Annotated in this window: 105 protein-coding genes (2 of these 105 cut by a window edge); 59 read left to right on the forward strand and 46 right to left on the reverse strand. The window is 72.0% G+C overall.

What is annotated here, in order from left to right; genetic code table 11:
- Nucleotides 1-1,102 carry the 5' portion of an ABC transporter ATP-binding protein gene (locus ACFY0U_RS31570; RefSeq protein ID WP_388641619.1) on the reverse strand. The gene continues 701 nt to the left of window position 1, outside the view, so only the first 1,102 of its 1,803 coding nucleotides appear in the window; it begins with the start codon at nt 1,100-1,102; the stop codon falls past the left edge of the window.
- 94 nt (nt 1,103-1,196) lie between these two features.
- Here ACFY0U_RS31570 and ACFY0U_RS31575 point away from each other — a divergent pair, with 94 nt between their 5' ends.
- Entirely contained in the window at nt 1,197-1,655 is a 459-nt protein-coding gene (locus ACFY0U_RS31575; RefSeq protein ID WP_388641621.1) for a MarR family winged helix-turn-helix transcriptional regulator, read from the forward strand.
- Nucleotides 1,656-1,713: 58 nt separating this feature from the next.
- On the opposite strand, the gene ACFY0U_RS31580 is transcribed toward ACFY0U_RS31575, so the two are convergent.
- The 3 genes from ACFY0U_RS31580 to ACFY0U_RS31590 all read right to left on the reverse strand — a co-directional run bounded on the left by ACFY0U_RS31580 (nt 1,714) and on the right by ACFY0U_RS31590 (nt 5,668).
- A complete protein-coding gene (locus ACFY0U_RS31580) occupies nt 1,714-3,090 on the reverse strand; it encodes a cation:dicarboxylate symporter family transporter (protein WP_388641623.1) in 1,377 nt (458 codons plus the stop codon).
- Nucleotides 3,091-3,268: 178 nt separating this feature from the next.
- Nucleotides 3,269-4,900, reverse strand: a complete 1,632-nt coding sequence (locus tag ACFY0U_RS31585; RefSeq protein ID WP_388641624.1) for a peptide-N4-asparagine amidase — start codon at nt 4,898-4,900, stop codon at nt 3,269-3,271.
- A gap of 57 nt (nt 4,901-4,957) precedes the next feature.
- A complete protein-coding gene (locus ACFY0U_RS31590; protein WP_388641626.1) occupies nt 4,958-5,668 on the reverse strand; it encodes a hypothetical protein in 711 nt (236 codons plus the stop codon).
- 136 nt (nt 5,669-5,804) lie between these two features.
- Between ACFY0U_RS31590 and ACFY0U_RS31595 the strand changes: the two genes are divergently transcribed.
- From ACFY0U_RS31595 to ACFY0U_RS31610, 4 genes are all read left to right on the forward strand, one after another.
- Entirely contained in the window at nt 5,805-7,610 is a 1,806-nt protein-coding gene (locus ACFY0U_RS31595; RefSeq protein ID WP_388641628.1) for an ABC transporter ATP-binding protein, read from the forward strand.
- Nucleotides 7,607-9,388 carry an ABC transporter ATP-binding protein gene (locus ACFY0U_RS31600; protein WP_388641630.1) on the forward strand — a complete coding sequence of 594 codons (1,782 nt, stop codon included), beginning with the start codon at nt 7,607-7,609 and terminating at the stop codon, nt 9,386-9,388. Before ACFY0U_RS31595 ends, ACFY0U_RS31600 begins: the two co-directional genes overlap by 4 nt.
- Before the next feature lie 648 nt (nt 9,389-10,036).
- Nucleotides 10,037-10,498, forward strand: coding sequence for a DUF5709 domain-containing protein (locus tag ACFY0U_RS31605; RefSeq protein WP_388641632.1), 462 nt, complete (start codon nt 10,037-10,039; stop codon nt 10,496-10,498).
- 15 nt (nt 10,499-10,513) lie between these two features.
- Nucleotides 10,514-10,780, forward strand: coding sequence for a type B 50S ribosomal protein L31 (locus tag ACFY0U_RS31610; protein ID WP_388641634.1), 267 nt, complete (start codon nt 10,514-10,516; stop codon nt 10,778-10,780).
- An 80-nt stretch (nt 10,781-10,860) separates the two neighbouring features.
- Here ACFY0U_RS31610 and ACFY0U_RS31615 read toward each other — a convergent pair whose 3' ends face one another.
- Nucleotides 10,861-11,655 (reverse strand): metal-dependent hydrolase, encoded by a 795-nt coding sequence (locus tag ACFY0U_RS31615; RefSeq protein ID WP_388641636.1) that lies wholly within the window; start codon nt 11,653-11,655, stop codon nt 10,861-10,863.
- A 145-nt stretch (nt 11,656-11,800) separates the two neighbouring features.
- Between ACFY0U_RS31615 and ACFY0U_RS31620 the strand changes: the two genes are divergently transcribed.
- Nucleotides 11,801-14,314 (forward strand): DEAD/DEAH box helicase, encoded by a 2,514-nt coding sequence (locus ACFY0U_RS31620; RefSeq protein WP_388641638.1) that lies wholly within the window; start codon nt 11,801-11,803, stop codon nt 14,312-14,314.
- A 19-nt stretch (nt 14,315-14,333) separates the two neighbouring features.
- Nucleotides 14,334-15,200 (forward strand): acyl-CoA thioesterase, encoded by an 867-nt coding sequence (locus tag ACFY0U_RS31625; protein WP_388641640.1) that lies wholly within the window; start codon nt 14,334-14,336, stop codon nt 15,198-15,200.
- 22 nt (nt 15,201-15,222) lie between these two features.
- On the opposite strand, the gene ACFY0U_RS31630 is transcribed toward ACFY0U_RS31625, so the two are convergent.
- The 7 genes from ACFY0U_RS31630 to ACFY0U_RS31660 form a co-directional block, all read right to left on the reverse strand.
- Nucleotides 15,223-16,122, reverse strand: coding sequence for a DUF6397 family protein (locus ACFY0U_RS31630; RefSeq protein ID WP_388641641.1), 900 nt, complete (start codon nt 16,120-16,122; stop codon nt 15,223-15,225).
- A gap of 126 nt (nt 16,123-16,248) precedes the next feature.
- Nucleotides 16,249-16,662, reverse strand: a complete 414-nt coding sequence (locus ACFY0U_RS31635; protein WP_388641642.1) for a roadblock/LC7 domain-containing protein — start codon at nt 16,660-16,662, stop codon at nt 16,249-16,251.
- A 132-nt stretch (nt 16,663-16,794) separates the two neighbouring features.
- On the reverse strand, nt 16,795-17,400 hold the full coding sequence (locus tag ACFY0U_RS31640) for an ATP/GTP-binding protein (protein WP_388641643.1): 606 nt from the start codon (nt 17,398-17,400) through the stop codon (nt 16,795-16,797).
- A 147-nt stretch (nt 17,401-17,547) separates the two neighbouring features.
- On the reverse strand, nt 17,548-17,961 hold the full coding sequence (locus ACFY0U_RS31645) for a DUF742 domain-containing protein (RefSeq protein ID WP_388641645.1): 414 nt from the start codon (nt 17,959-17,961) through the stop codon (nt 17,548-17,550).
- Nucleotides 17,962-17,984: 23 nt separating this feature from the next.
- Nucleotides 17,985-18,419 (reverse strand): roadblock/LC7 domain-containing protein, encoded by a 435-nt coding sequence (locus tag ACFY0U_RS31650; RefSeq protein WP_194077926.1) that lies wholly within the window; start codon nt 18,417-18,419, stop codon nt 17,985-17,987.
- Nucleotides 18,416-20,950: a nitrate- and nitrite sensing domain-containing protein gene (locus tag ACFY0U_RS31655; protein WP_388641646.1), complete on the reverse strand. Its 2,535-nt coding sequence runs from the start codon at nt 20,948-20,950 to the stop codon at nt 18,416-18,418. Before ACFY0U_RS31655 ends, ACFY0U_RS31650 begins: the two co-directional genes overlap by 4 nt.
- Nucleotides 20,951-20,995: 45 nt before the next feature.
- Nucleotides 20,996-21,769, reverse strand: a complete 774-nt coding sequence (locus tag ACFY0U_RS31660; protein WP_388641648.1) for an MHYT domain-containing protein — start codon at nt 21,767-21,769, stop codon at nt 20,996-20,998.
- Nucleotides 21,770-21,921: 152 nt separating this feature from the next.
- Here ACFY0U_RS31660 and ACFY0U_RS31665 point away from each other — a divergent pair, with 152 nt between their 5' ends.
- A complete protein-coding gene (locus ACFY0U_RS31665; protein WP_388641650.1) occupies nt 21,922-22,521 on the forward strand; it encodes a class I SAM-dependent methyltransferase in 600 nt (199 codons plus the stop codon).
- Nucleotides 22,522-22,539: 18 nt separating this feature from the next.
- On the opposite strand, the gene ACFY0U_RS31670 is transcribed toward ACFY0U_RS31665, so the two are convergent.
- Entirely contained in the window at nt 22,540-23,295 is a 756-nt protein-coding gene (locus tag ACFY0U_RS31670; RefSeq protein ID WP_388641651.1) for an alpha/beta fold hydrolase, read from the reverse strand.
- Between the two features lie 92 nt (nt 23,296-23,387).
- Here ACFY0U_RS31670 and ACFY0U_RS31675 point away from each other — a divergent pair, with 92 nt between their 5' ends.
- Nucleotides 23,388-23,912 (forward strand): PadR family transcriptional regulator, encoded by a 525-nt coding sequence (locus ACFY0U_RS31675; RefSeq protein ID WP_388641653.1) that lies wholly within the window; start codon nt 23,388-23,390, stop codon nt 23,910-23,912.
- 14 nt (nt 23,913-23,926) lie between these two features.
- Here the strand turns inward: ACFY0U_RS31675 and pgm are convergent, their stop codons facing one another.
- Nucleotides 23,927-25,567, reverse strand: coding sequence for a phosphoglucomutase (alpha-D-glucose-1,6-bisphosphate-dependent) (pgm, locus tag ACFY0U_RS31680; protein ID WP_388641654.1), 1,641 nt, complete (start codon nt 25,565-25,567; stop codon nt 23,927-23,929).
- A 144-nt stretch (nt 25,568-25,711) separates the two neighbouring features.
- On the opposite strand from pgm, the gene ACFY0U_RS31685 reads away from it, so the two are divergent.
- A complete protein-coding gene (locus ACFY0U_RS31685) occupies nt 25,712-26,359 on the forward strand; it encodes a class I SAM-dependent methyltransferase (RefSeq protein WP_388641655.1) in 648 nt (215 codons plus the stop codon).
- A 39-nt stretch (nt 26,360-26,398) separates the two neighbouring features.
- On the opposite strand, the gene ACFY0U_RS31690 is transcribed toward ACFY0U_RS31685, so the two are convergent.
- Entirely contained in the window at nt 26,399-27,754 is a 1,356-nt protein-coding gene (locus ACFY0U_RS31690; RefSeq protein WP_388641905.1) for an NAD(P)/FAD-dependent oxidoreductase, read from the reverse strand.
- 320 nt (nt 27,755-28,074) lie between these two features.
- Here ACFY0U_RS31690 and ACFY0U_RS31695 point away from each other — a divergent pair, with 320 nt between their 5' ends.
- On the forward strand, nt 28,075-28,371 hold the full coding sequence (locus tag ACFY0U_RS31695) for a hypothetical protein (protein WP_388641657.1): 297 nt from the start codon (nt 28,075-28,077) through the stop codon (nt 28,369-28,371).
- A 134-nt stretch (nt 28,372-28,505) separates the two neighbouring features.
- Nucleotides 28,506-29,333, forward strand: coding sequence for a hypothetical protein (locus ACFY0U_RS31700; protein WP_388641658.1), 828 nt, complete (start codon nt 28,506-28,508; stop codon nt 29,331-29,333).
- Between the two features lie 6 nt (nt 29,334-29,339).
- Here ACFY0U_RS31700 and ACFY0U_RS31705 read toward each other — a convergent pair whose 3' ends face one another.
- Nucleotides 29,340-32,708: a hypothetical protein gene (locus ACFY0U_RS31705; RefSeq protein WP_388641660.1), complete on the reverse strand. Its 3,369-nt coding sequence runs from the start codon at nt 32,706-32,708 to the stop codon at nt 29,340-29,342.
- A gap of 266 nt (nt 32,709-32,974) precedes the next feature.
- Between ACFY0U_RS31705 and ACFY0U_RS31710 the strand changes: the two genes are divergently transcribed.
- Nucleotides 32,975-34,360 (forward strand): tannase/feruloyl esterase family alpha/beta hydrolase, encoded by a 1,386-nt coding sequence (locus ACFY0U_RS31710; protein ID WP_388641907.1) that lies wholly within the window; start codon nt 32,975-32,977, stop codon nt 34,358-34,360.
- Nucleotides 34,361-34,370: 10 nt separating this feature from the next.
- Here ACFY0U_RS31710 and ACFY0U_RS31715 read toward each other — a convergent pair whose 3' ends face one another.
- Complete coding sequence (locus ACFY0U_RS31715; RefSeq protein ID WP_365396404.1) at nt 34,371-34,553, reverse strand: hypothetical protein; 183 nt, start codon at nt 34,551-34,553, stop codon at nt 34,371-34,373.
- Nucleotides 34,554-34,799: 246 nt separating this feature from the next.
- On the opposite strand from ACFY0U_RS31715, the gene ACFY0U_RS31720 reads away from it, so the two are divergent.
- The 3 genes from ACFY0U_RS31720 to ACFY0U_RS31730 are packed head-to-tail and all read left to right on the forward strand — an operon-like array spanning nt 34,800 to nt 39,442.
- Nucleotides 34,800-37,655, forward strand: coding sequence for a DEAD/DEAH box helicase (locus tag ACFY0U_RS31720; protein WP_388641661.1), 2,856 nt, complete (start codon nt 34,800-34,802; stop codon nt 37,653-37,655).
- A complete protein-coding gene (locus ACFY0U_RS31725; protein WP_388641663.1) occupies nt 37,652-38,884 on the forward strand; it encodes an SWF or SNF family helicase in 1,233 nt (410 codons plus the stop codon). Before ACFY0U_RS31720 ends, ACFY0U_RS31725 begins: the two co-directional genes overlap by 4 nt.
- A 6-nt stretch (nt 38,885-38,890) precedes the next feature.
- Nucleotides 38,891-39,442, forward strand: coding sequence for a GNAT family N-acetyltransferase (locus tag ACFY0U_RS31730; RefSeq protein WP_388641664.1), 552 nt, complete (start codon nt 38,891-38,893; stop codon nt 39,440-39,442).
- On the opposite strand, the gene ACFY0U_RS31735 is transcribed toward ACFY0U_RS31730, so the two are convergent.
- Nucleotides 39,429-39,833, reverse strand: a complete 405-nt coding sequence (locus ACFY0U_RS31735; RefSeq protein WP_388641665.1) for an NUDIX domain-containing protein — start codon at nt 39,831-39,833, stop codon at nt 39,429-39,431. The two genes, ACFY0U_RS31730 and ACFY0U_RS31735, sit on opposite strands and share 14 nt — an antisense overlap.
- A 125-nt stretch (nt 39,834-39,958) precedes the next feature.
- On the opposite strand from ACFY0U_RS31735, the gene ACFY0U_RS31740 reads away from it, so the two are divergent.
- Complete coding sequence (locus ACFY0U_RS31740; protein ID WP_388641667.1) at nt 39,959-41,299, forward strand: esterase-like activity of phytase family protein; 1,341 nt, start codon at nt 39,959-39,961, stop codon at nt 41,297-41,299.
- Here ACFY0U_RS31740 and ACFY0U_RS31745 read toward each other — a convergent pair whose 3' ends face one another.
- A complete protein-coding gene (locus ACFY0U_RS31745; protein WP_388641668.1) occupies nt 41,300-41,896 on the reverse strand; it encodes a hypothetical protein in 597 nt (198 codons plus the stop codon).
- Between the two features lie 422 nt (nt 41,897-42,318).
- Nucleotides 42,319-43,485, reverse strand: coding sequence for a xylose isomerase (gene xylA, locus ACFY0U_RS31750; protein WP_388641670.1), 1,167 nt, complete (start codon nt 43,483-43,485; stop codon nt 42,319-42,321).
- Nucleotides 43,486-43,631: 146 nt separating this feature from the next.
- On the opposite strand from xylA, the gene xylB reads away from it, so the two are divergent.
- The 6 genes from xylB (at nt 43,632) to ACFY0U_RS31780 (ending at nt 51,379) form a co-directional block, all read left to right on the forward strand.
- A complete protein-coding gene (gene xylB / locus ACFY0U_RS31755; protein ID WP_388641671.1) occupies nt 43,632-45,077 on the forward strand; it encodes a xylulokinase in 1,446 nt (481 codons plus the stop codon).
- 114 nt (nt 45,078-45,191) lie between these two features.
- Entirely contained in the window at nt 45,192-46,400 is a 1,209-nt protein-coding gene (locus tag ACFY0U_RS31760; RefSeq protein ID WP_388641673.1) for an ROK family protein, read from the forward strand.
- A gap of 297 nt (nt 46,401-46,697) precedes the next feature.
- Nucleotides 46,698-47,711: an acetamidase/formamidase family protein gene (locus tag ACFY0U_RS31765; protein ID WP_388641674.1), complete on the forward strand. Its 1,014-nt coding sequence runs from the start codon at nt 46,698-46,700 to the stop codon at nt 47,709-47,711.
- Nucleotides 47,712-47,754: 43 nt separating this feature from the next.
- Nucleotides 47,755-48,360, forward strand: coding sequence for an N-acetylmuramoyl-L-alanine amidase (locus ACFY0U_RS31770; RefSeq protein WP_388641676.1), 606 nt, complete (start codon nt 47,755-47,757; stop codon nt 48,358-48,360).
- A 56-nt stretch (nt 48,361-48,416) separates the two neighbouring features.
- Nucleotides 48,417-49,733, forward strand: a complete 1,317-nt coding sequence (locus tag ACFY0U_RS31775) for a GAF domain-containing protein (protein WP_388641678.1) — start codon at nt 48,417-48,419, stop codon at nt 49,731-49,733.
- Between the two features lie 122 nt (nt 49,734-49,855).
- Nucleotides 49,856-51,379 carry an aldehyde dehydrogenase family protein gene (locus ACFY0U_RS31780; RefSeq protein WP_388641680.1) on the forward strand — a complete coding sequence of 508 codons (1,524 nt, stop codon included), beginning with the start codon at nt 49,856-49,858 and terminating at the stop codon, nt 51,377-51,379.
- Nucleotides 51,380-51,407: 28 nt separating this feature from the next.
- On the opposite strand, the gene ACFY0U_RS31785 is transcribed toward ACFY0U_RS31780, so the two are convergent.
- Entirely contained in the window at nt 51,408-51,818 is a 411-nt protein-coding gene (locus tag ACFY0U_RS31785; protein WP_388641682.1) for a hypothetical protein, read from the reverse strand.
- On the opposite strand from ACFY0U_RS31785, the gene ACFY0U_RS31790 reads away from it, so the two are divergent.
- Together ACFY0U_RS31790 and ACFY0U_RS31795 are read left to right on the forward strand one after the other, a co-directional pair.
- Nucleotides 51,817-52,065 (forward strand): hypothetical protein, encoded by a 249-nt coding sequence (locus tag ACFY0U_RS31790; RefSeq protein WP_388641684.1) that lies wholly within the window; start codon nt 51,817-51,819, stop codon nt 52,063-52,065. The genes ACFY0U_RS31785 and ACFY0U_RS31790 overlap by 2 nt on opposite strands.
- Nucleotides 52,066-52,070: 5 nt before the next feature.
- Nucleotides 52,071-52,628: an NADPH-dependent FMN reductase gene (locus ACFY0U_RS31795; RefSeq protein WP_388641686.1), complete on the forward strand. Its 558-nt coding sequence runs from the start codon at nt 52,071-52,073 to the stop codon at nt 52,626-52,628.
- A gap of 105 nt (nt 52,629-52,733) precedes the next feature.
- On the opposite strand, the gene ACFY0U_RS31800 is transcribed toward ACFY0U_RS31795, so the two are convergent.
- The 3 genes from ACFY0U_RS31800 to ACFY0U_RS31810 all read right to left on the reverse strand — a co-directional run bounded on the left by ACFY0U_RS31800 (nt 52,734) and on the right by ACFY0U_RS31810 (nt 58,700).
- A complete protein-coding gene (locus tag ACFY0U_RS31800) occupies nt 52,734-55,796 on the reverse strand; it encodes a hypothetical protein (RefSeq protein WP_388641688.1) in 3,063 nt (1,020 codons plus the stop codon).
- A gap of 2 nt (nt 55,797-55,798) precedes the next feature.
- The gene (locus tag ACFY0U_RS31805) at nt 55,799-57,646 is read right to left on the reverse strand and encodes an HSP90 family protein (RefSeq protein WP_388641689.1); all 1,848 of its coding nucleotides are present in this window, start codon (nt 57,644-57,646) and stop codon (nt 55,799-55,801) included.
- Nucleotides 57,647-57,710: 64 nt separating this feature from the next.
- On the reverse strand, nt 57,711-58,700 hold the full coding sequence (locus tag ACFY0U_RS31810; protein WP_388641690.1) for a hypothetical protein: 990 nt from the start codon (nt 58,698-58,700) through the stop codon (nt 57,711-57,713).
- Nucleotides 58,701-58,949: 249 nt separating this feature from the next.
- Here ACFY0U_RS31810 and ACFY0U_RS31815 point away from each other — a divergent pair, with 249 nt between their 5' ends.
- Together ACFY0U_RS31815 and ACFY0U_RS31820 are read left to right on the forward strand one after the other, a co-directional pair.
- Complete coding sequence (locus tag ACFY0U_RS31815) at nt 58,950-59,630, forward strand: class I SAM-dependent DNA methyltransferase (protein WP_388641692.1); 681 nt, start codon at nt 58,950-58,952, stop codon at nt 59,628-59,630.
- A gap of 313 nt (nt 59,631-59,943) precedes the next feature.
- The gene (locus ACFY0U_RS31820; RefSeq protein ID WP_388641909.1) at nt 59,944-61,656 is read left to right on the forward strand and encodes a SpoIIE family protein phosphatase; all 1,713 of its coding nucleotides are present in this window, start codon (nt 59,944-59,946) and stop codon (nt 61,654-61,656) included.
- On the opposite strand, the gene ACFY0U_RS31825 is transcribed toward ACFY0U_RS31820, so the two are convergent.
- Together ACFY0U_RS31825 and ACFY0U_RS31830 are read right to left on the reverse strand one after the other, a co-directional pair.
- The gene (locus ACFY0U_RS31825) at nt 61,630-61,791 is read right to left on the reverse strand and encodes a hypothetical protein (RefSeq protein ID WP_388641693.1); all 162 of its coding nucleotides are present in this window, start codon (nt 61,789-61,791) and stop codon (nt 61,630-61,632) included. The genes ACFY0U_RS31820 and ACFY0U_RS31825 overlap by 27 nt on opposite strands.
- A gap of 120 nt (nt 61,792-61,911) precedes the next feature.
- The gene (locus ACFY0U_RS31830; RefSeq protein WP_388641695.1) at nt 61,912-62,061 is read right to left on the reverse strand and encodes a hypothetical protein; all 150 of its coding nucleotides are present in this window, start codon (nt 62,059-62,061) and stop codon (nt 61,912-61,914) included.
- A gap of 78 nt (nt 62,062-62,139) precedes the next feature.
- Between ACFY0U_RS31830 and ACFY0U_RS31835 the strand changes: the two genes are divergently transcribed.
- From ACFY0U_RS31835 to ACFY0U_RS31845, 3 genes are read left to right on the forward strand one after another with little or no spacing between them, the layout of a single operon-like run.
- The gene (locus ACFY0U_RS31835) at nt 62,140-63,510 is read left to right on the forward strand and encodes a rhodanese-like domain-containing protein (RefSeq protein ID WP_388641696.1); all 1,371 of its coding nucleotides are present in this window, start codon (nt 62,140-62,142) and stop codon (nt 63,508-63,510) included.
- Between the two features lie 2 nt (nt 63,511-63,512).
- The gene (locus ACFY0U_RS31840) at nt 63,513-63,842 is read left to right on the forward strand and encodes a rhodanese-like domain-containing protein (RefSeq protein WP_388641697.1); all 330 of its coding nucleotides are present in this window, start codon (nt 63,513-63,515) and stop codon (nt 63,840-63,842) included.
- Nucleotides 63,839-64,582, forward strand: coding sequence for a sulfite exporter TauE/SafE family protein (locus ACFY0U_RS31845; protein WP_388641698.1), 744 nt, complete (start codon nt 63,839-63,841; stop codon nt 64,580-64,582). The genes ACFY0U_RS31840 and ACFY0U_RS31845 overlap by 4 nt, the downstream gene beginning before the upstream one ends.
- Nucleotides 64,583-64,586: 4 nt before the next feature.
- Here the strand turns inward: ACFY0U_RS31845 and ACFY0U_RS31850 are convergent, their stop codons facing one another.
- Nucleotides 64,587-64,865, reverse strand: coding sequence for a metal-sensitive transcriptional regulator (locus tag ACFY0U_RS31850; protein WP_388641700.1), 279 nt, complete (start codon nt 64,863-64,865; stop codon nt 64,587-64,589).
- Nucleotides 64,866-64,937: 72 nt separating this feature from the next.
- Between ACFY0U_RS31850 and ACFY0U_RS31855 the strand changes: the two genes are divergently transcribed.
- Nucleotides 64,938-65,498, forward strand: coding sequence for a rhodanese-like domain-containing protein (locus tag ACFY0U_RS31855; RefSeq protein ID WP_388641701.1), 561 nt, complete (start codon nt 64,938-64,940; stop codon nt 65,496-65,498).
- Nucleotides 65,499-65,572: 74 nt separating this feature from the next.
- Complete coding sequence (locus ACFY0U_RS31860) at nt 65,573-66,835, forward strand: YhgE/Pip domain-containing protein (protein WP_388641702.1); 1,263 nt, start codon at nt 65,573-65,575, stop codon at nt 66,833-66,835.
- A 25-nt stretch (nt 66,836-66,860) separates the two neighbouring features.
- On the opposite strand, the gene ACFY0U_RS31865 is transcribed toward ACFY0U_RS31860, so the two are convergent.
- Nucleotides 66,861-67,829, reverse strand: coding sequence for an alpha/beta hydrolase (locus tag ACFY0U_RS31865; protein WP_388641703.1), 969 nt, complete (start codon nt 67,827-67,829; stop codon nt 66,861-66,863).
- 183 nt (nt 67,830-68,012) lie between these two features.
- Here ACFY0U_RS31865 and ACFY0U_RS31870 point away from each other — a divergent pair, with 183 nt between their 5' ends.
- Nucleotides 68,013-68,465 (forward strand): MarR family winged helix-turn-helix transcriptional regulator, encoded by a 453-nt coding sequence (locus ACFY0U_RS31870; protein WP_388641705.1) that lies wholly within the window; start codon nt 68,013-68,015, stop codon nt 68,463-68,465.
- A gap of 3 nt (nt 68,466-68,468) precedes the next feature.
- Here the strand turns inward: ACFY0U_RS31870 and ACFY0U_RS31875 are convergent, their stop codons facing one another.
- Nucleotides 68,469-68,924 carry an SRPBCC domain-containing protein gene (locus ACFY0U_RS31875; protein WP_388641706.1) on the reverse strand — a complete coding sequence of 152 codons (456 nt, stop codon included), beginning with the start codon at nt 68,922-68,924 and terminating at the stop codon, nt 68,469-68,471.
- Between the two features lie 61 nt (nt 68,925-68,985).
- Here ACFY0U_RS31875 and ACFY0U_RS31880 point away from each other — a divergent pair, with 61 nt between their 5' ends.
- Together ACFY0U_RS31880 and ACFY0U_RS31885 are read left to right on the forward strand one after the other, a co-directional pair.
- Nucleotides 68,986-69,345 carry a DUF779 domain-containing protein gene (locus ACFY0U_RS31880; protein ID WP_388641707.1) on the forward strand — a complete coding sequence of 120 codons (360 nt, stop codon included), beginning with the start codon at nt 68,986-68,988 and terminating at the stop codon, nt 69,343-69,345.
- Nucleotides 69,346-69,410: 65 nt separating this feature from the next.
- Entirely contained in the window at nt 69,411-70,649 is a 1,239-nt protein-coding gene (locus tag ACFY0U_RS31885) for a phosphodiester glycosidase family protein (protein ID WP_388641709.1), read from the forward strand.
- A gap of 3 nt (nt 70,650-70,652) precedes the next feature.
- Here the strand turns inward: ACFY0U_RS31885 and ACFY0U_RS31890 are convergent, their stop codons facing one another.
- The 6 genes from ACFY0U_RS31890 to ACFY0U_RS31915 form a co-directional block, all read right to left on the reverse strand.
- Nucleotides 70,653-70,847: a hypothetical protein gene (locus ACFY0U_RS31890; RefSeq protein ID WP_388641711.1), complete on the reverse strand. Its 195-nt coding sequence runs from the start codon at nt 70,845-70,847 to the stop codon at nt 70,653-70,655.
- Nucleotides 70,848-70,958: 111 nt separating this feature from the next.
- Nucleotides 70,959-71,822: a phosphatidylinositol-specific phospholipase C/glycerophosphodiester phosphodiesterase family protein gene (locus ACFY0U_RS31895; protein ID WP_388641712.1), complete on the reverse strand. Its 864-nt coding sequence runs from the start codon at nt 71,820-71,822 to the stop codon at nt 70,959-70,961.
- 172 nt (nt 71,823-71,994) lie between these two features.
- A complete protein-coding gene (locus ACFY0U_RS31900; RefSeq protein WP_388641714.1) occupies nt 71,995-73,068 on the reverse strand; it encodes an acyl-CoA dehydrogenase family protein in 1,074 nt (357 codons plus the stop codon).
- Nucleotides 73,065-74,246, reverse strand: coding sequence for an acyl-CoA dehydrogenase family protein (locus ACFY0U_RS31905; protein ID WP_388641716.1), 1,182 nt, complete (start codon nt 74,244-74,246; stop codon nt 73,065-73,067). Before ACFY0U_RS31905 ends, ACFY0U_RS31900 begins: the two co-directional genes overlap by 4 nt.
- Complete coding sequence (locus tag ACFY0U_RS31910) at nt 74,243-75,220, reverse strand: NADPH:quinone oxidoreductase family protein (RefSeq protein ID WP_388641718.1); 978 nt, start codon at nt 75,218-75,220, stop codon at nt 74,243-74,245. Before ACFY0U_RS31910 ends, ACFY0U_RS31905 begins: the two co-directional genes overlap by 4 nt.
- 99 nt (nt 75,221-75,319) lie before the next feature.
- Nucleotides 75,320-75,892, reverse strand: coding sequence for a helix-turn-helix domain-containing protein (locus ACFY0U_RS31915; protein WP_388641720.1), 573 nt, complete (start codon nt 75,890-75,892; stop codon nt 75,320-75,322).
- A gap of 65 nt (nt 75,893-75,957) precedes the next feature.
- Here ACFY0U_RS31915 and ACFY0U_RS31920 point away from each other — a divergent pair, with 65 nt between their 5' ends.
- From ACFY0U_RS31920 to ACFY0U_RS31970, 11 genes are all read left to right on the forward strand, one after another.
- Nucleotides 75,958-76,884, forward strand: a complete 927-nt coding sequence (locus ACFY0U_RS31920) for an NAD(P)/FAD-dependent oxidoreductase (RefSeq protein WP_388641722.1) — start codon at nt 75,958-75,960, stop codon at nt 76,882-76,884.
- A gap of 100 nt (nt 76,885-76,984) precedes the next feature.
- Nucleotides 76,985-78,523, forward strand: a complete 1,539-nt coding sequence (locus ACFY0U_RS31925; RefSeq protein ID WP_388641723.1) for an ATP-dependent DNA ligase — start codon at nt 76,985-76,987, stop codon at nt 78,521-78,523.
- Nucleotides 78,520-78,981 (forward strand): NUDIX domain-containing protein, encoded by a 462-nt coding sequence (locus tag ACFY0U_RS31930; protein WP_388641725.1) that lies wholly within the window; start codon nt 78,520-78,522, stop codon nt 78,979-78,981. Before ACFY0U_RS31925 ends, ACFY0U_RS31930 begins: the two co-directional genes overlap by 4 nt.
- Nucleotides 78,982-79,047: 66 nt before the next feature.
- Nucleotides 79,048-80,433, forward strand: coding sequence for an NADP-dependent succinic semialdehyde dehydrogenase (locus tag ACFY0U_RS31935; RefSeq protein WP_388641726.1), 1,386 nt, complete (start codon nt 79,048-79,050; stop codon nt 80,431-80,433).
- A 25-nt stretch (nt 80,434-80,458) separates the two neighbouring features.
- The gene (locus ACFY0U_RS31940) at nt 80,459-80,695 is read left to right on the forward strand and encodes a DUF6213 family protein (protein ID WP_126389501.1); all 237 of its coding nucleotides are present in this window, start codon (nt 80,459-80,461) and stop codon (nt 80,693-80,695) included.
- A 198-nt stretch (nt 80,696-80,893) separates the two neighbouring features.
- Nucleotides 80,894-81,955, forward strand: a complete 1,062-nt coding sequence (locus ACFY0U_RS31945) for a type III polyketide synthase (protein WP_388641728.1) — start codon at nt 80,894-80,896, stop codon at nt 81,953-81,955.
- A gap of 1 nt (nt 81,956) precedes the next feature.
- Nucleotides 81,957-83,174 (forward strand): cytochrome P450, encoded by a 1,218-nt coding sequence (locus ACFY0U_RS31950; protein WP_388641730.1) that lies wholly within the window; start codon nt 81,957-81,959, stop codon nt 83,172-83,174.
- Entirely contained in the window at nt 83,171-83,692 is a 522-nt protein-coding gene (locus tag ACFY0U_RS31955) for a cupin domain-containing protein (protein ID WP_388641731.1), read from the forward strand. The genes ACFY0U_RS31950 and ACFY0U_RS31955 overlap by 4 nt, the downstream gene beginning before the upstream one ends.
- Nucleotides 83,693-83,779: 87 nt before the next feature.
- The gene (locus ACFY0U_RS31960; protein ID WP_388641733.1) at nt 83,780-85,159 is read left to right on the forward strand and encodes a hypothetical protein; all 1,380 of its coding nucleotides are present in this window, start codon (nt 83,780-83,782) and stop codon (nt 85,157-85,159) included.
- 51 nt (nt 85,160-85,210) lie between these two features.
- Nucleotides 85,211-86,443: an AAA family ATPase gene (locus ACFY0U_RS31965; protein WP_388641734.1), complete on the forward strand. Its 1,233-nt coding sequence runs from the start codon at nt 85,211-85,213 to the stop codon at nt 86,441-86,443.
- Nucleotides 86,440-87,672, forward strand: a complete 1,233-nt coding sequence (locus tag ACFY0U_RS31970) for a VWA-like domain-containing protein (protein WP_388641736.1) — start codon at nt 86,440-86,442, stop codon at nt 87,670-87,672. Before ACFY0U_RS31965 ends, ACFY0U_RS31970 begins: the two co-directional genes overlap by 4 nt.
- Nucleotides 87,673-87,706: 34 nt before the next feature.
- Here ACFY0U_RS31970 and ACFY0U_RS31975 read toward each other — a convergent pair whose 3' ends face one another.
- Nucleotides 87,707-88,933, reverse strand: coding sequence for an acyl-CoA dehydrogenase family protein (locus tag ACFY0U_RS31975; RefSeq protein ID WP_388641737.1), 1,227 nt, complete (start codon nt 88,931-88,933; stop codon nt 87,707-87,709).
- A 172-nt stretch (nt 88,934-89,105) separates the two neighbouring features.
- Between ACFY0U_RS31975 and ACFY0U_RS31980 the strand changes: the two genes are divergently transcribed.
- Nucleotides 89,106-89,750, forward strand: coding sequence for a TetR family transcriptional regulator (locus ACFY0U_RS31980; RefSeq protein WP_388641739.1), 645 nt, complete (start codon nt 89,106-89,108; stop codon nt 89,748-89,750).
- A 71-nt stretch (nt 89,751-89,821) separates the two neighbouring features.
- On the opposite strand, the gene def is transcribed toward ACFY0U_RS31980, so the two are convergent.
- Nucleotides 89,822-90,361, reverse strand: coding sequence for a peptide deformylase (gene def, locus ACFY0U_RS31985; RefSeq protein ID WP_388641740.1), 540 nt, complete (start codon nt 90,359-90,361; stop codon nt 89,822-89,824).
- Nucleotides 90,362-90,464: 103 nt separating this feature from the next.
- Between def and ACFY0U_RS31990 the strand changes: the two genes are divergently transcribed.
- The 7 genes from ACFY0U_RS31990 (at nt 90,465) to ACFY0U_RS32020 (ending at nt 98,319) form a co-directional block, all read left to right on the forward strand.
- Nucleotides 90,465-91,703 (forward strand): MurT ligase domain-containing protein, encoded by a 1,239-nt coding sequence (locus ACFY0U_RS31990; protein WP_388641742.1) that lies wholly within the window; start codon nt 90,465-90,467, stop codon nt 91,701-91,703.
- Between the two features lie 18 nt (nt 91,704-91,721).
- On the forward strand, nt 91,722-92,450 hold the full coding sequence (locus tag ACFY0U_RS31995; RefSeq protein WP_388641744.1) for a type 1 glutamine amidotransferase: 729 nt from the start codon (nt 91,722-91,724) through the stop codon (nt 92,448-92,450).
- Nucleotides 92,451-92,641: 191 nt separating this feature from the next.
- Nucleotides 92,642-93,667 carry a 6-phosphofructokinase gene (locus ACFY0U_RS32000; protein ID WP_388641745.1) on the forward strand — a complete coding sequence of 342 codons (1,026 nt, stop codon included), beginning with the start codon at nt 92,642-92,644 and terminating at the stop codon, nt 93,665-93,667.
- A gap of 112 nt (nt 93,668-93,779) precedes the next feature.
- The gene (locus ACFY0U_RS32005) at nt 93,780-94,730 is read left to right on the forward strand and encodes a cytochrome c oxidase assembly protein (RefSeq protein ID WP_388641747.1); all 951 of its coding nucleotides are present in this window, start codon (nt 93,780-93,782) and stop codon (nt 94,728-94,730) included.
- Between the two features lie 101 nt (nt 94,731-94,831).
- Complete coding sequence (locus tag ACFY0U_RS32010) at nt 94,832-96,217, forward strand: DUF6777 domain-containing protein (RefSeq protein ID WP_388641749.1); 1,386 nt, start codon at nt 94,832-94,834, stop codon at nt 96,215-96,217.
- A 61-nt stretch (nt 96,218-96,278) separates the two neighbouring features.
- Entirely contained in the window at nt 96,279-98,129 is a 1,851-nt protein-coding gene (locus tag ACFY0U_RS32015) for a protein kinase (RefSeq protein WP_388641750.1), read from the forward strand.
- 13 nt (nt 98,130-98,142) lie between these two features.
- Nucleotides 98,143-98,319: a hypothetical protein gene (locus ACFY0U_RS32020; protein ID WP_384157406.1), complete on the forward strand. Its 177-nt coding sequence runs from the start codon at nt 98,143-98,145 to the stop codon at nt 98,317-98,319.
- Nucleotides 98,320-98,332: 13 nt separating this feature from the next.
- Here ACFY0U_RS32020 and ACFY0U_RS32025 read toward each other — a convergent pair whose 3' ends face one another.
- Genes ACFY0U_RS32025 through ACFY0U_RS32040 form a run of 4 tightly spaced genes read right to left on the reverse strand, consistent with a single transcriptional unit; the run spans nt 98,333 to nt 102,414 of the window.
- Nucleotides 98,333-99,538, reverse strand: coding sequence for a sensor histidine kinase (locus tag ACFY0U_RS32025; protein ID WP_388641752.1), 1,206 nt, complete (start codon nt 99,536-99,538; stop codon nt 98,333-98,335).
- Nucleotides 99,539-99,572: 34 nt separating this feature from the next.
- The gene (locus tag ACFY0U_RS32030; RefSeq protein ID WP_388641754.1) at nt 99,573-101,285 is read right to left on the reverse strand and encodes a cation acetate symporter; all 1,713 of its coding nucleotides are present in this window, start codon (nt 101,283-101,285) and stop codon (nt 99,573-99,575) included.
- A complete protein-coding gene (locus ACFY0U_RS32035; RefSeq protein ID WP_388641756.1) occupies nt 101,282-101,653 on the reverse strand; it encodes a hypothetical protein in 372 nt (123 codons plus the stop codon). The genes ACFY0U_RS32030 and ACFY0U_RS32035 overlap by 4 nt, the downstream gene beginning before the upstream one ends.
- Entirely contained in the window at nt 101,650-102,414 is a 765-nt protein-coding gene (locus ACFY0U_RS32040; protein WP_388641758.1) for a LytR/AlgR family response regulator transcription factor, read from the reverse strand. Before ACFY0U_RS32040 ends, ACFY0U_RS32035 begins: the two co-directional genes overlap by 4 nt.
- Before the next feature lie 78 nt (nt 102,415-102,492).
- Between ACFY0U_RS32040 and ACFY0U_RS32045 the strand changes: the two genes are divergently transcribed.
- The 5 genes from ACFY0U_RS32045 (at nt 102,493) to ACFY0U_RS32065 (ending at nt 107,323) form a co-directional block, all read left to right on the forward strand.
- The gene (locus ACFY0U_RS32045; protein WP_388641760.1) at nt 102,493-103,008 is read left to right on the forward strand and encodes an Lrp/AsnC family transcriptional regulator; all 516 of its coding nucleotides are present in this window, start codon (nt 102,493-102,495) and stop codon (nt 103,006-103,008) included.
- 124 nt (nt 103,009-103,132) lie between these two features.
- The gene (gene ddaH / locus ACFY0U_RS32050) at nt 103,133-103,957 is read left to right on the forward strand and encodes a dimethylargininase (RefSeq protein ID WP_388641762.1); all 825 of its coding nucleotides are present in this window, start codon (nt 103,133-103,135) and stop codon (nt 103,955-103,957) included.
- Complete coding sequence (rocD, locus tag ACFY0U_RS32055; protein ID WP_388641764.1) at nt 103,954-105,177, forward strand: ornithine--oxo-acid transaminase; 1,224 nt, start codon at nt 103,954-103,956, stop codon at nt 105,175-105,177. Before ddaH ends, rocD begins: the two co-directional genes overlap by 4 nt.
- 332 nt (nt 105,178-105,509) lie before the next feature.
- Nucleotides 105,510-106,235, forward strand: coding sequence for a lysophospholipid acyltransferase family protein (locus ACFY0U_RS32060; RefSeq protein WP_388641766.1), 726 nt, complete (start codon nt 105,510-105,512; stop codon nt 106,233-106,235).
- Nucleotides 106,236-106,309: 74 nt separating this feature from the next.
- A complete protein-coding gene (locus tag ACFY0U_RS32065; protein WP_388641911.1) occupies nt 106,310-107,323 on the forward strand; it encodes an NAD-dependent epimerase/dehydratase family protein in 1,014 nt (337 codons plus the stop codon).
- A 37-nt stretch (nt 107,324-107,360) separates the two neighbouring features.
- Here ACFY0U_RS32065 and ACFY0U_RS32070 read toward each other — a convergent pair whose 3' ends face one another.
- The 5 genes from ACFY0U_RS32070 to ACFY0U_RS32090 all read right to left on the reverse strand — a co-directional run.
- Nucleotides 107,361-108,962: an alpha/beta hydrolase gene (locus ACFY0U_RS32070; RefSeq protein WP_388641768.1), complete on the reverse strand. Its 1,602-nt coding sequence runs from the start codon at nt 108,960-108,962 to the stop codon at nt 107,361-107,363.
- Nucleotides 108,963-109,075: 113 nt separating this feature from the next.
- Nucleotides 109,076-109,840, reverse strand: a complete 765-nt coding sequence (locus tag ACFY0U_RS32075) for an urease accessory protein UreD (RefSeq protein ID WP_388641913.1) — start codon at nt 109,838-109,840, stop codon at nt 109,076-109,078.
- Entirely contained in the window at nt 109,837-110,514 is a 678-nt protein-coding gene (ureG, locus tag ACFY0U_RS32080) for an urease accessory protein UreG (protein ID WP_388641770.1), read from the reverse strand. The genes ACFY0U_RS32075 and ureG overlap by 4 nt, the downstream gene beginning before the upstream one ends.
- A gap of 209 nt (nt 110,515-110,723) precedes the next feature.
- Nucleotides 110,724-111,398, reverse strand: coding sequence for an urease accessory protein UreF (locus tag ACFY0U_RS32085; protein WP_388641772.1), 675 nt, complete (start codon nt 111,396-111,398; stop codon nt 110,724-110,726).
- Nucleotides 111,398-111,512, reverse strand: partial view of an urease subunit alpha gene (locus ACFY0U_RS32090; protein ID WP_388641774.1) — the 3' portion only. The gene runs 1,607 nt beyond the window's last position; 115 of the gene's 1,722 nt are visible here — the last part of the coding sequence; its start codon lies beyond the right edge, outside the window — the gene reads right to left on this strand; the stop codon is at nt 111,398-111,400. Before ACFY0U_RS32090 ends, ACFY0U_RS32085 begins: the two co-directional genes overlap by 1 nt.

Consider the following 111,512-nt stretch of genomic DNA (forward strand, 5'->3'; position numbering starts at 1 on the left):
CGTCGTATCCGAACTCGACGCCCTCGAAGCGGACCTCGCCCTTGATGGTGTCGAGGTGGACCGGGCGCTCCCGCTCGGTGATGTCGATGGGCAGGTCGAGGTACTCGAAGATGCGCTGGAAGAGCGCGAGCGAGGCCTGGATCTGGACGCCGGTGCCGAGGAGGCTGACGGCCGGGCGGAACAGGCCCTGCTGGAGCGAGACGAAGGCGACGATGGTGCCGATGGAGACGTCCGGGCCGCCCGTCTGGAGGGCGAGGCCCGCGGTCCAGTAGATGACGGCGGGCATGGCGGCCATGACGATCGTGATGACGGCCATGCGCCAGCGTCCGGCCATGTTCGCGCGGACTTCGAGGTCGACCAGGCGCTCGGACTCGTCCGAGAACGACTGGGTGAGCGAGTCGGAGCGGCCCATGGTGCGGCCGAGGAGGATGCCGCTGACCGAGAGGGACTCGGTGACCGTGGCGGCCATCGCGGCCATCTGCTTCTGGCGCTGGGTGGTGATCTTCTTGCGTTCGTTGCCGACACGGCGGCTGATCCACACGAAGACGGGCAGCAGAAGCAGGGAGACGACGGTCAGGCGCCAGTCGAGGGCGATCATCGCGACGATGGTGGCGATCACGCTGGTGGCGTTGGAGACCAGCGAGGTGGCGGTGGAGGTGACGGTCGCCTGCATGCCGCCGATGTCGTTGGCGATGCGGGACTGGACCTCGCCGGTGCGGGTGCGCGTGAAGAACGCGAGCGACATGCGCTGGAGGCGGTCGTAGACGGCGGTGCGCAGGTCGTGCATGACGCGCTGGCCGACCGTCGTGGAGATCAGGGTTTGCAGGACGCCGAAGACGCTGGTCAGCACGGCGCTGAGGATCATGCCGAGGGCGAGCAGGCTGAGCAGCCCGGTGCGGCCCTCGGGGATCGCGACGTCCAGGGTCTCCTTCAGCATGAAGGGTGTGGCGACCGAGACCAGCGACGCGGCGCCGACGAGGAGGCCGACGACGGCGAGCCGGCTGCGGTAGGGGCGGAACAGTTTCAGGATGCGGCGCACCTGTCGGGGCTGCGCCTCGGAGTCGCCGGGCGTGGGCCGGGCGGGTTCGTGGTCGGGGTGCATGGGCTCCTTCGGGAGGCGTGTCGAAGCGGACTTACGGACCTTAGCTCATTGTTACCTATGCTCACAATGCACATGGTCCTGTTATTGTTCCCGTATGACCACCCCCGATTCCGACGGCCCGCTCGCCGAGCAGTTGCTGCGGTTCACGCGCCGGGTGCTCCGCATCCAGAAGCGGCACATCGAGCAGAGCGGTCTGGGCGTCACTCCCGCCCAGTCGCGGTTGCTGCGCACGCTCGCGCACTGCGACTCGCCGCCGCGCATGGCCGATCTGGCCGAGCACCTGGAGGTCGTGCCGCGCGCGGTGACGTCGCTGGTCGACGGTCTGGAGACGAGCGGCAAGGTGCGGCGGGTGCCGGATCCGACGAACCGGCGGGTCATCCGGATCGAGCTCACGGACGACGGGCACAAGGCCCTGCGGGAGCTGCGGGGGGCTCGTAGGGCGGCCGCGGCGGAGATTCTGGCGCCGCTGACGGTGGAGCAGCGTGAGGTGCTGGGCGGGTTGCTGGACACGTTGGTGGACGGGGCCGCGCCCGAGCCGGGGAAGAGCTGTTGACGGCATGAGAAAGGGCCGCGGCAGGTCGCCGCGGCCCCTCTTTTTGGTGGAGCTGTCGTCAACTGGCCTCGGAGGCGGTCTCCTTGGTCTTCTGGCTGGGTACCAGGGCGGCCGGCTCCTCGGCCTCTTCCGGCTCGGGGTCGGCCTTCCCTTCGTCCAGCACCTTCTTGGCCTTGTCCAGGTCCAGCGCGCCCTCCCAGCGGGACACCGCGAAGACGGCGACGCAGTTGCCGAGCAGGTTCGTGACGACACGCATCGAGTCCATGATGCGGTCCACGCCGAGCAGCAGGGCGACGGCGCCGGCCGGGATCGCGCCCAGCGAGGAGGCGGTCGCGGACAGGGCCAGGAAGGCCGAACCCGGGATGCCCGCCATGCCCTTGCTGGTCAGCATCAGCACCAGGATCACGGTGATCTGCTGGCTCAGGCTGAGGTCGACGCCCACGGCCTGGGCGATGAACAGGGTGCCGATGGACAGGTAGAGCGAGGCGCCGTCGAGGTTGAAGGAGTAACCCGTCGGCAGCACCAGACCCACGGCGTCGTCGCGGGCGCCCGCCTTGCGGAGCTTCTGCATGACGCGCGGCATGACCGACTCGGTGGAGGCGGTTCCGAGGGCGAGCAGCATCTCCTCGCGGATGTAGCGCAGGAACTTCCAGAGGCTGAGCCCGGTGAGCATCTTGAGCGCGATGGCGAGCAGCGCGATGAAGAGCGCGGCGGCCGCGTAGCACAGGATGATCAGCTTGGCGTAGGTCTCGATGACGCCGAGGCCGTACTGGCCGATCAGGACGGCCATCGCGCCGAAGACCGCGATCGGGGCCAGGCGCATGATGAAGCCGACGACCGCGAAGATGATCTCCTGGGCCTGCTCGATGGCGGGCAGCACCTTCGGCACCTTGGTGTGGCCGAGGTGGAGCAGCGCGGCACCCACGAGACAGGCCAGGATGAGCACCTGGAGGAGCGAGTTCTCGGCGAAGGCGCCGATGAAACTGGTGGGGATCGCGTTGACGATGAACTCGGTCGTCGAGGGCAGCGAGCCGCCGCCGGTCTTCGCGTCGACCGCCGCGCTGTTCAGCGTGGCCGGGTCGACGTTCATCCCCGAGCCGGGCTGGACGACGTTGGCCGCGAGGAGACCGATGATCAGGGCCAGCGTGCTCGCGACCTCGAACCAGATCAGGGCCTTGAGCCCGATCCGGCCGAAGGCCTTGAGGTCGCCGGCCTTGGCGATGCCGACGACGACCACGCAGAACACGAGCGGCGAGATGATCGTCTTGATGAGCCGGGTGAAGCCGTCGCCGAGCGGCTGGAGGTCGGAGGCGAAGTCGGGCCAGAGCTTTCCGACAACGATGCCGAGGACCAGCGCTACGGCGACCTGGGCGAAGAGTGAGGTACGCAGTATGCGTGCGACGCGTCGCGGCAGGGACGGGACGGACGGCGGCACGGGCACTCCTTGGGGGGACGTCGGTGCACAGAGGCCCCGAGGGGACGTCGGGGACTTCTGCGATACGGAAAGCGGCTTCCGTGGCGATCACTTTGACCGCGCCGTTGATCTCCCACGAGACCGCCGCGTTTCTGCCGTGTAAATCACGCCTTGAGTGACGCATCGCACACAACTCACCTCAGCAGCCTCGGTGATCCTCGGTGAGCACCCCTTGAACCGTGGTCAGGGTGCGGTCGTGACAGCCGTCCGACCCGTACAGCCGGTAGCGCTCGCTCGTCGTGCCGACCGCGTGCCGCTGGTCGCGCGGGACGTTGACGGTCCAGGTGGCGTCACCGGTGTAGGTGTCGTCGAGCCGTGACCACGCCGTTCGGCGCCCCTCGCGCGTGACGGTGGCCGTGGCCCGGTCGCCGAGCGTCAGCACGGTGCGCAGCCGGTCGTCCGCACCGAGCGTGGTGGTGCCGTCCATGGTGTACGTCCGATGCGTGCGCGTCGTGCGGGCCGGGCCCCGTCCGTCGACGGTGACCGACTCGTCGTCCGTCCAGGTGGCCTGGAGCGCGTCGACGTTCTCGCCGTCGGTCCACCGGTGCGTGGAGGTGTTGGCGAGCGCGCGCCGGACGGTGGTGGTCACCCGGCCGTGCGAGGTGTCGACGTATCCCGCGACGGTGAGCCGGTGCGCGCCCTCGGTGTCCAGTCGGTGCTGCGAACCGGGGGTGTACGCCGTGGAGTTGGCGAGGTCGCCGACGGTGTGCTCGGTGAGCCCGCCGGTGACCCGGGTGCTCTTCGCGTCCTGCCAGACGAGGACGTTCACGGGGGCGCTCCAGCCGGTCTGCCCCTCGGGGACGCCGACGACGTCGACCTCTATGCGGTGGGGACGGCCGTCGTTGAGGATCCCCGCGAACGGCGTCAGGTCGTATTCGATCGGCTTGACGTCGAAGGCGCGCGGTCCCGGAACGACGTACCAGAGGAAGGGGTTGGACCAGCCGCCGGTCCACACGTGCGGGAACGGCGCGGCGATCCCGGCGAGTCGGCCGTCGACCTTGATCTGCACCTCGCGGTAGGGGCCGCCCGTCGCCTTGCAGGAGTACGGCGCCTCGTCGGGCACCGTCAGGTACCAGTACTCCTCGCAGCCGCCGCCGGATCCGGTGGCGTACACCTCGGCGACGATGCGTTCGCTGTTGCGCGGGGTGGTGATGGTGCCGTCGGCCGGGGTGAGGACCCGGTCGGGGGTGGCGGCGGGCCGGCCGGCGTAGAAGGTGAGCGTGACCTTGACGTCGATGATGCCGGTGTACGTGCCGTCGACGACGTTCCCGATGAGCATCTCGACGTCGTGGCTGCCCCGGAGGGTGTCGCTGTAGCGCGTGACGTCCTTCTCGACCGACCACTCGATCCCGTCGGGCGACGGCTGCGGGGTCGACGTGCGGAAGATCTCGACCCCGCCGACGTGCAGATGGCCGAGCCGGTCGTACTGACGCCCCTTCACCTTGCCGTCCATCCGCAGCACGACCTTGCTCCAGCGGTCGCCGCAGCCGTCGGGCGGGGTGTAAGTGCCCCTGTACGGCGTGAAGTCACGGAACTGCGCCTCGGCCAGCGTGACTTGGCAGGACCTGCCGGAGGGTCTGGTGACGGGCGGGGCGGCGGTGATGGGGTCGTGCCAGTCGGAGCCGAACTCCGCGGGGACGTCGGCGGATCGGGCGGGCGCGTCGCTCGACCGGGCAGGCGCGTCGGCCGGTTGGGCGGGGGTCGCGCCGAGGAGGGTGCTCGCCAGGAGGGTCGCTCCTGTGAGCATGGACATGATGATCCGTCTCTTCATGGCCGGTGTTCTACGGCGAGTTGGGCGCTCTCCGCAATGAGGCCTCCCCCGCGAGTGCTAGCTCGCCAGGTCGGCCCTGTCCCCCATCACCACCACAGGATGCCGGTCCGGGTCGAGCGTGCGCAGCAGGTACCGCATCGCCGATCCGGACAGGGTGACGCAGGCGGACGTACCGCTGCCGTGGTCCATGTGGAGCCAGATGCCGCCGCCCTTGGCCTCGCCGCCGGGCCTGGTGGGGTCGTTCGGTGGAGTGCCCTTGACCCGGTTGTAGTCGATGGCGATGACGTAGTCGAAGTCGCGCCAGTGGGATTCGGGCCACCAGCGCGGGGCGGCGAAGGCGGCGGAGCGGGTGTAGGGGAGTTTCGAGCCGGGGTTCTTCAGGACGCCGCCCGCGTCGGTGAGGGTGAACACGCCGACGGGGCTGCGCTTGTCGCCCTCGCGGTGGTCCGTGGTCCAGCCCTTCTTGCCGTTGTGCGCGGGCCAACTGCGGGTGCGCACCCAGGAGGAGCCGTGCTTCGTGTGGAGAACGACCGTGGAGTGGGGCGAGTTCCTGCCGTCGCCGTAGACCGCGACGACCTGGCGGGAGTCGCCCGGGATGCGGTGCCGGAAGCGGTCGCCGATGCCCGGGAGACCGGTGGGAGCGGTGGTGGGGGTGGTGGTCGTGGGCCTCGACGCGGGTCTCGCCGCGTCGGTCCGGGGGCTCGCGCAGGCGGCCAGCGCCGCGAGGAGGACTGCGCAGGCCACCGCACGTCGTACATAGCTCGACACTCGGCCATGGTCGCATCCGTTCGACCGGAAAACCGTTTGCCTCCGACCACGCGATGACGCGAACCTTTCACGGTTTGCTACCGCCGTCCGCGGTCCCTCCACCCCCCTGACACGAGCCACTGGGACGTCATCCGTCATGCAGATTCACGACCTTCCGTATCCCGACCCGGGTGTGCCGGACGCGCGCTCGGGTCCCCGATTCCTGTGGTGGCTCTTCCGGAATCAGCTGGGCGGACAACTCAGATCCCTGGCCTGGGGACTGGTGCACTTCGTGTCCGTCTCCGCCCTGCCGTTCTGTGTGGGCCTCGCCGTACAGGCCGTCGTCGACCGCTCCGGCAGCCGGCTCGCCCTCGCGGGCGGACTGCTGGCGCTGGCCTGCGCGGGCAACGCGATCGGCGACACCTTCCTGCACCGCACCGCCATCACCAACTGGATCACCGCCGCCGCCCGCGTCCAGCAACTGCTGGCCCGCAAGGCCTCCTCGCTGGGCGCGGGGCTCACCCGACGGGTCTCGGCCGGTGAGGTCGTGGCCGTCTCCACGGGTGACATCGAGAAGATCGGCTGGTTCGTGGAGGCCGTCTCCCGGTTCACCGCCGCCGCGCTCACCATCGTGATCGTCTGCGTGGGCCTGGTGGTCTACCAGCCGGCGCTCGGCGTCGTGGTCGCCGTGGGCCTGCCGGTGCTGGCGGTCGCCGTGCTGCCGCTGCTGCCCCGGGCCACGCGGCGTGCCGACTTCCAGCGGGAGAAGGCGGGCCGTGCCACCGAGCTGGCCTCGGACACGGTCGCCGGACTGCGGGTGCTGCGCGGCATCGGCGGCGAGGAGCTCTTCCTCGACCGCTACCGCAGCGCCTCCCAGGAGGTGCGCCATGCCGCCGTGCGCAGCGCCCGCATGTGGTCCCTGATCTCCGCGATCCAGGTGCTGCTGCCGGGACTGCTGCTGATCGCGGTGGTCTGGCACGGCGTCGGGCTGGCCCGCGAGGGCCGGATCACCATCGGCGAGCTCGTCGCCACCTACAGCTCGGTCATGATCCTCACCTATCCGCTGCGGCACTTCGAGGAGATCGCCATGGCGTACTCCTTCTCGCGTCCGTCGGCCCGCCGGGCCGCGCGGGTGCTGTCGCTGGAGCGCGCCACCTCCGAGGAAGGTTCACTGACCGGCGCCGCGCCGACCGGAGACCTGTACGACCCGGCGACCGGTCTGCTCGCCCCGTCCGGCCGGCTCACCGCCGTGGTGTGCGGCGACCCGGACGCGGCGGGACAGCTGGCGGAACGTCTGGGCGGCCACCCCGCCGAGGAGGCGACGTCCGTGCTGCTGGGCGGGGTGCCGCTCGACGAACTGCCGCTCTCCGTCGCGCGGACCGCCGTGCTCGTCCAGGACAAGGACCCGGTCCTGCTGTCCGGCACGCTGCGCGAACTGCTCGACGTGCCCGCCTCGGGTGACGTCGACCCTCGCGGCGCGCTGGACGCCGCGCAGTGCGGGGACGTCCTGGCCGCCCTGGTCCAGGGCTCGCTCAGCGCCGACGATCCGATGGACGCCCGCATCACCGAACGCGGGCGCTCCCTGTCGGGCGGCCAGCGCCAGCGGCTCGCCCTGGCGCGGTCGTTGATCACGGACCCGGAGGTGCTGGTCCTGGACGAGCCGACCTCGGCCGTCGACTCGCACACCGAGGCCCGGATCGCCGACGGCGTCCGGAACCTGCGGTCCGGCCGCACCACCGTGGTGTTCACCTCGTCGCCGCTGCTCCTGGACCGTGCGGACCGGGTCGTGCTGGTGCACGAGGGCGAGGTCGTGGCCGTGGGCGTGCACCGCGAACTGGTGCACAAGGAACCCCGGTACCGCGCGGTCGTGACCCGCGAGACCGAACCCGGCGAGTCCACCGACGACAACGACGACAACGACGCCCTGTCGGGCGTACTGGAAGAGATCGAGGAGACGGCATGATCGGCGTGGCGCCACCGGCGTACGACCCGGCGGCCCCGACGACGGCGAACACCCTGCCCGTCGGGGGCTCCGCGACCGTACGCGCGTACGTGACCGAGCTGTTCCGCAGACATCGCCGTGCCTTCGTGATCCTGATCGCCGTCAACACGGTGTCCGTGGTGGCGTCGATGGTGGGGCCGTGGCTCCTCGGCGGGCTCGTGGAGCGGGTCTCGGAGGAGGCGCGTGAGCTTCATCTGGAGCTGACCGCCGGGCTGTTCGTGCTCGCGCTCGTCGTCCAGGCCGTGTTCGTACGGCAGGTGCGGCTGCGCGGCGCGATACTCGGCGAGCGGATGCTGGCCGACCTGCGCGAGGACTTCCTGGTGCGGTCGGTCGGGCTGCCGCCGGGTGTCCTGGAGCGGGCCGGCACGGGTGATCTGCTGTCCCGGATCACGACCGACATCGACCGGCTGGCCAACGCGATGCGCGAGGCCGTGCCCCAGCTGTCGATCGGTGTGGTGTGGGTGTTCCTGCTGCTCGGCGGGCTCGTCGTCACCGCGCCGCCGCTGGCCGCCGCCGTGCTGCTCGCCCTGCCGGTGCTGGTGGTCGGGTGCCGCTGGTACTTCAAGCGGGCGCCGTCGGCCTACCGCTCGGAGGCCGCCGGGTACGCGGCCGTCGCCGCCGCGCTCGCCGAGACCGTGGACGCCGGGCACACCGTCGAGGCCCACCGCCTCGGGGCGCGCCGCGTCGAACTGTCGGAGCGGCGGATCAAGGAGTGGACGGCCTGGGAGCGCTACACGCTCTATCTGCGGTCGGTGCTCTTCCCGTTCATCAACGTCACCCACGTCCTGATCCTCTCCTCGGTCCTGATGGTCGGCGGTGTGTTCGTCCTGCGGGGCTGGATCGACGTCGGTCAGCTGACGACCGGTGCGCTGATCGCGCAGATGCTCGTCGACCCGGTCGGGCTGATCCTGCGCTGGTACGACGAGCTCCAGGTGGCCCAGGTGTCGCTGGCCCGGCTGGTCGGCGTGCGGGACGTCGAGCCGGACGCCGGCGACGACTCGGTCAGTCCGGACGGGCGCGAGGTGCACGCGGACCGGGTGCACTTCGGCTACCTCGAGGGCGTGGACGTGCTGCGCAAGGTGTCCCTGGAGGTCGCCCCCGGCACCCGTCTCGCGCTGGTCGGACCGTCCGGAGCGGGCAAGTCCACCCTGGGCAGGCTGCTCGCGGGGATCTACGCGCCCCGGGACGGCCGGATCACCCTGGGCGGTGCGGAACTGTCCCGGATGCCGGCCGAGCGGGTCCGCTCGCACGTGGCCCTGGTGAACCAGGAGCACCACGTCTTCGTGGGCTCGCTCCGCGACAACCTGCTCCTGGCCCGCACCTCGGCCGTCGACGCCGAACTGTGGGCGGCGCTGGGCGCGGTCGACGCGGACGGCTGGGCGCGGGCCCTGGACGAAGGGCTGGACACGGAGGTCGGCTCGGGCGGGCTGGCCCTCACCCCCGCCCAGGCCCAGCAGATCGCGCTGGCCCGTCTGGTGCTGGCCGACCCGCACACGCTGGTCCTCGACGAGGCGACGTCCCTGCTCGACCCGCGCGCGGCCCGGCACCTGGAACGGTCCCTGGCCCGGGTCCTCGACGGCCGCACGGTCGTCGCCATCGCCCACCGTCTGCACACCGCCCACGACGCGGACGTCATCGCGGTCGTGGAGAACGGCCGCATCAGCGAGCTGGGCAGCCACGACGAGCTGGTGGCGGCGGACGGGGCGTATGCGTCGCTGTGGAGGTCGTGGCACGGCTGACGGGGCCGTCCGGCGGGTGGGGGCCGTCGTACTTCGGTGCGGCGGCTTCCGGTCGGTGGGGGCGGGGGGTGCCGCCTTCCGGGCGGTCGGTGTGCGGGGGTGTCACCTCCAGGTCGGTCGGGGCGGGGGGGCCGCCTTCCGGTCGGGCGGGGCGTGCGGATGTCTCGGCTTCCGGTCGGCCGGGGCGGGCGAGTGTCGCGGCACCCGGTTCGCCGGGGCGAGCGAGTGTCGCGGCACCCGGTCGGCCCGGGGATGCCGGTGTCGCGGTCCCGGGCCGGTGGGTGGGTGCGGCGGCACTCGGACAGCCGGGTCCGTACGCTTGTCACTTTTCGGTGCGGTCGTCGGCGGGGTGCGGGGCGGCCCGGCCCTCGGCGCACCGGTTTCAACCGCCGACCGCCTGGTGAGGCGCTGCTCAGGTGTCGGCGGCCCACGCCGTCCGGCCGAGCGCGTCGCGGCTCCGGCCCGCCGCTCGCGGCCCCGTCCACGGTCCGTGCCGTTGCGCGGTGCCGAATGGGGGTGGAAGGCTGGAGAACGGCACCGGTTCGGGGAGCGTCCGGAAACCACGCGTTTCGCGCCGGACGCAGCCTGTGCCCGCACCGCGGACGGCCGCGGTGGCCACGGGCCCGGCCCCACCACCTGGAGGTATCCGTGAACAGCGCCGACGGATGGGGAGACGACGTCTACCAGCCCGACGGGTCCGAGGTACAGGACGACGCCGGCCTGCTGGACGCGGAGGACACCCTCGACGACGACGGTGTCGGCGACCCCCTCGACCGGGGCTGGTCTCCTCCGGAGCGTCCCTGGGCGGTCGAGCACACCGGTGTGACGGCGGCCGAACGCGAGACCTTGGACCAGCGGCTCGCCGAGGAGCTGCCGGACGCCTCCGTCCCCGACGGTGACGGCATCGGCGACTGCGAAGGCGGTGACGGCGAACTCCTGGACAACGAGGTCGGTGCCCGGCGCTCCGGCCGGCTCGTGGCCCCCGACGAGGGCGCCCACGAGGACGACGAGAGTGGGCTGATCGCCACGGATGTGGGCATCGACGGTGCGGCGGCGTCGGCCGAGGAGGCCGCGATGCACATCGTCGACGAGGACGCCCTGTCCGGCTGACCCCGAGGAGCACACATGCAGCAGGACAAGCACCCCGACTACCGCGAGGTCGTCTTCCGCGACCGCGCCGCCGGCTACGCCTTCCTGACCCGGTCCACCGCCACGAGCGACCGGACCATCGAGTGGGACGACGGCGAGACCTACCCCGTCGTGGACGTGGAGATCTCCTCGGAGAGCCACCCCTTCTACACCGGCAAGGCCCGGACGGTGGACTCGGAGGGACGCGTCGCGCAGTTCGAGCGACGGTACGGCGGTGGGACGGGGCCGGGCGCCGAGGGGTGAGCGTCGGTCGAGACGGGCCGGGGCGGCACGGGGCGAGCGGCGTTCGAGGCCGCCCCGACGACCTACTCCCGGCCCCTTCCTCAGATGAAGTTCAGTGCCGCCGCGCAGCCCACCCCGCCGAGCAGCATGAACGCCGGCATCAGCACCTTCAGCTCGACCCAGCTGCCCGCCCGGAACCGCAGGGCCTTGGGCGGCCCGATCGGGTACCAGCGCTTGCGGCCCACCGGGATCGGCCACAGGATCGGGCAGCCGGAGACCGTCAGCGCGTCCCCGATGTCGTGCACCAGCGCGCCCAGCAGAACGGGCAGGCCCAGCCACAGGTACTCCTGGCCCGGCGCCGTGAACAGCCAGTCCGAGCCGTTGCCCGGCTTGTCCAGGACGCCGGCGAGGATCCACGAGCTGGTCGCGGCCAGCAGCCAGACCAGGATGTCGGCGCTGGAGCCGCGGGTCGCCCGCCACAGCAGTCCCTCGATGGCCAGCACCATGTGCACGAAGAGCAGGGCCAGGACCGCCCAGCGGCCGCCCGTGATCGCCGCGACCGAGGCGCCCGCACCGATCAGCACCGCCCACAGCCAGGTGTGGGTGAGCGTGCGGTGGCCGCCGGAGCGACGCGGGTCGCCCTGCTTCTTCGTCGCCTTGTAGACGGCGTACGAGAGCTTGTCGACGATCTCGCACAGACCCCGTGAGATGGGGCCGAAGGCCCGCGAGATGGTGGCCGCCTTGTGATCGAGGTCGGGGGCGAGCGCCGCTCCCGCGCAGATCAGGGCGCCGGCCAGCAGGACCGGCCAGGGCATCGTGTGGCCCGTCGCGGCGGCCGCGGCTCCGACGCCGAGCCAGGCGGCGGCTCCCGACAGTGAGTGTGCTGGTCCCATCATCGCCGTTGCCCGCCCCATTCCTCTTGTGCCGCTGTCCAGTTGACCGGCCGTGCTGACGCTCTGTCGGCGACACAGCGTACTGCTCGTGATCTTCGCTTCCGCATCCGATTCCCCTCTGGGGCAGGAGGGCAGGCAAGATGGGTGGGTGACCCTCATCGATCAGCTGCCGAAGACCGCAGACCCCGACGCCCTCTACGAAGCCTTCGAGTCGTGGGCCGGGGAGCGCGGGCTCACGCTCTACCCCCATCAGGAGGAGGCGCTGATCGAGGTGGTCTCGGGTGCGAACGTGATCGTGTCGACGCCCACCGGCTCGGGCAAGAGCATGATCGCCGCGGCCGCGCACTTCGCCGCGCTGGCCCGGGACGAGGTCACCTTCTACACCGCGCCGATCAAGGCGCTGGTCTCGGAGAAGTTCTTCGAGCTGTGCAAGATCTTCGGCACCGAGAACGTCGGCATGCTGACCGGCGACGCCTCCGTCAACGCCGACGCCCCCGTCATCTGCTGCACCGCCGAGGTGCTCGCCTCGATCGCGCTGCGCGACGGCAAGCAGGCGGACGTCGGCCAGGTCGTCATGGACGAGTTCCACTTCTACGCGGAGGGGGACCGCGGCTGGGCCTGGCAGATCCCCATCCTGGAGCTGCCCCAGGCGCAGTTCATCCTGATGTCGGCCACGCTCGGCGATGTCTCGATGTTCGAGGAGGACCTCACCCGGCGCACCGGCCGCCCCACGGCGGTGGTCCGCTCGGCGGTCCGTCCGGTGCCGCTGTCCTACGAGTACAAGTTCACCCCGCTCACCGAGACCCTGACCGAGCTCCTCCAGACCAGGCAGGCGCCGGTCTACATCGTGCACTTCACCCAGGCGCAGGCCGTGGAGCGGGCGCAGGCGCTGATGAGCATCAACATGTGCTCGAAGGAGGAGAAGGAGCAGATCGCCGACCTGATCGGCAACTTCCGCTTCACCACCAAGTTCGGCCGCAACCTCTCCCGTTACGTACGGCACGGCATCGGCGTCCACCACGCCGGCATGCTGCCCAAGTACCGGCGTCTGGTGGAGAAGCTCGCACAGGCCGGACTGCTGAAGGTCATCTGCGGCACCGACACGCTCGGCGTGGGCGTCAACGTCCCCATCCGCACGGTGCTGTTCACGGCCCTGACCAAGTACGACGGCAACCGTGTCCGCACCCTGCGCAACCGTGAGTTCCACCAGATCGCCGGACGCGCCGGACGGGCCGGCTTCGACACGGCGGGCTTCGTCGTCGCGCAGGCGCCCGAGCATGTGGTCGAAAACGAGAAGGCGCTCGCCAAGGCGGGCGACGACCCGAAGAAGCGCCGCAAGGTGGTCCGCAAGAAGGCACCGGAGGGCTTCGTCGCCTGGACGGAGAACACCTTCGACAAGCTGATCTCCTCCGACCCCGAGCCGCTGACGTCCCGCTTCCGGGTCACGCACACGATGCTGTTGTCGGTGATCGCCCGTCCCGGCAACGCCTTCGACGCGATGCGGCACCTGCTGGAGGACAACCACGAGCCGCGCAAGCAGCAGCTCAAGCACATCCGCCGCGCGATCGCGATCTACCGCTCGCTGCTGGACGGCGGCATCGTCGAGAAGCTCGACGAGCCGGACGCCAGCGGTCGCATCGTCCGCCTCACCGTGGACCTCCAGCAGGACTTCGCGCTCAACCAGCCGCTGTCCACCTTCGCGCTCGCCGCGTTCGAACTCCTCGACCCCGAATCGCCGTCCTACGCCCTGGACATGGTCTCCGTCGTCGAGTCGACGCTGGACGATCCGCGCCAGATCCTCGTCGCCCAGCTGAACAAGGCGAAGGGTGAGGCGGTGGCCGCGATGAAGGCGGACGGCATCGAGTACGAGGAGCGCATGGAGCGGCTCCAGGACATCAGCTACCCGAAGCCTCTGGAGGAGCTGCTCTTCCACGCGTACGACACCTACCGCAAGAGCCACCCGTGGGTCGGCGACCATCCGCTCTCCCCGAAGTCCGTCATCCGCGACATGTACGAACGGGCCATGTCCTTCACGGAGTTGGTGTCCTTCTACGAGCTCGCCCGCACCGAGGGCATTGTCCTGCGATACCTCGCCAGTGCCTACAAGACGCTCGACCACAACATCCCGGACGACCTCAAGTCGGAGGACCTCCAGGACCTCATCGAGTGGCTCGGCGAGATGGTCCGCCAGGTCGACTCCAGCCTGCTGGACGAGTGGGAGCAGCTCGCCAACCCGGAGGTGATGACCGCCGAGGAGGCCCAGGAGAAGGCCGACGAGGTCAAGCCCGTCACCACCAACGCGCGCGCCTTCCGGGTCCTGGTCCGCAACGCCATGTTCCGCCGTGTCGAGCTCGCCGCCCTGGACCAGGTCGAGGAGCTGGGCGAGCTGGACGCCGAGGCCGGCTGGGACGCCGACGCCTGGGGCGAGGCGATGGACAAGTACTGGGACGAGTACGACGACCTCGGCACCGGTCCCGACGCCCGCGGCCCCAAGCTGCTCCTGATCGAGGAGGAGCCGGAGAACCGCCTGTGGCGGGTCCGCCAGATCTTCGACGACCCCAACGACGACCATGACTGGGGTATCAGCGCGGAGGTCGATCTGACGGCCTCCGACGCGGAGGGCCGCGCGGTCGTCCGTGTCACCGACGTCGGCCAGCTGTGAGCACAGGAGAATCGCACCCATGACGAACCCGGCCGAGAGACTGGTCGACCTGCTCGACCTGGAGCAGATCGAGGTCAACATCTTCCGTGGCCTGAGCCCGAACGAGTCCCTGCAACGGGTCTTCGGCGGCCAGGTGGCGGGCCAGGCCCTGGTCGCCGCCAACCGCACCACCGAGGGCGACCGCCCGGTGCACTCGCTGCACGCGTACTTCCTGCGCCCGGGCCGGCCGGGGGTGCCGATCGTGTACCAGGTGGAACGGGTGCGGGACGGCAGGTCGTTCACGACCCGCCGGGTCACCGCCGTGCAGCAGGGCCGCACGATCTTCAATCTCACCGCCTCCTTTCACAAGGCTGAGGAAGGTTCCTTCGAGCACCAGCTGCCGCCGGCCCGCAAGGTCCCGGACCCGGAGTCGCTGCCGTCGGTGACGGACGAGATCCGGGGGCATCTGGGCGCGCTGCCCGAGCAGTTGGAGCGGATGGCGCGCCGCCAGCCCTTCGACATCCGCTATGTCGACCGGCTGCGCTGGACGCCCGAGGAGGTCAAGGACGCCGAGCCGCGCAGCGCGGTGTGGATGCGCGCGGTCGGGCCGCTCGGCGACGATCCGGTCGTGCACACCTGCGCGTTGACCTACGCCAGTGACATGACCCTCCTGGACGCCGTCCGCATCCCGGTCGAACCCCTGTGGGGCCCGCGGAGTTTCGACATCGCGTCGCTGGATCACGCCATGTGGTTCCATCGGCCGTTCCGCGCGGACGAGTGGTTCCTGTACGACCAGGAGTCGCCCATCGCGACGGGCGGCCGGGGGCTGGCCCGCGGGCGGATCTACGACGTGGAGGGACGGCTGTTGGTGTCCGTCGTCCAGGAAGGGCTGTTCCGGGCGCTGTAGGTCACTCGGCCGCTGCCACAGGTCACGCGCTCTTGCGGCGCAGCCAGCCGAGCAGGCCACGGGACGGCGGCACTGACGTGGCGTACGGCGGCTCGGAGGTGGCGGACTGCTCCGGCACGGGAGGCGCCTGCTTCGCGGCGGGTCGTGGCGCGGGTCGGAGCCTGCGGGCGTCCTCCAGGGTCCGGGTCAGATCGGTCCTCAGCCGGCTGATCTCGTCCGGGTCGTCGGCCGTCATGATCCTCTCGGCGAGGTAGGCGGCGGGTGAACCCTGTGCGCCCTGGGCGGGCGGGCCCGGCCGGAAGCGCAGCAGATGCGAGCGTTCATAGGGGTCCGGGACGATCTCCGAGATCTGAACGGGGTCGAGGAAGGCGGCCAGGGCCCCGGCGCTCTCCCAGGGGCCGTCGGCCACGCGCAGCAGGAACTCCCGATGACGTCCTCGCCAGTTGCGGGCCCGCAGGTCCAGCCCCGCGTCCAGCAGATCGCGCATCCCCTCTGGCGTACGACGGGCGTTCAGCAGCGAAGAGTTCTCCTCGTCGGCCGCGAACTGCCTGAGTTCCTCGGCCAGATACAGCCAGACCACCGCCCGGTACCGGTTCAGGTAAAAACGCACCGGCGCCACGACGCCCAGCCGCGCCAGGCGGGTGAACCTGCTGACGGGCACATCCATGACGGCCGCGCCCTCGGTGGTGCCCACGACCCGCACCCGTTCCTGCAACGCTTCGGGAAAGCCGTCCTCGGTGCGCAGCCGGTCGAGCTCGGAGCGGGTGACGCGGCGGCCCCCACCCCCTTCGTCGGGGACGGTCCAGATGTGGCCGAGGTGGACGGCGAGGTCGAACTCGCTGCGCTTGAGGCCCAGTTCCCGTGCCGCGCGGCTGGGCGCGCAGGAGAGCTGGTGGGTTGCGGTGACGGTGCTGCCTGACATGGTCGTACTCCCCCGTGGAGTCGGTCGCTCACGCTGTGTGCGCTCGCCGTGAAAAAACCGTAACCGGTCCGGCGGATCTCCGGGTGAGCCTGTGGATAACTCCACGAGGGAGGAAGAATCAGCAGGTCAGAGGTCGATGGCCGAGTTCTGTTCGGGTCGGCGGACGTCCACGGCGAGGTGCTCGCCCACGCGATTGACGAGCAGGGTCATCTCGTAGGCGATCTGCCCGATGTCGGCCTCCGCGCCGCTGAGCACGCACAGACAGCTGCCGGTTCCCGCCGCGGTGACGAACAGCACCGCGTCGTCGAACTCGACCATCGTCTGCCGCACTCTGCCGGCGCCGAAGTGGCGGCCGGATCCCTTGGCCAGGCTGTGCAGTCCGGACGCGACGGCGGCGAGGTGCTCCGCGTCCTCACGGCGCAGTCCCGTGCTCGCTCCCGCCACCAGCCCGTCGTTGGACAGGACCAGTGCGTGTCGTACATGGTCGACGCGCTCCGTCAGATCGTCCAGCAGCCAGCCGAGTCCCTGGTTCTGCGCCATGTCTCCGTCTCCCCGTGTGACGTCTCCCCCTGGCCGGAGGATCTCCCGGCCACCCTTCCCGACGGCCGGGGCCTGGGCAAGGAGGACGGGCCAAGCCACGGAAGATGGCCGAACCTTTGCACGAGTACCGGGTCAGCCCACCGAGTCGAGCAGCCGGGCGGTGTGCATCCGTCCCGCGTACTCGACGAGCCGGATCAGCACTTCCTTGCCCGAGTCACGGTCCCTGGCGTCGCAGAGCACCACGGGCGTGCCGCGGTCGAGGTCGAGGGCGCGCGAGACCTCACTCGCGCCGTAAGTGCGGGCGCCCGCGAAGCAGTTGACGGCCACGACGAACGGGATGTGCCGGTGCTCGAAGTAGTCGACCGCGGGGAAGCAGTCCTCCAGGCGCCGGGTGTCCGCGAGGACCACGGCTCCAAGGGCGCCTTGCGACAACTCGTCCCACAGGAACCAGAAGCGGTCCTGGCCGGGGGTTCCGAAGAGGTAGAGGGAGAGACCGGACCGGATGGTGATGCGGCCGAAGTCCATGGCGACCGTGGTGGTGACCTTCTGGTCCACGCCGTCGGTGTCGTCCACCAACTGACCGGCCTCGCTGAGGAGTTCCTCGGTGCGCAGTGGCCTGATCTCACTGACGGCGCCCACCAGGGTGGTCTTGCCCACGCCGAATCCGCCGGCGACCAGTATCTTCAACGCCAGCGCGGTCGACTCGCCGCCCTGGGCGTCGGAAGTCTCGGAGACCATTGATCACTTCTCTCGGGAGTACCGGTAACGGCCGACGGTGCAGATGTGCGAAGTCAGCATGATGACAACTGCGGTACCCCTTCGAGGGGTTGGACCGCTATTTGACCGATGTGGCCGGTTCACGCGCGTTCGGTTACGAAGTTTCATCTACAGTGCCCGCAGCCCTTCGATCACCTCGCGCAGAATCCGTTCGTCAGGAAGCTGCGCGGGCGGTACCGGGCGGCTGACGGTGACGCAGCCGAGTTCCAGAAGGTCGCCGAGGAGCACCCTGACCACGCCGACGGGCAGGTCGGCGCCCGCGGCGAGTTCGGCGACCGACTGGGTCTCGACACGGCACAGTTCGATCAGGGCCCGGTGCTCCGGTCCGAGCGCGGTGTCGTCGTCGACGCCGGGCGCGGCCGCGTCCAGCGTGACCAGGGCGATGAGGTCGAAACGCACCCCGGTGGGGCCTGGTTTGGTGCGTCCGCCCGTCATGGCGTACGGGCGCACGAGCGGCCCCGCCTCACCGTCGTACCACTGACTGCCCTGCTCCCGCGGGGCGTCCGTCATGTCCTGCGTCATGAGCGTGGACCGCCCTTCTCGTCTCATCCGGCGGGCGGCCGCGCGGCGACGCGCGGCGCCGTGTACAAGTGCTCGCCGACGCGCTTGACGAGCCGTGCCATCTCGTAGGCCACCAGGCCTATGTCGGCGGTCACGGCGGTGAGCAGGGCGAGGCAGGAGCCGTCGCCCGCGGCGGCCACGAACAGGAAACCGTCGTCCATCTCGACCATGGTCTGGCGCACTCCGCCCGCCCCGAAGTGACGGCCGGCGCCCTTGGCCAGGCTGTGGAAGCCGGAGGCCACCGCGGCCAGGTGCTCCGCGTCCTCGCGGCGCAGATCGGTGGAGGCCCCCACGGCCAGACCGTCGTTGGACAGCACCACGGCGTGTCGTACCTCGCTGACGCGCAGCACCAAGTCGTCCAGCAGCCAGTCGAGTTCGCCGGACCTCTGAGCTGCCCTCATGGCGGGATCCTGGATCATGCGGGGTCTCCTTCGCTGCTGTCGCTGACCGCGGGGGATTCCGGGGTGGCGCCGCGGCCGGGCCGGCGGCCGCCGCCGCGTGCCCAGCCGTCGCGGTAGGCCGCCATCCGGTCCCGTACGAGCTCGGGGGTGCGCCGGTCCTCGCCCCGTGGGTCGGAGTGCGGTTCCGGTTCCTCCGTGCGTGGTTCACGCAGCTGAGGGGCGAGGTTCGCCTGCCGGACGCGGCGCGGGAGATCGTCCGATCCTTCGGAGTCGTCCGGGGGACGGTGCAGTCGCAAGGTGGTGACTCCGGGAGGTGGGGTGTCGGCCCCGGACTCCGCCCTGGCCGGTGCCGCGACCTCGGCCCTGGCCTCCGCGGCGACCGGTGCGGGGGCCACCAGTGCGGGCCGGTCGGCCGAGGCGTGCACGGACTCCTGGGGCCGGGCGGGGCCGGGCACGCGCGCGTACGCGTGGTCCTGGCCTGCGGCCTTGCGAGGGGAACGTTCCTCCGAACCGCTGTGCAGCAGGGCGGTGGGCAGGAGGACGACGGCGGTGGTGCCGCCGTAGGGCGAGGTGCGCAGATGGACCTTGATGCCGTGCCGGGCGGCGAGCCTGCTGACCACGAAGAGTCCGAGCCGGTCGCTGTCGAACAGGTCGAGCGCCTCGGACTGCTCGATGCGGTGGTTGGCCTCGGCGAGGGACTCCTTGCCCATGCCCAGCCCCCGGTCCTCGACCTCGATCGCGTAGCCGTTGCCCACGGGTTCGCCGGTGATGCGCACGCGCGTGTGCGGGGGCGAGAACTGTGCGGCGTTCTCGACGATCTCGGCCAGGAGATGGGTGACGTCGGCGACGGCCCCGCCCACGACGGACGCCTCGGGGAGCTGCCGTACCTCCACGCGCGCGTAGTCCTCCACTTCGGAGACGGCCGCGCGCACCACGTTGGTCAGGGAGACCGGCATCCGCCAGGCCCGGCCGGGTGCCGCTCCGGAGAGGATGATCAGGCTCTCCGCGTGGCGCCGCATGCGGGTGGTGAGGTGGTCGAGCCGGAAGAGGTCGCTGAGCTCGTTGGGGTCCTCGGAGCGGCGTTCCATGCTGTCGAGCAGGCTCAGTTGGCGGTGCACGAGGACCTGGCTGCGGCGGGCGAGGTTGACGAACACCCCGGAGATGCCGCTGGCGAGTTCGGCGCGTTCCACGGCGGCCCGCAGCGCGGCGCGGTGCACGGTCCCCAGTGCCTCGGCGACCTGTCCCGTCTCGTCCTCCGAGGGTGGCCCGGGCGGGGCCTCCGCCTGGACGTCGATCTCCTCGCCGGCCCGCAACTTCCGCATGGCCTCGGGGAGTTTACGGCGGGCGATCTCCAGGGCGCTGTTGCGCAGCCCCTCCAGCTCGATGACCAGGCCGCGTCCGATGCGCACGGAGATGACGAGCGACGCGGCGACGGCGGCGAGGCCGAACAGGACGGCGGCACCGGCCGGGGTGAGCAGACCGCGGGTGAACGGGTCCGCCTGGTCCGCGACCCCGCGTCCGGCGTCCTCCTCGATGGTCCGCATCCCGTCCTGCACGCGCGCGTGTGCCTTGCTCCAGGTGGCCTCGGGGGCCGCGGCGATCGTGCGGCTCGCGAGGACCTCGTCCTCGACGGTGCCCACGGCGGCGTAGTCGCCGCCCTCGGCGAGGTCCTGCCAGGCGGCGCGTTCGGGGCCGCGCAGGTCGGCGACCGCGGATTCGGTGAGCGTGCGACGGATGTCGACGGCTCCGGTGAACAGCCGCAGCCGCTCGCCGTCGATGCGCCCGGCGAGACGGGCACCGGCCAGCAGGACGTCCTCCTGGGCCAACGCCTCTCCCGCGCGGGAGAACTCGAGGAGCACGCGCGCGTCGGAGCCCAGTTCGGCGTCCTGGATGCCGGTGAGGGCGCCGCCCACGCCGAAGGCCGTGGCGATGGTCCGGGTATAGCGCCCGTACGTCTCGTTCCAGCCGGCGCGGCGGTCGAGCACCGCGGTGCGCAGGGAGCGCAGTTGCTCGGCGCCGGTCACGAAGGTCTCCAGGCGCTGGGCCACTCCGGCGGGCAGTTCCTCGCCGTCGGCGACGGTGTTGTCGTCACCGAGCCGGAGCTTCTCCAAGGCTTTGTCCGTGCGTTCCGCAAGGGACTTGAGGTCTCCGCTGCGGCCGCCGGTCGGGTCGGTCGCATAGCGCACCGCGGCCGCGCGTTCCGCCTGGAGGGCCGCGACGGCGGCCGCGACGGGGGTCCGGATCTGGGCGTCCACCCGCTGCAACTGCCGCAGCCGGGAGACGTCCTGGGCGGTGCTGACGGTGGCGTACGCCCACAGGGCCAGCAGCGAGACGACCGGCACCATCAGCAGACAGACGATCTTGGCGCGCACGGTGCGGGGGCGTATCAGCCATCGTCCCGCGCGCGGGGGCGTCTCGTGCGGTGCGGCGCCCACCGGCTCGTCCAGTCGTTCGTCGGCGGGTGGTCCGGCGTGGGCGCGGCGGCCGCGGGCGGGGGGCTGAGCCGACGCCTCGGCGCCGTTCGTGGGGGTCCTACGGGGAGTACGCATGGCCTCCTGCCTCGGAAGTGGTCGGTGGGCGGGTCCGGCGGCCCGTCAGCCGGCGACGCTCTCGACCGGCCGCTGGGCCGAGGCGGACGCCTCGCGCTCCCCCGACGTCGGCGACAGCGCGACGAAGGCGGAGGTCAGGAAGAGATAGGACCCGAGGCCGACGGCGAGGGGGAAGATGAACTGCATCGCCGTGGCCCCGGGCAGGGCCGCGCCGGAGGGGCTGACGTGCACGCTCACCGAGAACATCCCGGTGTAGTGCATGCTGCTCACCGCGGCCCCCATGATGAGCGAGGCGACGGTGACGGCGACGGGCGACTTGATGTTGAGCGCGGCCCACAGGGCGGCTGTCGCGGCGACGACGGCGATCAGCACCGACAGTCCGACGAGGACCGGGTCGTAGTTCACGTCGCCATGGAGACGTACGGCGGCCATGCCCAGGTAGTGCATGCTCGCCACGCCGAGTCCGGTGGTGAGCCCGCCGAGGAAGAGCGCCCGCGCGCGGTCCTTGCCGTAGCCGACGGCGAAGACGCCGGCACAGACGACGATCATGGCGACGAGCAGGCTCACGATGGTGAGCGGCACGTCGTAGCGGATGTCGGTGCCGCTGACGCTGAAGCCGAGCATGGCCACGAAGTGCATGGTCCAGATGCCGGTTCCGATCGCGGAGGCGGCGGTGATGAGCCAGTTGCGGCGTGAACGCCCCGTGGCGCCGAGCGCGCGGACGGTGCAGCGCAGCCCGAGTGCGGCGCCGATGCAGGCCATCACGTACGACAGCACGGGGGTCAGCCAGCCGAGTGCGGCGTGGTCCAGGTGTCCCATGGCTCAGGGACGCTAGTCGGGGCATGGGCACACAAAGGGGGCGCAGTTCGAAAGGTGTTGGAATATGACGCAGAGATGCACTTGAACGATCGCGTCGCGCTCGAACGTGTGCGCAGGAGCATCATCCTTGTCGGTGAGAGATCATGCGGACCATGAGCGACGACCACACACATGTCCAGGAGTTCTTCGGCGCCCGGGCCGCCGACTGGGACGCCCGCTTCCCCGACGACGGCCCCGCCTACGCCGCCGCGGTCGCCGCCCTCGGGCTGCGCGAGGGGGATCGCGTGCTCGACGCCGGCTGCGGCACCGGGCGCGCCCTGCCGCCCCTGCGTGCGGCCGTGGGGCCCTCGGGAGTGGTCCTCGGGGCCGATCTGACCCCGGCCATGCTCGAGGCCGCCGTACGGGCCGGACGGGACCGCGACGGGCGGTTGCTGCTGGCCGACGTGGCCGCGCTGCCGCTGCGCGCGGACTCGCTCGACGCGGTGTTCGGGGCGGGGCTGATCTCTCATCTGCCCGATCCGGCCGAGAATCTGCGGGAGTTGGCGCGTGTGGTGCGTCCGGGCGGCACGCTGGCGCTGTTCCACCCGATCGGCCGGGCGGCGCTCGCGGCACGGCAGGGCCGGCAGATCACGCCGGACGACCTGCGTGCGGAGCCCCGTCTCCGGCCCCTGCTGGCCGGTTCCGGGTGGCGTATGACGTCGTACGTCGACGAGGACACCCGGTTCCTGGCACTGGCCGTGCGGGACGACTGACCCCGCGGCCCCGCCTCTTCAGTCCCGCCCCGCGACCGCCGCCACGAAGGCGTCGGGGTTGTCGAACATCACGTTGTGACCGGCGCCGGGCACGGTCACCACGCGCACGCCCGCGGCCTCCAGGCCGGCCCTGCCCTCCAGTTCACCGCTCGACTCGCCCTGGAGATACACGCGCTCGACGGTGAGACCTTCGAGGATCGTGCGCATGACGGGGTCGGATCCGCGCCTCAGCCCGACAGCCGTGCGGTGCAGGGCGCGCGGGTCGGCCAGCCGCATGGTCGCCGCCCACAGGGGGCCGACCTGTTCCAGCACGCGCGCGTAGGCACCGTCGACGAAGGCGTCCTCCTCGTGGGAGGCGATGCCGCTGCTGCCCGCGGCGGGCGGTGGGAACGCGTCCAGGTTGGCCTCCGTGAGCACCAGGCGGGAGACCAGCTCGGGGCGCCGGTGGGCGAGCACCAGGGCGACGGCGCCGCCCATGCTGTGCGCGACGAGTTCGGCACCCGTGACGCCTGCCGCGTCCAGGGCCGCCGCCAGGGCGCCCGCGTGGTCGTCGAGCGTGTAACCGAAGTGGTCGGGCCGGTCGCTGATTCCGTGTCCGGGCAGGTCCACGAACAGGCTCCGGTTGCCCGCGAGTTCGGGCCGGGCCGCGATATGGGCGTGGTAGACGGACGAGACCGATCCCAGTCCGTGTACGTACACGCGCGTGGGTTCCTCGCCGGGCACCTCCGTCCAGCGGATGCAGCTGCCCTTGCCGTCGAACTCGGCCTGCTTCATCGCTTCCTCCCTCGGGATCGTCACCAGGACAATACATCGGTAGCGAGGTATGCATCAGGCGATGTACACCCGTCGTACGGCAGAATGCGGGCATGCTGGAGCTCGCCATCCTCGGATTCCTGTACGACGCCCCCCTGCACGGCTACGAGCTGCGCAAACGCATCACCGCGCTGACCGGGCACGTGAAGCCCATCGCGGAGAGCACCCTCTATCCGGCGATCAAGCGCTTGGAGAAGGCCGGGCTCCTGGAGCGCGCGACGGAGCCCGGATCCGTCGCCGCCCCACGACACGTCCTGACGCTCACCGAGGACGGACGGCGCGATCTGCGCCGCCGGCTCGCCGAGCCCGTGCAGCGCGACATCACCGACGAGAACCGCTGGTTCACCCTGCTCGCGTTCCTCCGGCACCTGGACGACGCGTCGGCGCAGGCGGCCGTGCTGCGGCGCAGGCTGGCGTTCCTGGAGGAACCCGCGAGCTTCTTCTACGAGGGCGACCGGCCGCTGCGCGCCGAGGAGCTGGAGGACCCCTTCCGGCGCGGCATCCTGACGATCGCGCGTGCCACGTCCCGCGCCGAACTCACCTGGCTGCGGGACACCCTCACCTCACTGGACGGCTGACCCGTACGGCCGCGTCACGCGCCCAGCGCCGCGAGCACCACGGACCTGGCCTCCTCCTGGACCTGCCGCAGATGGTCCGCGCCGAGGAAGGACTCCCCGTAGATCTTGTAGACGTCCTCCGTGCCCGAAGGGCGGGCCGCGAACCAGGCGTTGGCGGTGGCGACCTTGATACCGCCGAGAGCGGCACCGTTGCCGGGAGCCTCGGTGAGGACCGTGGTGACCGCCTCGCCGGCGAGGGTGTCGGCGGTGACCTGACGCGGGGACAGCTTGGCGAGGAGCGCCTTCTCCTCGCGGGAGGCCGGGGCGTCCACGCGCGCGTAGGCGGGGGCGCCGAAGCGGTCCGTGAGACCGGCGTAGTGCTGCGAGGGGGTCCTGCCCGTGACCGCCGTGATCTCGGAGGCGAGCAGGGCCAGGATGATGCCGTCCTTGTCGGTGGTCCACACCGAGCCGTCCCGGCGCAGGAAGGACGCGCCCGCCGACTCCTCGCCGCCGAAGCCGAGAGAGCCGTCCGACAGGCCGTCCACGAACCACTTGAAGCCCACCGGGACTTCGACCAGCGGCCGGCCGACATCGGCCGCGACCCGGTCGATCATGCTGGAGGACACCAGGGTCTTGCCGATCCCGGCGCTCGCGGGCCACTGCTCCCGGTGCGAGAACAGATACGAGATCGCCACGGCCAGATAGTGGTTGGGGTTCATCAGGCCCCCGTCCGGTGTGACGATGCCGTGCCGGTCGGCGTCGGCGTCGTTGCCGGTGGCGATGTCGAACCGGTCGCGCTGCTCGATGAGCGAGGCCATGGCGTACGGCGAGGAGCAGTCCATGCGGATCTTGCCGTCCCAGTCCAGCGTCATGAAGCGCCAGGTGGGGTCGGTGAGGGGGTTGACCACGGTCAGGTCGAGCCGGTGCTGTTCGGCGATCCGGCCCCAGTAGGCGACCGAGGCGCCGCCCAGCGGGTCGGCGCCGATGCGCACGCCGGCGGTCCGGATCGCGTCCAGGTCCAGCACGTTCGGCAGGTCGGCCACATAGGTGCCGAGGAAGTCGTAACGGCCGGTGCCGGGCGCCGCCAGGGCGCGCGTGTACGGGATACGCCGTACGTCCTTCAGACCGCCGGTGATGATCTCGTTGGCGCGGTCCTGGATCCAGGAGGTCGCCTCGGAGCCCGCGGGGCCGCCGTTCGGCGGGTTGTACTTGAAGCCGCCGTCGGCGGGCGGGTTGTGCGAGGGGGTGACCACCACGCCGTCGGCGAAGCCGGATGTGCGGTTCCGGTTGTGGGCGAGGATGGCGTGCGAGACCGCGGGGGTGGGTGTGTAGCCGTCGGCCTGGTCGATGAGCACGGACACGTCGTTGGCGGCGAACACCTCCAGGGCCGTGATCCGCGCGGGCTCGGACAGGGCGTGGGTGTCGGCGCCGAGGAAGAGGGGGCCGTCGGTGCCCTGGCCCGCGCGGTACTCGCAGATGGCCTGGCTGGTGGCGGCGATGTGGTCCTCGTTGAACGCCGCCGCGAGGGACGAGCCGCGGTGTCCCGAGGTGCCGAAGGCCACTCGCTGCCCGGGCTCGGCCGGGTCGGGGTGCAGCGCGTAGTACGCCGTGACCAGGCGGGCCACATCGATGAGGTCCTCGGGCCCGGCGACCTGTCCCGCTCGCGCGTCCTGCATGTGCCCGCTCCTCCGCAAGAGTCGACCGTGGGGTACGGCCCTCATTCTCCCCTGTCCGGCCCGCCGGGACGCGCACCGGGCGGCCGTTGTGGCTCGCGCGGGGCGGGTGCGACGATGCGGGTCCGCGAGCGAAGGGACACCGACGTGAGCCACGAGGACCAACGGCCGCCCGCCGCGGCGCTGTTCGACGCGCTGGGCGCCGACTACGAGAAGGCGTTCGCCCACGCCCCCGCGCACCTGTCGGCGCTGGAGTGGCTGATCGAGCGGCTGCCGCCCGGCGCGCGGACGCTGGACGTGGGCAGCGGCACCGGGCGGCCCACCGCGGCGGCGCTCGTGGCGGCGGGGCATTCGGTGCTGGGCGTCGACGTATCCCCCGTCATGGTGGAACTCGCCGCCCGTCAGGTCCCCGAGGCCGAGTTCCGCTGTGCCGACATCCGGGATCTCGCCCTCGACGCGGACGCGTTCGACGGTGTGTGCGTGTTCTTCTCGCTGCTCCAGATGACCCGCACCCAGCAGTCGACCCTCATGCGGCGCCTGGCCCTGGCCCTGAGGCCCGGCGGGCATCTGGTGCTGGCCACCGTGCCCGCGGACGTGGCGGACGTCGAGGTGGTCTTCCTGGGCCGGCGGGTCCGCGCGACGAGCTTCGCCGAGGACGACGTGGTCGCCATGGTGGAGGCGGCGGGGCTGAACGTGCTGTCGCGCCACGACCCCACCTTCACCCCGGACCACCCCGGTGCGGGGCCCGAGCCCCACCTCTTCCTGTACTGCCGCCGCGAGGAGGCCGGGCGCTGATGCCCGCGGCACCGCCACGAGCGGGCCGGCGGGACAGCCTCAGCGCCCCCGTTCCTCCGGTGTCGCCGGCGCCTCGGCCGGCGTCGGTCCGGGCCGGGTGAAGAGGACGGCCCGGACGACGGAGGGGGCGAACAGGGCGCTGACGGGCTCGGCGAGGACCAGCACGGCACGGAAGGCGCGCCCCACGACGGGGTCGCCGGACGACCGTTCCGTGACCCGGCGCAGGTACCAGCCCGCGACGCGGTCCGCGGGTCCGGCGGCGACCGCGGTGCCGACCGCGCCCGGCATCCCGCGGTCCGCTCCGGCCGAGATGTCCCACGCCTGCCGCGAGGCCGCGAGCAGCGCCCGCTGCACGCGGCGCGTGGTGGGAGTGCGGCGCCGGTCGGCGAGCGCGGCACGCAGGGCGACCGCGCTCATCGCGGCGACGGCCATGCCCTGCCCGTAGATCGGGTTGAAGGTGCACAGGGCGTCGCCGGTGGCGAGGAATCCGGCCGGGCGGCGGCCGGGCAGGTCGTAGCGGCGCCGGATGTTCGCGGTCCGCCGGTAGCCGAACGGCGGCGAGAGCGGTTCGGCCTCGTCCAGCCAGCGGTCCAGGAGCGGATGCGCCAGTCGCTTGGTGTACTTCTCGAACTCGTCGTCGTCCGTGGGCGGTTCGTCGCCGCGCAGCCCGGAGACGATGACCAGATGGCTGCCGTCCTCCAGGGGCAGCGCACCTCCGCCGTTGACCTGGTCGGGACCGGGGTAGACGTAGTGGCCGAGGGTCTCGCCGTCGAGCGTGCCCTTCCTGCCGCGGTAGACGCGCGAGGCGTAGGCGAGCCCGGTGTCGATGGTCTCCTCGTGCGCGGTCTCGGCGCCGATCGCCGCGAGCCACCGCGGCGCCTTGGTGCCGCTGCCGGAGGCGTCGACGACCAGGTCGGCCTCCAGGGGCCGGGGTTCCGCGCCGGCGCCGCCGGAACGTTCCCGCAGGAGCAGGCCCCGTACGCGCGAGGCATCACCGAGAAGCCCGACGGCCTCCGCCCCCTCCACCACGCCGATCACCGGATCGGCGAGAACCCGCCGCCGTACGAGCTCCTCCAGCTGCGCGCGGGAGCCGGTGTAGATGTGCGTCGACGACGGCCACCGGCGAAGCCATCGGCCGTTCTGCCACAGCACCATGTCCGACGGCAGCCCCACCCGCGGCACCCCCGCCTCCTCCAGTTCCGTCAGGAAGCCCGGCAGCAGCGACTCCAGGGCCGTCTGACCGCCCTCCAGCAGGACATGGGGATGCCGGCCCTGGGGTACGCCGGGCCGTGCCCCGGTGGCCTCCGGGAACCGGTCGCGCTCGACGACGGTCACCCGGTCGCAGTGCTCGGCCAGGACGTGCGCCGCGAGGAGCCCCGCGAGGCTGCCGCCCACGACGACCGCATGCCGCTCGCCCCGGCCGCCGCCATCGCTCCAACGGCCCGTTCCTAAGGCTGAGTTCACCGATCCGCTCCCTTGATCGCCACATGGTGAGGAGACACACGTATCTTGCGCGGCAAGGCGGGTTGACCGTGTTCCGGCCCCCTCGGCGCGTTTCGCAAGCACCCCCGCCACGCCTTCTCGGACAGATCTCTCACAGTCGGCGGCGCGCTTCACCGCGCCGCCCCCCTTCTGCCGCCGGAGCTCCAACCCTACGTTGAGTAGGGGGAGATGAACGATCGGTCAGCCAACCACGCAGGGGGAAGGTGGTCAGCATGTTCGGCAGGGTCCGCAAGTCCTTCGCCAGATTCTTCGACACCGAGCGCGCCGAAACGGACAACGGGCGGGACAAACGCACACACAACCTGTTCGAGGCCGCGGCGGCCTACGTCTCGGCCTGTGCCGAGGACGACCAGGACCAGATCGACGAGGCCGCCGGCTGGGTGTCGCCGGAGGCGCTGTCGTTCGGGGTGAGCGAGCTGGCGTGCCGGGCGGTCATCGCGCTCGCCCGGGAGCGCGACGAGTCGCCGCAGACCGTGGCCCGGGCCCTCCTGGGGCTGCCGGCGGCCTGATCGGCGGCCCGAAGCGTTCGATTCGCCCCGTCCGGCCCGAAAACAGCAGCTCCGGGTGGGCTGGGGAGTCGTGACAAGCGGCTTCCGCGCACACTAGGGTGCGCGCCGTTGGACATACCGATGGGGAGGCTGGGATGGCCGGGACGGACGAGGACACCGTCGCCGCCGAGGACGACGCGCTCTATGTGCTCACGGCGGTGCTGCTGACGCCGGCGAAGTTCCCGAGCGTGCTGGGCGACGACTATCCGGAGGCCTGTGCGGCGCTCGGTCTCGCGCCGCTCGCCGACGGATACGGTCTGGTGCTCGGCCAGGACGGCGGCGGCTCCCGCTGGACGGTCGTCGTCGACGACGTCTCGCTGGTCGCCGTCGCCATCGCGTCCTGGGACTGCGGCATGGAGTACGACCTTTCGCCCGACGAACGCTCGGTCGTCGCCGGCCTGCCCGGCTGGCCCCTCGCCGTGGCCGTCGCGGCTCCCGGTGTGCCCGCGCCGCACGATCCCGAGCCGGAGGTCGCGGACGGCCCTGCGCTGACGCCGCCCGACACGAGCGTCTGGGGGCCGGCTCAGCGCCGCCTGGGGGCCGACGAGATCGCCCTCCAGTGGGCCACGTGGCGCGAGCAGATCGACGACGCCGACTTCCCGGTGCCTGAGCCGGTCGAGTCCGCCGAGAACGGCGAGGAGGGCGCTCCCCGGGGCCACAGCGGCATCCGACGTGTCCTGGCGGAGGCCCGCGGGTACGTGGACACGCCGCCGCCCCTGGGCCGGGTCCGGTCGTCCTTCGCGCCGGGCGACGCCCGCACCCTGCGCGCCGACGGACCCGGCTGGTCGCTCGTGGCCAGGACCGACGACATCGCGTTCGTGCTGCTCGACGACGAGCCCGGCGAGGTACTGCCGGTCGGCCGTGGCCCGGAGCTGCCGGGGCTGCTGGAGGCGCTCGACAAGATGGCCGTACGTCCCAGCTGAACCGGCTCATCGACGGGCGCGGCCGTCCGGGTCCACCAACAGGGCGGCCACGACGGTGTCCGCGTCCCGGTGGGCTCTGAGCGCGTCGAGTTCGGCCCGCCAGGGTTCGTCCCAGGACGCCGCCCGGCCCCCGGCCCGGACGAGGTCCAGCGCGAGGCGGCCGGTCACGGCGGTGCCTCGGGCACGCAGCGTCCGCGCGGCGGCGAGCAGGGCGGCACGCACGCGTGGCCGGCGCAGATCGGCCGGTGCGGAGTGCCGTGCCGGCAGCCGTCCCGCGCCCGCCTCGCACTGCCGCGCGACGCTCGCCCACCGGTGCTCGTCGTGTTCGCCGTTGCGTACGAGCACCATGGCGCTGTCCCAGCTCACGCGCGCCGCGTCGGCGTGGAGTCCCACGGTCTCCAGCGTGTCGGCGAGCGCGTCCAGCACCGCCGACGGCTCCTCGCCGCCGCCCGGGTCCGCGTACTCGGCGCACGCGTGCAGCCGTCGCAACGCGTCGGCACGCGTGTGTGGGTCGACGGTTCGAGCGGCCAGAGCGTCGAAGGCGCCTCGGAACGCCGACTCGGCCACCGGACCGGGCGGCAGCCGGACGAGTTGGCGCGCGACCGCGTCCCACACCGTGCGCGGACGGGCCGGGGCCGCGAGGGCGTCCGCGAGCGCATGGAGCCCGTCGGCCGCGCCCGACACCAGCCACGCCGGAAGCACCTGACACGCGGCGACCACGGTGTCCTCGTCGCCCGTCTCCACCAGCCGTCCAAGGAAGGCGGCGTACGCCTCCCTGGGAACCGCGGCCCCGAGGCCCACGCGCGCGTGCACGACCTCGTCGCGCACGGCGCTCTCATGGACGGCCCCCACCAGACGGTCGGCCACCTCCCGGTGGTCGATCGCGGGCAGCAGGACGCGGGCGAGGACGGCGCGCACGTCCCGGTGCTGGCGCGGCACGTCCCAGGCGGCCAGGAGGGCTTGGAAGGCGTCCTGGCCCGGGAGGTCCGCCAACGCCCGCACGGCTTCCTTGCGGGCGCCCACCGGGCTGTCCGCGGCGCACGCCACGGGTGCCAGCAGGGGTACGGCGTCGTCGTCCGGGAGCCGTGCGATCAGCCGCCGCACGGAGGCCATCGCGGCACGGCCGCGCACTCCCCCGGTTCCCGCGTGCCGCAGCAGGAGGGTCACGGAATCGCGGTCCGGTACATCGCCGAGGGCCGTGAGGGCCGCCGCCGCCACCGGCTGCGGGGCGTCCTGGGCGAGCGCCGTCAGCCGTTCGGGGTCCCTCAGCAGCCGCGCCGCATCGGTGCGCACGTGCAGCGGAGCCGATTCGTCGAGCACCACGCGCGTGTGGTGCTCCTCCCAGGCGTCCCGCTGGGCAGGCAGCCACCGTCCGGCGACGCCGGGCGCGAGGCGAGGTGTCCAAGCGGTCCGGCTGGTCCGCAGCCGGCCCCTGAGGCCCTCGCGCGCGGCGGCCAGGACGGGGGCGAGCAGATCGGTGCGACGGGTGGCGACGGTCCGCAGGACGACGGGAACGGTGACGAAGGTCGGGTCCAGGGCGATCAGTTCGGCGCAGCGCTGTTCGCGCAGCCGCGGCGGCCGGACCCATACGGTCGCGGCACGCGCCGCCAGGTGCGGATCGTCGCACTCGACGGCGAGCCGTCGCGCCTCGGCGTCGAGTTCCGGCAGCACGGTGAGACGTGTCGCGAGGAGTTCGGCGACGGCGGTGCCGACCTCGGGCCGGCGCAGGGCCGTCGGTGCGGTCGCCGTCCAGATGGCCCGGGCGGTCGCCTCGTCGACGTGCAACGGGGGCAGCGCCTCGGTCTGTTCCGGTCCCGTGACGAGTTCGCCGAGCAGCCCGGCCGCGTAGGCCGCGCGGTCCGGTCGGCCGGTCGCCGCCGCCCGCTCGACGACCCGGTGGAGCAGCCGTCGCGCGGCCCTGACGGTGCCTTGCGTCGAGTCGCGGGCCTGGACGGTGGTGAGAACGGCGTCACGCAGAACGCGTTCGGGCAGCGCGGCGAGCAAGTGACCGGCGGCGCCCGCGAGTTGTTCGAGCGCGGGGCGGCGCACGGCGTCCTGGTCGTGCCAGGCGCGTTCGCAGTCGGATGCGATACGGGCGAACTGTTCGGGGTCGTCTTCGAGTTCGGCGCAGACCAGCAGGGCGGGCCAGGCCAGGGAGCGGTGTTGGAGGCGGTGGTTGTCGGCGAGTGCTTTCAGCAATGGTTCGCCCTCGGCGAGCGGCAGGGCCTGTGCCGCTCGGGCCAGGGCCCACGGGCGGCGTTCGCTGCTCAGCGCCGACGGGCGGACCAGATCGGCGCGGTCGGCGGGTTCGAGTGCGGCCAGCGCGTTCACCAGGGCCGGGACGGGCCGTGGCGTCGCGCTGGTGTGCCGCTCGACGATGCGGCGCCGCTCGGCGGGTGGGAGGAGAGCGAGCAGCGGGTCCGGGGTGACGTCGGTGCGGCCCGGGGCGGTGGGCCGGCGTCCGGTGCAGCGGAAGTGCTCGGCGAGTTCCGCCAGGTCGCGGGTGGGCAGCGCGAGGAGCTCGCGGCGCACCGAGGGCGGCAGCGGTTCTGTGGGAACGAGGCGCTCACGGCCGCGGCCGCCGGGGTCGGGGTGCGGGGTGCGCAGCACGGCCAGTGCTTCGGTGGGGCGGGAGAGGGCGGAGAGGACGCCTGCGGGAGTGAGCAGCAGCGGTGTCTTGTCCAGCAGCAGGAGCGCCGCGCGTGGGTCACGCCGGGCGGCGAGCGAGGCGACGGCTCGGTACCGGCGGGTCGCGTGCTGGGGACGGTGCGCGCATCGGGCCGTCACGTGTGCGGCGACGGCGTAGGGGGCGGTGCGGGCCAGGGAGTTGAGGATGCCGGGTGCCGGTTCTGTGCGGGGCAGCCATTCGGCCACCGTCTCGGGAGGGCAGGCGGGCAGGAGTGCGGCCGCTTCCCGGCCGCCGTGGCGTTCGTGGATCCGCGGCAGCAGTCGGGCCGCCAGTGCTGTGCGGCGGCTCAGCTTGAGGAGTCGGTAGGTGTCGTGGCGTACGGCGCTGATGTCGCTCAGGGCCAGGCGTTCCAGGGCCTGTTCGGGCACGGGCAGCCGGATGGCCGCCGAGCGGGCCCGGCGTCCCAGCAGCGGGTCCGCGAGGGCGGCTGCCACCCGTTCCAGGTCGCGGCGGACCACCGCGAGGAACAGAGACGTGTGCCGGTCGGCGGCGTCGCCGCGGTCGAGGACGCGGTGGAGCGTCTCGTAGGCATCCGGAGCGAGGGTGCGGGCGTACCGCGCCAGGGCGCTCGTACGGGCCGGGAAGGGCAGGGTGTCGAAGTGGGCCCTCAGCCAGGCGGGCGTCAGGGGCGCCGGCGGGTTCTGGGGCTGTCGGGACGGCGTCGGGGACGCCTCGTATGCGGCCATCAGCGCTCACCGAGGAGCAGCTGGGCCTCCTTTCCGAAAGTCATGTGGGCCATGGTGGGGTGCCGCTGATCAACTGCGCAAACGCATTTCTCGCGCCCCCGATCTTCGTCCTCCGATCCCCGCCCCCGGGTCTCCGATCTCCGTCCTCCGCACGGCACTTCACATACGGCGACCTCATTCCATGTGGCCCCGACCCATGGATGGCGCGGTACGGCACTCGCACCATGAGGCAGCCCGCGACTCCCCGCCCCGTCCTGGAGGCCCTCATGCCCCTGTCCCGAGGTGTCCCGCTTCTCGCCGCCGCACTGGTGGCGACGGCCCTCACCTGGCCGACTCCCGCCGCAGGCACGCCGGATGGCCACTGCGCACGACAAGGCCGAGTCGACGTGCCGGGCGCGGCCCACCAGCAGAGCGCGTGCCTCACGGACCTGACGACCGCCGGGCTGGCGGGCACCCCGTACACCGACATGGCCGACCAGGCGGGGCTGACGGCCAAGGGGACCCGCACCCCGTCCGGGGTGCCCGGTGTGCAGATCGACGGCTACTTCCCCGACTCCTCCCGCTTCAACGCCACCCACGGCTGGCAGCACGACGCCCAGTTCGTGATCCGGCTGCCGGACCGCTGGAACGGCGGGCTCGTGGTGACGGGCGCCCCGGGTACGCGCAGGCAGTACGCCACGGACACGGCGATCTCCGACCAGGTGCTCGCGCGGGGTTACGCCTACGCCGCGACCGACAAGGGCAACAACGGCGCCGACTTCTACCGCGACGGCACCCGTCCCGGTGACGCGGTCGCCGAGTGGAACGCCCGCACCACGCAGCTCACGCGCGCGGCCAGGCGTGTGGTGGCCCAGCGATACGGGCACGCCCCGAGGCGCACGTACATGACGGGCGTCTCCAACGGCGGCTATCTCACGCGCTGGCAACTGGAGAACCATCCGGAGCTCTACGACGGCGGCGTGGACTGGGAGGGCGCGCTGTGGACCGCGGACGGCCCGAACCTGCTCACCTCGCTGCCCACCGCCGTGGCCCGGATGACCGGTTCGGCGCGGGACGCGGACCTGTACGCGGTGGGCTTCGCGCGCGGCTCGGAGTTCCTGTGGCCCTACCACGAGAAGGCCTATTGGGGAGTCACACAGAAGATCTACCGCGCGGAGTTCGACCCGGCCTACGACCCCGCCTGCCCGGGTCCGACCGCCGGAACCACCCCGGAGCAGGTGCTGGCACCCTGCGCCACCGACGCGACCTACGACTACGCGTCACGCCCTGACTCCGTCCATCGCGCCGTGGCCCGGGTGGCGCTGACCGGACGGATCGGCCGGCCGCTGATCACCCTGCACGGCGACCTGGACGCGCTGCTGCCCCAAGTCGCCGACTCCGATGTGTACGCGCGCATGATCGACACGAGCGGCAGGGGCCGTCTGCACCGCTACTACACGGTCGAGGGCGGCACGCACGTCGACGGCCTGTACGACACCTTTCCGGACCGGCTGCGGCCGATACTGCCCTGCTACCGGTCGGCCTTCGACGCACTGGTGTCATGGGTGGAGCGGGGCACGCCGCCGCCCGCGGACCATGCCGTGAGCAGGCCCGCGAGCGGCGACGTGGTCGACTCCTGCCCCCTGGCCGAGCGGGCCGGGACGGCCCGGTAGCCCGAGGGTCTCAGCGACCGAGCTCCTTGCGTGTGACACGGCGCAGCCTGCGCCGCTGCGAGGGGTCCAGCGTGAGGTACGCGGCGGCCGGTACTCCCAGGACTATCAGGAGCGCGGCCCACCACGGCAGCCAGAACAACAGAAGGATGCCGACCGCCACACCTCCTGCGGCGATCTTCGCGTTCTTGGACATGTGTCGCCTCCTTCGCGGCCACTGCCGCTCTCTGTCCTGAAAACGGGCCCGCGCTCCCCACGGTTCCGCACCACGACCCTGAGACGTCCCTGAGGCGCTACCCCTAGGCGTCCCTGAGACAGGGATACCCATCCCCTCCCCGAGGTGACCCAGGTCACGGCCCGGTCGTTCCGGGTCGGCCGGGCACGTGCTGTAACCTCGGCCACTCCGCGCTGAGTAGTCAAGTTTGAGGAGTGTCGCATTCCTGTGCCGAGGATTCCCGCGGCAACACCGTCCGAGATCTCCGAACTGGCCCGTTGCTGTGCCGTGTTCGTCCCCGGCGACCCGGCCCGCACCGGCGGCGTCGCCTTCTGGGACCCCGATGGCGACGCGCCGCCGACCGTCGCGTCCGGGGCCGTCGAGGACCTGACCGTCGTCGTGCCCGCGGAGGAGGGGGTGGAGACGGTGACCGTGCCGGCCGTGCTGCTGCCGGTGCGGGCGGCCCTGCCCGTCCTCACGCGTGCGCGTGCCGCCACGCACGGCCATCGGGCGACCGTGTTCTGGGGCACGGCCGCCGTGCACGCCCTGCAACTCGCGGCCCGCGGGCTGCTGCTGCCCGGCCTGTCCGAGGGCGACCACGACGCCTGGCGCATGGGCCCGCTGCGCCCCGAGGACATCGAGCGGGTCCGGGCGCTGGCCGCGGCGATGCCGCCCGAGGCGCACGCCGTACCGCTCGACGACGGCCCACCGCTGCGGCTGCCCGACCCCGAGCGGCTGCTGCGCGCCTTCCTCGACGCGATCACCGACACACTGCCCCGCTCCCCCGCCGCGTCGCTCGTGACCGGCGGCCCCGCCTACGCGGCGCCGGAACCGCGGCACGTGCCCGGGCACCGGGCCTGGGCGGCCGATGTGGCCGCGGGCCACGACGCGGGCGTACGACTGTCGTTGCGGATCGAGGTGTCCGGTCTCTCGACCGCGGCGCAGGACGACGCCGCCCCGGCGTTCCGGGCCGTGCTCCAGGTGCACGACGTGAGCGATCCGGCGCTGGTCGCGGACGCCGCCGAGGTATGGGCCGGGCCGGGTGGGGCCTTCGGCCCGCGCGCGCGGATGGACGCTCTGCTCGCGTTGCGCCGCGCGGCCCGCGCCTGGCCCTCGCTCGCGCCCCTGCTCTCGGCGGCCGTGCCGAACGCGCTCGAACTCGCCGACGAGGAGGTCACCGATCTCCTCGTGGCCGGCGCCCGGACTCTCGCCGCGGCCGGCGTCGACGTGCACTGGCCCAAGGACCTCGCCCGCGAACTGACGGCCCGCGCGGTGGTCGGCCCGCCCGACGACGAGCCGGGGCCCGGCAGACTCTCCTCGGACACACCGTCCTTCCTCTCCGCAGACGCGCTCCTGGCCTTCAACTGGCGGTTCGCACTGGGCGATCATCAGCTCACTCGCGAGGAGCTCGACCGACTGGCCGAGTCGAACCGCCCGGTCGTGCGGCTGCGTGACCAGTGGGTCCTGATCGACCCGCAGCAGGTGCGCCGGGCCCGCGCCCAGCAGGACCGCAAGATCACCCCCGTCGACGCGCTTGGCGCCGCTCTCACGGGCTCCACGGAGATCGACGGCCACCGGGTCGAGGTGCACCCCACGGGATGGCTCGCGACCCTGCGGGAGCGGCTCGCCGACCCCGAGGCGCAACAGCCGGTCGAGCAGCCCGCGCAGCTCGCGGCCACACTGCGGGACTACCAGCGGCGCGGCCTCAACTGGCTGGCGCGGATGACCTCCCTGGGGCTGGGCTGCTGTCTCGCCGACGACATGGGGCTCGGCAAGACGATCACGCTCATCGCCCTGCATCTGCACCGGCAGACGGACCCGTCGACCGCCGGCCCCACGCTCGTGGTGTGCCCGACGTCCCTCATGGGCAACTGGCAGCGCGAGATCGAGAAGTTCGCTCCCGGCACGCGCGTGCGCCGCTTCCACGGGCCGCGACGGGACCTGGACGCCCTGTCCGACGGGGAGTTCGTGCTCACCACGTACGGCACGATGCGGCTCGACGCCGGCCGGCTGGCCGACGTGTCGTGGGGCATGGTCGTGGCCGACGAGGCGCAGCACGTCAAGAACCCTTACTCGGCGACGGCACGGCAGCTGCGTTCCATCGGCGCACGCGCACGCGTGGCGCTCACCGGCACCCCGGTGGAGAACAACCTGTCGGAGCTGTGGGCGATCCTCGACTGGACGACTCCCGGTCTGCTGGGCCGCCTCGGTACGTTCCGCGCGCGGTACGCGCAGGCCATCGAGGGCGGCCGGGACCCGAGGGCCGCCGAGCGGCTGTCGCGGCTGGTGCGCCCGTTCCTGCTGCGCCGCCGCAAGTCGGACCCCGGCATCGCTCCGGAGCTGCCGCCGAAGACGGAGACGGACCGCGCGGTGTCGCTCACCAAGGAGCAGGCGGGTCTGTACGAGGCGGTGGTGCGCGAGACGCTCGCGGAGATCTCCGGCGCCGACAGCATGGCGCGGCGCGGGCTGATCGTGAAGCTGCTGACCGGGCTGAAGCAGATCTGCAACCACCCGGCGCAGTACCTCAAGGAGGACCGGCCGAGGATCGACGGACGGTCCGGAAAGCTGGAACTCCTGGACGAGTTGCTCGACACCATCCTCTCCGAGGAGGCGGGCGTGCTGGTCTTCACCCAGTACGTGCAGATGGCCCGCCTCATCGAGCGGCACCTGGCCGCCCGCGGAGTGCCCTCGCAGTTCCTGCACGGCGGCACGCCCGTCGCACAGCGGGAGGCGATGGTCCAGCGCTTCCAGGACGGTGAGGTCCCGGTGTTCCTGCTGTCGTTGAAGGCGGCGGGTACGGGGCTGAACCTCACCCGGGCCGAGCATGTCGTGCACTACGACCGCTGGTGGAACCCGGCCGTGGAGGCGCAGGCCACCGACCGAGCGTACCGGATCGGGCAGAACCGGCCGGTGCAGGTGCACCGGTTGATCGCCGAGGGCACCATCGAGGACCGCATCGCCGACATGCTCAGCCGCAAGCGGGAGTTGGCCGACGCGGTGCTCGGCGCCGGGGAGGCGGCGCTCACGGAACTGACGGACGCGGAGCTGGCGGATCTGGTCGAACTGCGAGGGGGCACACGATGAGTGACGACACGGAACGCACGTTCGCCGCGCTCCCTCCCGCGCACGGGAAGGGCTTCGCGCAGACCTGGTGGGGCCAGGCCTGGCTGAAGGCGCTGGAGGACGCCGCGCTCGACTCCCAGCAGGTGAAGACCGGCCGCAGGCTCGCGCGCGCGGGAGCCGTCGGCGCGGTGTCGGTACGGCCGGGGCGCATCACGGCCGTCGTCCAGGACCGCGACCGCACCCCGCACCGGGCCGATGTGCTGCTGGAGCAGCTGTCCGACGACCAGTGGGACCGCTTCCTGGACATGACGGTCGAGCGCGCCGGCCATGTCGCGGCTCTCCTGGACCGCGACATGCCACCGCACCTGGTGGAGGACGCGGCGGCCGCGGGCGTCGAACTCCTGCCGGGCATGGGCGAGCTGGAGCCGGAGTGCGACTGCGAGGCCTGGGACCACTGCGGGCACACGGCGGCGCTCTGCTACCAGGTGGCGCGGCTGCTGGACGAGGACCCCTTCGTCCTGCTGCTGATGCGGGGCCGCGGCGAGCGCGCCTTGCTGGAGGACCTCCAGGGCCGTACCGCCGTACCCGACGAGGCGCCGGTCCTCCGGGAGGGCGTGGACGCCGCCGAGGCGTTCGCGGCCGGGGACATCCTTCCGCCGCTGCCCCTCCTGCCGGAACTCCCCGAGGAGCCCGGCGTACCGCCTTCCCTGGACACCGAGACTCCGGCCCCGCCCGGTGTCGATCCGGCCGCCCTGGAATACCTGGCCGCCCGGACCGCGGCCCAGGCTCTGCGTGTGCTGGCCGGACAGGACGCTGTCGACGACGAGTTGACGCTCGCCCAGGACGCCGTACGCCTCGCGGTGGGCGCTCCTGACAGGGCCGTGCTGGAGCGGCTGTCGGAGGGGTCGGGGCGCACCCCGGAGGAGCTGTCGCCGGCCGTGCGCGCGTGGCGGGACGGCGGCGTGGCCGCGCTGGACGTGCTGGAGGAGGAATGGACCGTAGGGGGTGAAACGCTCGCACGCGCGCGGGCCGCGCTCGACTCGGCGTGGGACGAGGAGGAGCGGCCGTCGTTGCGGGCGAAGGGCAACCGGTGGACGGTGGTGGGCTCTTCGAGCCAGTTGCGCCTGGGGCGCGACGGGCGCTGGTGGCCGTACCGGAAGGAGCGGGGCCGCTGGGTGCCCGCGGGGAGCGCCGTCCAGGATCCCGCGACCGCGCTGGCCGCGGCTCAGGAGGCGTTGGAGATAGGTTGACGTGCCATGAGGCACTTCGGCCAGGACATCCTCACCGTCGCGGACGAGCTCACCGAGGCGTACGCCGAGATCTTCACCGCCCCGCCCTGGGACCACCGGAACGCCGAGGAGACCCGCTCGGCGTTCCGGGAGCGGCTGGAGACGGACGCGCGCCGCCCCGGTTTCCGTGCCGTCCTGGCGCTCTCGGACAGCGGTGGGGTGGACGGTTTCGTCACGGGCTGGACCACGCCGTCTCCCTTCCGCTGCGACCGCGCGTACGGCAAGGTCACCCGCCGGCTCGGCGCCGACCGTGTCGACGAGCTGCTGGTCGGCGCCTTCGAGGTCGACGAGTTGGGCGTACGGTCGCACGCCCGCGGCAACGGTCTGGGCCGTCGGCTGCTGTCGGCCCTGACCGCGACGGTGCCCGAGGGCCGGGCGTGGCTGCTGACCTGGGACCAGGCGCACGACACGCTCGCGTTCTACCGTCGTACCGGCTGGACGGAGCCCGAACCGCTGCCCGGGCAGGAGACGGACGTGGTCGTGTTCCTGGCACCCGCCAGGGCTGCTACGACTCCGTGAGGCGGCCCTGCCACAGCATCGGCAGGACGTGGTCCCTGACCGCCGGCGCGATCCGGATGTCGTCCTCGTGCCCGGTGATCCAGCGCAGATGCGCCAGTTCGGCGGCGGGGCGGGGCACTTGGGCAAGGCGCGCACCGTAGAGGGACATCCGCATGGGCACGCCTTCGAGGGCGGCCACGGCTTCGACGTCGGCCAGGAACCGCGGTTCCAGGGGCCGTACCCCCAACTCCTCGTCCAGCTCGCGGTACAGCGTCTCCAGGGGCGCCTCGCCCGGGTCCGGTTTGCCGCCCGGCACATAGAAGACCTCGGGGGCCGCCTGCTTGCTCACCACCAGGAGCCGCCCCTTGCGGACGATCGCGGCCGCCACGACTTCGAGCACCTCTTGTGTCATGGGGCCCATCCTCACCCACGCTTGACGAGCCCCTGCCACACGTCGTTCACCTGGCGGTCGCACGGCGTTCGACACGGGGCCCAAATCTGGCCGCTGTCAACGCACTTGTTCACCCAGGAGGCCCGATGTCCCCGTCTGCCACCGGCCGGCGCCGCGTCCACCGTTCCCTCGCGGCGGGCGTGCCCTTCGCCGTGCTGGCCGCGCTCGTGGCCGCTTCCCCGGCCGAGGGCGCCTCGTCGGGCGAGCCGCATGTCATCCGCACGGCGACGCTCGGGGACATCCCGCTGGGCGCGTTCAGCAACGCGCTGCTGCCCGGCACGGTGGCTGACGACCGGGGCGTGGACCTCGGCGGTATCGGCAGCGACATCTACCCCGCGGGCCGCAAGGGCGAGTTCTGGACCGTCACCGATCGCGGCCCCAACGGCCAGATCAAGGTCGACGGCACGAAGCGCCGCACGTTCCCCGTGCCCGGATTCGACCCGGCGATCGTGAGGATCAAGGTGTCGGGCGACACCGTGAAGGTGCTGGACGCGATCCCGATCACCACCTCCTCCGGCAAGCCGGTCACCGGGCTGTCGAACCAGGAGGGGCGCGACGAGGCGCCGTACACCTATGACGCGAGGACGCCCCTGTCGTACAACCCGAACGGGCTGGACACCGAGGGCATCGTGCGGGCCGCGGACGGCAGTTTCTGGATCGTCGACGAGTACGGGCCCTCGCTGGTCCATGTCTCCGCGCGCGGGAAGGTGCTGACGCGCTACGTCCCCGAGGGGCTGAACCTCACCGGTACCGGCTACCCGGTGGTGGAGGCGCTGCCCGCCGTGCTACTGCACCGGAAGATCAACCGCGGCTTCGAAGGGCTCGCCCAACTGCCGGGCGGTGACCTGGTGCTGGCCGTGCAGAGCCCGCTGTCCCTGCCGGACACGGACGCGGGTGAGGCGTCGCGGACGACCCGTCTGCTGCGGTTCTCGCCCAGGAAGAAGGCCGTCACCGCCGAGTACGCGTACCGCTTCGACCCGGTGGACGTCGTCGACCCGAGCGAGGACGACACCTCCGAGCTGAAGATCTCCTCGGTGGTCGCCGTGGGCGGCGACCGTCTGCTGGTCGAGGAGCGCACCGACAAGGCGGCACGGCTCCAGCTCGTCCGCCTGGACCGCAGGGCGAACATCCTCGGCGGCCTCTACGACGACGACTCCACGTCCCCGTCGCTGGAGCAGCTCGACGACCCGGCCGCCTCGGGGGTGCCGGTGCTCGCCAAGCGTCTGGTGGTCGACCTGGGCACGGTCGACGGGGTGCCGGGGAAGATCGAGGGCGTCGCGCGCGTGGACCGCGACACGCTCGCCCTGATCAACGACAACGACTTCGGGATGACCGACGGCACGGGCGCGTTCGACGCGCAGGGCCGGCTGGTCGACAGCGGGGTGGAGACGACGGTGACGTACGTGCGGCTGCCGCACGGCATCTGATCACGTCAGGGGTGCGGTGAGCTTGCGGGTGCCCTCGGTGTCGGCGGCCAGGCTGCACGCCACGTTGTCGATGCCGAGCCGGTAGCCGGCGGCGTCCGGGTACTGCACCAGGGTGCCGCGGACGGTCCCGCCGGGCTGGTCCGCCGCCTTGCTGTCGAGCGTCCGCTCGCACAGGTCCGACGCGGCCTTCTTCAGGGCCGCGTCGGTCGTGTAGTCGCCTTCGAGTTCAGCGACCTTCACGACCTCCGCGTCGTGCGGTTGCCCGCAGGAGCGTTTGGCCGCCTGCCCGGGCCGGTCGCCGTCGGTGTCGAAGCAGTCGCCGGTCCGCAGCATGTAGTACGGCACTTCGTCGGACGCGAAGGACGGGAACAGCGATTCGAGGCCGCTCGGGAACTCGCTCGGCAGGTCGGTGGGGAACTGCGAGGGCAGCTGGGTCGGCAGCTTGGTCGGGAGTTTGGTGGGCAGTTCGGTCGGCAGGCTCAGCGTGGGGCGGGGCGAGCTGCTCGCGCTCGCGCTGGGCTTGTCGCCCGGCGAGTCGTCGTCGTTGCCCGACGCCATCAGCACGACGGCGGCCACGGCCGCGGCGACCACGAGCACGGTGAGCAGGATGAACAGCGGGCTGCGGCCCCGGCCCGGACCGCCACCGGGCGGTTCCGGCGGCGGAGGCGGGTCCCAACCCCCGTACGAGGGCGGTCCCTCGCCTCCGGGAGGCGGGCCGTACCCGCCGGGAGGCGGACCGTACCCTCCCGGAGGTCCATAGCCCCCTCCCGAGGAGCCGAAGCCTTCAGGAGGGGGGCCGAAGCCGCCGCCGTAGGGCGGCGTGTCGTCCGGCGGCCCGGGCGGCTGAGGCGGTACGGGCGGCATGGCCATACCGTCCAGGGTCGCCGTGCGCGGGGCACGGCGCGACCCCCGCACGGAAGTTGATACCGGTTCATGCCATGGACGGCATGGTTCCGGAGCATTCCGCGCGGGGGCCGATCAAACAGGGAGACCGATCACACACGCACGCACGCGTGCGTTCAGCCGCGGGCGCCCAGCAGGTGGTCCATCGCCAGCTGGTCGAGCTGCTCGAAGGCCATACCGCGCGCGGCGGCCGCCTCCACGTCGAACTCCTCGAACGCCGTACGGTCCGCGAGCAGCGACTTCAGGCCGTCCGCCGCCGTGGCCTGGGCCAGCTCGTCCAGACGCGCGGCCCGCAGCGCCTCCAGGACCTGCGGGTCGGCGCGGAAGGCGGCCGCACGCTCCTTGAGGATGAGGTAGTTGCGCATGCAGCCCGCGGCCGACGCCCAGACACCGTCGATGTCCTCGGTGCGCGGCGGCTTGAAGTCGAAGTGCTTCGGGCCCGCGTAACCGGCGCTCTCCAGCAGGTCGACCAGCCAGAAGGCCGAGCGCAGGTCGCCCGCGCCGAAGCGCAGGTCCTGGTCGTACTTGATGCCGGACTGGCCGTTGAGGTCGATGTGGAAGAGCTTGCCCGCCCACAGGGCCTGCGCGATGCCGTGCGGGAAGTTCAGCCCGGCCATCTGCTCGTGGCCGACCTCCGGGTTGACGCCGTAGAGCTCCGGGCGCTCCAGGCGCTCGATGAACGCCAGGGCGTGGCCGACGGTGGGGAGCAGGATGTCGCCGCGCGGCTCGTTCGGCTTGGGCTCGATGGCGAACTTCAGGTCGTAGCCCTGCTCGGTGACGTACTCGCCGAGGAGGTCGAAGGCCTCCTTCATGCGGTCCAGAGCCACGCGTACGTCCTTGGCGGCGCCGGACTCCGCGCCCTCGCGACCGCCCCAGGCGACATAGGTCTCGGCGCCCAGCTCGACCGCCAGGTCGATGTTGCGGATCGTCTTGCGCAGCGCGTAGCGGCGCACGTCGCGGTCGTTCGCGGTGAACGCGCCGTCCTTGAAGACGGGGTGCGTGAAGAGGTTGGTGGTGGCCATCGGCACCTTCATGCCGGTCGCGTCGAGGGCCTCCCGGAAGCGCTTGATGTGGCCCTCGCGCGCACTGTCCGAGGCCCCGAAGGGGATCAGGTCGTCGTCGTGGAAGGTCACACCATGGGCACCGAGCTCGGACAGGCGCTGCACGGTCTCGACAGGGTCCAGGGCACGCCGCGTGGCGTCGCCGAACGGGTCCCTTCCCTGCCAGCCGACGGTCCACAGGCCGAAGGTGAACCTGTCCTCGGGGGTGGGCTGGTAGTTCATGTCGCGGCTCCTTGCTCGCTTGCGACTATTTCGTCATGGCCGTTTACAAATTAGTATGCGATCGCGTCTCTGGGAAGAGACAAGATGTCTCCGACGGTCTTCGGACGGAGACACGAGCCGCTTGAGCACGCAAAAGGGAGAGCCCGATGTCAGCTGCCGAGGGTCCGCTCGTCGTCGGCGTGGACACGTCCACGCAGTCCACCAAGGCCCTGGTCGTCGACGCGTCGACCGGAAGGGTGGTGGCGAGCGGACAGGCCTCGCACACCGTCTCCTCCGGGGCGGGGCGCGAGAGCGACCCGAGTCAGTGGTGGGACGCGCTGTGCGAGGCCCTGCGCCAGTGCGGTGACGCGGCCCGCGAGGCCGCCGCCGTCTCGATCGGCGGACAGCAGCACGGCCTCGTCACGCTGGACGCGCAGGGCGAGCCGGTGCGCCCCGCCCTGCTGTGGAACGACGTGCGCTCCGCGCCGCAGGCCGCGCGGCTCATCGAGGAGCTGGGCGGACCGAAGGCCTGGGCGGAGCGCACCGGCAGTGTGCCGGGCCCGTCCTTCACGGTCACGAAGTGGGCGTGGCTCGCCGAGCACGAGCCGGACGCGATCCGCGCGACCAAGGCGGTGCGCCTCCCGCACGACTACCTCACCGAGCGCCTCACGGGCCAGGGCACGACCGACCGCGGCGACGCCTCCGGCACCGGCTGGTGGGCGTCGGCGACCGAGGCGTACGACGACGAGACCCTGGCGCACATCGGGCTCGACCCGGCCCTGCTGCCCCGCGTGGTCCGGCCGGGCGAGGTCGCCGGGACCGTGCGCGACCGCCACGACCTGCCGTTCTCCAAGGGCACCCTGGTCGCCCCGGGCACCGGCGACAACGCGGCCGCCGCGCTGGGCCTCGGACTGCGTCCCGGCACCCCCGTGCTGAGCCTGGGCACGTCGGGCACGGTGTACGCGGTCGCCAAGCGGCGTCCCGCGGACCCGACCGGCACCGTGGCGGGCTTCGCCGACGCGCACGGCGACTGGCTGCCGCTGGCCTGCACCCTGAACTGCACGCTCGCCGTCGACCGCGTCGCCGCCCTGCTCGGCCTCGACCGGGAGGCCGTGGAGCCGGCCACCGGTGTCACGCTCCTGCCCTACCTGGACGGCGAGCGCACCCCCGCGCTGCCGGGCGCCTCCGGGCTGCTGCACGGCCTGCGCCACGACACCACCGGCGGCCAGCTCCTCCAGGCCGCCTACGACGGTGCCGTGCACGCGCTGCTCGGCGCGCTCGACCTGGTCCTCGACGAGGACGCGGACCGCTCGGCCCCGCTGCTGCTGATCGGCGGCGGCGCCCGGGGCCGGGCCTGGCAGGAGACCGTACGCCGGCTCTCGGGGCGTCCCGTGCAGATCCCCGAGGCCAAGGAGCTCGTCGCGCTCGGCGCGGCCGCCCAGGCGGCGGGCCTGCTGACCGGCGAGGACCCGGCCGCGGTCGCCCGGCGCTGGAACACGACCGCCGGACCGGTGCTGGAGGCCGTGGAGCGGGACGAGGCGACCATGGCGAGGATCTCCGGGGTACTCTCCGACGCGGCTCCGCTGCTGGACAGGCCGACGGGGACCGGCTGAGACCTCCGCCGCCGGGAAGGCGGACGGCGGCCCCTCCCGGGCCTCGCCCACCGAGGCGGCCGCTGCCCGACCGGCTCACGGAGAACCGTTTCGACCAAGAGGACTGACGGAGGCATGACCGCACCGCTGCACGACGCCCACCCGGCCGGACCGGGGCGCGCGCTGCCCGACACCCAGCAGGGCATGCGCCGCCGCAACCTGGCCCGGGTGATGCACACCGTCAGCGCCGAGGGACCGCTCTCCCGTGCCGCCGTCGCCTCGCGGATCGGGCTGACCCGTGCGGCCGTGTCGACTCTCGTCGACGAACTCATACGCTCGGGCCTGCTCGAAGAGCTCGGCCCCGAGCGCCCCGGCCGGGTGGGCCGCCCCGGGTCGGCGCTCGCGGTCAGCGCGCACGGTCCCGCCGGGATCGGCGCCGAGGTCGGCGTCGACCACCTCGCGGTCTGCGCGGTCGACCTGCGCGGCCAGGTGCGGGCCCGGGCCGTCCGCCACGGTGCGAACCGCGGCCGCTCCCCCGCGCCGGTCATCGAGGAACTCACCGAGCTGATCGACCGGGTCGTCGCCGAGGCGGCGGGCGAGGGCCTGTGGCCTGCGGGGCTCGCCGTGGCCGTGCCCGGTCTGGTGGCGCGCGACGACCGCACGGTGGTGCGCGCCCCGAACCTCGACTGGCACGACACGGACCTCGGTGCGCTGCTGCCCACGGCGTTCCCGCTGACCGTGGACAACGAGGCCAACTTCGGCGCCCTCGCCGAACTCTGGCTAGGCGACGGCACCCCGCTCGACTTCCTGCATGTGTCGGCGGAGATCGGCATCGGCGCGGCCGTCGTCGTGGCCGGCGGTCTGCTGCGCGGGACGCGCGGCTTCGCGGGCGAGCTGGGACATGTGCCGGTGGAACCGGAGGGGCCGCAGTGCCCGTGCGGTGGGCGTGGCTGCCTGGAGCAGTACGCCGGTGAGGAGGCGGTGCTGCGTGCGGCCGGTCTGGAGCCGGGGGGCGACCGGGTCGGGCTGCTCGCAACGCGTGCCGCCGAAGGGGACGAGGCCGTACGCCTTGCCCTGCGGGACGCGGGGCGGGCGCTCGGCGTCGCGCTGACCGGGGCGGTCAATCTGCTGGACCCCGAGAACGTGGTGCTGGGCGGTGAGCTGTCCGGGCTCGCACCGTGGCTGCTGCCCTCGCTGGAGGCCGAGCTGGCCCGGCGGACGGCGGGACCGCCGTGTCCGGTGTCCGTGTCGCGGCTGGGTCCCGAGGGGCCGTTGCTGGGGGCCGCGCACTCGGTGGTTCGGGCCGTCCTCGACGATCCCGCGGCTGTGGCCGAACGCGCCTGATCCCAGGGCGACTTCGATCCGGTCCGCTCACCTCGTTCACTCGGCCGAGTGAGCGGGTTCTCCACAGGTCGCGGGCCGTCCACCGAAACACACTGCGCCCTTCTGCCCAACCTGCCAGCGCCGTACCGTGATTCACGCGAGTCGCTCAGCCGGTGCGGCATCCGCCTCCCGTGGTGCTGATCGTCCTGATACGACGCCACCTGGGACGCACGGCCGAAACGACCCGCGTCCCTGACGACCCGCGCCCATGTCGAGGACCCCTCCCCCATCGGCCTTCGCAGAACGGAGCAGTGCAGCATGAGCGACCCCCGGATGCTGACCGTGCGGCCCGAACCGGGCGAGTACGCCTGGACGTTCGGCGGTGCGCCGCCCGTGGCGCGTATCGCGCCCGGCACGGTCCTCGACCTGTACACCGAGGACTGCTTTGCCGGACGGGTGCGGTCCGAGAAGGACCTGGTGTCCGAGGTGTGCGAGTTCCCGTTCCTGAACCCTCAGACCGGCCCGTTCCACATCGAGGGCGCCGAGCCGGGCGACACCGTCGCCGTGCACTTCGTGTCGATCGAGCCGGCCCGGGACTGGGCCGCGTCCACCACCGTCCCCCTCTTCGGCGCGCTCACCTCGACCCCCACCACGGCCACCCTCCAACCGCCCCTCCCCGAGACCGTGTGGATCTGGCAGCTGGACCGGACCCGCCGCACGGCCCTGTTCCGGGCACACGACAGCGACTTCGAGGCCGAGCTGCCCATGGACCCGATGCACGGCACCGTGGGCGTGGCCCCCGCCAACCTGGAGGTCCGCTCGGCACTGGTGCCCGACGCGCACGGCGGGAACATGGACACCCCGGAGATGCGGGCCGGCGTCACCTGCTACCTCGGGGTGAACGTCGAGGGCGCGCTGCTCAGCCTCGGCGACGGACACGCCCGGCAGGGCGAGGGCGAGACCTGCGGGGTGGCCGTCGAGTGCGCGATGAACACCGTGGTGATCGTGGAGCTGCTGAAGGGGATCGCGACGCCCTGGCCGCGCATCGAGTCGGACACCCACATCATCTCGACGGGGTCGGCGCGCCCGCTGGAGGACGCGTTCCGGATATCCCAGCTCGACCTGGTGCGGTGGCTGGTGCGCGACTACGGGTTCAGCGAGCTGGACGCGTACCAGTTCGCGACCCAGGCCGTCGAATCGCCGCTGGCCAATGTGTGCGACACCAACTACACGTGCGTGGCGAAGATCCGCAAGGAGTGGCTGCCCGCGCGGGAGACGCACCGTGGTCTGCACGCGCGGCTGAGGGAGATCGCGGCAACCGTCCGGGCCTGAGCCGCGTCTCGATCAACACCGCACCACCGAAAGGCGATCGTCCATGGAACGGGCAAGACCGCTGCCGAGCAGGCGACGGCTCCTGAAGGGCGCCGCCCTGGCCACCGTCCCGTACGCACTGCTGCCGGAGGCACGCGCCGGAGCCGAGACCCACCCCGTCGACCACCCGCTCGCCGAGTGGCAGCCGGCGACCTCCGCCAACTACACCTCGGCGGACCGCCCGACGAGCCACCCGGTCGACCTCGTGATCATCCATGTGACGCAGACGACCTACCGCAAGACCCTGGGAGTCTTCCGCAGCCCCGAGAAGCAGGTCTCCGCCCACTATGTGGTCCGTTCCCGGGACGGCAACATCGCGCAGTGCGTCCGCGAGGCCGACATCGCGTGGCACGCGGGGAACTGGGACTACAACACACGCAGTATCGGCATCGAGCACGAAGGGTGGGTGGACCGCCCCGCCTACTTCACCGACGTCCTGTACGCACAGTCGGCACGGCTGACGGCCGACATCTGCGCCAAGTACGCGATACCGAAGGACCGATCGCACATCATCGCGCACTACGAAGTGCCGGGTTCGGACCACACCGATCCCGGGCCGCACTGGGACTGGGAGCGCTATATGAGGCTGGTCGAGCGCGCCGGGCAGTGACGTCGTTCGGGTGACGCCGGTCGAAAAGGTTGTCCGCGCGCGTACCGGGAGTGACGATGTCTCCAGCCGCAACGCCGTTCGGGGAGGCCGAGTTGACCGATCCGTGGGTGGCCCTGGAGCCGGGGGCCGACCCCGCCGAGCGTGCGCGGATGCTGCGCCGCGCGCACGAGACGTTCACCGAGGCCGGTACCGTGCCGCGGCCGGTGCGACCGGTGGTGGCGGATTCGTGGCGGCGATCCGCTCGGGCCGGTGTCGGGCCCGACGGGAGCGCGAGCGTCGAGCTCATGGAGGGTGACCTCGGTGTCTACCGGGCCGAGCATCCGCTGGCCCGGGTGATGCCGCTCTTCCGTGAACTGCTGGGCACCTTCGCGGCCGACGGGGAGCATCTGCTCGCGGTGTGCGACGCGCACGGCCGGCTCCTGTGGGTCGAGGGGCACGCCTCGACCCGGCGGCAGGCGGGGCTGATGAACTTCGTGCCGGGGGCGCGGTGGGCGGAGACGGCGGTCGGGACCAACGCTCCGGGCACGGCGGTCGCCCTGGACCGGCCGGTGCAGGTGTTCGCCGCCGAGCACTTCATCCGGCGGGTGCAGCCGTGGACCTGCGCGGCGGCGCCGGTGCACGACCCCCGTACCGGGCGGGTGCTGGGTGCCGTGGACATCACCGGCGGTGACGGGCTGGCGCATCCGCACAGTCTGGGCTTCGTCCAGGCGGTCGCGCGGGCCGCGGAGTCCCATCTGGCGTTGCTCGCCCCGGAAATGCCCGCGGCCGACCTGCCCGAACTGACCGCGCTGGGCCGTGACGAGGCGCAACTGCTCACCGGAGGCCGCCGGATCAGGCTCAGCCGCCGGCACAGCGAGCTCATGGTGCTGCTGTCCCGCCATCCGGAGGGCCTGACCGGCGACGAGCTGCTGTGCGCGCTGTACGAGGACGAGTCGGTGACGCCGGTGACGCTGCGCGCCGAACTGGCCCGGCTGCGCAGAGTCCTCGGCCTCGGTCTGCTGGCCTCGCGTCCCTACCGGCTCACCGTGCCGGTCGAGTCCGACGTGTCGGTCGTCGAGCGGCGGCTGGAGACGGGCGCGGTCACGGCGGCGGCGACGGCGTACTCCGGTCCGCTGCTGCCCGCTTCCCAGGCCCCGTCGGTGGTGCGCCTGAGGCACCGTCTCGCCGACGGCCTCCGTACGGCGCTGATCGCCCGCCGCGACCCGGACCTGCTGGCGGACTGGGCGCACGCACCGTGGGGCGAGGACGACTTCGACGTATGGCGGGCCCTGGCCGCGGCCCGTCCGACGGCGGCGGTGCGCTCGCGCCTGGCGGCACTGGAAGCGGAGCTGACGGCACCGGGCGCACGGCACCGGGGAGCAGCGGCACCGTAGACGCGCCGACTGCCCTGCCCCTGAAGCCGACGACGGCAACGTAGTTGCAACGTCCCCGTCCCTAGCCTCGCGCAGAGAGCTGCCCAACGGCGGGCAGCGCTGCTCCAGGGAGGCACACCGGCATGACCCGTTACGCGGCGCCCGGAACCGAGGGCGCGATCGTCTCCTACCAGGCGCGCTACGACCACTTCATCGGCGGCGAGTACGTACCGCCGGCCCGTGGGCAGTACTTCGAGAACCCGTCGCCGGTGAACGGGCAGCCGTTCACCGAGATCGCGCGCGGTACGGCGGAGGACGTGGAGCGGGCGCTCGACGCGGCACACGCGGCCGCCCCGGCCTGGGGCCGTAGGTCGGTGACCGAGCGCTCCGACATCCTGCTGAAGATCGCCGACCGTATGGAGGCGTATCTGGAGCCGCTGGCCGTCGCGGAGAGCTGGGAGAACGGCAAGCCGGTGCGCGAGACGCTGGCGGCCGACATCCCGCTCGCCATCGACCACTTCCGCTACTTCGCGGGGGCGATCCGCGCCCAGGAGGGCTCCCTCGGCGAGGTCGACGACGACACGGTGGCGTACCACTTCCACGAACCGCTCGGCGTGGTCGCGCAGATCATCCCGTGGAACTTCCCGATCCTGATGGCGGTGTGGAAGCTGGCCCCCGCCCTCGCCGCGGGCAACGCGGTCGTCATCAAGCCGGCCGAACAGACCCCGGCGTCCATCCACTACTGGATGAGCCTGATCGCCGACCTGCTGCCGCCGGGCGTGGTGAACATCGTCAACGGCTTCGGCGTGGAGGCGGGCAAGCCGCTCGCGTCCAGCGCGCGGGTCGCGAAGGTGGCCTTCACCGGCGAGACCACGACGGGGCGGCTGATCATGCAGTACGCCTCGGAGAACATCAAGCCGGTCACGCTGGAGCTCGGCGGCAAGTCGCCCAACATCTTCTTCGACGACGTCTGGGCCAAGGACGACGACTTCCGCGACAAGGCCCTCGAAGGCTTCACGATGTTCGCCCTCAACCAGGGCGAGGTCTGCACCTGTCCGTCCCGGGCCCTGGTCCAGCGCGGCCACTACGCCGAGTTCCTTCAGGCGGCGGTCGCCCGCACCGAACTGATCAAGCCGGGCCACCCCCTCGACACCGACACGATGATCGGCGCCCAGGCCTCCAACGACCAGCTGGAGAAGATCCTCTCCTACCTCGACATCGGCCGCCAGGAAGGCGCGAAGATCCTCACCGGCGGCCAGCGCATCGAGTACGACGGAGAGTTGAAGGGCGGCTACTACGTCCAGCCGACGATCTTCGAGGGCGACAACCGCATGCGGATCTTCCAGGAGGAGATCTTCGGACCCGTCGTCTCCGTCGCGTCCTTCGACGACTTCGACGACGCCGTCAAAATCGCGAACGACACCCTGTACGGCCTCGGCGCCGGCGTCTGGACCCGCGACATCAACACCGCCTACCGCGCCGGCCGCGCCATCCAGGCGGGCCGCGTCTGGACCAACTGCTACCACGCGTACCCCGCTCACGCGGCGTTCGGGGGGTACAAGCAGTCCGGGATCGGGCGTGAGACGCACAAGATGATGCTGGACCACTATCAGCAGACCAAGAACCTTCTTGTTTCCTACAGCCCGAGGAAACTCGGGTTCTTCTAGAGCCGGCACCGGACGCACCACGGGCCCATCACCGAGCGTGCCGCACGAGGATCAGCGACAGTTCCATGGGAGCGGCGAGGATGCCCGCGCTGAAACCGGCCTGGAGGACGATGAGTTCGGTGAGGAACTGCGCCGCGGTAGGAGTCGGGCCGTGGCCGGCCGGCCAGCCGCGCACCGGCGTAGCCTTCCTGTCCCTCGTCCAGGCACCGAGGGCCACCACCAGCAGGATGAACCCCGTCGACACACCGGGGAGGTGGCCGGTCAGTACGGTCACGCCCGTCACCACGAAGAAGGCCGGGACCAGGGCACGTCCCGCCCGCTCGACCCGGACCGTCACCGAGGCCCGGGTCCCGGCCTCCTCGGCGGGCATCGCGAAGCCGACCGACGCCGCGCCGAGGGTCGCGGTCACGCGGCTGCGGCGCGCGGTCGAGGCCGTCATGAGCAACGACGAGGACAGCCGCGACGCGGCGATGGCCGCGTTCCAGGAAGTACACGGCCACGTGGGCGAGTTGGTGGCCCGCCTGGAGGCGCGCATCGCGGTTCCGCTGATCTTCGCCAGGCTCCGGGGCCTGGCCCTCGACGGCGAGCCGGCCTACCGCCCGTCCGCCGTCTCCCGCGCCCTGTCCTGCCTGCCTGCCTGCCTGCCGGTGACCTTCGAACCGGCGACGAACGAAATCGTAGGCTGATCACCATGAAAGTCCTTGCGCTGTGCGGAAGTCTGCGATCGGGCTCGCTCAACGCGGCCGTACTGCGGTCGGCTGCCGATCTGTTCGTGGAGCCGTGGGAGATCACCATCGAGCCGGACCTCGGCCGGCTGCCCTTCTTCAACGCGGACGTGGAGGAGAACGACCTCCCCGAGATCGTCGCGGAGCTGCGCGCCCGGCTCGGCGCCTCGGACGGCCTGCTGATCGCCACCCCCGAGTACGCCCACGGCACCTCGGGCGTCCTGAAGAACGCGCTGGAGTGGCTGGTGGGCGGCGGTGAGATGGCCGACAAGCCGGTGGCCCTGGTGAGCGCGTCGCCCGCCGTCACCGGCGGCGACCGGGCTCGTGCCTGGCTCACCGAGACCCTCACCGTGATGGGTGCGAACGTCCTCCCGGACGGCCTGCGCATCCCCCAGGCCACCCGCAAGGTGACGGACGGCCGCCTCGCGGACGAGCCCACCCTGGCAGCCCTACGGCACCTGCTCGACGACCTCGCCCAGGCGGTGACGCGCGCCCGGGAGGAGAGCGACGCATTCGCGTCCTGAGCTCGGGGTGCTGACTCCGCGGATGTCGAGCAGCGGCCCCGGGAGCGCTGACACCGGGTGAGGGGCGCCTGCCGGAGAAAGTTCTCCCGGCAGGCGCCCCTCGCCTCACTTCTCGTCCCGCAGCCGGGCCGCCAGGGAGGCGAGTTCCTCGGTCTCCTCGGTGTGGCCCAGGGCGGTCAGGTGGGAGACGGCCGTGTCGAGGCGGGTGAGGGCGGGGGCGGGGCGTTCCAGGTAGAGGCCCTCTACCGCGGCCGCGAGGCGGACGCACTCGGCCCATTCGCCGGCGTCGTCGTCCCGTCCCGGTTCGCCGAGCAGGGCGAGGGCCTTGTCGAGGGCGGTCAGGGCGGTCTCGTACTCGCCGGCGTAGGCGTTGACCCGGCCGTGCTCGTAGGCCAGGGCGGTGTCCAGGGAGCGGCCCTGGGCCTCGTACGCGGCGGCGCGCGCCTCGTCGGCGACGCGGCCCGCGTCGGTGAGGAAGGCGAGCGCGTCGGTCAGGCCGTCGGGCCCCTGCTGCTGGGCCTGGAGGCGGGCCAGTTCGCGCAGGGAGTTGCTGAGGTGCTCGAAGCGCGGGGCCCGGGCGTGCGCGGCGAGTGCCTGGTCCGCGACCTCGCGGGCCCGCTCGAACTCGCCGGACTCGCCGAGGAGTACGGCGGTCTCCGCGGCGATCATGGCGTGGCTCCCCGGGTCGTCGTCCCAGCCGGCCGACTCGGCGGCCAGGGTGATGAACTCGGCCGTGGCGGCCTTGAGGTCCTCCCCCGTGTGCAGCGCGCGGGCGCGGGTCAGGCGCAGCTGAGCGACGATCCGGTCGTCCAGCTCCCCGGTGGTGACGTCCGGTTCGGCCAGCAGGGAGTCGAGCAGCGCGATGCAGTCCTCGACACGGCCCAGGTCGAGACTGAGCTGGGCCGCGTTGCTGTAGGTGCAGAACGCGTCCGTCCGGCTGCCGCGGCGCAGTTCCAGTTCCGCGGAGCGCGTCAGATGCCGCAGTGCCTCGTCGTGGCGGCCCAGGTACATGCAGGCCTGGGCCACGTCCCCGTGGAGGCGGGCGGTGTCGGCCGTGGCGGCGGGCCAGTCGGCGGCCAGTCGCAGGGCCTCGGACAGGTCCGCGTGCGCGGCCTGCGCGTCCCGGAGGCCGAACTGGAACCGGCCGCGCAGTCCGAGTGTGCGGGGCAGGTGCCAGGCGGGGCCCCGCGTCCTCAACCGGTCGATCAGCGCGTCGATCTCGGTGACCGCGGTGGGCAGGTCGCCGGAGATGGCGTGGGTACTGGCCCGCAGCAGCATGGCTCCGGAGATCTGCCCGTCGAGGTCGTGCCGGGTGGCGAACGCGTGCAGCTCGTCCACCTCCGCGAAGACCGGCGCGACATGTTCCTCACTACCCGAGGTCTGAACACGCAGCGCGAGCGCGGTCGCCCGCAGCCGCAGCATGCGGGCCTCCTGGTACGGCGCGAGTTCGGGCGTCTCCTCGTGGAGGCGGACAATGGACGCGTGCGTGGCGGTCAGCAGGGCGGCCTTCGCCTCGGCTCCGCCGGCTGTCTCCGCCTCGGCTTCGCCGACTGTCTCCGCCTCGGCTCCACCGGCGCTCTCCGCCTCGGCTCCACCGGCGCCCCCCGCCGCGCCTCCGCCGGCGCCCTCCGCCTCGCCCTCGCCGGCGCCCCCGTCAGCGCTCTCCCCAGGGATCTCGGCCGTCGCGAGCAGCGCGCAGGCGCGGGCCAGCGCCGCGTGCCCCGGCAGTCCGGCGTCGTCGTACAGGGCCGCGGCCTCCTCATGGAGGGCGGCGGCGTCGGCGAACTCGTCCTTCTCGCCCGCCCGGTTCGCCTCGTCGGCCAGCAGGTCCGCGCGCAGGCGCAGGAGCGAGCCCACGGCCGGGTCGTCGGGATGGGTGTAGTCGCGGGCGGCCACGAGCGTGCGCAGCCGCGCCCAGCAGGCCTGTGCGTCCGGGTGCCCCTCCTCCTCCGCCGTGCGTGCCTTGAGGATGAGTTCGGGCAGTGCCTCGGGGACGGCGGCGGCCGTACGGGCGGCGGGGGCGGTGACCGGGGCGGCCGGGGCGGCGTCGTCGAGGCTGCGGGGGCGCAGGGTCAGTTCCAGCGCGTTCAGGAGCGGGGCCTGGTCGAGTCGGGCCCTGCGGAGGTCGGCGTGGGCCGTGGTTCCGTTGCGGGCGTCGAAGCGGGCGGCGAGGTCGTCGGCGCGCTTGCGGACCTCGGCGCGCAGGGAGGACACCGTCCAGGTGCGGCCCGCGTGTCCGACGGTGGGCAGCTCGCCGTGGCCGAGGAGTTCGACGCGCTGGAGGAGGACCTCCACACCGGTGAGGAAGCCGAACTGGTCCAGCGGCGAGTCGACCTCGTCGAACAGGTTCCGGTTCTCGGCGAGCAGTTCCAGACCGCGGGCCTCGTTGCCGGTGAGCGCGCAGAACTCCAGGTGCCGGCCGACCTCCTCGGACATCGAGGGGTTGCGGCGGCAGGCGCGGTAGCCGACGAGGTGCAGTTCGCGGGCCCGGTCGGTGCGGCCGGTGCGCAGCAGGGGCAGCAGCGCGTACGAGGCGGAGCGGGCCGGCTCCTCCTTGCAGGACTCCTTCCCGGCCAGGACGGGCTCCCAGGCGCGCAGGGCCCGCTCGTCGTCGCCCGCCCTGAGGTGGTATCGGGCGCGCTGGCAGATCTCGCAGGCCTCGCAGTCGCTGAGCCGGGTGCGGGTGCGGCCCGCCCACAACTCGTAGGCGAGGGCGGTGTCCTCGCCGACATGGACGGCGAGCTGGTACGCCTGTCCGTAGTAGGGCTGAAGGCCCAGGTCGGCCTTCTCGTAGCGGTCGCGCATCTCCGTCAGCCACTGGCGCAGGCTGGTCAGGGGTATCTCGGGCAGCTGCCGCAGGGCGTGGGCCACCCACTTGAACCGCCAGAACAGCATGTGGCGCAGGCGCTCGTCGAAGAGGTCGGGCTGCTCGTCGAAGAGGGTGAGCAGCCGTGCGAAGACGACGGGCGACTTCCGGGGTTCGGAGCCGTAGGTGTACGCCTCCTGGAGTTCGAGGAGGGCGTGGATGAGGGCGGCGGGGTCCTCGAACTGCTCGGCGGCGTCGACGAGTTCCTCTGCGGTGACGGTGCGGGTGCGGCCGTAGGGGCGCCGGTCGTTCTCCTGGAGCGCCTGGAACAGCTCATCGGTGGTCTGGGGTGCGGTCGGCATCGTCAGCTGTCCTTGCGGAGGGCGTGGGCGAGGAGGTCGAGGAAAGAGCGGTTGATCAGGCTCGACTCGGCGGGCCTGAGCGGGCGCCGGGAGAGCATCGCGGCCTGTCCGTACAGGGCTTCGGCGCTGGTGCGGGCCAGCTCGGGCTCGTCGATGGACACGGCGGTGCGGACCAGCGGGTTGAGCTGGTTGAGGATCAGCTGGGCGCGCGGTGCCTCCTGGCGCAGGGCGCCGAGGATGTCGCCCCACAGACCGCCCTCCTGCTCACGGGCGAGCTGGGAGCGGGTGCGCTCGTGCCGGGCCTCGCGGCTGTCCACCAGCAGGGCTGGGGCGGAGGCGGGCTGGAAGGTGCGCAGCGCGACATCGCAGTCGAAGACGGAGAGGGCGTCGCGGGCCTGGGCGAGATAGGCCGCGGCGGCCAGTTCCGTCTCCCGGTCGACGGGGTCGAGATGGGCGGTGAGGGTCGCCGGGTCGAGGTCGGCGACGCTCGCCTCGGGCCTGATCTCGGGCAGCCTGTGGACCAGTTCACGGTCGTAGGTGTAGCCGCCGTTGACGACGCCCAGTCCGGCCGCCGAGGCGATCGCCGCGACCTGGCGGAACTCCTCCACGCTGGAGGTGACGAGCACCGTCCGGTGGGTGCGCGCGAACTCGTCGAGGGTGCAGTGCCCGTCGGTGGTCTCGAACGGCAGCCAGGGCAGCAGCATCCGCAGGATCTCGTCGTCGTGCACGGCCAGCGACTTCACGGCCAGGTGGTGGGCCTGGAGGAAGCGGTGCAGCAGGTCCGGGTCGCTGGCGGCGGCCCGGGCGATCCACGCGCGCAGCCGCTCGGCGAGGGCGTCACGGACGGCCGCGAGCGTGTCGTCCTCGTACAGGGACTCGCGGGACGCCGTCGGGCGCAGGCTCTCGGCGTCGACGACACACCGGACGAAGAAGGCCCACTCGGGCAGGATCTCCTCGGCCTGCTCGGACAGCAGCATGCCCTTGACGTGCACGCGGTGGCCATGGCGGCGCCCGGCCGGCACCGCCTCGGGCAGCACGCACGCGATGCCCTTCAGACCGACGGCCGGCAGGTCCAGTTCGATGGTGTCCAGCGGCGTGAAGCCGAAGACCTCCTCGCCGTAGGCGGCCAGGGCGCGGGAGCGGGCTCCCGGGGTGGGGTACGTGCGCGCCCAGGGCGCGGGCTCGGGGTTGATGGACGCGCCCGGGCCGCCCGTGCCTCCCGTGCCGTCGTCGAAGGTCACCGGGTGGCGCAGCAGGGAGCCGAAGTGCCGGGCCAGCGCGTGTACTTGGGCCGGGCGGGTCCACTCGCCCGCGTCGGCGCGCGGCGTCAGCGTGACGGTGGTGCCGGGCCGGGGGCGGGCGGAGGCGGGCAGCGTACGCACGGTGTAGCTGCCGTCGCCGCGTCCCCGCCACTCCACGGCGGGGGCGTCCGGGGTGCGGGCGGAGCGGCTCAGGACGTGGATCTCGTCGGCGACCAGGAAGCAGGAGAGCAGGCCGATGCCGAACTGGCCGATGAAGTCCGCGCGTTGCTCGGCGATCCGCTCGGCACGCTTGCTGCTGCGGCCGATGGTGGCGAGGAAGGTGTGGACGTCGTCCTCGGTGAGACCGACGCCGTCGTCCTCGACACGTATGACGGAGCCGTCGGCGTACAGCCGGATGCCGAAGGCGCCCTGGGGCTCGACGGCGTGCCGTGCGGTGAGGGCGTCGACCGCGTTCTGCAGGAGTTCACGCAGGTAGACGCGAGGGCTGGAGTAGAGGTGGTGGGAGAGGAGGTCCACCAGGCCGCGGAGGTCGACCTGGAAGGTGCGGTCGGTGGCGTCTTGGTGGGCGGAGGTGTCGCGCAGGGGCATGAATCAGTCCGGGGTGAGGGGAACGAACGGCAGGGGTGGGCGGTGGTCCGCGGTGGCCGGTGGCTCAGAAGGCCTTGCGGAAGCGCGCGTACGCCTTCTCGGGATCCGACATGAAGGTCCACGGCCACCGGGTGATCACACCGTTCAGCTCGCGGAAGACATTCGAGGCCTTGCTGCTGCCCGCCAGCGAGAGGGCCATGGCGAAGATGTTGTAGTCGCCCTGCCAGCCCAGGCCGCGCTCGTAGGCGTGGTGCAGGATGCTGCGTTCCGCGGCCTCTCTCAACTCGGTCCGGATCCGCGGCTGTTGCAGGCAGTCGCGGTCGTCGGACTCCACCCAGTCCTCGATGTGCGCCATCGCGATGACACAGCCGAGCCGGTGCCCGTCGGGCGCGGCGGCGAAGGCCTTCCGGGCGAACTCCAGGGCCTGGCCCGGCTCTCCGCCCCAGCGGGGCTGCAGATGCGACACCCACTCCAGATGGATGTCCAGGTTCAGCGGATCACGGCGCAGACCGGCCGCGAGCCGGGCGTCCTGGACGCTGTCGTCGACGGACATGCCGCGTCCCGAGGTGAGCAGATGGCGCCACGGTGTGACCCAGTCGGGCCGCAGCTCGGCGGCCTCCAGCAGGTGATCCTCGGCGATGCGCAGCCGCTCGTAGAAGGTCTGCCACTGCTCGCGGCTGACGTCCACGGCACGGGCGGACGTGCGCGCCTCCCAGCCCCAGGAGACATGGCGCGCACCCGATATCAGCAGTGCGGTCGCCCGGAGCTCCTTGTCGTCCTTGTCCTCCTCTGCGGCCCGGACGATCCACTCCTCCACACCGTCCACATCGGTCAGTTGCCCCAGGACCGCCTGCTCGCGGCCGAGGTCGAAGGGGGCGAGCGCCGCCTTGACCGCCGTCCAGTCGCCCGCGTCGGCCGCCTCGACCAGCGCGAGCACCCGCGCGTCCCCCAGCGCGCGCAGCGCGTACGTCCCGTGCTTCTGCTTGCGCGGGGGAAGGGCATGCGAATGCGCCGCCGGTCTCTCCGTGTTTCTCCCGAACAGCTTGCCCAACATGCCGCACCCTCCCCTGGTCCCGCGTGATCGTGAGGGGCAGCATAAACGGCCCCACCGACACCACTTCCACAGGGTTTTCACCGCCGCTCCACGGCGCCGGGAGCGGTCGGCCGCCGCTGCCGAACGGCCTCCTCCGGTAAGGGTGCGGGGCATCGTGACCAGCGAAGTCGGTGCGATCGGCTGCCCGGCCGCGCCCCAGTCTGTATAACTGTGAAAAAATCACCCATACGGCATCAAAGGAGAATCCTCGTGAGCAGCCCTGCCGACGAGCTCGGCTACCGGGGCCTGCGGCTCGACCGCACCGGCCAGGCCGAGGCCTTCGACGCCATCGGCGACCGCTACGACGAGGCCTTCCCGCACAAGGAGGGCCAGGTCGCGTCCGCCGAGTGGCTCATCAGGTCCCTGCCCGCCGGGTCACGCGTGCTGGACCTGGGCTGCGGCACCGGGATCCCGACCGCCCGCCAGCTGGCGGAGGGCGGCCTGGACGTCGTCGGGGTCGACCTGTCGGACCGGATGGTCACGCTCGCCCGACAGCAGGTGCCCACCGGGACGTTCCACCGTGCCGACATCGCTGACCTGCGGCCCGACGGCCCCCGGGACCTCGGCCGCTTCGACGCGGTCGCGGCCTTCTTCTCCCTGCTCATGCTGCCGCGTGCCGAGATCCCCCTCGCCGTGCGGACCATCCACCACCTGCTCGTACCGGGCGGTCTGTTCGCGCTGTCGATGGTCGAGGCGGACGTGGACGACTTCTCGATCCCGTTCATCGGCAGCACCATCCGGGTCTCCGGCTACCTCCGGGACGAGCTGCGCGAGGTCGTGGAGGCGGAGGGCTTCGAGATCGCCGAGGAGTCCACGTTCTCGTACGCTCCCGCGTCCGTGGACGTGCCGCCCGAGGTGCAGATCTTCCTGCGCTGCCGACGGCGTGACTGACAGCTTCTGATCAGCCCGCCCCGCGCGGGCCCGCACGGCCGGAAGGACACGCGTGACGAAGCAGCCCGGAGCCGATGGCGGCGCCGGCGGGCAGTCGGCCGGTGTGCACGAGCCGTCCGGTGCCCCGCGCCGACCCGATCACGCCACGCCGCCCGCGAAGTCCGGCAAGGCACACGCGGCCACGGGCTCCGAGAAGGGCGGTACGGCACGCGCGGCCACGGGCGAGAAGGGCGGCAAGGCACCCCCGCCCACAGTCCCCGACAAAGGCGGCAAGGCACCCGCACCCGCAGGCCCCGAGAAGGGCGCCGCCGCCATGCGCCCGCCACCCCCCGAAGCACCCGCCGGACGCCCGCTCGCCTCCGAGCCGCAGACCGACCGGCTCCGCTACCTCGATGCGGCCACCCGCCAGATCGCCCGCGGCATGAACCTCGACGAGACGCTGGACGAACTGTGCCGGGCCGCCGTCCCGGCCTTCGCCGACACGGCGTTCGTCCATCTGTACACGCCGCTTCCGGTGGGCGACGAGTCCGACGCGGACCCCGGTGTTCTGCGGCTGCACACCACGGCCCCGGCCCCGACGGCCCGCACGATCCAGGCCGCCGAGGTCGTCCGCCCGGCCGACGGCGATCTGCTCGCCAAACTGCTCCAGGCCGGACGGCCGGTGTTCGGGAACACTCCGGGTCTGCGTTCCGTGGTGGCCGAGCTGCTGGGCGTGGCGAACGCGCCGGGCGCGGTGCCGCCCGGACGGCGGCTGATCATCGCTCCGCTGCACGGCCGTAGCCATGTCATGGGAAGCGTCGTCCTCATCCGCGGGCCCGGACGGCCGGATTTCACCTACGACGATCTCCTCGTCGCCTCCCAGCTCGCCACCCACACCGCGCTCGGCATCCACAAGGCGGTGCTCTACGCGCGCGAGGCGGCCGTCGCGGACACCTTGCAGCGCACCATGCTCCCGGCGTCCCTGCCCGAGCCGGCCGGAGTCACGCTGGCCAGCCGCTATCTGCCGTCCTCACGGACCGCGCAGGTCGGCGGCGACTGGTACGACGCGATCCCGCTGCCGGGCAACCGTGTGGCCCTGGTCATCGGCGACGTGATGGGGCATTCCATGACCTCGGCCGCGATCATGGGCCAGCTGCGCACCACCGTGCAGACCCTGGCCGGGCTCGACCTCTCCCCCGACGAGATCCTGCACCACCTCGACGAGCAGGCGGAACGGCTGGGCAGCGAGCACACGGCGACCTGTCTGTACGCGATGTACGACCCGGTGCTGCACCGGCTGCTGATGTCCAACGCCGGCCACCTGCCGCCCGTGCTCCTGCTTCCCGACGGCAGCACGGAGGTCGTACAGGTGCCGCCCGGGGCGCCGATCGGTGTCGGTGGCGGCGGCTTCGAGTCCGTCGAGATGCACGCACCGGCCGGCGCGACCCTGCTGCTGTACACCGACGGTCTGGTGGAGTCCCGGAACGCGGATGTGATGACCGGGGTGGAGCTGCTGTGCGGACGGCTGCGGGCGGGCGCCTCGGGGGCCACGGCCGTGACGCTGGAGGACCTGTGCGACCAGGCGCTCGGCACGCTGGGGGCGGGTGACCGGGACGACGACATCGCGCTGCTCGCCGCCCGCTTCGAGGGGATCCTGCCGGACACCGTCGCGTACTGGTATCTGGCCCCGCGTCCGCAGACCGCCTCTCAGGCCCGGCGGCTGACCCGCAGGACGCTGCGCCAATGGGGCCTGGAGTCCCTGCTGGAGTCCACCGAGCTCCTGGTCAGCGAGGTGGTGGCGAACGCCGTACGGTTCGCGAGCCGGCCGATCACCCTGCGGCTGCTGCGCACCGACGTGCTCCGCTGCGAGGTGAAGGACGACTCGACGGTGGTGCCGAGGATGCGGCACGCGCGGCTGAGCGACGAGGGCGGCCGGGGTCTGTTCCTGGTCGACCAGCTGGCGGAGCGCTGGGGGGCGACCAGGGTGAGCACGGGCAAGGTGGTCTGGTTCGAGCTGCCGCTACCCGGCGGCCGCGACCTCGGCTGATCCCCCGTCGGCTGCGGGCGCGTCGCCCCCGTCCTCGTTCCCGCTCCCGTCCTCGCGCTGCTTCTTCAGAGCCAGTTCCTTGGCCGTCTTCTCCGAGTGCAGCCGCATCTCGGCCTCGGTCCGCAGGTCGAACATCATTACCTCCCTGTCGCTTGAAGATTCAACATTGGCTCGCCGAACGGGGTCGAGTCACCGTCACATTGCGGTCGCACACAGGTAATTGACACGGCGTTCACCTCTGCGTCGGTTCGCACGTCAGCTGCTGACCTGGCGCGGCGTGAGCGCGGTCTCGACGGACCGCACGCCTTCGAGGGCGCCGATCTTCTCGCTCAGACAGGCGTGGAGCTCGCCGGTTCCGGACGATCCGCTCCCGGCTTCCGCCGGAAGCTCGACGCCCCACGGCACGACAATACCCCCTGGGGTATCTCTGTTACCGTGGGAGTCAGATACCCCGGGGGGTAATTTTCTACGAAGGAGTCAGCCGTGTTCTTTGTCGACGCCCTGGAGACCGGAGGACTGGGCAACCGCAGCCACCTGGCAGGCGGGACCCGCGCCGCGGTGGTCGTGGATCCGCCGCGGGACATCGACCGCGTGCTCGCCGGGGCCGCCCGGCGCGGGGTGCAAATCGTGGCCGTCGCCGAGACACATGTGCACAACGACTACGTGAGCGGCGGTCTGGAGCTGGCCCGACTCACCGGAGCCCGCTATCTCGTGCCGGCCGGGGCCGAGGTGGCGTACGCGCGCGTGCCGGTCGCCGACGGCCATGTGGAGCCCCTCGACGAGGGTCTCGCGCTGCGGGCCGTGGCCACTCCCGGGCACACCCCGCACCACACCTCGTACGTACTGGAGGAGTCGGGACGCGCGGTGGCCGCCTTCACCGGCGGTTCGCTGCTGATCGGCAGCGTGGGCCGGCCCGACCTCGTCGAGCCCCGGCTCACCGAGGAGCTCGCCCGGGCGCAGCACGCGTCCGTGCACCGGCTGGCCGCGGAGCTGGACGACGAGGTGGCGGTCATGCCGACGCACGGCTTCGGCAGCTTCTGCTCCTCGTCCCAGGCCGACGGGACGCACAGCACCATCGGCACCGAGAAGGTCTCCAACCCCGCGCTCGTCCAGGACGTCGACAGCTTCGTCAAGGACCTGCTGGCCGGACTCGACGACGTCCCCGCGTACTACGCCCACATGGGTCCGGCCAACGCCGGCGGCCCCGCTCCGGTGGACCTCACGGCCCCGCGGCCCGCCGACGCCGACGAGATCGCCCGGCGGCTCGCGGCCGGCGAGTGGGTCGTGGACCTGCGCAACCGGGTGGCCTTCGCCGCCGGGCATGTGGCCGGGGCGCTCAACTTCGAGGCCGACGGACAGCTGGCGACGTATCTCGCGTGGATGATCCCGTGGGGCAGGCCGGTGACACTGCTCGCGGAGAGCGCCGAGGACATCGGGCGCGCCCAGCGGGAGCTGACCCGGGTGGGCATCGACCGCCCGGCCGCGGCGGCCGTGGGCGGCCCGGCCGACTGGATCGCGGACGGGTCCCGGCCGGCCTCCTTCCCGCCCGGCACGTTCGCCGACCTGGCCGCCGCCCGGGCACGCGGCGAGGACCCGGTCGTGGTCGACGTGCGCCGGGACAGCGAGCGGGCGGACGGCTGGATCGAGGGCAGCGTCCACCTCCCCGTCCACCAGCTGCACCGGCGCCTGGACGAAGTGCCCGACGGCACGGTGTGGGTGCACTGCGCGGGCGGGATGCGGGCCGCCATCGCCGCGTCCGTGCTCGACGCCGCCGGACGCGAGGTGGTGGCCGTCGACGACGGGTACGCCGCCGCGGCCGAGGCGGGGCTGGCGCTCGTCACCCGGGAACGCTGACCATGAACGACTCCCCTCACTGTCGCGTCTCCGTCGCCGAGGCGCACCGACTGCTCCGGGCCGGCGAGGCCGTGCTGGTCGACGTCCGCGAGGCGGACGAGTTCCGGGCCGGTCACGTACCCGGCGCACGGCACGTACCGCTGTCCCAATCGCTGCCCGACGGACGGGACATGATCCTCATCTGCCGCTCGGGCAACCGCTCCCGGCACGCCGTCGCCCTGCTGGCCGCGCGGGGGGTCGCGGCCGTCGACGTCATCGGCGGCATGCGCGACTGGGCCGCACAGGGCCTGCCCGTCGAGGACGCGTACGGGGCGACCGGGGTCGTCATATGACCGCGCTCGTCCTGGCCCTGCTCGCCGGCGCCCTGGTCGGCCTGGCGCTGGGCTCACTGGGGGCGGGCGGGAGCATCCTCACCGTCCCGGCCCTCGTCTGTCTGCTCGGTTTCAGCGCGGCGGCGGCGACCACGGCGAGCCTGGTCATCGTGATCGTCACGTCGGTCACGGCGCTGGTGGCCCACGCCCGTTGCGGCGCGGTGCGCTGGCGGGCCGGACTGCTGTTCGCGGCGGCCGGACTGCTGCCCGCCGCCGCTGCGGGCGCCTTGTCCGCACGGGTCCCGGAGGCCCTGCTGACGCTGATGTTCGCGGCGCTGGCCGCCCTGGCCGCCGTACAGATGCTGCGTCGCCGTACGCCACGCCCGGCCGGCCGGGCGTCGGCGGCCCGCGCCGCCGGAGCGGGCGCCGGGCTGGGCGCGGTGACCGGGTTCCTCGGGGTCGGCGGCGGCTTCCTGGCCGTGCCGGCGCTGGTGACGGTGCTGGCGGTGCCGATGAGCGCGGCGGTGGGGACCAGTCTGCTGGTCATCGTCGCCAACGCGCTGGTGGCCCTGGCGGCCCGCGCGCACACCGCCGTCGACCTGGACTGGGCGCTGATCATGCCGTCCCTCGCGACCGCGGTCCTGGGAGCCTGGGACGGCAGGCGGCTGGCCGCGAAGGTCTCCGCCGCCGTGTTGCGGCGCGTCTTCGGAGCCGTGCTCCTGGTGGTCGCCGTGGCGATGACCGGCGCGGTCCTGCTGTGACGGCTCAGGCCAGGGAGAGGAAGAGCCTCTCCAGCCGGGCGCGCATCTGCGCGGAGTCCCGCACCTCGGGGTCCTCGCTGGTCATGCACTGCTCCAGTCCGGTCGCGATGATCGCGAAGCCGGCCCGGTCCAGGGCCTTGGAAACCGCCGCGAGCTGGGTGACGACGTCCTCGCAGTCCCGGCCCTCCTCGATCATCCGGATGACTCCCGCGAGCTGTCCCTGAGCCCGGCGCAGCCGGTTGAGCGCGGACTTCAGCTCCTCGGCGGACATGTCGAGTTGCACGTTTCCTCCTCCTATATACCCCCGTGGGTATCCTACCGTGCGGGGCAACACCACATCGAAGGGTTCTGTTCCATGACCACCGCCATCACCGTGGCCCCCGCCCGTCTGGGCGAGTTCACCGTCGTCGACGTGCGCACGCCCGGCGAGTACGCCGGCGGGCATGTCCCCGGCGCCCACAACATCCCGCTGGACCGGCTCGACGAGGCCGCGGGCGCGCTGCGGGCGGCCGCCGCGCGCGGGCCGCTGCTGGTCGTCTGCGCCTCCGGGGCCCGGTCCGCGAAGGGCTGCGACCGGCTGGCGGCGCTGGGCGTCGAGGCCGTCTCCCTGGACGGGGGCACCGGCGCCTGGGCGGCGGCGGGCCACCCGGTCGAGCGCTCGGCGGGCGCCCGTACGCCCTGGCCCATGGACCGTCAGGTCCGGCTCACCGCAGGGTCCCTGGTCCTGGCCGGCTTCGTCGCGGGTCTGGCCTGGCCGCCCGCCCACTGGCTGTCCGGGCTGATCGGCGGCGGGCTGCTCTTCTCCGCCGTGACCGACACCTGCGGCATGGCCGCCCTGCTGGGCCGGCTGCCGTACAACCGGCGGGCCGCCGGCGCGGTGCCCTTCCAGGAGACGCTGGCGCGCCTGACGGCGTGAGCCTCTGCGTGCGGGATGGGCGGTGGTCGCGTACGACTGGGAGGAACGCGTCGCCGCCCACCCCACGGAGAGCCATGAACGACCCCGCTCCCCAGGCCCGTGCCTCCACACTGCTCGGCCGCCCCAAGCTGTGGGTGATGCCCACCGCCCTGAGCGGACTGCTCGCCCTGCTGCTGTCCCTGCTCTACATGGGCGGCATCGTCAATCCGCAGGGCGACCTCAAGGACCTGCCGATCGCGCTGGTCAACGCCGACACCGGCAAGCCGCCGGCCGGGCAGGAGCAGAACCTGGGGACGCAGATCGCCGCGTCGATCATGGCGGACACGTCGAGCGACAAGGCGGACTGGCGGCAACTGACCCGGACGCAGGCACAGGACGAGCTGGACTCGGGCAAGGTCTACGGCGCCCTCGTCATTCCCGCGGACTTCACCGCCTCCGTCGGCGCGCTCACCGGCACGGGCGCCACCGCGCGGCCCACCCTCACGGTGCTCACCAATCCCGGCAAGGGCAGCCTCGGCTCCTCCCTCGCGAGCCAGATCACCACGCAGACGGCACACCAGGCCTCGCAGACCATCGGCGAGCAGCTCACCCGGTCGGTCCCGCGGGCCGACGCCACGCAGAAGCTGCTGTTCGCCGACCCCGTGACCGTCGCCACCGAGGTCGGCCACCCTCTCGGCACCCACAGCGGCCTGGGGCTGACCGCCTTCTACTACACGCTGCTGCTCGTCCTGGCCGGCTTCATGGGCGGCAACATCATCAGCAACGGCGTCGACACCGCCCTCGGCTACACCGACAACGAGATCGGCCCCTGGCACACCCGGTTGCCCACCGTGCCGATCAACCGCACCCAGACACTGCTGCTGAAGATGGCGATGACCGCGGGCATCACCGTGCTCACCGTCTCCCTGGTGATGCTCGCCTGCGTCACGATCCTGGACATGGACGCGACCCATCTCCCGCTGCTGTGGATCTACTCCTACTGCGCGTCGCTCGCGGTCGGCCTGGGCGTGCAGGCGATCAACGCCGCGTTCGGCGGCATCGGACAGCTCGTGTCGATGTTCGTGTTCATCGTGCTGGGCCTGCCGTCCTCGGGCGCCACCGTCCCGCTCCAGGCGGTGCCGGCCTTCTACCGCTTCCTGTCCCACTTCGAGCCCATGCGCCAGCTTGGCGACGGCGTCCGCGCGATCCTGTACTTCGACGCACGCGGCGACGCGGGCCTCACCCGCGCCTGGACGATGACCGCGATCGGCGCCGCCCTCGGGATCCTGTTCGGCTTCGCGATGACCGTCTACTACGACCGCAAGGGCCACCGACGCCTGACGCCGCAGCCCGCCTGAGACGGGCCGCGGTGCCAGGGACGGGTCACGCCGTGCCGAGGGCCGTCCGCAGGGTGGCGACGGCCTGGGCGATCGCGGCCTGGGCGGCGTGGGTCTCGCGCAGGGCGTTGAGCATGACGAAGTCGTGGATGATGCCCTGGTAGCGGACGGCGGTGACGGGGACCCCGGCGGTGCGGAGGTTGTTGGCGTAGGCCTCGCCCTCGTCGCGCAGGACGTCGGCCTCGCCGGTGATGACCAGGGCCGGGGGCAGGCCGGTGAGCTGTTCGGTGGTGGCGCGCAGCGGGGAGGCGGTGATCTGGGCGCGGTCGGCCTCGTCGGTCGTGTACTGGTCCCAGAACCACTGCATGGCGTCGCGGCGCAGGAAGTAGCCCTCGGCGAACTGGTGGTAGGAGGCGGTGTCGAAGGCGGCGTCGGTGACCGGGTAGAACAGCACCTGCTGGACCAGCGGGACATCCCCGCGCTCCTTGGCCATCAGGGTGAGCGCGGCGCTCATGTTGCCGCCGACGGAGTCCCCGGCCACGGCGATCCGGGAGGCGTCCAGGTCCTTCGACGCGCCCTCCTCCACGACCCACTTGGCCACGGTGTAGTTCTGCTCGATGGCGATGGGGTAGCGGGCCTCGGGCGAGAGGTCGTACTCGGGGAAGACGACGGCGGCCTGGGCGCCGACGGCGAGTTCGCGCACCAGGCGGTCGTGGGTGTGGGCGTTGCCGAAGACCCAGCCGGCGCCGTGGATGTAGACGATCACCGGGAGCGTGCCTTCGGCTCCCGCCGGGCGGACGATCCGGGTGCGGACGCTGCCGGTGGGTCCGCCCGGCACGGTGACCCACTCCTCGTCGACGGCGGGCTTGGCGATGTCGCCGGACTGGACCTCGTCGACGGCCTTGCGGCCCTCGACCGGGCCGAGATCGAAGAGGTACGGCGGATTCGCGGTCGCCTCGACGAAGGCCTGCGCGGCGGGCTCGAGGACGGGGCGGGTGCCGGTCTGGTCGGACATGGCGATCTCCTCGGGAGGGGTGCCGCGGGCGCGCTCCGTGGACGCTGTTCGCCAGGAGCGGCGGCACATCCACGACTGTAGCGCTCGATTTAGTCGTGCACAACTTAATCGAGCTCGATCATCTGTTCCGCTACTGTTTATGGCTCGATAGAATCGAGAGGACTCAACCAAAGGAGCCAGGCCATGAGCGCTGCCGAACCGAAGCACGACGGTTCCCTGCTCCTCGACGACCAGCTGTGCTTCGCCCTCTACGCCGCCTCCCGCGCGGTCACCGCCCGCTACCGGCCCCTGCTGGACGAGCTTCAGCTGACCTATCCGCAGTACCTGGTCATGCTCGTGCTCTGGGAGCAGGACTCGATCTCGGTACGCGATCTGGGCACCGCCCTCCAACTGGAGTCCAGCACCCTCTCCCCGCTGCTCAAGCGCCTGGAGGCGAACGGCCTGCTGCGCCGCGAACGCCGCCCGGAGGACGAGCGCTCGGTCGCCCTCACCCTCACCGACGCCGGCGCCGCGCTGCGCGAGCGGGCACAGACGGTTCCGGTGGCCATCGGCGCCGCCATGGGCCTGACCCCCGAACAGGACGCCACGGCCAAGCAGTTGCTCCGTCTGCTCACCGCCAACGTCGGCGAGGTCTGACCCTCAGCCCTCGACCAGCCGCGCCAGATTCGCCAGCGCCATCCGCGTGCCCTCCTCGTTCTGGTCCGCCGGCACGGCGTCGGGAATCCCTTCGTGCAGGACGACGATCTCGGTCCCGCCCGCCGTCTCCGTGAGCGTGGTCGTCATCGTCATCGTGCCGCGCAGGGCGGGGTCCGCGGTCTCGAACTCGAACTCCTCGACCACCCGCTCGTCCGGCACCAGCTCCAGGAACCGGCCGTGATAGGTGTCGGTGTGCGAGCCGGACTTGCCGGTGCCCGTCGGCAGGTCGTAGGTGAGCGAGATACGGAACGCTCCGCCCTCCCGGGCGTCGAAGGCGTGCACCTCACTGCTCATCCCCTCGGGCACCCGCCACTTCGCGAGCGCGCCGGGGTCCACGAGCATCCGGTAGACGGCCGCACGTGGGGCGTTCACACGACAGGAGACGCGGGTCGAGTACATGGCCCCACCCTGCTCCGGGGCGCAACCTTCTCGCAACGTGGCGCGTGGTGCGCTGGTGCGCATGTATGAGGAGACCCCGCGCGTCGAGCTCACCCCCGCGGCCGCCGCTCTGCTGCGCCGGCTGCACGAGACGCACGGCCCGCTGATGTTCCATCAGTCCGGCGGCTGCTGCGACGGCAGCGCCCCCATGTGCTACCCGGCGGGCGAGTTCCGCACCGGCGGCTCGGACGTGCTGCTCGCGGAGCTGGAGGTCGAGGGCGTCGGGGAGGCCGTGACGTTCTGGATGTCGCGCAGCCAGTTCGAGGTGTGGAGCCACACCCGGCTGATCGTCGACGTCGTCGAGGGGCGGGGCAGCGGCTTCTCCCTCGAAGCACCCGAAGGAGTGCGTTTCCTGATCCGTTCCCGTCTTCTCGGCTCCTAGACAGACTGCCGTCTGGTGCACTTCCTCTGAGTCCTGGGACAGTTGACGAGACCTCAGGGGGGACTGTGACGCGTCGTCAGAACAGGTTCCGGGCAGGCAGAGCGGTACTGACGTTTCTCACGGCATGCGGTGCGCTGGCCGGTACGGTCCTGACGGGGGCGGCACCGGCCGGCGCCGCACCGGCCGCCGTCCGGATCGCTTCGGGCGTCACCTACCGGCAGTACGACATCCAGGCGTCCAAGGGACCCACGCGCGTCCACGTACTCACCGTCAACCTGCGCGACCCGCACGTCCGGCTCGACCTGCTGCACCCGGGAGCGGTCGCCGCGCGGGCGCCCGTGTCACAACAGGCGGACGCCCAGGGCGCGGTCGCGGGCGTCAACGGCGACTTCTTCAACATCACCGAGACCCAGCACCCCGGCGTCGAGGCCACCGGCGCGAGCGTGGGCCCGGCGATCGCGCGCGGCCGCACCCTCAAGGCGGCGGTCCCCGACGGCCAGCGCTTCGGCCCGGCGATGCCACCGGGCACGTCCACCAGGAACGTGCTCGGCATGGGGGTCGACCGGCGGGCCCGGCTCGACAGCCTGTCCCTCTCCGGATCCGTCTGGACTCCCTGGACGCGACTGCCGCTGGGCGGGCTCAATCAGTACGCGCTGCCGGTGAACTCCGTCGGCGCCTTCACCAGCGCCTGGGGCAGCGCCTCCCGGGTCCGTGCCACCTGCGGCACGGACACCGACCGGGCCGCCCCGTGCAGCACCGACACCTACGAGGTGACGGTCCGCCGGGGCCGGGTCGTGGCGACCGCCGACACTCCGGGCAGCGGTCCCGTCGCCGCGGGCACCACCGTGCTCGTCGGGCGGGAGGAGGGCGCGCGGCAGTTACGGAAGCTCTCCGCCGGCGAGCGCGTACGGATCCGGCACGGCCTGGTCGCCTCCGCGACCCGGATCCCGTACCGCTTCGCCGTCGGCGGCTACCCGGTCCTCGACGACGGACAGCCGCTGCCCGGCCTGGACGGCACGACCGCGGCCGTACGCACCGCCGTGGGGATCGCGGACAGGGGAAGACGCGTGCTGCTGCTCGCGGTGGACGGCGCGGTCGCCTACCGCACGGGTCTGACCATCGCCGAAGTGGCGGACACCATGAAGGGGTTGGGCTCGGTCGACGCCTTCAGCCTGGACGGCGGCGGATCGTCGACACTGGTCGCCCGCGCTCCCGGGGCGACCGCGGTGTCGGTGCGCAACCACCCCGCCGGAGGGGCCGAACGCCCCGTACCGAACGGCATCGGGGTCTTCTCGACCGGATGAGCCTCAGGGCCGGAGGCTGCTGACGATGTCCGCCGTCGCCGTGAGGCCGCTGTGGATGGTCGGGGCGATGCTCGTGCTGGCCAGGTAGAAGCCGAGCAGTGCGCACACCAGTGCGTGCGAGACCTTCAGCCCGCCATTGCGCAGGAAGATCACCGCCAGGATCAGCAGCAACATCACCACAGAGATGGAAATCGCCATCGTCGGCCTCCTCCGCCACGCCAGTACGTCCGGTTCACGGCGTTCGGCCGCAAGTGTGGCGTAGCGGAGGGTTCGTCCGTGCGGCTGACCTGTCCGCCGAACGTGTGGTGTCTACGCCGGCCGGCGGGCGTCCAGGAAGGCTTCGAGGCCGGCGAGGTCGTCGGTGTTGAGGTAGTCGACGTCGGCGGCGAGCAGCTCGCCCCACAGCGCGTCCCGCGCGGGCCCGGCGACATCGGGCGTGGCCCAGAAGCGCACCTTCTGCCCGCGCCCATGGGCGGCCTGCACGATGCCGCGCAGCTTCTGCCGCTCGGCCTCGGGGAAGGCCCCCACACCCTGCCAGGTGAAGTTGAGCGTCCAGTTGTCGCTGATCAGCGAGATGAAGGAGGCGGGCGCCGGGCTGCCGAGGTCGGCGAGCCGGCCGTCGTAGAAGGCCCGTCGCACTGTCTGTGCCTCCATGGGCACGCGGGCGGCGCGGTCGCCGGAGATGACGGCGGTGACCGGGCCGGGCAGGACCCGGCCGTGGGCGTACGTCGTGAACAGGTGCTTGTAGCGCCGCAGATGCCGGTCGAGTTCGAGGTACGTCGAGGAGCCCTCGGTCTTGATGTCGATGAGCAGCTGGAGAGGCTTGCGGTGACCGCGGTACACCGAGCCGCGGTTGGCCCTCACGCGGGCGGCCAGCGGGTCGAGGTAGAGGGACTCCAGGGTGCGGGACGGGTCCAGGTCGTCCACGGTGTGGCCGATGAGGAGCTGATCGCCGACGAGGAAGATGTCGGCCTCGACGCTGCCGAAGCGGTGGTCGAGGGCGTCGAAGAGCGGGCGGGGGTGCTCGTAGTCGTTGTGGGCGTGGGCCCGCCACAACGGCCGCGGGCGGTGCTTGTGTTCACCCGCGAACGCGTCGGTGGCGGGCAGCGCGACGGCGCCCGCGAGGGCGGCGCCGAGGGTGGTGAGGGCTCTGCGACGGGTGGTGAGGGCCATGCCTGCCTCCCTTTGAGGGCGGTACGGGACATCGGCGAGTATGGGGGCGCCGGTCCCTCAAAGGGCATGCTCGTGACAGGAGTTGGCCGGACTGCCGCCGTCTGTTCATCGCCTCCGTGCGGGGCACACGAAAAAGCCCGCCCCAGGTGGGACGGGCTTTCCCTGGTGAACGTCAGGGGGCCTGGAGGTCCACGAGTTCGGCCAGCGCGGCGCGGTGCGCGCCCGCGGTGCCGTAGGCGAGGGAGTCCGCCTTCGCCCGCTTGAGGTACAGGTGGATCGGGTGCTCCCACGTCATACCGATACCGGCGTGCAGCTGGAGGGCCTCCTCCGCGGCGTGCACGGCGACGGAGGCCGCGTAGGCCTGGGCGACGGCGACCGCCACGTCGGCGTCCTCATCGCTCGCCAGCGCGTCGGCCGCGTTGCGCGCCGCGGCCCGCAGGTTGACGACCTCCAGCCACAGCTGGGCGAGCCGGTGCTTGAGCGCCTGGAACCCACCGACGGACCGGTTGAACTGCTTGCGCTCCTTCAGGTAGCGCACGGTCTCGGTCAACGTCCAGTCGGCGAGCCCGAGTTGCTCGGAGGCGAGCAGCCCGGCCCCGGACCGCAGCGCCCGTCGTACGGCGGGTTCGGCGTCGCCCAGGAGTCGCCCGGGCGCACCGTCCAGGGTCACGGTCGCGAGCGGCCGGGTGAGATCCAGGGACACCTGCGGGGTGACGGTCGCACTGGAGGCGTCCACCGCGTACAGCCCGCCGTCGTCCGCCGGAACCAGCAGCACATCGGCGGCCGCGGCGTCCGCGATGCCGGTCAACTCCCCGTGCAGGGAGCCGCCTTCATGGCGTACGACTTTGTAGGCGCCGCCCGCGGCGACATGCAGCGAGACGGCGAGGGCGCCGATCCTCCGCCCCGACGCCAGCTCGGCGAGCAGGTCCTCGGTGCCGCAGGCCAGCAGCGCCTCGGTCGCGACGACAGCGCTGGTGAGGTACGGCACCGGGGCGACCGCGCGCCCCAACTCCTCCATCACGACCGCGACTTCGCGATGCGTGGCACCCTGGCCGCCCTGCGCCTCCGGCACCAGGAGACCGGCGAGGCCCATCCCGTCGGCGAGGGCCTTCCAGGCCGCCAGGTCGTGCGGGGCGTCGGACTCGGTGCGGGCGATGACGCCGGGGGCGTCGCAGTGGTCGGCGAGCAGGTCCCGTACGGCGGACCGCAGGGCCTCTTCCTCCTCCGAGTACAGCAGGTCGGTCATCGGGCGAGGTCCTTCCAGGCGACGTCCTTGTCGGTGCGCGGCTCGGACGGCAGGCCCAGAACGCGCTCGGCGACGATGTTCAGCAGGACCTCGCTGGTCCCGCCCTCGATGCTGTTGCCCTTGGAGCGGAGGTAGCGGTAGCCGGCGTCCCGGCCGACGAAGTCCACCAGTTCGGGCCGGCGCATGGTCCAGTCGTCGTACAACAGGCCTTCCTCGCCGCGCAGTTCGACCTCCAGACCGCTGATCTCCTGGTTGAGGCGGGCGAAGGCGAGCTTCATTCCGGCGCCCTCGGGGCCGGGCTGGCCCAGGGCGAGCTGCTGGCGCAGGCGTTCGCCGGTGAGCCGGGCCACCTCGGCCTCGACCCACAGCTTCAGCAGGCGCTGGTGCAGATTGTGGGTACGGAGCTCCGGGCGCTCGCGCCAGGTCTTGGAGACCGGGCCGATCATGCCGCCCTCGCGGGGCAGCCGCATGCCCCCGATGGCGACGCGCTCGTTGTTGAGCGTGGTCTGCGCGACCCGCCAGCCGTCGCCGATCTCACCGAGGCGGTGGGCGTCGGGGATGCGGACGTCGGTGAGGAAGACCTCGTTGAACTCGGCCTCGCCGGTGATCTGGCGCAGCGGCCGGACGTCGACGCCGGGGTCGGTCATGTCGCACAGGAAGTACGTGATGCCCGCGTGCTTGGGCACGTCCGGGTCGGTGCGGGCGATGAGGATGGCCCAGCGGGCGTTGTGCGCGCTGGAGGTCCACACCTTCTGGCCGTTCACCACCCAGCCGTCGCCCTCACGGACGGCCCGGGTACCGAGCCCGGCCAGGTCGGAGCCGGCGCCGGGCTCGCTGAAGAGCTGGCACCAGACCTCCTCGCCGGTCCACAGGGGCTTGAGGAAGCGCTGCTTCTGCTCGTCCGTGCCGTACTTGAGGATCGTCGGGGCGGCCATGCCCAGGCCGATGCCGTTGCGCCGGGGGTCGTTGTCGGGGGCGCCCGCGGCCTCCAGCTCGGCGTCCACGACGGCCTGGAGGGAGCGCGCGGCACCGAGGCCGCCGAGACCCTCGGGGTAGTGGACCCATGCCAGGCCGGCGTCGAAGCGGGCCTTCAGGAAGTCGAGGCGGTCCGTGGTGGCGGGCGGGTGTGCGGCCAGCAAGTCCGCTGTGCGGCGCTGGAGTTCGGCTGCGTCGGTCATGCGGTGGCTCCGTTCTGCAGAGACGGGACGACGGCGACCCGGCCCGTCGTGACCCCGTCACCGACCCGCTGGACCGCGGCCGCGGCCTCGCTCAGCGGCACTCGCTCGCTCACCAGGGGCTTGACGGCGCCCCGGGCGGCGAGTTCGGTGAGCTGCTCGTGGCAGTGCTGGACCAGCTTCGGGTTCTTGGTGTTGTACAGGCCCCAGTGCAGGCCGAGGATCGCGTAGTTCTTCACCAGCGCGTGGTTGAGGCCCGGGCTGGGGATGGACCCGCTGGCGAAGCCCACGACGACGATCCGGCCCTCGAAGGCGACGACCTTGGTGGACTGTGTGTAGGCCTCGCCGCCGACCGGGTCGTAGACGACGTCGGCGCCCCGGCCGCCGGTGGCCTCCTTGACGGCGGAGACGACGTCCTCGGCACGCCGGTCGATCACCACGTCACAGCCCAACTCCCGTGCCACGGCCGCCTTGTCGGCACCGCCGACGACACCGATCACGGTGGCCCCGGCCGCCTTCCCGAGCTGTACGGCCGCGCTGCCGACCCCGCCGGCGGCGGCGTGCACGAGCAGCGTCTCACCGGCCTCCAGACGCGCCCGCCGGTGCAGACCGAACCAGCCCGTCTGGTACCCGATGTGCAGCGCGGCGGCCTCGGCGTCGTCCAGCGACTCCGGCGCGGGCAGCAGCGCGGCGGCATCGGCGACGGCGTACTCGGCGAAACCGCCGTAGGGCAGCGCGGGGTTGGCGATCACGCGGCGCCCGTCCTCGGTCTCGCCGCAGATCTCCACGCCCGGCGTGAAGGGCAGCGGCGGCCGGACCTGGTAGTGGCCGCGGGCCATCAGCACGTCCGGGAAGTTGATGTTCGCGGCACGCACCTTCAGCAGGACCTGGCCGTCGCCGGGCGTCGGTGTCGCCACCTCTTCGAGGCGCATCACCTCACTCGGCTCGCCGTTCTCGTGCACTTGCCATGCCTGCATGCGGTGCCTCCACGCGACTGCATCGTCTGACGGGGTCCATCGCATACTAAGCGGTCGCTTGCCATCAGGGAACAGCCCGCCGCGGAACAGTAGCGGGGGTCACGACCGCCGGGGCTTCGCCCGTACGTGCATCCGCTCCCCCTGCGGCCCGAACAGACTCAGGAACTCCGCGGACCCCTCCCCTGTCGACCCGAACCAGTGCGGCACCCGCGTGTCGAACTCCGCGGCCTCCCCCGCCACCATCACCACATCGTGCTCGCCCAGCACGACTCGCAGCTTTCCCGCCAGCACGTACAACCACTCGTAGCCCTCGTGGGTACGCAGCTCGGGTTCCTCCTGGCGCTGGGGCACCAGCACCTTGTAGGCCTGGAGGCCACCGGGCTGCCGGGTGAGCGGCCAGTAGGTGCGCCCATGCCGCTCCAGAGGCTTGGCCCGGACCCGCGGATCCCCCGCCGGCGGCGTCCCGACCAGCTCGTCCAGCGGCACCTGGTGGGCCTGCGCGATCGGCAGCAGCAGCTCCAGGCTGGGTTTGCGCAGCCCTGACTCCAGCCGCGAGAGGGTGCTGACGGAGATGCCGGTCGTCTCGGACAGCGAGGCGAGCGTCACCTCCCGGTCCTTCCGGATCCGCCGCAGCCGGGGCCCGACCTCCGCGAGAACGTCATCGGTAGTCATGTCACGTATTGCAGAATCAGCAAAGAAGTTTGTCAATCCCGCACCCTCCGGACGACCGTGTCGGTATGACCGAGACAAGCGAGACCTACGAAGTGATCGTGATCGGCGGCGGCGCCGCGGGACTGTCCGCCGCCCTCGTACTGGGCCGGGCCCGGCGCCGCACCCTGGTCATCGACGCGGGCGAGCCGCGCAACGCGCCCGCCGCCCACATGCAGGGCTATCTGACGCGGGACGGCATGGCACCCGCCGAGTTCCTGGCGATCGGCCGGGAGGAGATCGCACGGTACGGCGTCGAGCTCGTGGAGGACCGCGCGGTGGACGTCACCGCGGACTTCACGGTCACGCTGGCGAGCGGCCGCACGGTCCAGGCCCGTCGCCTCGTCATCGCGACCGGCCTCAAGGACGAGCTCCCGCCCGTACCCGGCGTCGCCGAGCGCTTCGGCCGGGATGTGCTGCACTGCCCGTACTGCCACGGCTGGGAGGTCCGTGACCAGGCCTTCGGCGTACTGGCGACGAGCCCGCTGAGCGTCCACCAGGCGCTGATGGTGTCGCAGTGGTCGAAGGACGTGACGCTCTTCCTGCACGAGGTCGCGGAGACCGACCTGACGGACGACGACGTGCGCAGGCTCACCGCCGCGAGCGTGGAGGTCGTGCCCGGCGAGGTCGCCGAGCTGGTGGTGGCCGAGGACCGCCTCACGGCCGTACGCCTGAAGGACGGCAGGACGTTCGCGCGCGAGGTCGTCTTCACCGCTCCCCGGGCCGTCCCCCAGACGGATCTCCTCGCGCGGCTCGGCGCGCGGCTGAACGAGACCCCGTTCGGTTCGTACCCCGTCGTCGACCCGACCGGCCAGACGACCGTGCCCGGCGTCTGGGCCGTCGGCAACGCGATGGGCTTCGGCGAGCAGGTGATCAACGCGGCGGCGGGCGGTTACCGGGCCGGAGCCACGATCAACGGGGAGCTGCTGTTCGCAGACCTCGACGCGACCCCCTAGGGGTGCGGGGAACTGCGCGACCAGCCCCCACTCACCCGCAGCCACAACACAACCCGGCACTCGCCGTGAAATCCAGCGAAGCGTCCCGCACTCTGGAGGCATGCTGCTTGCCCGCCTGGCCCAGGTGTCCCAGGAGGTCGCCGCGACCTCGGCGCGCTCGAAGAAGATCGCGCTGCTCGCCGAGCTGTTCCGGGAGGCCGAACCGGACGACGTGCCGATCGTCATCCCGTATCTGGCGGGACGGCTGCCGCAGGGGCGGCTCGGGGTGGGCTGGAAGGTCTTGAGCCGTCCGGTCACCCCGGCCGCCGGGCCGAGCCTGACCGTGGGCGAGGTGGACGCCCTGTTCACCGAGCTCGGCACAGTGTCAGGGGCCGGCTCGCAGGCTGAACGGGCCCGCATCGTCGGGGAGTTGATGGGCGCGGCCACCGAGGACGAGCAACGGTTCCTGTTCGGGCTGATCAGCGGCGAGGTACGGCAGGGCGCGCTGGACGCGGTCGCGACGGAGGGGCTCGCGCAGGCGACGCAGGCACCACCGGCCGACGTCCGCCGCGCGGTGATGCTCGCGGGTTCCCTCCAGACGGTCGCCGAGGCCCTGCTCGCGGACGGCCCGGCCGCGCTGGACCGCTTCCGGCTCACCGTCGGCCGCCCGGTCCTGCCGATGCTGGCGCACAGCGCGTCCTCGGTGGCCGAGGCAGTCGAGAAGCTGGGCGCGTGCGTGGCCGAGGAGAAGCTGGACGGCATCCGGGTCCAGGTGCACCGGGACGGCGACGCCGTACGGATCTACACCCGCACCCTCGACGAGATCACCGACCGGCTGCCCGAACTGACGGCTGCCGCACTGGAGTTGAGGGGCGAGCGGTTCATTCTGGACGGGGAGGTCATCTCCTTCGACGCGGACGGGCGGCCGCGTTCCTTCCAGGAGACGGCCGGCCGCGTCGGCTCCCGGGTGGACGTGACGACGGCCGCCGCCGAGGTCCCCGTCTCCCCGGTCTTCTTCGACGCGCTGTCGGTCGACGACCGCGACCTGCTGGATCTCCCCTTCGTCGAGCGGCACGCGGAACTCGCCCGGCTGGTGCCCGAGCCGATGCGGGTGCGCCGGACGCCGGTGGCCGGTCCGGAGGACGTGGGCGCGGCCGAGGCCTTCCTCGCCGAGACGCTGGAGCGCGGCCACGAGGGGGTGGTGGTGAAGTCCCTCGACGCCCCGTACAGCGCGGGCCGCCGTGGCGCGTCCTGGCTGAAGGTCAAGCCGGTCCACACCCTCGACCTGGTCGTCCTGGCCGCCGAGTGGGGCCACGGCCGCCGCACCGGCAAGCTCTCCAACCTCCACCTCGGCGCCCGCACCGCCGACGGCGGCTTCGCCATGCTCGGCAAGACCTTCAAGGGCATGACCGACGCGCTGCTGACCTGGCAGACCGAGCGCCTCCAGGAGCTGGCCGTCGACACCGACGGCTATGTGGTGACCGTACGCCCGGAACTCGTCGTCGAGATCGCCTACGACGGTCTCCAGAGGTCCACCCGCTACCCGGCCGGCGTCACGCTCCGTTTCGCCCGCGTGGTCCGCTACCGGGAGGACAAGCGACCGGAGGAGGCCGACACGGTGGAGACGCTGCTGGCCGCGCATCCCGGGGTGAGGCCGTGAGGACGAGCGCGGGGCTTCTCTTGTTCCGGCGCACCGACGACGGGCTCCAGGTCCTGCTGGGCCATATGGGCGGCCCCTTCTTCGCGCGCCGTGACGCCGGTGCCTGGACCGTCCCGAAGGGCGAGTACGTACCCGACGAGGAAGCGGCCTGGGACGCCGCCCGGCGGGAGTTCCAGGAGGAGCTCGGCCTGCCGCCGCCCGACGGGCAGGCCGTACCGCTCGGCGAGGTGAAGCAGACCAACGGCAAGGTCGTCACGGCGTGGGCGATCGAGGCGGACCTCGATCCGGCGACCGTCGTGCCGGGCACCTTCCGGATGGAGTGGCCGCCGAAATCGGGACAGGAGCAGGAGTTCCCCGAACTGGACCGCGTCGAGTGGTTCGCCCTGGACCGGGCCCGGGCCGTGATCGTCAAGGCGCAGACCACGTTTCTCGACCGGCTGGCGGAGCACTCGCCCTGACACGTTGCGGCGGGCGCCGCCGCGCGGGAAGGTCGAAACACAGTTCCGCTGCCCAGGAGGTCGGTCATGCCCATCGCGACGGTGAACCCGGCGAACGGCGAGACGCTCAGGACGTACGAGGCCATGGGCCCCGAGGAGATCGAGCGCAGGCTCCAGCTCGCGGAGGCCACGTTCCGCACGTATCGGACGACACCCTTCGCGGAACGCGCCCGTCTGCTGCACCGGGCCGCCGGTCTGCTCGACGGGTTGCAGCCGGACATCGCCCGGGTCATGACCACCGAGATGGGCAAGCCGATCAAGCAGGCCCGCGCGGAGGTCGCCAAGTGCGCCAAGGCGATGCGCTGGTACGCCGAGCACGCCGAGTCGCTGCTGGCCGACGAGGAGCCGGCCGGCGACGACGTCAAGGACTCGGGCGCCTCCCGGGCCCTTGTGCGCTACCGCCCGCTGGGCCCGGTGCTCGCGGTGATGCCGTGGAACTTCCCGCTCTGGCAGGTGATCCGGTTCGCCGCGCCCGCGCTCATGGCCGGCAACGTCGGCCTCCTCAAGCACGCCTCCAACGTCCCCCAGACCGCCCTCTTCCTGGAGGACCTCTTCCACCAGGCGGGCTACTCGGAGGGCACCTTCCAGACCCTCCTCATCGGCTCCGGCGAGGTCGAGGAGATCCTGCGCGACGAACGCGTCAAGGCGGCCACCCTCACCGGCAGTGAGCCCGCCGGGCGGGCGGTCGCTTCGGTGTGCGGGGACATGGTGAAGAAGACCGTGCTGGAGCTCGGCGGCAGCGACCCGTACGTGGTCATGCCCTCCGCCGACATCGACCGGGCCGCGAGGATCGCGGTCACGGCGCGGGTCCAGAACAACGGGCAGTCCTGCATCGCCGCCAAGCGGTTCATCGTCCACACGGACGTGTACGACGCCTTCGCCGAACGGTTCGTCGAGGGCATGAAGGCGCTGAAGGTCGGCGATCCGCTGGAGGAGGGGACGGACGTCGGTCCGCTGTCGAGCGAGCAGGGGCGGGCGGATCTGGAGGAGCTGGTCGACGACGCCAGGCGCAGTGGCGCGAGCGTGCTGTGCGGGGGTGAGCGGCCCGACGGGGACGGCTGGTTCTACCCGCCGACCGTGCTCGCCGGCATCACCCGCGAGATGCGGATCCACCGCGAGGAGGCCTTCGGGCCGGTCGCCACGCTGTACCGCGCGGGTGACCTCGACGAGGCCGTGCTCATCGCCAACGACTCGCCGTTCGGTCTGAGTTCGAACGTGTGGACCCGGGACGAGGCCGAGGTCGACCGGTTCGTACGGGATCTGGAGGCCGGCGGCGTGTTCTTCAACGGCATGACCGCCTCGCATCCGGCGTTCCCGTTCGGCGGGGTGAAGCGGTCCGGGTACGGGCGTGAGCTGTCCGGGCACGGAATCCGCGAGTTCTGCAACATCACGACGGTTTGGCACGGAGCGTGACGCTTGCGCGGCTAACATCCCGGGTGTGAACCGCGAAGTGACTTTGCCTCTGATCGTCGATGACCGCGGGACCTTGCAGGTGGCCGCAGCCGATGTGAGCAAGCTTTTGCGGACCGTGGGTGGACGGTGGCTGCATCTTGTCGAGGCCGGGGAGGACGGGCTCGATGAGGACACGGTGGCTGCGCTGACGATCGAGCTTGCGAAGCTTGCGGATCGTATTGATGTGGCGTGCATTGCGCACAGCAGCGGGACCGCGCCGTAGGGGTTCGTGGTGCGTTGCCGGGTGCGCGTCGTGTGTGGTTGCTCGCGCCCACGCGGCGGACCCGCACATTGATACAGCCCCGCGCCTCTTTGGGGCGCGTCCAGTGGTCGCGCGTTTGGAGTAGTCCCGCGCGAAGTCGTCGGCCTCTCAGGTGATCGTGGACTGGACCACTCCCTGAGGTGAAGGCAGGCACGGTACATGGCGACTTTGTGCAGACCCTCGGTGTCCGTCCCGGAGTACGTGATCACGATGGAGGAGACGCTGGAGCTGGCCCGCTCCCGGCACTCCGACCATCCCCAACTGGCTCTGGCCCTCCGGCTGATCGAGAACACCGGGGTGCGCACCCGCCACATCGTGCAGCCCATCGAGGAGACGCTGAAGCACCCGGGCTTCGAGGAGCGCAACAGGGTCTACGTGGCCGAGGCGAAGGCGCGGGTGCCGGCCGTGGTGCAGCGGGCGCTCGACGACGCCGAGCTTCTCACCAGCGACATCGATGTCATCATCTACGTGTCCTGCACGGGGTTCATGATGCCCTCGCTGACCGCGTGGCTGATCAACGAGATGGACTTCGAGGCCACCACCCGGCAGCTCCCCATAGCCCAGCTGGGCTGTGCGGCCGGCGGGGCCGCGATCAACCGGGCGCACGACTTCTGCACGGCCTATCCCGAGGCCAACGCCCTCATCGTGGCCTGCGAGTTCTGCTCGCTGTGCTACCAGCCCACCGACCTCGGCATCGGCAATCTGCTGTCCAACGGACTGTTCGGGGACGGGATCGCCGCCGCCGTGGTGCGCGGACGGGGCGGCGAGGGGATCGCGCTGGAACGCAACGGCTCGTATCTGATCCCCAAGACCGAGGAGTGGATCATGTACGACGTCCGGGCCACCGGATTCCACTTCCAGCTGGACAAGCGCGTGCCGGCCACCATGGAGCCGCTCGCGCCCGCGCTCCAGGACCTCGCGGGACTGCACGGCTGGGACGCCGCCGACCTGGACTTCTACATCGTCCACGCGGGCGGCCCGCGCATACTCGACGACCTCAGCAAGTTCCTCCAGGTCGACCCGGACGCGTTCCGGTTCAGCCGGGCCACGCTCACCGAGTACGGGAACATCGCCAGCGCCGTCGTCCTGGACGCGCTGCGCCGGCTGTTCGACGAGGGCGGCGCGCACGACCGGGCGCGCGGGCTGCTCGCCGGGTTCGGGCCCGGCATCACCGCGGAAATGGCCCTGGGCCGCTGGCAGAACTACGCAGAGACGGCATGAGATGACCGAAGAGACGATCACCGAGATCCTGCCCCCCATCCGCCACTGGCCCGCGCTCGACCTGAACGGCGTGGACTTCGACCCGGTGCTGACCGAGCTGATGCGCGAGGGTCCGATCACCCGGATCCAGCTGCCCAACGGGGAGGGCTGGGCCTGGCTGGTCACCCGGTACGAGGACGTACGGGCGGTGACCAACGACCCCCGCTTCAGCCGCGCGGCCGTCATGGACCAGCCCGAGGTCACCCGGCTCGCCCCGCACTTCATCCCGGCCCGCGGCGCGGTCGGCTTCCTCGATCCGCCGGACCACACCCGGCTGCGGCGCTCGGTGGCCGCCGCGTTCACCGCGAAGGGCGTGGAGCGGATCCGCGAGAAGTCCCGGCGGATGCTGGACGAGCTGGTCGACGAACTGCTCCAGGACGGCCCGCCGGCCGATCTCACGGCCACCGTCCTGACGCCGTTCCCCATCGCGGTGATCTGCGAGCTGATGGGCGTCCCGGCCGCCGACCGGCAGGGCATGCACACCTGGACCCAGCTGATCCTGTCCTCCTCGCACGGCAAGAGCGTCAGCGAGAAGGCCAGAAACGAGATGGGCGCCTACTTCGCCGACCTCATCGGGCTCCGCGAGGGCAGCACGGGCGAGGACGTGGCGTCCCTGCTCGGAGCAGCCGTCGGACGCGGCGAGGTGACCCTGGAGGAGGCGGTGGGCCTCGCGGTCCTGCTCCAGATCGGCGGCGAGGCGGTGACCAACAACAGCGGCCAGATGTTCTACCTGCTGCTCACCCGCCCGGACCTCGCGGACCGGCTGCGCACCGAACCGGACATCCGCCCGCAGGCCATCGACGAACTGCTGCGCTACATCCCGCACCGCAACGCCGTCGGCCTGTCCCGGATCGCCCTGGAGGACGTCGGGATCCAGGGCGTACGGATCCGGGCGGGCGACGCGGTCTACGTGTCGTACCTGTCCGCGAACCGCGACCCGAGCGTCTTCCCGTACCCGGAGACGATCGACTTCTCCCGCAGCCCCAACCCCCATGTGTCCTTCGGCTTCGGCCCGCACTACTGCCCCGGCGGCATGCTGGCCCGTCTGGAGTCCGAGCTGCTGGTCGACGCCCTGCTGGACCGTGTCCCGGGGCTGAGGCTGGCGGTGCCACGGGAGCAAGTCCCCTTCAAGAAGGGGGCGTTGATCCGTGGGCCCGAGGCCCTTCCGGTGACGTGGTGACGGCTACCGAAGGGCTCCTGGTGCCGCCGGGACACGGCCGGGTCGTGCGGACCCCGGCCCAGCACGTGACCTTCAAGGTGACGGGCTCGCACTCCCGCACGGCGTCCACCTTCGAGGTGATCGTGCCGCCCGGCTTCGATGTGGGTGCCCATGTGCACACCCGCAGCGAGGAGTTGTTCTACGTCCTCGAAGGCGAGTTGGACGTCCTCGCCTTCGAGCCGCGGATCCGCACCCCCGACAACTGGCAGCGCTGGGAGTCGAGTTCGGGCGGCCGGGTGGTACGGGCGACACCGGGGACGGTCATCGTCGTACCGCCCGGCTGCCCGCACGCGTTCGCGAACCCTACGGACTCCCCCGCCAAGATGTTCTTCCAGGCGTCCCCGCCACCGGACCACGAGCGGTACTTCGAGGAGCTCCTGGAGATCCTGGGCGACGGCGGTCCGCCGGACCACGCGGCGATCGAGGAACTGCGCGGACGGTACGACATCGAGCAGCTGACGCCGCTGAAACACCGTTGACACGGTGAGAGTTGAGGTTACGATCGCCTCGATGACCACTCACTCTGTTCACAGATTGGGGGACCCGTCCGCGCAAGGTGAGTGCTGATGCTCACTTCGCCCGTGACCGGGGATTCCCGCCTTTCCTTCTGGCTGCGCGTGCGCGAGTTCGCCGTGCCGCCCTCCATGATCGAGACCGCGACCGCCCGTCGCCTCGCCGGTGACTGGGGCGGGGCCTGTGCCGCCGCGGGGTTCGATGTCGATCTCCGACCGCGTTCCGTCGCGCGTGTCCATGGTGCCGAGCTCGCCGCCCGGGTCCGGGCCGATCTCCGGCATCTGGCTCCCGACCTGCTGCGCTGGCACATGCCGAGGATCGCTCCCGACGGGCTGCTGCGCCCGGGCGTGACCCTCACGCTGGCCCGCTACGACGGCAACAGCAAGCGGCCCGTGCACCTCGTGGTGCGGACTCCGCCCGCCTGGGCGGACGCCGGGCAGCGGATCAGTCTCGCGCTGTGGGACGGTTCGTCCGGTTCCGAGGCCGACGGCCGCCATCCGCATCCCCCGCCCAACCGGCGCTACCGGCTCGACCTGCACCGACATCTGTGGGACGCGCGCCGGGCGGACGAACTGCGCGTCCGCTCGGGCGTCCACGACCCTCCGGTGACAGACCCGGAGGTGCTGGGGCTGCTCCCGGAGGGACGCCGCTGTGCCGTGAACCGGTGGGCGGCCGAGGCCGGGATCCTGCTGCGTGCCGAGGGACGGTCCGACGGTCGCGTGCTCGTGCGGTGCGGGGCCCGGCATCGGCTGGCCCTGGACCTGGTCGCGAACCGGGACGGGCCACCGGCCCTGCGGATCACCAGGGCGTCCACCGCGGCCGGCGCTTCCGCTCCGGCGGTCCTGCCCGACGCGGCGACCTGGATACTGCCCGACCTGGAGCTGCTCCGCACCGGTGCCATCGGGGCCGAGCGGCTGCATCCGCTGGTCGCCGCCGCCCTCGTACCGGGACATGTGCCGAACACCGCGTCCACGACACGGGATCCGGCTGGGCAGCCGCGCCTGGTGGAGTGCCGGGGCGTCCTGCACCGGATCGGTCTGGTCGACGAGGTGCTGGCGCCACTGGACCACGACCCGGCCGAGGTCCGGCGGGAGGAACTGCTGGCCGCGCTGAGCGGCACGCCGTTGCCCTGTCTGCGGGTCATCGACGAGACGCACCGGCATCCGGAGTGCCTCGACGACGTCCGCGAACGCCTCGTCCACGGGGATGTCTCCGGTGCGCTGGCCGTCGTGGAGGGGCTGCTCGGCCCCGACGCGGTGCTGCGCGGCGGTGCGCTGCGGGACGAACTGGAGGCGGCCGCGCGCCAGCGGATCGTCTACGGGCTGTTCCGGGCGGGCATGGCCGGTCCCGGCCCCGGCCGCGTCCGCTTCGACGAGGCCCGTCTCCGTCCGAGCGCCCGCCGCTCGCACCCCCGCCTCGCCACCCGCGGCTGACCCCGCACCCACCCTCCTCGTACCTCTTCCCGCTACCCAAGGTGATGACATATGCCCACTTGTGCACCCACGCCGGTCTCCCAACTCGACGTCGCCGGCGACCTGTTGACCCTGCTCCGCGACACCACCACCGAGCCGCGCCCCGACATCCAGCTGGAGGCGCTCACCCTCGCCGTGGCCGCCGATCTGCCCGTGCTGCTGTGGGGCGAGCCCGGCATCGGCAAGACCGCTGCCCTGACCCAGCTCGCCGCGTCCCTGGACCTGCCGCTGACCACGGTGATCGCCAGCGTGCACGAGCCCTCCGACTTCTCGGGGCTGCCCGTCGTAGGGGACGACCCGGCGGAACAGGGCGTCCCGATGGCCCCGCCGGACTGGGCGGTACGCCTGGTCCGGGCCGGCCGGGGGCTGCTGTTCCTGGACGAGCTGTCCACCGCGCCGCCCGCCGTGCAGGCCGCCCTGCTCCGGCTCGTGCTGGAACGGCGGATCGGTGCCCTTCAACTGCCGCCCGGGGTACGGATCGTGGCCGCCGCCAACCCGCGGTCCTCGGCGGCCGACGGCTGGGAGCTGAGCCCGCCGCTGGCCAACCGGTTCGTCCATCTCCAGTGGGCCCACGACCACGAGGTCGTCGTACGCGGTCTCGGCGGGACCTGGCCCCGGGCGACGCTGCCGCGACTCGCCCCCGAGAGGCTGCCGGAGGCCGTGGACTTCGCACGGCGGGCGGTGTGCGGGCTCCTCGCCGCCCGCCCCGCGCTCGTGCACCGGCTGCCCAGCAGCGAGACCCGCCGGGGCGGCGCCTGGCCCTCGCCCCGCAGCTGGGACATGACGCTGAGCCTGATCGCCTTCGCGACCGCGGCCGGCTCCTCCCGCGATGTGCTGTCCCTGCTGGTCCGGGGGACCGTGGGGGACGGACCGGGGCTCGAACTGCTGGCGAGCATCGACCGGATGGACCTGCCCGACCCCGAGCTGCTGCTCGCCGATCCGGCGGGGGCGGTGCTGCCCGAGCGGGGTGATCTGCGGCAGGCCGCGCTCGACGGGGTGGTGGCGGCGGTCCGCGCCCGTCCGGACCGGGCCCGCTGGGACGCCGCGTGGGCGCTGCTGGTGCGGGCGGTGGAGACGGGGGCGCCGGACCTGGTGGTGGTGCCCGCGAGCACGCTCGCCTCGCTGCGGCGGGAGGACTGGGACGTACCCGCGTCGATCGAGCGGCTCGCCGGGGTGGTCACCCTGTCCCGGAAGGCCGATGAGGCCGCGTCGCGTGCCAAGGTCGCGGCGCAGGCGGGGCGTTGAGCGCGGAGGCGCCCGGGGCGCTGGATCTCGGCAAGCTCTTCGCGGCCCGGTTGCAGGCCGCGCGGGCCCGGCCCTATCTCGCAACGGCCCTGTTCGCCCTGCACACCGTCGAGTCCCGACGGGTGCCGACCATGGCCGTCGACCGGCACTGGCGGTGCTATGTCTCACCGGGGTTCGTGGACCGGACCCCCGTCGAGGAGCTGGCCGGGGTGTGGGTGCACGAGGTGTCGCATCTGCTGCGCGACCATCACGGGCGCGGGGACCGGGTGGCACGGGAACGCGGGCTGACCGGGGCCGGGGAGCGGCTGCGGATGAACATCGCCGCGGACTGTGAGATCAACGACGACGCCTTCGGCGACGGTCTGGTCCGGCCCGAGGGCGCGGTCCGCCCTGAGTCCCTGCGGCTGCCCACCGGGCAGTTGATGGAGGACTATCTGCGCCAGTTCCGGCTCGGGCCGTTGACACAGGATCTCTCCTGGCTGGACTGCGGCAGCGGGGCCGACGGACTGGACCGGGAGTGGGACCTGGGCCCGAAGGGCGCGCACGGCCTGAGCGAGCAGGAGCGGGACGCCGTCCGGTTCCGGGTGGCGCAGGGCATCACCGCGCGTCCGGGTTCGACGCCGCAAGGGTGGCAGCGGTGGGCGGAGGACGCGTTCCATCCGCCGCAGCCGTGGCGGGAGCTGCTGGGCGCGGCGGTCCGCTCGGCGGCCTCCGGTCCCGGTGGGGGCGAGGACTACACGTACGGCCGCCCGTCGCGGCGCTCGGCCTCCGTGCCCGGTGCCGTGCTGCCGAGTCTGCGGCGCAGACCGCCCCGGGTCTCCGTGGTGATCGACACGTCCGGGTCGGTCAGCGACGCGGAACTGGGCAGTGCGCTGCTGGAGGTCGCCGCCATCGCGCGTGCCGTGGGCGGCCGGCGCGACCTGGTGTCCGTGCTGCCGTGCGACGCGGCGGCCCAGTTCGTCCATCCGCTCTGCCGCGGCGAGGGCATTCCGCTGATGGGCGGTGGGGGTACGGATCTGCGGACGGGTTTCACGAGGGCGCTGCGGGCGCGGCCCAAGCCCGATGTCGTCGTGGTCCTGACGGACGGCCAGACGCCGTGGCCGGACACCCGGCCGCCCTGCCGGACGGTGGTGGGGCTCTTCCCCCGGTCCCCTTCCTGGGACGAGGACGATCCCGACTACGTACCGGACTCCCCGCCGGACTGGGCGCGGGTGGTGGACATCGGGTAGGGGCGCCGGCGAGGTGCCGGCGCCCCGTGCCGCGCTAGCGGATCGGCATCCCCGACAGGGTGCGGGCGATGACCAGGCGCTGGATCTCGCTCGTGCCCTCGAAGATCGTGTAAATAGCGGCGTCCCTGTGCATCCGCTCCACCGGGTACTCCCGGGTGTAGCCGTTGCCGCCGAGTATCTGGACCGCCTGGGCCGTGACCTTCTTCGCCGTCTCGCTCGCGAAGAGCTTGGACATCGAGCCCTCGGCCGCGGTGAACGGCTTGCCGTTGATGGCCATCCAGGAGGCGCGCCAGACCAGGAGGCGGGCGGCGTCGATGGAGGTGCGCATGTCGGCGAGCTGGAAGGCGACGCCCTGGTTGTCGATGATCGGGCGGCCGAACTGCTCGCGCGTCTTGGCGTAGTCGAGGGCGACCTCGTACGCGGCCCGGGCGGTGCCCACCGCCATCGCGCCGACGGCCGGACGGGAGGCCTCGAACGTGGCCATCGCCGCGTTCTTGACGCGCTCGCCGCCCGCCTTGGCGCGCTCGCGGGCGCGGGCCAGGCGCTGGTCCAGCTTCTCCTTGCCGCCGAGCAGGCAGTGGCCGGGGACGCGGACGTTCTCCAGCACGACCTCGGCGGTGTGGGAGGCGCGGATGCCGTGCTTCTTGAACTTCTGGCCCTGGGACAGGCCGGGCGTGTTCGGCGGGATGATGAAGGACGCGTGGCCCTTGGAGCCGAGCTCGGAGTCGACGACCGCGACCACGACATGGACGTTGGCGATACCGCCGTTGGTCGCCCAGGTCTTCGTGCCGTTGAGCACCCACTCGTCCTTGGCCTCGTCGTACACCGCGCGGGTGCGCATCGAGGCCACGTCCGAGCCGGCGTCGGGCTCGGAGGAGCAGAACGCGGCGACCTTGACGTCGTTCGTGTCGCCGTACATCTGCGGGATCCAGGTGCCGATCTGCTCCTCGGTGCCGTTGGCGAGGACGCCCACGGCGGCCAGACCGGTACCGACGATCGACAGGGCGATGCCCGCGTCGCCCCAGAACAGCTCCTCCATGGCCATGGGAATGCCGAGGCCGGTGGGGTCGAAGTACTGCTGGGCGTAGAAGTCGAGCGAGTAGATACCGACCTTGGCGGCCTCTTGGATGACCGGCCAGGGAGTCTCCTCACGCTCGTCCCATTCGGCGGCCGCGGGCCGGATCACATCGGCGGCGAAGCCGTGCAACCAGTCCCGCACCTCCTTCTGTTCGTCGTTGAGCTCCATGGTGAACTCGGCCATGTCCCCTCCAGCGGCGGCGCACGTGCATGTTACTAGCGGTAACCCGAGTCTGTTACCGGTCGGTAGGAAAAGTCAACTCCTGATGACCGCTCGGTAGCCCGTTCGATGCGTGGGGCATGGTGAGTGTTAGTTTGCGCAGGCGTCACCGAATCAGCACGGGTGGGGAGAGCTCATGGACACCACGCAGCGGACCGATCAGCAGCGGTCCGCCGACCGCCGTCGGCGCGAGCTGCTCGAGGCCGCGGACAGAGTGGTCCTGCGTGACGGACCGCAGGCCTCCATGAACGCGATCGCCGCGGAAGCGGGCATCACCAAGCCGATCCTCTACCGCCACTTCGGCGACAAGGGGGGACTTTACGCGGCTTTGGCCAAGAGGCATACGGATGCGTTGCTGGATTCCCTGCGGGCCGCGCTGGACGCTCCGGCGGATCGGCGGGAGCGGGTGGAGGCGACGCTCGACACGTACCTCGCGGCGATCGAGGCTCGGCCTCAGGTGTACCGGTTCCTGATGCATCCGGCGGAGGGCGCGCCGTCCGGGGACCCGGGGTTCGATGTCGGGAAGCACTCCGTGCCGTTGCTTCGGCGGATGGGTGAGGAGTTGGCCCAGGTCATCGAGGATCGGCTGGATCTCGGGCCTGGGGGGCAGCAGCTGGCTCGGGTGTGGGGGCACGGGATCGTCGGGATGATGCATGCGGCGGGTGACTGGTGGCTTGGGGAACGGCCGTGCTCGCGTGCGGAGTTGGTGCGGAGTCTGGCCGACCTTTTGTGGGGTCGGCTTGCGGCGGCCGGGGACAAGATCGGCGGTCCGGGGTTCTGACGGCCGTATGGCGTCCACCGGCCGGTGGGGGCTGGTCGCGCAGTTCCCCGCGCCCCTAAGGCAAATCCACTTCACCGGCGCCAAGAGGCTCGGGACACCTGTCGCATCAGCCGACGGTGGCGCCGGCCTGTCACGTGGTCCGCGTAGACCTTGCCGTCCAAGTGGTCGCACTCGTGCTGCAAGCACCGCGCGAAGAAACCCGTGCCGTGGACCCTGATCTGCTCCCCCGTCACCGTGAAGCCCTCGACCACCGCGTGGTCGTAGCGTTCCGTTCCGGCTTCCAGGCCCGGCAGGGACAGGCAGCCCTCCGGGCCCCGAAGGACCAGGCCGTCCGCCTCCACCAGGCGTGGGTTCACCACATGGCCCAGGTGTCGTACGTCCTCGTCGTCCGGGCAGTCGTAGACGAAGACCCGCAGGGACTCGCCCACCTGGTTCGCGGCCAGGCCGACGCCCTGGGCGGCGTACATCGTGGCGAACAGATCCTCGACCAGGGACGCCAGTTCGGGGCCGAAGTCGGTGACGTCGTCGCAGGGGGAATGCAGTACCGGATCGCCGAAGAGAGTCATCGGCCGCACGCGTCCGCGGGTGCCCGGAATCAAACCGTGTCGCATGTCGGCAAGGGTACGGATTCGGGAGTGCGAATGGATCTCGATAGGCTGACCACCACCACGTTGCCGTCAGGCGCGGCGCGTACGCAAGGAGGATCGAGAACTGATGGCAGGCAACTCGGACCCGCTCACGCCGCGGGCCAAGATCGCCGTGACCGCCGGTAAGGCGGTCGCAGCGGCATCGCGCGCCGCGGGGCGCGGCAGCGGTTCGGTGATCGGCGGCCGGGTGGCACTCAAACTCGACCCCGACCTTCTCGCCCGGCTCGCCCAGAACCTGGACGTCGTCCTGGTGTCGGCGACCAACGGCAAGACCACGACCACCCGGCTCATCGCGGAGGCGCTGCGGGCCGCCGGACCCGTCGTCTCCAACGCGCTCGGCGCCAACATGCCGGCCGGCATCACCTCCGCCCTCGCGGGCAGCTCCGAGGCGCGGTACGGCGTGATCGAGGTCGACGAGAAGTACCTCGCCGGTGTCGCCCGGGACACCGACCCGAAGTGCATCGCCCTGCTCAACCTCTCCCGCGACCAGCTGGACCGGGCCGCCGAGACCCGCATGCTGGCCGAGAACTGGCGCGAGGGTCTGGCGGGCAGCAAGGCCGTCATCATCGCCAACGCCGACGACCCGCTCGTCGTGTGGGCCGCCTCCTCCTCCCCCAATGTGATCTGGGTCGCCGCGGGGCAGATGTGGAAGGACGACGCCTGGTCCTGCCCGTCCTGCGGTGGTGTGATGCAGCGGCCGGGCGACGACTGGTTCTGCGGTGAGTGCGGCTTCCGCCGGCCCACGCCGAGCTGGGCGCTGTCCGGGGACCATGTGCTCGACCCGCACGGCTCCGCGTGGCCCATCCACCTCCAGCTGCCCGGCCGCGCCAACAAGGCCAACGCCGCCTCCTCGGCCGCCGTCGCCGCGGTCTTCGGGGTGCCGCCGCAGGTCGCCCTGGAACGCATGTACCAGGTGCAGGCCGTCGCCGGTCGCTACGACGTCGTGCAGTTCCAGGAGCGGGACCTGCGCCTGCTGCTCGCGAAGAACCCGGCGGGCTGGCTCGAAACGTTCAGCCTGATCGATCCGCCGCCCACCCCGGTGATCCTCTCCGTGAACGCGCGCGGCGCCGACGGCACCGACACCTCCTGGCTGTGGGACGTCGACTACACGCGGCTGACAGGGCACCCGATCTGTGTGCTCGGCGACCGCAAGCTCGACCTCGCCGTGCGTCTGGAGGTCGCGAACCAGCACTTCCAGGTCTGCGAGAACCTCGAACAGGCCGTGCAGATGTGCCCGCCGGGCCGCATCGAGGTCATCGCGAACTACACCGCCTTCCAGGACCTGCGCCGCCGCGTCGGCAACTGACACACTCAGGGGACTTTTGTGAGCGACAACCAGCTGCGGGTCGTCTGGATCTATCCCGACCTGCTCAGCACCTACGGCGACCAGGGCAACGTCCTGGTCGTGGAGCGCCGGGCGCGGCAGCGCGGCCTCGACGTGGCCCGTCTCGACGTACGCAGTGACCAGCCGATCCCGACCTCCGGGGACATCTACCTCATCGGTGGTGGCGAGGACCGTCCGCAACGGCTCGCGGCCGAGCGGCTGCGCCGGGACGGCGGACTGCACCGGGCCGTGGAGAACGGCGCGATCGTCTTCTCGGTGTGCGCCGGCTACCAGATCCTCGGCCACGAGTTCATCAACGACCTCGGCCAGCGCGAGCCCGGCCTCGGGCTGCTGGACGTGGTCTCGGTACGCGGTGAGGGTGCGCGGTGCGTCGGTGACGTGCTCGCGGACATCGACCCGCGGCTCGGTCTGCCCTCGCTGACCGGCTTCGAGAACCACCAGGGCGTCACCCATCTCGGACCGACGGCCCGCCCGTTCGCCCAGGTCAAGTTCGGCAACGGCAACGGCACGGGCGACGGTACGGAGGGCGCGTACAACGACACCGTCTTCGGTACGTACATGCACGGTCCGGTGCTGGCGCGCAACCCGCTCATCGCCGACCTGCTGCTGAAGCTGGCGCTCGACGTGAACGCGCTGCCGCCGACGGACGACCGGTGGTACGAGGCGCTGCGCACCGAGCGCATCGCCGCCGCGCAGCAGCCTGCCTGAGCTGCGATTTCACCTGGGCTCCAGGCAGCTTTTACCAGCCCGTCTGACGATGTGTCCGCACACCTGAGCGGGGTCGTCCAGCAGGCGGACGCACGGTACGGCCCCGCCCCCTCCTGCCGCTAGGGTGGCGGGGATCGAGCCGGACAGCGTGGTCCGGTCCCCGGCCCACGTTGAGAAGGTTGTTTCGGGCTATGCGCATTGGTGTCCTCACGTCCGGCGGCGACTGCCCCGGCCTGAACGCCGTCATCCGGTCCGTCGTGCACCGCGCCGTCGTGGACCACGGCGACGAGGTCATCGGCTTCCGGGACGGCTGGAAGGGCCTCCTGGAGTGCGACTACCTCAAGCTCGACCTCGACGCGGTGGGCGGCATCCTGGCCCGCGGCGGCACGATCCTCGGCTCCTCCCGGGTCCAGCCCTCGCATCTGCGGGACGGGGTGGAGCGGGCCAAGGGGCATGTCCAGGAGCTCGGTCTCGACGCGATCATCCCGATCGGCGGCGAGGGCACGCTGAAGGCGGCCCGGCTGATGTCGGACGCCGGTCTGCCTATCGTGGGCGTGCCCAAGACCATCGACAACGACATCGCGGTCACGGATGTCACCTTCGGCTTCGACACGGCCGTGGGGGTGGCCACGGAGGCCCTGGACCGGCTCAAGACCACCGCCGAGTCGCACCAGCGGGTGCTGGTCGTCGAGGTCATGGGGCGGCACACCGGCTGGATCGCGCTGCACTCGGGGATGGCGGCCGGCGCGCACGCCATCGTCGTACCGGAACGGCCCTTCGACATCGAGGAGTTGGCCAAGCGGGTCGGCGAACGGTTCGAGGCGGGCAAGCGGTTCGCGATCGTCGTCGCCGCGGAGGGGGCCAAGCCGGCTGCCGGGTCCATGGAGTTCGACGAGGGCGCGAAGGACATCTACGGGCATGAGCGGTTCGCCGGGATCGCCCGTCAGCTCTCCATCGAGCTGGAGCAGCGGCTGGGGAAGGAAGCGCGGCCGGTGATTCTGGGGCATGTGCAGCGGGGCGGTACGCCGACGGCGTACGACCGGGTGCTGGCGACCCGGTTCGGGTGGCATGCGGTGGAGGCCGTGCACCGTGGGGAGTTCGGTCACATGACCGCTCTCCAGGGGACGGACATCGTGATGGTGCCGCTGGCTGAGGCGGTGGAGACGTTGAAGACGGTTCCCGCCGAGCGCTACGAGGAAGCCGAGTGCGTCCTCTAGGACACACCGTACGGAATTGAAGAGTCCGCCCCCGGCCGCAGCTGCGGCCGGGGGCGGTTCTAGTCTGTGACGGACAGACTTGCACAACCCCCACGAATCAGGAGCCGTCGGAATGGATCACAGCGGGCACGGCATGACCATGGATCTGCCGCCGTTCACGCTGGGGCGGGGTCTTCAGTGGTCGGCCGACCCGTTCTTTCTCGTCGCCTGCCTGGTGGGGCTGGTGCTGTACGTGTGGGGGGTCGTGCGGCTCCGGCGGCGGGGGGACTCGTGGTCGGTGTGGCGGACCGTGTCGTACGTGGCCGGTGTCCTGTCCATCGGGCTGGTGATGTGCACCAAGCTGAACGACTACGGGATGGTCATGTTCAGCGTGCACATGGTGCAGCACATGATCATCAGCATGCTGTCGCCGATCCTCATCCTGCTCGGCGCCCCGATGACGCTGGCGCTGCGGGCGCTGCCGGTCGCGGGCAAGGGCCGCAAGGGGCCGCGTGAGCTGCTGCTCGCCCTGCTGCACAGCCGGTACATGCGGATCGTCACGCACCCGGCGTTCACCATCCCGCTGTTCATCGCGAGCCTGTACGCGCTGTACTTCACGCCGATCTTCGACTTCCTGATGGGGTCGAAGACGGGGCACATCGCGATGATGGTGCACTTCCTCGCCGTGGGCGTGGTGTTCTTCTGGCCGATCATCGGTGTCGATCCCGGTCCCAACCGGCCCGGCTATCTGATGCGGATGCTGGAGCTGTTCGCGGGCATGCCGTTCCACGCGTTCTTCGGGATCGCGCTGATGATGGCGTCCAGCCCGATGGTGGAGACGTTCAAGAACCCGCCCGCCTCGCTCGGTATCGACGCACTCTCCGACCAGAACGCCGCGGGCGGTATCGCCTGGGCGTTCAGCGAGATCCCGTCCGTGCTGGTGCTGATCGCGCTGCTGTTCCAGTGGTACGGCTCCGAGCAGCGGCAGGCCAAGCGCAAGGACCGGGCCGCCGACCGTGACGGGGACAAGGAACTCGAGGCGTACAACGCCTATTTGGCCTCACTCGACGCACGTGGCCGCTGACACCTCTTTCCCCTCAGTCCGCTCTTTGTCCTCAATCCGTCGGGAATGGTTTTCCGTTCGTTAGCATGAAACGCGTTGGGGAACCGCCGGGGGGAGCGGTGATGACAATTCGCGTTTTTCTGCAAAGGGCCTGGAAATCCTCGATCCATCGGATCGCGGTGCTGCTGGTCTGTGTGCTGGCGCTCGGCGGTTGCGATCGCGAGACGCCGTTGACGCTGGTGAAGGCGGTCGCCGCGGGCGTGCCCGCGCTCGATCCGTTCTTCGACGAGAACAGCGGGCTGGGGAAGGACGCGCAGGTCGCGTCGCGGCCCGTGCGGGGCAGTCTGCAACAGGGCGACACCCCCGGTCTGTACGGGGGTTCGAAGCAACCGACCGTGTGTGACGTCGACAAGCTCGAACAATTCCTCACCGATCCCAGGAACGACCAGAAGGCACAGGCATGGGCGCGTGCTCTCAAAATCTCCACGGATCGGATACCGGATTATCTCGACCGGCTCACACCCGTGCTGTTGCGTCACGACACTCTCGTGCAGAACCACGACTACAAAAAGGGAAAGGCTGTTCCCTACGACTCCTTGCTCCAGGCCGGAATCGCGATTCTGGTCGATGCGCAGGGCCAGCCCGCGGTGAAGTGCTCGTGCGGAAATCCGCTGCGGCCCTTCGCGGGTGACACGAGCCGTATCTCGGTCGAGTTCGAGGACGGGAACGAGGAGTGGGAGGGGTACGACCGTTCCTCGGTCGTCGCGGTGCGGCCCGCGCCCCGGCCCCTGGAGAAGATCGCCCTCGTCGACGTCGAGGACACCGACCGCGGGATCAACCGGCCGGTCGGCACCTCGGGAGCGAAGGACGCCACCTTCGACACTCGGGACAAGCGCGCGGTGCCGAACCTCGCCGGGGCGACGTTCGCAGAGGCCCGGCGCTCGCTGACCGACAAGGGGCTCGCGGCCGGCTATGACAGCAAGGGGCTGCCGCCGGACGACGCCCGGGTCACGGCGACCGATCCGCCGGCCGGGACCGAGCTGGGGTTCGGGGAGTACGTCACGCTCAGGGTGGTCGGTGACTCCGGCTCCCCGGGCGGGTCCGGGACCACTCCCCCGCCCACGACCACCACTCCGCCGCCGCCCTCCGAGCCGACGACATCAGGCCCCGGTTCTGACAGCGGCTCGCCACCACCGTCGTCCTCCCCGCCCTCGTCCGGCCCGCCGCCCAGCTCCTCGCCCCCGCCGTCGAGCGCCGGCCCGCCCCCGCCCCCGTCGAGCAGCCCACCGGCGACGAGCTCACCCCCGGCCGTGACCACGTCGCCACCGGAGACGACCAGCACACCGCCGCCTCCCCCGGTCACCACGAGCGCGCCACCGGAGACGCCGAGCAGCACGCCACCGCCACCGGAGACCACCAGCGCCCCGGCCACCAGCAGCGCGCCGGTCACGAGCGAGCCGCCCACCAGTGAGCCCGCCGCCGAGTCCACGCAAAGCGCCACCGTCTGAGCGGAGCCGACCGCACATCCAGCGGAGCGCTCGGCGCCCCGCAGACCCCGGGAGTGACCGGATGTCTTCAGGACAATCGACGTCGGGAGTGGGCCGGGTCATCGCCGGCCGCTATCTGCTGCTGAACCGGCTCGGCAGTGGCGGCATGGGCCATGTCTGGCTCGCCCACGACCAGAGACTCGCCTGCGAGGTCGCCCTCAAGGAGATCGTCTTCCGGGACGCGGTGGAGGCCGGTCACGAACGGGAGGCCCGGGTGGCGCGGGCGCGTGCGGAGGCCCGGCACGCGGCGGGGCTGCGCGGCCACCCGCACGTGGTCACCGTGCACGACGTCCTGGAGCACGACGGGCTGCCGTGGATCGTCATGGAGTACGTGGCGGGCGCGGTGGACCTGCGTGAGCTGGTCGCCCGGCGCGGCTCGCTCCAGCCCGCGGAATGCGCCCGGGTCGGCCTCGCCGTGCTGGACGCGCTGACCGCCGGGCATCAGCGGGGCGTCATGCACCGGGACGTGAAACCGGCGAACATCCTGCTCGCACCCGACCGGTCCGGGTCGCCTTACGGCCGTGTCGTGCTCACGGACTACGGGATCTCCGTGCAGCCGGACGCCGGCGAGACGCGGTACACGCTGACGTCCGTGCTGGTGGGCACGGCGGGCTATCTGGCGCCGGAGCGGGCCACGGGCGGGCCGCCCACCCCGGCCGCGGACCTGTTCTCGCTGGGCTGCACGCTCTACCACGCCGTGGAGGGCCGCGGTCCGTTCGACCGGGAGTCGCACCTCGCGGAGATCACCGCGGTGGTCATGGAGGAGCCGCGGCCACCGCAGCGGGCCGGCGCCCTGGGCCCCGTACTCGAGGCGATGCTGGTCAAGGACCCGGAACGGCGGATCACCGCGGCCGAGGTGGAGGCCGCGCTGGCGCGGCTCGTCGCCTCCCAGGCGGAGGCCCACGCCCGGACCCAGACCGACCTCGGGTCGCAGCCGCCCTGGGCCCAGCCGGCGCCTCCCGCGCCCGTAGCCGTTCCGCCGCCACCGGCCGTCCCCGAGGGCTTCGGGCCCTTGGTCACGTCGGGCGGAAGCAGGCGGCGTACCCGCCCCCGGGCCCTGCACTCCGCCCTCGCCGGGCTGCTGGGGCTGGCCCTGGCCGGGGGCGGGGTCTGGTACGCGGTGGCCCAGCAGCCGCCCGTCGACGGGAGGGAGGGCGGCGGGACCGCACAGCCGTACGGCACACAGGTCGGGCTCTCCCAGCCCCTCAAGGACGGCGACTGCGTGCTCGCCGACTGGGGGGAGGCGGGCGCCTTCAAGGGGACTCCGCGGCTGCGTCTGGAGTCGGGCTGCGGCAGCACGGCCGACGGGCAGGTGGTCGCCTTCGTCGGGGCCGCGTCCGCCGCCGAGGCCCGGGAGCGGGGTCCGGCGGGGTGCGAGGAGCGGACCGAGGAGCTCCGCGGGAGGCTGGCCGATGTGCGGAGCCTCGCCGTCGTGCCGAGCGAGGCGGGTTTCGTGGCCGCCGGCAAGCGCACCGCCTGTCTGGTGCTGGGCGCTCACGGGCCGGTGTACGGGCCGCTCGGCGATCACCGCAAGGCCGGTACCGAGTTCTCCGACGTGTCGAACATGCAGAAGCGGGACTGTCTGGGGGTGCGGTCCAACCGGTCCGCCCGGCTGGTGTCCTGTGCGGGTGCCCATGACGAGGAGGTGCTCGGGTTCACCCGATTGGCCGCCGATGTCACGCTCGAAGAGGCGCGCACCGAGTCGGACGTGGCGTGTGGGCGGGATGTGCCGCCACGGGACTACGGCTTCGACCCGTCGGTGTACACGGCGGGCTCCTGGACGAGCGAAGGTCCCTGGAAGGCGGGCACTCATTTCGTCGTCTGCACCGTCAGGAAGCAGAACGGGGGCACCATGGAGGGAGACCAATCCTGAGGAGGGTGTTGCGATGCCCGGTTCCGGTTCCACGGATGGCTCGACCAGAACGATGGGGGTGCTCACCGTCGGCGGTCTCGTCGTGGTGACGGCCTACACGGTGGCGCTCGGCAGCAACGGCTGGCTGTGGTTCGGCTGGGTCGTGCTGGGCCTGATCACCCTCGGGATGGTCGCCACGCGCAGCACCTGAAGCCGAACGAGGCCTATTCGCGGCTGAGGCGCCCGCCGGAGTGCACCCCCGGCTGGTACTTCGGCAGCCGGGCGGTGATCTTCATGCCCGCCCCTACGGCGGTCTCGATGACGAGGCCGTGGTCGTCGCCGTAGACCTGGCGCAGCCGGTCGTCGACGTTGGACAGTCCGATGCCGCCCGAGGGGCTGACCTCGCCGGCGAGGATGCGGCGCAGCACGGCGGGGTCCATTCCCGTGCCGTCGTCCTCGATGACGACCAGCGCCTCGGCGCCGGCGTCCTGTGCGGTGATGCTGATGTGGGCCTTGTCGCCCTTGCCTTCCAGGCCGTGCTTGACGGCGTTCTCGACGAGCGGTTGCAGACAGAGGAAGGGCAGGGCGACCGGCAGCACCTCGGGGGCGATCTGGAGGGTGACGGAGAGGCGGTCGCCGAAGCGGGCCCGGACCAGCGCCAAGTAGTGGTCGATGGCGTGGAGTTCGTCGGCGAGGGTGGTGAAGTCGCCGTGCCTGCGGAACGAGTAGCGGGTGAAGTCGGCGAACTCCAGGAGCAGTTCGCGGGCCCGCTCGGGGTCGGTGCGCACGAAACTCGCGATCACCGCGAGCGAGTTGAAGATGAAGTGCGGGGATATCTGGGCGCGCAGGGCCTTGATCTCGGCCTCGATGAGGCGGGTGCGGGACCGGTCGAGGTCGGCGAGTTCGAGCTGGACGGAGATCCAGCGGGCGACCTCTCCCGCGGCCCGGACGAGGACGGCGGACTCGTGGGGCCCGAAGGCGACGAGGGTCCCGTGGATCCGGTCGTCGACGGTGAGCGGTGCCACGACGGCCCAGCGGACCGTGCAGTCGAGGTGGTCGCAGGTCAGCGGGAATGCCTCGCCGCGGCCGGTCTCCAGGGGTCCGGCGAGCCGCTCCATGATCTCGGCGCGGTGGTGGCCGCCGATGCCGTCCCAGACCAGGACCGTCTTCTGGTCGGTCAGACACAGGGCGTCCGTGCCGAGCAGTGTGCGCAGCCGGCGGGCCGACTTGCGGGCGGTCTCCTCGGTGAGGCCGGCCCTGAGCGGGGGCGCGGCGAGGGAGGCGGTGTGCAGGGTCTCGAAGGTGGCGTGCTCGACGGGGGTGCCGAGGCCGCGCAGGCTCTCGGGGCGCGCGGTACGGCGGCCGAGCCAGAATCCGGCGGCGAGCAGGGGAAGGACGGCGACACAGAGGCCGGCGAGGAAGCCGCTCATACGACCGCCCCGATCCGGCTCGTCAGGGATGTCCTCATGCCTTCACCTCCGCCCGCAGCTCCTCCGGCAGATGGAACCGCGCCAGGATCGCCGCCGTTCCGGCCGGGACCCGGCCCGGGGTGGCCAGGGACACCAGGACCATGGTGAGGAAGGCCAGCGGTACCGACCAGAGGGCGGGCCAGGCGAGCAGGGCGTGCAGCGCTCCGGTGCCGGGGAAGCCGGCCATCGTCGCGGCCACGGCGACCAGGGCGGAGCCGCCGCCCACCAGCATCCCGGCGGCCGCGCCCGGCGGGGTCAGCCGGCGCCACCAGATGCCGAGGACGAGCAGCGGGCAGAAGGAGGAGGCCGACACCGCGAAGGCGAGCCCGACCGCGTCGGCGACCGGCAGTCCGCCGACCAGGACGCTCGCCGCCAGCGGTACGGCCATGGCGAGGACCGTGCCGAGCCGGAAGTGCCGTACGCCGCGGGAGGGGAGGACGTCCTGGGTGAGCACGCCCGCCACCGCCATGGTCAGCCCCGAGGCGGTCGACAGGAACGCGGCGAAGGCGCCCCCGGCGACCAGTGCGCCGAGGAGGTCGCCGCCGAGGCCGCCGATCATCCGGTCGGGCAGCAGCAGGACGGCGGCGTCCGCGTTCGAGGTGAGGGTGAGTTCGGGGGCGTAGAGGCGGCCCAGGGCGCCGTAGACCGGCGGCAGGAGGTAGAAGGCGCCGATCAGGCCGAGGACCGCGACGGTGGTGCGGCGGGCGGCGACGCCGTGCGGGCTGGTGTAGAAGCGGACCACCACGTGCGGCAGGCCCATGGTGCCGAGGAAGGTCGCGAGGATCAGTCCGTAGGTGGCGTACAGCGGGCGTTCGCCGCGGCTCTCGGCCTGCGAGGGCGACAGACCGGCGCCGCTGTCGCGGTCGGCCTCGGGGACGGGGGCTCCCTGGGCGAAGGTCAGCCGGGTGCCGGCGTCGATGTGATGGGTGCCGGCGGGGAGGCGGAGTTCGGTGTCCTCGTGGGCGCGGCCGTCGACGGTGCCGTCGACCGTGACGGTCAGCGGGCGGTCCAGTGTCAGGTCGAGGCTGTCGTCGACGCGGACGACCCGCTGTTCGCGGAAGGTGGCCGGTTCCTCGAAGGCGTGGGTGGGGGCGCCGTCGCCCTGCCAGGCGAGGACGAGGAAGAGGGCGGGGACGAGCAGGGCGGTGAGCTTGAGCCAGTACTGGAAGGCCTGCACGAAGGTGATGCTGCGCATGCCGCCCGCGGCGACGGTCGCGACCACGACGACGGCGACGATCACTCCGCCGAGCCCGTCGGGCGCCCCGGTCAGGACCGTCAGGGTGAGTCCGGCGCCCTGGAGCTGGGGCAGCAGGTACAGCCAGCCGACGCCGACGACGAAGGCCCCGGCGAGCCGTCGTACCGCCTGGGAGGCGAGCCGGGCCTCGGCGAAGTCGGGCAGGGTGTAGGCGCCGGAGCGGCGCAGCGGGGCGGCGACGAAGATCAGCAGGACGAGGTAGCCGGCGGTGTAGCCGACCGGGTACCAGAGCATGTCGGGGCCCTGGACCAGGACGAGGCCCGCGATGCCGAGGAAGGAGGCGGCGGAGAGGTACTCGCCGCTGATGGCGGCCGCGTTGAGCCGGGGGCCGACGGTGCGGGAGGCGACGTAGAAGTCGGAGGTCGTGCGGGAGATGCGCAGGCCGAAGGCGCCGACGAGGACGGTCGCGACGACGACGAGGGCGACGGCCGGAACGGCGTAGTGGGAGTTCATCGGTCTTCTACGAGGCGGACGAAGTCGCGTTCGTTGCGCTCCGCCCGCCGTACGTACCAGCGGGCGAGCAGCACCAGCGGGACGTACAGGCCGAAGCCGAGGACCGCCCACTCCACGCGGCGGGCGTCGGGCATGGCGGCGAAGAGCAGCGGGAGCGGGCCGACGAGCAGGCCGAGGACGGCGAAGACGGTGAGGGCTGCGCGCAGTTGGATGCGCATCAGGGAGCGGACGTAGGTGTGGCCGAGGGTGGTCTGTTCGTCGATCTCGGTACGGGGGCGGTTGTAGCCGGGGACGCGTCGGGTCTGCCGGGGCGGGCCGGTGACGACGACCCGGCGTTCGGCGGGGTTCTGGTGCTGGGGCACCGTCACGGCCTCCTCATCAGCAGGTCCCGCAGTTCGCGGGTGTGGCGGCGGCTGACCTGGAGTTCCTCGGAGCCGACCAGGACGCTGACGGTGCCGGCGTCGAGGCGGAGTTCGCCGACGTGGCGCAGGGCGACCAGGTGGCGGCGGTGGATGCGGACGAAGCCGCGGGAGCGCCAGCGCTCCTCCAGGGTGGACAGGGGGATGCGGACCAGGTGGCTGCCCTTGGTGGTGTGCAGCCGGGCGTAGTCGCCCTGGGCCTCGACGTGGGTGATGTCCTCGACGTTGACGAAACGGGTCACGCCCCCCAGTTCCACGGGTATGTGGTCGGGGTCGGGTTCGCTCACGGGGATGCGCGGGGTGGTGCCACGGATCTCGGCGGTGCGCAGTTCGACGACGCGGCGGACCGCCTCCGCGAGGCGTTCCTTGCGGACGGGTTTGAGGACGTAGTCCACGGCCTTGAGGTCGAAGGCCTGCACGGCGAAGTCCTCGTGGGCGGTGACGAACACGACCAGTGGCGGCCGGGCGAATCCGGTGAGCAGCCGGGCCAGGTCGAGGCCGTCGAGGCCGGGCATGTTGATGTCGAGGAAGACGACGTCGATCGCCTCGGGGCCCTGGGGCCCGGATTCCAGCGCCCGGTTGATGCGGCGCAGCGCCTCGGTCGCGTCGCCGGCGCCCTCCGCGGTGCCGATCCGGGGGTCGGCGTTGAGGAGGTAGAGCAGTTCCTCCAGCGAGGGGCGTTCGTCGTCGACAGCCAGGGCGCGCAGCATGAACCCGGAGTGTAGGAGTAATTCGCACGTCTGCACACGTGCCGGGGCAGGGACGTTCTCGCTGGATACAGTGCCGACATGCACAGCGCGCCCGCACCGTTCGACGAGCTCGACCGGAAGATCATCACCGCTCTGATGGCGAACGCCAGGACGAGCTTCGCCGAGATCGGCACGGCCGTGGGGCTGTCCTCCACGGCGGTCAAGCGGCGCGTGGACCGGTTGCGCGAGACGGGCGTGATCACCGGGTTCACGGCCACGGTGCAGCCGTCGGCGCTGGGCTGGCGCACGGAGGCGTACGTCGAGGTGTACTGCGAGGGTGCGGCGCCGCCGCGGCGGCTCGCGGAGGTGGTGCGCAACCATCCGGAGATCACGGCGGCGATGACCGTGACGGGCGGCGCGGACGCGCTGCTGCATGTGCGAGCGCGGGACGTGGAGCACTTCGAGGAGGTGCTGGAGCGGATCCGGATCGAGCCCTTCATCCGCAAGACGATCAGTGTGATGGTGCTGTCCCATCTGATCCCGGAGAGCCCAGAAGCTGGGGCGAGCCAGGCCGCGCCGCCCGAAACCTCGGGGCGCGCAGCAGAGCTGCGTTGAACCGGTGAAAGACGCAGCATTCCTGCGCGGACACGCAATTCTCATTGCTTGTCGGGCGTGACCGTCACTTCCTACCTTGGTGTCAACCCTCAGTCGACACCTCAGGAAGCGGAGGAACCCCTCTGTGTCCGACGCCCGTGTGCCGCGCCGACGGCGATTCCTTGTCTGCGAACCCAGACACTTCGCCGTGCAGTACGCGATCAATCCCTGGATGCATCCCGACACGCACGTCGATGTGGATCTGGCCCAGGAGCAGTGGCAGGCCCTGATCGGCGCCTACCGCTCCCACGGCCACGCCGTCGACGCCCTGGAGCCGGTCCCCGGTCTCCCGGACATGGTCTTCGCCGCGAACTCGGCGGTCGTCGTCGACGGCCGCGTCTTCGGCTCGCTGTTCCACGCACCCGAGCGGCGCCCCGAGTCCACACACTACGACCTGTGGTTCAAGACGGCGGGCTACGACGTCCACCGCCCCGCGTCCGTCTGCGAGGGCGAGGGCGATCTCGTCTGGACGGGCCGGTACGTCCTGGCCGGCACCGGCTTCCGGACGACCCGGGAGGCCCACCGCGAGGTGCAGGAGTTCTTCGGCCACCCGGTGATCAGCCTGACGCTGGTGGACCCGCACTTCTACCACCTGGACACCGCGCTGTTCGTCCTGGACGACTCCGAGGGCGAGAACAACATCGTGTACTACCCGGAGGCGTTCTCACCGGGCAGCCGCGAGGTGCTCGCACGGCTGTACCCCCGCGCGGTGCTCGCGACCCGCGACGACGCGATGGCGTTCGGACTGAACTCCGTGTCCGACGGCCGCCATGTCTTCATCGCACCGCAGGCCGAGGCGCTGGCCGCGCGCCTCGACGACCACGGCTATGTCCCCGTCCCCGTCGACCTCTCCGAGTTCCACAAGGCCGGCGGCGGCATCAAGTGCTGCACCCAGGAGATCCGCTCATGACCGCTGCCGTACACACGCGCTCCTCCGCCGATCTGATCAGCGCCGAGGAACCGGTGCTGGCGCACAACTACCACCCCCTGCCGGTGGTCGTCGCCCGCGCCGAGGGCACCTGGGTGGAGGACGTCGAGGGGCGCCGCTACCTGGACATGCTGGCCGGCTACTCGGCCCTCAACTTCGGCCACCGCCATCCGGCGCTGATCGAGGCGGCCCACCGCCAGCTGGACCGGCTGACGCTCACCTCACGGGCCTTCCACAACGACAAGCTGGCCGAGTTCGCCGAGCGCCTGGCCGCGTTGACGGGCCTCGACATGGTGCTGCCGATGAACACGGGCGCCGAGGCGGTCGAGAGCGGCATCAAGGTGGCCCGCAAGTGGGCCTACGACGTGAAGGGCGTCCCCGCGGACCGGGCGACGATCGTGGTCGCCGCGGAGAACTTCCACGGCCGTACGACGACGATCGTGTCGTTCTCCACCGACGAGACGGCCCGCGCGGGCTTCGGCCCCTTCACCCCCGGCTTCCGGATCGTGCCGTACAACGACCTGGCGGCGCTGGAGGCGGCGGTCGACGAGACGACGGCTGCGGTGCTCCTGGAGCCCATCCAGGGCGAGGCGGGGGTCGTGATCCCGGACGAGGGCTACCTCACGGGCGTACGCGAACTGACCCGCCGCAAGGGCTGCCTCTTCATCGCGGACGAGATCCAGTCGGGTCTCGGCCGCACGGGCCGCACGCTGGCCGTCGAGCACGAGTCGGTCGTCCCGGACGTGCTGCTCCTCGGCAAGGCGCTGGGCGGCGGCATCGTCCCGGTGTCCGCGGTGGTGGCCCGCCGGGACGTACTGGGCGTGCTGCGACCGGGCGAGCACGGCTCCACGTTCGGCGGCAACCCTCTCGCGGCCGCGGTCGGCACCGCCGTGGTCGAGCTCCTGGAGACGGGCGAATTCCAGCGCCGGGCCACCGAGTTGGGCGTGGTGCTGCGGGACGGCCTGTCGGACCTGGTCGGCAAGGGCGTCCTCGGCTTCCGGGCCCGCGGGCTGTGGGCGGGCGTCGACATCGACCCGGTGTTCGGGACCGGGCGGGAGATCAGTGAACGGCTGATGCGGGAAGGCGTGTTGGTCAAGGACACCCACGGGTCGACGATCCGGCTGGCGCCGCCGTTGACGATCACGGGCGAGGAACTCTCCGGTGCGCTCGGGGCATTGGAGAGGGTACTGACGCGGGGCTGAGCGCCTGGCGAGAGGGCCGGCTGCTCGTGACCGTTCCAGGACGGTCACGAGCAGCCGGCCCCGTCCTGTCCACGGTCGAAACGCACCCCCTCATCGCGCCGGGACGCAAGACCTCCCTCTGCGCCACCCATGCTCGCGAATCCGTCATGCTCAGCGATCTCATTGCCGCCTACCCGCCAGTAGCACCAGGCTGATCCCGCGGTCGCCTCCCCCCGCCCGCGACACAGTTCCCCGCACCCCCGCATGCACATACACTGGCCACCCCACGACACGCCGGTTGACCTGCTGGAACGCGGCGGTTGCACCGATTTGCCGGAGTGAGGAGCGTCCAGTTGTTCTACTACCTGCTCAAATACGTGTTGTTGGGACCCCTGCTGAGACTGGTCTTCCGGCCTCGGATCGAGGGGCTCGAGCACGTACCGGCGACCGGTGCGGCCATCGTCGCCGGTAACCACCTGTCCTTCTCGGACCACTTCCTGATGCCGGCGATCCTCAAGCGCCGCATCACCTTCCTCGCGAAGAAGGAGTACTTCACGGGCCCGGGCCTCAAGGGCCGGCTCACCGCGTTCTTCTTCCGCAGCGCCGGGCAGATCCCCGTCGACCGCACCGGCAAGGAGGCCGGCCAGGCAGCCATCCGTGAGGGACTCGGGGTGCTGAGCAAGGACGAGCTGCTCGGGATCTACCCGGAGGGCACGCGGTCGCACGACGGCAGGCTCTACAAGGGCAAGGTCGGCGTCGCCGTGATGGCGCTGAAGGCCGGGGTGCCCGTCATCCCCTGCGCGATGATCGGCACCTTCGAGGCCCAGCCGCCCGGCAAGGTCATCCCCAACATCCACCCCGTGACCATCCGCTTCGGCGAACCCCTCGACTTCTCCCGCTACGAGGGCATGGAGAACGAGAAGGCGATCCTGCGCGCCATCACCGACGAGATCATCTACGCCATCCTCAACCTCTCCGGGCAGGAGTACGTCGACGAGTACGCGGCCGTCGCCAAGGCCGCGGAAGCCGCGGAGCGCTCCGAGAAGGAACGCCGCTTCCCGCGGATCCCCCTGCGCTGACCTCTGCCGTCGGCAGAAAGCCCTGGGACGCCCGGAGCCGACAGTCGTACCGTCGCCGTATGACGCGACGAGCTGTGGTGATCGGGGCGACCGGGCAGATCGGCCGGGCGGCGGTGGGTGCGCTGGCCCGGGACGGGTGGGAGGTGACCGCCGTCTCCAGGGGCGGCGGGCGGGACGAGGGCTGGCCCGGGGACGTGCGCGTCGCCCGCGCCGATCGGGAGGACGACGCAGCGCTCGCCGCCGCGGTGGGTGACGGGTGCGACGTCCTGGTCGACGTGGTGGCCTACGGGGCCGCGCACGCACGGCAGTTGACGGGCCTCGCCGACCGCGTGGGGTCCGCCGTCGTCATCTCCAGCGTGTCGGTGTACGAGGACGACAAGGGCCGCAACTTCGACACCCAGGAGGAGCCGAACGGCTTCCCCGAGTACCCCGTGCCCATCACCGAGGACCAGCGGACCGTCCGGCCCGGAGAGCAGACGTACAGCACCCGCAAGGCCGCCTTGGAGCGCGAACTCCTGGCTGCCGGTGCGGAGTTGCCGACCACGCTGCTGCGCGCCGGGGGCGTCCACGGACCGCACTGCGGGACACCGCGCGAGCTGTACTTCGTCAAACGCAACCTCGACGGGCGGACCCGGCGCGTCCTCGCCTACGGCGGCAGGAGCCGTTTCCACCCGGCGAGCGTCCACAACATCGCGGAACTGATCCGGCTGGCGGCCGCGCGACCGGGCACCCGTGTCCTCAACGCCGTCGACCCCGACGCGCCGACGGTGGCGGAGATCGCCCGTGCCATCGACACGGTGATGGGGGTGGAACGGGAGGACGTCCTCGTGGACGGACCGCCCCCGGCCCCCACGGTCGGGGACACCCCGTGGTCGGTGCCGGTACCGGTCGTCTGCGACATGGGCGCCGCCGAGCGGGAGTTGGGCTACCGAGCGGTCGTCGGGTACGCCGAGACGCTGCCCGAGACCGTCGCCTGGATCGAGCGGCACCTGGCCGGGCGGGACTGGCGGGAGGCGTACCCGAAGATGCTCCGGTCCTACGGCGACCTCTTCGACTACGCGGCGGAGGACGCCTGGTTCGCGGCATGAAAAAGGGGCGGCTCCCGGTGGAGCCGCCCCTGGGGTGTTACGGCTTCGGCGTCGCGTGCGGTCCGCACGTGACGTCGGAGGCGTCCAGCTTGCCGCTGAGCAGGTAGGAGTCCACCCGCTCGTTGATGCACGGGTTGACCAGGCTGGTCACACCGTGGGAGCCCGCGTTCTTCTCGGTGATCAGACGCGAGCCCTTGAACCGCTTGTGCAGCTCGACCGCACCGCCGTACGGGGTCGCCGCGTCACGCTCGGCCTGGACGATCAGCACGCCGGGCAGTCCCTTGCCGGTCCTGACGTCCACGGGGGTCTGCTGCTTGACCGGCCAGGTCGAACAGGGCAGGTTCATCCAGGCGTTGGCCCAGGTGAGGAACGGGTAGTCCTTGTGCAGCCGGGTGTTGTCGCGGTCCCACTTCTTCCAGCTGGTGGGCCACTTGGCGTCGGTGCACTCGACGGCCGTGTAGACGGCGTTGCCGTTCTCCGAGGCGGCGTTGCCCGCGGTGTCCGTCAGGTCGGGCGCGGCCGCGTCGACGACGGCCTGGGTGTCACCGTCGAAGTACTTGCTGAGCACGGTGGCCGTCGAGACCCACGCGGAGTCGTAGTACGGGGCGCTCTGGAAGAAGCCGATCAGCTCGGCGGGGCCGACCACACCACCGATGGGGCTCTTCTTGGCCGTGGCACGCAACTCCAGCCACTTCGCCTGGACTTCGGCACGGGTGGTGCCGAGGTGGAAGGCGGCGTCGTTGGCGGCGACCCAGTCCTGCCAGTCCTTCCAGCGCATCTCGAAGGCGACGTCCTGGTCGAGGTTGGCCTCGTACCAGATCTTCTCCCGCGACGGGTTGACGACGCTGTCGACGACCATGCGGCGGACGTGGCCCGGGAACAGCGTGCCGTAGACCGCGCCCAGGTAGGTGCCGTAGGAGACGCCGAGGAAGTTGAGCTTCTTCTCGCCGAGCGCGGCGCGGATGACGTCCAGGTCGCGCGCGGTGTTCGGCGTGGTCATGTGCGGCAGCATCTCGCCGCTGCGCTCGGCGCAGCCCTCCGCGTACTCACGGGCGAGCTTGCGCTGGGCGAGCTTGTCGGCCTCGGAGTCGGGCACCGGGTCCGCCTTGGGCGCCTTCACGAACTCCTGCGGGTCGATGCAGGAGATGGGTGCCGACTTGCCCACACCGCGCGGGTCGAAGCCCACGAAGTCGTACGCCTTGGAGGTGTTGACCCACACCGGGGCCTTGGTGGTGACCCGGCGCGGGAAGCGCAGGCCGGAGCCGCCGGGACCGCCCGGGTTGTAGATGAGGGCGCCCTGGCGCTCGGCCTCGGTCCCGGTGTTGCCGATGCGGTCGACGGCGAGCTTGATCTGCTTGCCGTTCGGCTTCGCGTAGTCCAGCGGCACGCTGACCCAGCCGCACTGGATCGGCTTCTCGAGCCCCCAGTCGGCGGGACAGTCCTGCCAGTCGATCCCGGCCTTCTCGGCACGGGCGGCGGCGACGGCGGCGCCGCGGGCCTCACGGTCCTGGCCGTGCCGGCCGGCCGCGCTCGCGCTGGCGGTGGGGGCCGTGACGGCCCCGGCTATCAGGGTCGCCGTGACCAGCACTCCGGCCGAGCCGAACGCCGCGGCCCGCCTTGTCGATCTGTGGTGCCTCAACTGGAACTCCCCTATGTCGTTGATGACAAGGGGATCCTCGCGGCTGTGCGTCGCCTGAGAACAGGGGCGGCCACGGTTTCTTTACCAATCCGATAAACGGAGAAGGGTGTTCGCTACCCGAGCGAGGCCAGCGCTTCGTCCAGGACCCTGCGCAGCTTCAGCGCGTCCGGCGCCACGGCGCTCACCAACACGGCAGGTCCGGCGAGCGGCACGACCACGGCGCCGTCCCCGAGCACGCGCGCGGCGACCGGCTCCGCGGCGAACTCCGGCCGTACGACGACCAGTTGCCCCACGGCCCGATGTCCCGCCAGCACGGCGGGGCCGTCCCAGCCGCCCGGCGCCCCCGGCCCGCAGGCCAACTCCTGGTCGAGGACGGTACGCCCGGCCACACACAGGGTGAGACGGCTGGTGAGCCGACCGGGTTGCTCCGCGGCCCGCCCCAGTACCTGCTCCTCACGCAGAATGAGCCGCCCGCTCGCCGCCACGTCGGCCCGCGTGGTGACGTACAGGTCACTGCCCTGCGCGGAGATCAACTGCTCCGGCAGCCAGTGCAGTTCACCCCGGTCGGCGACGGTGAGCCGTACGTCGTACCGCGCCTCCCCCTTGGCCTGTCCCGGCAGGGCGATGGTGGCGGCGGCCGACCCGACCCGCAGCCGGGCCCCGTCCGCCACCTCGGCCTCGACGGTGAAGTGGTCCCCGCCGAGGGGCCCGCTCATGGCGCCGACGAGCATGACCCGCGCCTCGTCGGCACTCCCCCGGGTCCGCCGCAGCGCCAGCGGCCCGTCGCCCTCCAGCACCGGCAGCGACGTACCGCCCCGGCCGTCGTCCCGCGCCCCGATCCGCGCGGTGGCCTTCACGCCCGTCACGCCCGCCGTCATGCGGTCCACGCGGCCAGCTGCGCCCGCACCCACGCGGCGACGTCCGCGACTCCGGCCTCGCTCCTGAGCGACTGGAAGACGACCGGCAGTTCGGCCCGCTGCGCCTTGGCGTCCGCCGCCATCCGCGCGAGGTCCGAGCCGACGTAGGGGGCGAGGTCGGTCTTGTTGACGATGAGGAGATCGGCGGTGGTCACCCCGGGACCGCCCTTGCGCGGGATGTCGTCCCCGCCGGCGACGTCGATCACGAAGATCTGCGCGTCGACGAGCCCCTTGGAGAAGGTCGCGGTCAGGTTGTCCCCGCCACTTTCGACCAGCACGAGATCCAACGGCCCGATCTCGTCCTCCAGGTCCTCCACCGCTTCGAGGTTCGCCGAGATGTCGTCCCGGATCGCCGTGTGCGGGCACGCCCCCGTCTCCACGGCCGTGATCCGCTCCGGCGGCAGCACGGCCTCACGCAGCAGGAACTCGGCGTCCTCACGGGTGTAGATGTCATTGGTGACGACCGCGAGGGACAACTCGTCGCGCAGGGCCCGGCAGAGCGCGGCGACGGTGGCGGTCTTGCCCGATCCGACGGGCCCGCCGAGCCCGATCCGGAGGGCGCGGCGTGATCCGTCGGAGCGGTGGGCATCGGCGCTGACGGCGGCGGGGCCGTCGTGGTGGTGGTCGAGGTGCATGTGCGGCTCCTACACGTAGTGGTCGGGTGCGGGTTCGTTGGGGCTGGTCGCGCAGTTCCCCACGCCCTGGGTCAACTCAGCCCGTCCGGCGTTTGAGGACGAGGCCCCTTAAGGGCCGATCGGGGGTCTGGGGGCAGAGCCCCCAGCGGGGTCGAAGGGGCGGAGCCCCTGGAGGATGGGACGGGTAGGGGCGGCGGGGGCGAGAAAACTCATGACGCGAACAGCCGTACGGGCCAAGCCGCATGCAACTCCGCCGAGATCTCCAGCAACGGAGCGGAAGCCGCCGGCAAGGCGCCCACACCCTCGTCCACCACCCCGCGCCCGGCCTCCACCGCCCGATCCGCGACCCGGTCCAGCTCCGGCGCCAGCCGAGCCAGCACCCCCGTCGCATCGAACGGATCGAGACTCAGCAACCGCACCGTCGCCGACGCCGGCCCACTCACGCTCTCGTACGCCGCGCAGTACGCCGCATCGACCGCGTCGAGCCCGGCCGCCCGAGCCGTGACCCCCAACACCACCGGCTGATGGGCCCCCTTGGGGAACTCCCGCGCCAAAGCGTCGAGTTCACCAGAAGGCCAGGTCACCCGCGCGGCCCGCGTCAACTGCCGCCCCAGCTTCCGCGCGGCGACCCGCAGCGCGGGCGACGGCGTACGCGCGTCCGCCGCCGCGTCCAACTCCACGGGATCCACCCCGAGTACGGCCGCCGCGGCCAGCGAGGCCGAGACCAGCCCCGCCGTGTGCAACCGCCCCCGACAGAACTCCTCCAGGGACGCCGCCCCGGTGATCCGCCCGGCCTTGACGGCCGCCTCGGCCCCGCCGGAGTGCGCATGCCCCCCGGCGGGAAACCGGCCGTCGGCCAGGACGAGAAGTGCTCCCCTGGACATCAGAACAGGAAGTAACGCTGGGCCATGGGCAGTTCGGCGGCGGGCGTGGCCTCGACCAGCTCCCCGTCGATGTGCACGGCGAAACTGTCGGGATCGACCCGCACCTGAGGCCGC

It is taken from the genome of Streptomyces sp. NPDC001536, assembly GCF_042894505.1.
In the GTDB taxonomy this organism is placed as follows: Bacteria; Actinomycetota; Actinomycetes; order Streptomycetales; family Streptomycetaceae; genus Streptomyces.

Bases quoted from the DNA above. Each gene is read 5' to 3' on its own strand.
- ACFY0U_RS31740 (WP_388641667.1), top strand. From the start codon at position 39,959: ATGTCCCCGTCTGCCACCGGCCGGCGCCGCGTCCACCGTTCCCTCGCG.
- ACFY0U_RS31710 (WP_388641907.1), top strand. From the start codon at position 32,975: ATGCCCCTGTCCCGAGGTGTCCCGCTTCTCGCCGCCGCACTGGTGGCG.
- ACFY0U_RS31910 (WP_388641718.1), bottom strand. From the start codon at position 75,220: ATGCAGGCATGGCAAGTGCACGAGAACGGCGAGCCGAGTGAGGTGATG.
- pgm (WP_388641654.1), bottom strand. From the start codon at position 25,567: ATGCAGGACGCGCGAGCGGGACAGGTCGCCGGGCCCGAGGACCTCATC.
- ACFY0U_RS31855 (WP_388641701.1), top strand. From the start codon at position 64,938: ATGACCACCGCCATCACCGTGGCCCCCGCCCGTCTGGGCGAGTTCACC.
- ACFY0U_RS31780 (WP_388641680.1), top strand. From the start codon at position 49,856: ATGACCCGTTACGCGGCGCCCGGAACCGAGGGCGCGATCGTCTCCTAC.
- ACFY0U_RS31945 (WP_388641728.1), top strand. From the start codon at position 80,894: ATGGCGACTTTGTGCAGACCCTCGGTGTCCGTCCCGGAGTACGTGATC.
- ACFY0U_RS31980 (WP_388641739.1), top strand. From the start codon at position 89,106: ATGGACACCACGCAGCGGACCGATCAGCAGCGGTCCGCCGACCGCCGT.
- ureG (WP_388641770.1), bottom strand. From the start codon at position 110,514: ATGCACCTCGACCACCACCACGACGGCCCCGCCGCCGTCAGCGCCGAT.
- ACFY0U_RS31650 (WP_194077926.1), bottom strand. From the start codon at position 18,419: ATGATCCAGGATCCCGCCATGAGGGCAGCTCAGAGGTCCGGCGAACTC.
- ACFY0U_RS31935 (WP_388641726.1), top strand. From the start codon at position 79,048: ATGCCCATCGCGACGGTGAACCCGGCGAACGGCGAGACGCTCAGGACG.
- ACFY0U_RS31820 (WP_388641909.1), top strand. From the start codon at position 59,944: ATGCGCCCGCCACCCCCCGAAGCACCCGCCGGACGCCCGCTCGCCTCC.
- ACFY0U_RS31585 (WP_388641624.1), bottom strand. From the start codon at position 4,900: ATGAAGAGACGGATCATCATGTCCATGCTCACAGGAGCGACCCTCCTG.
- ACFY0U_RS31625 (WP_388641640.1), top strand. From the start codon at position 14,334: ATGACGAACCCGGCCGAGAGACTGGTCGACCTGCTCGACCTGGAGCAG.
- ACFY0U_RS31790 (WP_388641684.1), top strand. From the start codon at position 51,817: ATGAGCAACGACGAGGACAGCCGCGACGCGGCGATGGCCGCGTTCCAG.
- ACFY0U_RS31975 (WP_388641737.1), bottom strand. From the start codon at position 88,933: ATGGCCGAGTTCACCATGGAGCTCAACGACGAACAGAAGGAGGTGCGG.
- ACFY0U_RS32020 (WP_384157406.1), top strand. From the start codon at position 98,143: ATGCCCGGTTCCGGTTCCACGGATGGCTCGACCAGAACGATGGGGGTG.
- ACFY0U_RS31905 (WP_388641716.1), bottom strand. From the start codon at position 74,246: ATGACCGACGCAGCCGAACTCCAGCGCCGCACAGCGGACTTGCTGGCC.
- xylA (WP_388641670.1), bottom strand. From the start codon at position 43,485: ATGAACTACCAGCCCACCCCCGAGGACAGGTTCACCTTCGGCCTGTGG.
- ACFY0U_RS31705 (WP_388641660.1), bottom strand. From the start codon at position 32,708: ATGGCCGCATACGAGGCGTCCCCGACGCCGTCCCGACAGCCCCAGAAC.
- ACFY0U_RS31875 (WP_388641706.1), bottom strand. From the start codon at position 68,924: ATGTACTCGACCCGCGTCTCCTGTCGTGTGAACGCCCCACGTGCGGCC.
- ACFY0U_RS32045 (WP_388641760.1), top strand. From the start codon at position 102,493: ATGCACAGCGCGCCCGCACCGTTCGACGAGCTCGACCGGAAGATCATC.
- ACFY0U_RS31990 (WP_388641742.1), top strand. From the start codon at position 90,465: ATGGCAGGCAACTCGGACCCGCTCACGCCGCGGGCCAAGATCGCCGTG.
- ACFY0U_RS31610 (WP_388641634.1), top strand. From the start codon at position 10,514: ATGCAGCAGGACAAGCACCCCGACTACCGCGAGGTCGTCTTCCGCGAC.
- ACFY0U_RS31665 (WP_388641650.1), top strand. From the start codon at position 21,922: ATGAGCGACGACCACACACATGTCCAGGAGTTCTTCGGCGCCCGGGCC.
- ACFY0U_RS31775 (WP_388641678.1), top strand. From the start codon at position 48,417: ATGTCTCCAGCCGCAACGCCGTTCGGGGAGGCCGAGTTGACCGATCCG.
- ACFY0U_RS31725 (WP_388641663.1), top strand. From the start codon at position 37,652: ATGAGTGACGACACGGAACGCACGTTCGCCGCGCTCCCTCCCGCGCAC.
- ACFY0U_RS31805 (WP_388641689.1), bottom strand. From the start codon at position 57,646: ATGCCCCTGCGCGACACCTCCGCCCACCAAGACGCCACCGACCGCACC.
- ACFY0U_RS31645 (WP_388641645.1), bottom strand. From the start codon at position 17,961: ATGACGCAGGACATGACGGACGCCCCGCGGGAGCAGGGCAGTCAGTGG.
- ACFY0U_RS31600 (WP_388641630.1), top strand. From the start codon at position 7,607: ATGATCGGCGTGGCGCCACCGGCGTACGACCCGGCGGCCCCGACGACG.
- ACFY0U_RS31920 (WP_388641722.1), top strand. From the start codon at position 75,958: ATGACCGAGACAAGCGAGACCTACGAAGTGATCGTGATCGGCGGCGGC.
- ACFY0U_RS31640 (WP_388641643.1), bottom strand. From the start codon at position 17,400: ATGGTCTCCGAGACTTCCGACGCCCAGGGCGGCGAGTCGACCGCGCTG.
- ACFY0U_RS32030 (WP_388641754.1), bottom strand. From the start codon at position 101,285: ATGAACTCCCACTACGCCGTTCCGGCCGTCGCCCTCGTCGTCGTCGCG.
- ACFY0U_RS31660 (WP_388641648.1), bottom strand. From the start codon at position 21,769: ATGGGACACCTGGACCACGCCGCACTCGGCTGGCTGACCCCCGTGCTG.
- ACFY0U_RS32000 (WP_388641745.1), top strand. From the start codon at position 92,642: ATGCGCATTGGTGTCCTCACGTCCGGCGGCGACTGCCCCGGCCTGAAC.
- ACFY0U_RS31825 (WP_388641693.1), bottom strand. From the start codon at position 61,791: ATGTTCGACCTGCGGACCGAGGCCGAGATGCGGCTGCACTCGGAGAAG.
- ACFY0U_RS32010 (WP_388641749.1), top strand. From the start codon at position 94,832: ATGACAATTCGCGTTTTTCTGCAAAGGGCCTGGAAATCCTCGATCCAT.
- ACFY0U_RS31950 (WP_388641730.1), top strand. From the start codon at position 81,957: ATGACCGAAGAGACGATCACCGAGATCCTGCCCCCCATCCGCCACTGG.
- ACFY0U_RS32015 (WP_388641750.1), top strand. From the start codon at position 96,279: ATGTCTTCAGGACAATCGACGTCGGGAGTGGGCCGGGTCATCGCCGGC.
- def (WP_388641740.1), bottom strand. From the start codon at position 90,361: ATGCGACACGGTTTGATTCCGGGCACCCGCGGACGCGTGCGGCCGATG.
- ACFY0U_RS31840 (WP_388641697.1), top strand. From the start codon at position 63,513: ATGAACGACTCCCCTCACTGTCGCGTCTCCGTCGCCGAGGCGCACCGA.
- ACFY0U_RS32005 (WP_388641747.1), top strand. From the start codon at position 93,780: ATGGATCACAGCGGGCACGGCATGACCATGGATCTGCCGCCGTTCACG.
- ACFY0U_RS32040 (WP_388641758.1), bottom strand. From the start codon at position 102,414: ATGCTGCGCGCCCTGGCTGTCGACGACGAACGCCCCTCGCTGGAGGAA.
- ACFY0U_RS31575 (WP_388641621.1), top strand. From the start codon at position 1,197: ATGACCACCCCCGATTCCGACGGCCCGCTCGCCGAGCAGTTGCTGCGG.
- ACFY0U_RS31925 (WP_388641723.1), top strand. From the start codon at position 76,985: ATGCTGCTTGCCCGCCTGGCCCAGGTGTCCCAGGAGGTCGCCGCGACC.
- ACFY0U_RS31865 (WP_388641703.1), bottom strand. From the start codon at position 67,829: ATGTCCGACCAGACCGGCACCCGCCCCGTCCTCGAGCCCGCCGCGCAG.
- ACFY0U_RS31730 (WP_388641664.1), top strand. From the start codon at position 38,891: ATGAGGCACTTCGGCCAGGACATCCTCACCGTCGCGGACGAGCTCACC.
- ACFY0U_RS31800 (WP_388641688.1), bottom strand. From the start codon at position 55,796: ATGCCGACCGCACCCCAGACCACCGATGAGCTGTTCCAGGCGCTCCAG.
- ACFY0U_RS31960 (WP_388641733.1), top strand. From the start codon at position 83,780: ATGCTCACTTCGCCCGTGACCGGGGATTCCCGCCTTTCCTTCTGGCTG.
- ACFY0U_RS31860 (WP_388641702.1), top strand. From the start codon at position 65,573: ATGAACGACCCCGCTCCCCAGGCCCGTGCCTCCACACTGCTCGGCCGC.
- ACFY0U_RS31635 (WP_388641642.1), bottom strand. From the start codon at position 16,662: ATGGCGCAGAACCAGGGACTCGGCTGGCTGCTGGACGATCTGACGGAG.
- ACFY0U_RS31655 (WP_388641646.1), bottom strand. From the start codon at position 20,950: ATGCGTACTCCCCGTAGGACCCCCACGAACGGCGCCGAGGCGTCGGCT.
- ACFY0U_RS32085 (WP_388641772.1), bottom strand. From the start codon at position 111,398: ATGTCCAGGGGAGCACTTCTCGTCCTGGCCGACGGCCGGTTTCCCGCC.
- ACFY0U_RS31880 (WP_388641707.1), top strand. From the start codon at position 68,986: ATGTATGAGGAGACCCCGCGCGTCGAGCTCACCCCCGCGGCCGCCGCT.
- ACFY0U_RS31615 (WP_388641636.1), bottom strand. From the start codon at position 11,655: ATGATGGGACCAGCACACTCACTGTCGGGAGCCGCCGCCTGGCTCGGC.
- ACFY0U_RS31895 (WP_388641712.1), bottom strand. From the start codon at position 71,822: ATGGCCCTCACCACCCGTCGCAGAGCCCTCACCACCCTCGGCGCCGCC.
- ACFY0U_RS31795 (WP_388641686.1), top strand. From the start codon at position 52,071: ATGAAAGTCCTTGCGCTGTGCGGAAGTCTGCGATCGGGCTCGCTCAAC.
- ACFY0U_RS31900 (WP_388641714.1), bottom strand. From the start codon at position 73,068: ATGACCGACCTGCTGTACTCGGAGGAGGAAGAGGCCCTGCGGTCCGCC.
- ACFY0U_RS31675 (WP_388641653.1), top strand. From the start codon at position 23,388: ATGCTGGAGCTCGCCATCCTCGGATTCCTGTACGACGCCCCCCTGCAC.
- ACFY0U_RS32025 (WP_388641752.1), bottom strand. From the start codon at position 99,538: ATGAGCGGCTTCCTCGCCGGCCTCTGTGTCGCCGTCCTTCCCCTGCTC.
- ACFY0U_RS31870 (WP_388641705.1), top strand. From the start codon at position 68,013: ATGAGCGCTGCCGAACCGAAGCACGACGGTTCCCTGCTCCTCGACGAC.
- ACFY0U_RS31965 (WP_388641734.1), top strand. From the start codon at position 85,211: ATGCCCACTTGTGCACCCACGCCGGTCTCCCAACTCGACGTCGCCGGC.
- xylB (WP_388641671.1), top strand. From the start codon at position 43,632: ATGTCAGCTGCCGAGGGTCCGCTCGTCGTCGGCGTGGACACGTCCACG.
- rocD (WP_388641764.1), top strand. From the start codon at position 103,954: ATGACCGCTGCCGTACACACGCGCTCCTCCGCCGATCTGATCAGCGCC.
- ACFY0U_RS31770 (WP_388641676.1), top strand. From the start codon at position 47,755: ATGGAACGGGCAAGACCGCTGCCGAGCAGGCGACGGCTCCTGAAGGGC.
- ACFY0U_RS31785 (WP_388641682.1), bottom strand. From the start codon at position 51,818: ATGACGGCCTCGACCGCGCGCCGCAGCCGCGTGACCGCGACCCTCGGC.
- ACFY0U_RS31765 (WP_388641674.1), top strand. From the start codon at position 46,698: ATGAGCGACCCCCGGATGCTGACCGTGCGGCCCGAACCGGGCGAGTAC.
- ACFY0U_RS31890 (WP_388641711.1), bottom strand. From the start codon at position 70,847: ATGGCGATTTCCATCTCTGTGGTGATGTTGCTGCTGATCCTGGCGGTG.
- ACFY0U_RS31845 (WP_388641698.1), top strand. From the start codon at position 63,839: ATGACCGCGCTCGTCCTGGCCCTGCTCGCCGGCGCCCTGGTCGGCCTG.
- ACFY0U_RS31915 (WP_388641720.1), bottom strand. From the start codon at position 75,892: ATGACTACCGATGACGTTCTCGCGGAGGTCGGGCCCCGGCTGCGGCGG.
- ACFY0U_RS31700 (WP_388641658.1), top strand. From the start codon at position 28,506: ATGGCCGGGACGGACGAGGACACCGTCGCCGCCGAGGACGACGCGCTC.
- ACFY0U_RS31810 (WP_388641690.1), bottom strand. From the start codon at position 58,700: ATGTTGGGCAAGCTGTTCGGGAGAAACACGGAGAGACCGGCGGCGCAT.
- ACFY0U_RS31595 (WP_388641628.1), top strand. From the start codon at position 5,805: ATGCAGATTCACGACCTTCCGTATCCCGACCCGGGTGTGCCGGACGCG.
- ACFY0U_RS31715 (WP_365396404.1), bottom strand. From the start codon at position 34,553: ATGTCCAAGAACGCGAAGATCGCCGCAGGAGGTGTGGCGGTCGGCATC.
- ACFY0U_RS31735 (WP_388641665.1), bottom strand. From the start codon at position 39,833: ATGACACAAGAGGTGCTCGAAGTCGTGGCGGCCGCGATCGTCCGCAAG.
- ACFY0U_RS31695 (WP_388641657.1), top strand. From the start codon at position 28,075: ATGTTCGGCAGGGTCCGCAAGTCCTTCGCCAGATTCTTCGACACCGAG.
- ACFY0U_RS31760 (WP_388641673.1), top strand. From the start codon at position 45,192: ATGACCGCACCGCTGCACGACGCCCACCCGGCCGGACCGGGGCGCGCG.
- ACFY0U_RS31670 (WP_388641651.1), bottom strand. From the start codon at position 23,295: ATGAAGCAGGCCGAGTTCGACGGCAAGGGCAGCTGCATCCGCTGGACG.
- ACFY0U_RS32075 (WP_388641913.1), bottom strand. From the start codon at position 109,840: ATGACGGCGGGCGTGACGGGCGTGAAGGCCACCGCGCGGATCGGGGCG.
- ACFY0U_RS31630 (WP_388641641.1), bottom strand. From the start codon at position 16,122: ATGTCAGGCAGCACCGTCACCGCAACCCACCAGCTCTCCTGCGCGCCC.